Origin of the sequence: Mastigocladopsis repens PCC 10914 (assembly GCF_000315565.1) — a bacterium.
Classification (GTDB): domain Bacteria; phylum Cyanobacteriota; class Cyanobacteriia; order Cyanobacteriales; family Nostocaceae; genus Mastigocladopsis; species Mastigocladopsis repens.
Genome location: NZ_JH992901.1, coordinates 461,371 through 576,713, shown reverse-complemented (window position 1 = coordinate 576,713; position 115,343 = coordinate 461,371). Strand labels below are relative to the sequence as shown.

General features: G+C 42.9%; 97 protein-coding genes, 2 tRNA genes and 2 pseudogenes (2 of these 101 only partly in view). 33 read left to right on the top strand and 68 right to left on the bottom strand.

The features are described 5' to 3' along the window. Positions 1–1,862, bottom strand: the 5' portion of a protein-coding gene (locus tag MAS10914_RS0104665) for a BamA/TamA family outer membrane protein (protein ID WP_017314740.1). 775 nt of this gene lie to the left of the window's left edge; the window shows 1,862 of its 2,637 coding nt (coding positions 1–1,862); it begins with the start codon at positions 1,860–1,862; the stop codon falls past the left edge of the window. A gap of 239 nt (positions 1,863–2,101) precedes the next feature. Next, a complete protein-coding gene (gene purC, locus MAS10914_RS0104660) occupies positions 2,102–2,839 on the bottom strand; it encodes a phosphoribosylaminoimidazolesuccinocarboxamide synthase (RefSeq protein ID WP_017314739.1) in 738 nt (245 codons plus the stop codon). Between the two features lie 404 nt (positions 2,840–3,243). Here purC and MAS10914_RS0104650 point away from each other — a divergent pair, with 404 nt between their 5' ends. After that, entirely contained in the window at positions 3,244–3,504 is a 261-nt protein-coding gene (locus MAS10914_RS0104650) for a DUF7219 family protein (RefSeq protein ID WP_017314737.1), read from the top strand. Between the two features lie 70 nt (positions 3,505–3,574). Here the strand turns inward: MAS10914_RS0104650 and MAS10914_RS0104645 are convergent, their stop codons facing one another. From MAS10914_RS0104645 to MAS10914_RS0104635, 3 genes are all read right to left on the bottom strand, one after another. Further along, positions 3,575–6,190 (bottom strand): GAF domain-containing protein, encoded by a 2,616-nt coding sequence (locus tag MAS10914_RS0104645; RefSeq protein WP_017314736.1) that lies wholly within the window; start codon positions 6,188–6,190, stop codon positions 3,575–3,577. A gap of 108 nt (positions 6,191–6,298) precedes the next feature. After that, the gene (locus MAS10914_RS0104640; protein ID WP_017314735.1) at positions 6,299–7,432 is read right to left on the bottom strand and encodes a glycosyltransferase family 4 protein; all 1,134 of its coding nucleotides are present in this window, start codon (positions 7,430–7,432) and stop codon (positions 6,299–6,301) included. Between the two features lie 185 nt (positions 7,433–7,617). After that, a complete protein-coding gene (locus tag MAS10914_RS0104635) occupies positions 7,618–8,772 on the bottom strand; it encodes an NAD-dependent epimerase/dehydratase family protein (protein ID WP_017314734.1) in 1,155 nt (384 codons plus the stop codon). Between the two features lie 373 nt (positions 8,773–9,145). Here MAS10914_RS0104635 and MAS10914_RS0104630 point away from each other — a divergent pair, with 373 nt between their 5' ends. The 3 genes from MAS10914_RS0104630 (at position 9,146) to MAS10914_RS0104620 (ending at position 11,585) form a co-directional block, all read left to right on the top strand. Further along, on the top strand, positions 9,146–9,493 hold the full coding sequence (locus MAS10914_RS0104630) for a hypothetical protein (protein ID WP_017314733.1): 348 nt from the start codon (positions 9,146–9,148) through the stop codon (positions 9,491–9,493). Between the two features lie 90 nt (positions 9,494–9,583). Further along, entirely contained in the window at positions 9,584–11,095 is a 1,512-nt protein-coding gene (ycf46, locus tag MAS10914_RS0104625; RefSeq protein ID WP_017314732.1) for a stress-responsive protein Ycf46, read from the top strand. 139 nt (positions 11,096–11,234) lie between these two features. Further along, positions 11,235–11,585 (top strand): DUF1257 domain-containing protein, encoded by a 351-nt coding sequence (locus MAS10914_RS0104620; RefSeq protein WP_015113818.1) that lies wholly within the window; start codon positions 11,235–11,237, stop codon positions 11,583–11,585. A gap of 204 nt (positions 11,586–11,789) precedes the next feature. Here the strand turns inward: MAS10914_RS0104620 and MAS10914_RS35315 are convergent, their stop codons facing one another. Both MAS10914_RS35315 and MAS10914_RS0104615 read right to left on the bottom strand, forming a co-directional pair. Beyond that, entirely contained in the window at positions 11,790–11,978 is a 189-nt protein-coding gene (locus MAS10914_RS35315) for a hypothetical protein (protein WP_232224106.1), read from the bottom strand. A 15-nt stretch (positions 11,979–11,993) separates the two neighbouring features. Then, positions 11,994–12,281 carry a DUF6679 family protein gene (locus MAS10914_RS0104615; RefSeq protein WP_017314731.1) on the bottom strand — a complete coding sequence of 96 codons (288 nt, stop codon included), beginning with the start codon at positions 12,279–12,281 and terminating at the stop codon, positions 11,994–11,996. 279 nt (positions 12,282–12,560) lie between these two features. Between MAS10914_RS0104615 and glgA the strand changes: the two genes are divergently transcribed. Beyond that, a complete protein-coding gene (gene glgA / locus MAS10914_RS0104610) occupies positions 12,561–14,039 on the top strand; it encodes a glycogen synthase GlgA (protein WP_017314730.1) in 1,479 nt (492 codons plus the stop codon). Here glgA and MAS10914_RS36095 read toward each other — a convergent pair. Together MAS10914_RS36095 and MAS10914_RS29595 are read right to left on the bottom strand one after the other, a co-directional pair. Beyond that, positions 14,012–15,289 (bottom strand): annotated as a pseudogene (locus tag MAS10914_RS36095) (ISAs1 family transposase). The gene glgA and the pseudogene MAS10914_RS36095 sit on opposite strands and share 28 nt — an antisense overlap. A 96-nt stretch (positions 15,290–15,385) precedes the next feature. Then, the gene (locus tag MAS10914_RS29595; RefSeq protein ID WP_017314727.1) at positions 15,386–16,177 is read right to left on the bottom strand and encodes a uroporphyrinogen-III synthase; all 792 of its coding nucleotides are present in this window, start codon (positions 16,175–16,177) and stop codon (positions 15,386–15,388) included. 264 nt (positions 16,178–16,441) lie between these two features. Here MAS10914_RS29595 and MAS10914_RS0104590 point away from each other — a divergent pair, with 264 nt between their 5' ends. After that, entirely contained in the window at positions 16,442–17,887 is a 1,446-nt protein-coding gene (locus tag MAS10914_RS0104590) for a 1-acyl-sn-glycerol-3-phosphate acyltransferase (RefSeq protein ID WP_017314726.1), read from the top strand. Positions 17,888–17,897: 10 nt separating this feature from the next. Here the strand turns inward: MAS10914_RS0104590 and MAS10914_RS0104585 are convergent, their stop codons facing one another. From MAS10914_RS0104585 to mnmE, 4 genes are all read right to left on the bottom strand, one after another. After that, complete coding sequence (locus tag MAS10914_RS0104585) at positions 17,898–18,371, bottom strand: peptidoglycan-binding domain-containing protein (protein ID WP_017314725.1); 474 nt, start codon at positions 18,369–18,371, stop codon at positions 17,898–17,900. Between the two features lie 166 nt (positions 18,372–18,537). Continuing rightward, positions 18,538–20,130, bottom strand: coding sequence for an alkaline phosphatase D family protein (locus tag MAS10914_RS0104580; RefSeq protein ID WP_017314724.1), 1,593 nt, complete (start codon positions 20,128–20,130; stop codon positions 18,538–18,540). A gap of 486 nt (positions 20,131–20,616) precedes the next feature. Further along, positions 20,617–21,387 carry an SDR family NAD(P)-dependent oxidoreductase gene (locus MAS10914_RS0104575; protein WP_017314723.1) on the bottom strand — a complete coding sequence of 257 codons (771 nt, stop codon included), beginning with the start codon at positions 21,385–21,387 and terminating at the stop codon, positions 20,617–20,619. 136 nt (positions 21,388–21,523) lie between these two features. After that, the gene (mnmE, locus tag MAS10914_RS0104570; RefSeq protein ID WP_017314722.1) at positions 21,524–22,918 is read right to left on the bottom strand and encodes a tRNA uridine-5-carboxymethylaminomethyl(34) synthesis GTPase MnmE; all 1,395 of its coding nucleotides are present in this window, start codon (positions 22,916–22,918) and stop codon (positions 21,524–21,526) included. A gap of 200 nt (positions 22,919–23,118) precedes the next feature. Here mnmE and MAS10914_RS0104565 point away from each other — a divergent pair, with 200 nt between their 5' ends. Further along, the gene (locus tag MAS10914_RS0104565) at positions 23,119–23,349 is read left to right on the top strand and encodes a hypothetical protein (RefSeq protein ID WP_017314721.1); all 231 of its coding nucleotides are present in this window, start codon (positions 23,119–23,121) and stop codon (positions 23,347–23,349) included. Positions 23,350–23,637: 288 nt separating this feature from the next. On the opposite strand, the pseudogene MAS10914_RS35310 reads toward MAS10914_RS0104565, so the two are convergent. Beyond that, positions 23,638–23,838: pseudogene (locus MAS10914_RS35310) on the bottom strand (Uma2 family endonuclease); the annotation flags it as partial. 147 nt (positions 23,839–23,985) lie between these two features. After that, on the bottom strand, positions 23,986–24,921 hold the full coding sequence (locus tag MAS10914_RS0104550; RefSeq protein ID WP_026082332.1) for a CBS domain-containing protein: 936 nt from the start codon (positions 24,919–24,921) through the stop codon (positions 23,986–23,988). Between the two features lie 354 nt (positions 24,922–25,275). Here MAS10914_RS0104550 and MAS10914_RS0104545 point away from each other — a divergent pair, with 354 nt between their 5' ends. Further along, on the top strand, positions 25,276–26,265 hold the full coding sequence (locus MAS10914_RS0104545) for an aspartate carbamoyltransferase catalytic subunit (protein ID WP_017314717.1): 990 nt from the start codon (positions 25,276–25,278) through the stop codon (positions 26,263–26,265). A 136-nt stretch (positions 26,266–26,401) separates the two neighbouring features. On the opposite strand, the gene MAS10914_RS0104540 is transcribed toward MAS10914_RS0104545, so the two are convergent. Beyond that, the gene (locus tag MAS10914_RS0104540; RefSeq protein ID WP_017314716.1) at positions 26,402–27,742 is read right to left on the bottom strand and encodes a TldD/PmbA family protein; all 1,341 of its coding nucleotides are present in this window, start codon (positions 27,740–27,742) and stop codon (positions 26,402–26,404) included. Positions 27,743–27,916: 174 nt separating this feature from the next. Continuing rightward, entirely contained in the window at positions 27,917–29,389 is a 1,473-nt protein-coding gene (locus MAS10914_RS0104535; protein ID WP_017314715.1) for a TldD/PmbA family protein, read from the bottom strand. 344 nt (positions 29,390–29,733) lie between these two features. Between MAS10914_RS0104535 and MAS10914_RS0104530 the strand changes: the two genes are divergently transcribed. Together MAS10914_RS0104530 and MAS10914_RS0104525 are read left to right on the top strand one after the other, a co-directional pair. Next, positions 29,734–29,967, top strand: a complete 234-nt coding sequence (locus MAS10914_RS0104530; RefSeq protein ID WP_017314714.1) for a hypothetical protein — start codon at positions 29,734–29,736, stop codon at positions 29,965–29,967. Then, complete coding sequence (locus tag MAS10914_RS0104525) at positions 29,964–30,212, top strand: type II toxin-antitoxin system HicA family toxin (RefSeq protein ID WP_017314713.1); 249 nt, start codon at positions 29,964–29,966, stop codon at positions 30,210–30,212. The genes MAS10914_RS0104530 and MAS10914_RS0104525 overlap by 4 nt, the downstream gene beginning before the upstream one ends. 15 nt (positions 30,213–30,227) lie before the next feature. Here MAS10914_RS0104525 and MAS10914_RS0104520 read toward each other — a convergent pair whose 3' ends face one another. The 20 genes from MAS10914_RS0104520 to MAS10914_RS0104425 form a co-directional block, all read right to left on the bottom strand. Then, positions 30,228–30,785, bottom strand: a complete 558-nt coding sequence (locus MAS10914_RS0104520) for a WcaF family extracellular polysaccharide biosynthesis acetyltransferase (protein WP_017314712.1) — start codon at positions 30,783–30,785, stop codon at positions 30,228–30,230. After that, positions 30,772–31,395, bottom strand: a complete 624-nt coding sequence (locus MAS10914_RS0104515) for a YdcF family protein (RefSeq protein ID WP_017314711.1) — start codon at positions 31,393–31,395, stop codon at positions 30,772–30,774. Before MAS10914_RS0104515 ends, MAS10914_RS0104520 begins: the two co-directional genes overlap by 14 nt. Positions 31,396–31,403: 8 nt before the next feature. After that, the gene (locus MAS10914_RS0104510; RefSeq protein WP_017314710.1) at positions 31,404–32,183 is read right to left on the bottom strand and encodes a glycosyltransferase family 2 protein; all 780 of its coding nucleotides are present in this window, start codon (positions 32,181–32,183) and stop codon (positions 31,404–31,406) included. Positions 32,184–32,270: 87 nt separating this feature from the next. Continuing rightward, entirely contained in the window at positions 32,271–33,458 is a 1,188-nt protein-coding gene (locus tag MAS10914_RS0104505) for a glycosyltransferase (RefSeq protein ID WP_017314709.1), read from the bottom strand. After that, positions 33,455–35,269, bottom strand: a complete 1,815-nt coding sequence (asnB, locus tag MAS10914_RS0104500; RefSeq protein WP_017314708.1) for an asparagine synthase (glutamine-hydrolyzing) — start codon at positions 35,267–35,269, stop codon at positions 33,455–33,457. Before asnB ends, MAS10914_RS0104505 begins: the two co-directional genes overlap by 4 nt. Positions 35,270–35,277: 8 nt before the next feature. Continuing rightward, on the bottom strand, positions 35,278–36,444 hold the full coding sequence (locus MAS10914_RS0104495) for a glycosyltransferase (protein WP_017314707.1): 1,167 nt from the start codon (positions 36,442–36,444) through the stop codon (positions 35,278–35,280). A gap of 18 nt (positions 36,445–36,462) precedes the next feature. Beyond that, the gene (locus tag MAS10914_RS0104490; protein ID WP_017314706.1) at positions 36,463–37,626 is read right to left on the bottom strand and encodes a glycosyltransferase family 4 protein; all 1,164 of its coding nucleotides are present in this window, start codon (positions 37,624–37,626) and stop codon (positions 36,463–36,465) included. Positions 37,627–37,814: 188 nt separating this feature from the next. Continuing rightward, complete coding sequence (locus MAS10914_RS0104485; protein WP_017314705.1) at positions 37,815–39,308, bottom strand: hypothetical protein; 1,494 nt, start codon at positions 39,306–39,308, stop codon at positions 37,815–37,817. After that, positions 39,305–40,633 carry a glycosyltransferase family protein gene (locus MAS10914_RS0104480; RefSeq protein ID WP_017314704.1) on the bottom strand — a complete coding sequence of 443 codons (1,329 nt, stop codon included), beginning with the start codon at positions 40,631–40,633 and terminating at the stop codon, positions 39,305–39,307. The genes MAS10914_RS0104485 and MAS10914_RS0104480 overlap by 4 nt, the downstream gene beginning before the upstream one ends. Before the next feature lie 26 nt (positions 40,634–40,659). Further along, positions 40,660–41,760, bottom strand: a complete 1,101-nt coding sequence (locus tag MAS10914_RS0104475; protein ID WP_232224105.1) for a glycosyltransferase — start codon at positions 41,758–41,760, stop codon at positions 40,660–40,662. Beyond that, positions 41,708–41,968 carry a hypothetical protein gene (locus tag MAS10914_RS0104470; RefSeq protein ID WP_017314702.1) on the bottom strand — a complete coding sequence of 87 codons (261 nt, stop codon included), beginning with the start codon at positions 41,966–41,968 and terminating at the stop codon, positions 41,708–41,710. The genes MAS10914_RS0104475 and MAS10914_RS0104470 overlap by 53 nt, the downstream gene beginning before the upstream one ends. Positions 41,969–42,134: 166 nt before the next feature. After that, positions 42,135–43,364 carry a glycosyltransferase family protein gene (locus MAS10914_RS0104465; protein WP_017314701.1) on the bottom strand — a complete coding sequence of 410 codons (1,230 nt, stop codon included), beginning with the start codon at positions 43,362–43,364 and terminating at the stop codon, positions 42,135–42,137. Between the two features lie 14 nt (positions 43,365–43,378). Then, positions 43,379–44,329: a glycosyltransferase family 2 protein gene (locus MAS10914_RS0104460; RefSeq protein ID WP_017314700.1), complete on the bottom strand. Its 951-nt coding sequence runs from the start codon at positions 44,327–44,329 to the stop codon at positions 43,379–43,381. Between the two features lie 15 nt (positions 44,330–44,344). Beyond that, the gene (locus tag MAS10914_RS0104455; protein WP_017314699.1) at positions 44,345–45,682 is read right to left on the bottom strand and encodes a glycosyltransferase; all 1,338 of its coding nucleotides are present in this window, start codon (positions 45,680–45,682) and stop codon (positions 44,345–44,347) included. A 35-nt stretch (positions 45,683–45,717) separates the two neighbouring features. Beyond that, a complete protein-coding gene (locus MAS10914_RS0104450; RefSeq protein WP_017314698.1) occupies positions 45,718–46,704 on the bottom strand; it encodes a glycosyltransferase family 2 protein in 987 nt (328 codons plus the stop codon). 147 nt (positions 46,705–46,851) lie between these two features. Beyond that, the gene (locus MAS10914_RS0104445) at positions 46,852–48,132 is read right to left on the bottom strand and encodes a glycosyltransferase family 4 protein (protein ID WP_017314697.1); all 1,281 of its coding nucleotides are present in this window, start codon (positions 48,130–48,132) and stop codon (positions 46,852–46,854) included. A gap of 23 nt (positions 48,133–48,155) precedes the next feature. Then, the gene (locus MAS10914_RS0104440; RefSeq protein WP_017314696.1) at positions 48,156–49,043 is read right to left on the bottom strand and encodes a glycosyltransferase family 2 protein; all 888 of its coding nucleotides are present in this window, start codon (positions 49,041–49,043) and stop codon (positions 48,156–48,158) included. A gap of 78 nt (positions 49,044–49,121) precedes the next feature. Beyond that, positions 49,122–49,994, bottom strand: a complete 873-nt coding sequence (locus tag MAS10914_RS0104435) for a class I SAM-dependent methyltransferase (RefSeq protein WP_017314695.1) — start codon at positions 49,992–49,994, stop codon at positions 49,122–49,124. Positions 49,995–50,127: 133 nt separating this feature from the next. Further along, positions 50,128–51,405, bottom strand: coding sequence for an ABC transporter ATP-binding protein (locus MAS10914_RS0104430; protein ID WP_017314694.1), 1,278 nt, complete (start codon positions 51,403–51,405; stop codon positions 50,128–50,130). An 11-nt stretch (positions 51,406–51,416) separates the two neighbouring features. Beyond that, the gene (locus MAS10914_RS0104425; RefSeq protein ID WP_017314693.1) at positions 51,417–52,256 is read right to left on the bottom strand and encodes an ABC transporter permease; all 840 of its coding nucleotides are present in this window, start codon (positions 52,254–52,256) and stop codon (positions 51,417–51,419) included. 60 nt (positions 52,257–52,316) lie between these two features. On the opposite strand from MAS10914_RS0104425, the gene MAS10914_RS0104420 reads away from it, so the two are divergent. Beyond that, positions 52,317–52,553: a hypothetical protein gene (locus MAS10914_RS0104420; protein WP_017314692.1), complete on the top strand. Its 237-nt coding sequence runs from the start codon at positions 52,317–52,319 to the stop codon at positions 52,551–52,553. 15 nt (positions 52,554–52,568) lie between these two features. Here MAS10914_RS0104420 and MAS10914_RS0104415 read toward each other — a convergent pair whose 3' ends face one another. After that, positions 52,569–53,876: a glycosyltransferase family 4 protein gene (locus MAS10914_RS0104415; RefSeq protein ID WP_017314691.1), complete on the bottom strand. Its 1,308-nt coding sequence runs from the start codon at positions 53,874–53,876 to the stop codon at positions 52,569–52,571. Positions 53,877–54,471: 595 nt separating this feature from the next. Between MAS10914_RS0104415 and MAS10914_RS0104410 the strand changes: the two genes are divergently transcribed. Both MAS10914_RS0104410 and MAS10914_RS0104405 read left to right on the top strand, forming a co-directional pair. After that, on the top strand, positions 54,472–56,673 hold the full coding sequence (locus tag MAS10914_RS0104410; RefSeq protein ID WP_017314690.1) for a GumC family protein: 2,202 nt from the start codon (positions 54,472–54,474) through the stop codon (positions 56,671–56,673). Between the two features lie 425 nt (positions 56,674–57,098). Next, the gene (locus MAS10914_RS0104405) at positions 57,099–57,632 is read left to right on the top strand and encodes a vitamin K epoxide reductase family protein (RefSeq protein WP_017314689.1); all 534 of its coding nucleotides are present in this window, start codon (positions 57,099–57,101) and stop codon (positions 57,630–57,632) included. 90 nt (positions 57,633–57,722) lie between these two features. Here the strand turns inward: MAS10914_RS0104405 and MAS10914_RS0104400 are convergent, their stop codons facing one another. Together MAS10914_RS0104400 and petJ are read right to left on the bottom strand one after the other, a co-directional pair. Then, positions 57,723–58,742 (bottom strand): aldo/keto reductase, encoded by a 1,020-nt coding sequence (locus tag MAS10914_RS0104400; protein WP_017314688.1) that lies wholly within the window; start codon positions 58,740–58,742, stop codon positions 57,723–57,725. A gap of 134 nt (positions 58,743–58,876) precedes the next feature. Beyond that, entirely contained in the window at positions 58,877–59,224 is a 348-nt protein-coding gene (petJ, locus tag MAS10914_RS0104395; protein WP_017314687.1) for a cytochrome c6 PetJ, read from the bottom strand. Between the two features lie 175 nt (positions 59,225–59,399). Between petJ and MAS10914_RS0104390 the strand changes: the two genes are divergently transcribed. Together MAS10914_RS0104390 and MAS10914_RS0104385 are read left to right on the top strand one after the other, a co-directional pair. Beyond that, positions 59,400–60,851, top strand: coding sequence for an alpha/beta hydrolase (locus MAS10914_RS0104390; protein ID WP_017314686.1), 1,452 nt, complete (start codon positions 59,400–59,402; stop codon positions 60,849–60,851). 114 nt (positions 60,852–60,965) lie between these two features. Beyond that, complete coding sequence (locus MAS10914_RS0104385) at positions 60,966–61,745, top strand: hypothetical protein (RefSeq protein WP_017314685.1); 780 nt, start codon at positions 60,966–60,968, stop codon at positions 61,743–61,745. Positions 61,746–61,894: 149 nt separating this feature from the next. On the opposite strand, the gene MAS10914_RS0104380 is transcribed toward MAS10914_RS0104385, so the two are convergent. The 6 genes from MAS10914_RS0104380 to MAS10914_RS0104355 all read right to left on the bottom strand — a co-directional run bounded on the left by MAS10914_RS0104380 (position 61,895) and on the right by MAS10914_RS0104355 (position 66,652). Then, positions 61,895–62,086 carry a YqaE/Pmp3 family membrane protein gene (locus tag MAS10914_RS0104380; RefSeq protein ID WP_017314684.1) on the bottom strand — a complete coding sequence of 64 codons (192 nt, stop codon included), beginning with the start codon at positions 62,084–62,086 and terminating at the stop codon, positions 61,895–61,897. Positions 62,087–62,228: 142 nt separating this feature from the next. Beyond that, on the bottom strand, positions 62,229–62,630 hold the full coding sequence (locus MAS10914_RS0104375) for a phage holin family protein (RefSeq protein ID WP_017314683.1): 402 nt from the start codon (positions 62,628–62,630) through the stop codon (positions 62,229–62,231). Between the two features lie 170 nt (positions 62,631–62,800). Next, positions 62,801–63,337, bottom strand: a complete 537-nt coding sequence (locus tag MAS10914_RS0104370) for a transposase (protein WP_232224257.1) — start codon at positions 63,335–63,337, stop codon at positions 62,801–62,803. A gap of 5 nt (positions 63,338–63,342) precedes the next feature. After that, positions 63,343–63,639 carry a transposase gene (locus MAS10914_RS0104365; protein WP_017314682.1) on the bottom strand — a complete coding sequence of 99 codons (297 nt, stop codon included), beginning with the start codon at positions 63,637–63,639 and terminating at the stop codon, positions 63,343–63,345. A 205-nt stretch (positions 63,640–63,844) separates the two neighbouring features. Next, a complete protein-coding gene (locus MAS10914_RS0104360) occupies positions 63,845–64,186 on the bottom strand; it encodes a 2Fe-2S iron-sulfur cluster-binding protein (RefSeq protein ID WP_017314681.1) in 342 nt (113 codons plus the stop codon). 306 nt (positions 64,187–64,492) lie between these two features. After that, the gene (locus MAS10914_RS0104355) at positions 64,493–66,652 is read right to left on the bottom strand and encodes a Tex family protein (protein WP_017314680.1); all 2,160 of its coding nucleotides are present in this window, start codon (positions 66,650–66,652) and stop codon (positions 64,493–64,495) included. 242 nt (positions 66,653–66,894) lie between these two features. Here MAS10914_RS0104355 and MAS10914_RS29590 point away from each other — a divergent pair, with 242 nt between their 5' ends. Continuing rightward, positions 66,895–67,161 (top strand): hypothetical protein, encoded by a 267-nt coding sequence (locus MAS10914_RS29590; protein WP_017314679.1) that lies wholly within the window; start codon positions 66,895–66,897, stop codon positions 67,159–67,161. Between the two features lie 309 nt (positions 67,162–67,470). Here MAS10914_RS29590 and MAS10914_RS0104345 read toward each other — a convergent pair whose 3' ends face one another. The 4 genes from MAS10914_RS0104345 to MAS10914_RS31990 form a co-directional block, all read right to left on the bottom strand. Further along, positions 67,471–67,953, bottom strand: a complete 483-nt coding sequence (locus MAS10914_RS0104345; protein ID WP_017314678.1) for a DUF4385 domain-containing protein — start codon at positions 67,951–67,953, stop codon at positions 67,471–67,473. 4 nt (positions 67,954–67,957) lie between these two features. Next, entirely contained in the window at positions 67,958–69,574 is a 1,617-nt protein-coding gene (locus MAS10914_RS31995; RefSeq protein WP_017314677.1) for a YtxH domain-containing protein, read from the bottom strand. Between the two features lie 129 nt (positions 69,575–69,703). Next, positions 69,704–70,300, bottom strand: a complete 597-nt coding sequence (locus tag MAS10914_RS0104335) for a hypothetical protein (RefSeq protein WP_017314676.1) — start codon at positions 70,298–70,300, stop codon at positions 69,704–69,706. A 235-nt stretch (positions 70,301–70,535) separates the two neighbouring features. Further along, positions 70,536–71,858: a hypothetical protein gene (locus tag MAS10914_RS31990; protein ID WP_017314675.1), complete on the bottom strand. Its 1,323-nt coding sequence runs from the start codon at positions 71,856–71,858 to the stop codon at positions 70,536–70,538. A 564-nt stretch (positions 71,859–72,422) separates the two neighbouring features. Here MAS10914_RS31990 and MAS10914_RS0104325 point away from each other — a divergent pair. Then, the gene (locus MAS10914_RS0104325) at positions 72,423–72,887 is read left to right on the top strand and encodes a VOC family protein (RefSeq protein WP_017314674.1); all 465 of its coding nucleotides are present in this window, start codon (positions 72,423–72,425) and stop codon (positions 72,885–72,887) included. A gap of 88 nt (positions 72,888–72,975) precedes the next feature. Next, positions 72,976–73,263, top strand: a complete 288-nt coding sequence (locus tag MAS10914_RS0104320) for a hypothetical protein (protein ID WP_017314673.1) — start codon at positions 72,976–72,978, stop codon at positions 73,261–73,263. 39 nt (positions 73,264–73,302) lie between these two features. On the opposite strand, the gene MAS10914_RS0104315 is transcribed toward MAS10914_RS0104320, so the two are convergent. The 3 genes from MAS10914_RS0104315 to MAS10914_RS0104305 all read right to left on the bottom strand — a co-directional run bounded on the left by MAS10914_RS0104315 (position 73,303) and on the right by MAS10914_RS0104305 (position 77,589). Then, the gene (locus MAS10914_RS0104315; RefSeq protein WP_017314672.1) at positions 73,303–74,058 is read right to left on the bottom strand and encodes a class I SAM-dependent methyltransferase; all 756 of its coding nucleotides are present in this window, start codon (positions 74,056–74,058) and stop codon (positions 73,303–73,305) included. 29 nt (positions 74,059–74,087) lie between these two features. Continuing rightward, positions 74,088–75,659 carry a metallophosphoesterase family protein gene (locus tag MAS10914_RS0104310; protein ID WP_017314671.1) on the bottom strand — a complete coding sequence of 524 codons (1,572 nt, stop codon included), beginning with the start codon at positions 75,657–75,659 and terminating at the stop codon, positions 74,088–74,090. A 97-nt stretch (positions 75,660–75,756) separates the two neighbouring features. Beyond that, positions 75,757–77,589 (bottom strand): ABC transporter ATP-binding protein, encoded by a 1,833-nt coding sequence (locus MAS10914_RS0104305; protein WP_017314670.1) that lies wholly within the window; start codon positions 77,587–77,589, stop codon positions 75,757–75,759. 138 nt (positions 77,590–77,727) lie between these two features. Here MAS10914_RS0104305 and MAS10914_RS0104300 point away from each other — a divergent pair, with 138 nt between their 5' ends. After that, positions 77,728–78,579, top strand: a complete 852-nt coding sequence (locus MAS10914_RS0104300; RefSeq protein WP_017314669.1) for an alpha/beta fold hydrolase — start codon at positions 77,728–77,730, stop codon at positions 78,577–78,579. A gap of 69 nt (positions 78,580–78,648) precedes the next feature. On the opposite strand, the gene MAS10914_RS0104295 is transcribed toward MAS10914_RS0104300, so the two are convergent. Continuing rightward, positions 78,649–79,416: a hypothetical protein gene (locus MAS10914_RS0104295; RefSeq protein ID WP_017314668.1), complete on the bottom strand. Its 768-nt coding sequence runs from the start codon at positions 79,414–79,416 to the stop codon at positions 78,649–78,651. Between the two features lie 543 nt (positions 79,417–79,959). Next, entirely contained in the window at positions 79,960–81,144 is a 1,185-nt protein-coding gene (locus MAS10914_RS0104290; protein WP_017314667.1) for a PP2C family protein-serine/threonine phosphatase, read from the bottom strand. 66 nt (positions 81,145–81,210) lie between these two features. Between MAS10914_RS0104290 and MAS10914_RS0104285 the strand changes: the two genes are divergently transcribed. Next, the gene (locus tag MAS10914_RS0104285) at positions 81,211–81,627 is read left to right on the top strand and encodes an ATP-binding protein (RefSeq protein WP_026082329.1); all 417 of its coding nucleotides are present in this window, start codon (positions 81,211–81,213) and stop codon (positions 81,625–81,627) included. Positions 81,628–81,634: 7 nt separating this feature from the next. Here MAS10914_RS0104285 and MAS10914_RS33430 read toward each other — a convergent pair whose 3' ends face one another. Beyond that, positions 81,635–87,046 carry a PAS domain S-box protein gene (locus MAS10914_RS33430; RefSeq protein WP_017314665.1) on the bottom strand — a complete coding sequence of 1,804 codons (5,412 nt, stop codon included), beginning with the start codon at positions 87,044–87,046 and terminating at the stop codon, positions 81,635–81,637. A gap of 252 nt (positions 87,047–87,298) precedes the next feature. On the opposite strand from MAS10914_RS33430, the gene MAS10914_RS0104270 reads away from it, so the two are divergent. After that, positions 87,299–87,625, top strand: a complete 327-nt coding sequence (locus tag MAS10914_RS0104270; RefSeq protein ID WP_017314663.1) for an STAS domain-containing protein — start codon at positions 87,299–87,301, stop codon at positions 87,623–87,625. Positions 87,626–87,927: 302 nt separating this feature from the next. On the opposite strand, the gene MAS10914_RS0104265 is transcribed toward MAS10914_RS0104270, so the two are convergent. Beyond that, complete coding sequence (locus tag MAS10914_RS0104265) at positions 87,928–89,109, bottom strand: septal ring lytic transglycosylase RlpA family protein (protein WP_017314662.1); 1,182 nt, start codon at positions 89,107–89,109, stop codon at positions 87,928–87,930. Positions 89,110–90,581: 1,472 nt separating this feature from the next. Next, positions 90,582–90,728 (bottom strand): hypothetical protein, encoded by a 147-nt coding sequence (locus MAS10914_RS33890; RefSeq protein ID WP_017314660.1) that lies wholly within the window; start codon positions 90,726–90,728, stop codon positions 90,582–90,584. Between the two features lie 84 nt (positions 90,729–90,812). On the opposite strand from MAS10914_RS33890, the gene pds reads away from it, so the two are divergent. The 5 genes from pds (at position 90,813) to MAS10914_RS0104235 (ending at position 95,028) form a co-directional block, all read left to right on the top strand. Further along, positions 90,813–92,294 (top strand): 15-cis-phytoene desaturase, encoded by a 1,482-nt coding sequence (gene pds, locus MAS10914_RS0104255; protein WP_017314659.1) that lies wholly within the window; start codon positions 90,813–90,815, stop codon positions 92,292–92,294. Positions 92,295–92,308: 14 nt separating this feature from the next. After that, on the top strand, positions 92,309–92,449 hold the full coding sequence (locus tag MAS10914_RS34865; protein WP_017314658.1) for a hypothetical protein: 141 nt from the start codon (positions 92,309–92,311) through the stop codon (positions 92,447–92,449). Further along, positions 92,433–93,365 (top strand): 15-cis-phytoene synthase CrtB, encoded by a 933-nt coding sequence (crtB, locus tag MAS10914_RS0104245; protein WP_017314657.1) that lies wholly within the window; start codon positions 92,433–92,435, stop codon positions 93,363–93,365. Before MAS10914_RS34865 ends, crtB begins: the two co-directional genes overlap by 17 nt. Positions 93,366–93,470: 105 nt before the next feature. Then, positions 93,471–93,562 (top strand) — tRNA-Ser (locus MAS10914_RS0104240). Between the two features lie 176 nt (positions 93,563–93,738). After that, positions 93,739–95,028: an ABC transporter substrate-binding protein gene (locus MAS10914_RS0104235; RefSeq protein WP_017314656.1), complete on the top strand. Its 1,290-nt coding sequence runs from the start codon at positions 93,739–93,741 to the stop codon at positions 95,026–95,028. Positions 95,029–95,091: 63 nt separating this feature from the next. Here MAS10914_RS0104235 and MAS10914_RS0104230 read toward each other — a convergent pair whose 3' ends face one another. Continuing rightward, a complete protein-coding gene (locus MAS10914_RS0104230) occupies positions 95,092–95,970 on the bottom strand; it encodes a hypothetical protein (protein WP_017314655.1) in 879 nt (292 codons plus the stop codon). A gap of 1,153 nt (positions 95,971–97,123) precedes the next feature. Here MAS10914_RS0104230 and MAS10914_RS0104220 point away from each other — a divergent pair. Beyond that, positions 97,124–97,918, top strand: coding sequence for a WecB/TagA/CpsF family glycosyltransferase (locus tag MAS10914_RS0104220; RefSeq protein WP_017314654.1), 795 nt, complete (start codon positions 97,124–97,126; stop codon positions 97,916–97,918). A gap of 60 nt (positions 97,919–97,978) precedes the next feature. Here the strand turns inward: MAS10914_RS0104220 and MAS10914_RS0104215 are convergent, their stop codons facing one another. The 7 genes from MAS10914_RS0104215 to MAS10914_RS0104185 form a co-directional block, all read right to left on the bottom strand. Beyond that, complete coding sequence (locus MAS10914_RS0104215; RefSeq protein WP_017314653.1) at positions 97,979–99,148, bottom strand: glycosyltransferase family protein; 1,170 nt, start codon at positions 99,146–99,148, stop codon at positions 97,979–97,981. Positions 99,149–99,238: 90 nt separating this feature from the next. Beyond that, positions 99,239–100,486 carry a glycoside hydrolase family 5 protein gene (locus MAS10914_RS0104210; RefSeq protein ID WP_017314652.1) on the bottom strand — a complete coding sequence of 416 codons (1,248 nt, stop codon included), beginning with the start codon at positions 100,484–100,486 and terminating at the stop codon, positions 99,239–99,241. 12 nt (positions 100,487–100,498) lie between these two features. Further along, positions 100,499–101,581: a glycosyltransferase family 4 protein gene (locus MAS10914_RS0104205; protein WP_084786325.1), complete on the bottom strand. Its 1,083-nt coding sequence runs from the start codon at positions 101,579–101,581 to the stop codon at positions 100,499–100,501. 11 nt (positions 101,582–101,592) lie between these two features. Then, on the bottom strand, positions 101,593–102,765 hold the full coding sequence (locus MAS10914_RS0104200) for a glycosyltransferase (RefSeq protein ID WP_017314650.1): 1,173 nt from the start codon (positions 102,763–102,765) through the stop codon (positions 101,593–101,595). Between the two features lie 48 nt (positions 102,766–102,813). Next, a complete protein-coding gene (locus tag MAS10914_RS0104195) occupies positions 102,814–103,743 on the bottom strand; it encodes a glycosyltransferase family 2 protein (RefSeq protein ID WP_017314649.1) in 930 nt (309 codons plus the stop codon). Positions 103,744–103,789: 46 nt separating this feature from the next. After that, the gene (locus MAS10914_RS0104190) at positions 103,790–104,920 is read right to left on the bottom strand and encodes a glycosyltransferase (RefSeq protein WP_017314648.1); all 1,131 of its coding nucleotides are present in this window, start codon (positions 104,918–104,920) and stop codon (positions 103,790–103,792) included. 98 nt (positions 104,921–105,018) lie between these two features. Beyond that, a complete protein-coding gene (locus MAS10914_RS0104185; protein WP_017314647.1) occupies positions 105,019–106,344 on the bottom strand; it encodes an O-antigen ligase family protein in 1,326 nt (441 codons plus the stop codon). Positions 106,345–106,901: 557 nt separating this feature from the next. On the opposite strand from MAS10914_RS0104185, the gene MAS10914_RS0104175 reads away from it, so the two are divergent. Both MAS10914_RS0104175 and MAS10914_RS0104170 read left to right on the top strand, forming a co-directional pair. Next, positions 106,902–109,205, top strand: a complete 2,304-nt coding sequence (locus MAS10914_RS0104175; RefSeq protein WP_017314646.1) for a GumC family protein — start codon at positions 106,902–106,904, stop codon at positions 109,203–109,205. A gap of 53 nt (positions 109,206–109,258) precedes the next feature. Further along, positions 109,259–110,539, top strand: a complete 1,281-nt coding sequence (locus MAS10914_RS0104170; RefSeq protein WP_017314645.1) for a lipopolysaccharide biosynthesis protein — start codon at positions 109,259–109,261, stop codon at positions 110,537–110,539. A 204-nt stretch (positions 110,540–110,743) separates the two neighbouring features. Here MAS10914_RS0104170 and MAS10914_RS0104165 read toward each other — a convergent pair whose 3' ends face one another. Continuing rightward, a complete protein-coding gene (locus tag MAS10914_RS0104165) occupies positions 110,744–111,688 on the bottom strand; it encodes a serine hydrolase (protein ID WP_017314644.1) in 945 nt (314 codons plus the stop codon). A 12-nt stretch (positions 111,689–111,700) separates the two neighbouring features. On the opposite strand from MAS10914_RS0104165, the gene MAS10914_RS0104160 reads away from it, so the two are divergent. From MAS10914_RS0104160 to MAS10914_RS0104150, 3 genes are all read left to right on the top strand, one after another. Next, positions 111,701–112,423, top strand: a complete 723-nt coding sequence (locus MAS10914_RS0104160; RefSeq protein ID WP_017314643.1) for a C40 family peptidase — start codon at positions 111,701–111,703, stop codon at positions 112,421–112,423. A 15-nt stretch (positions 112,424–112,438) separates the two neighbouring features. Continuing rightward, positions 112,439–113,452, top strand: coding sequence for a glycosyltransferase family 2 protein (locus MAS10914_RS0104155; protein ID WP_017314642.1), 1,014 nt, complete (start codon positions 112,439–112,441; stop codon positions 113,450–113,452). 264 nt (positions 113,453–113,716) lie between these two features. Next, complete coding sequence (locus tag MAS10914_RS0104150) at positions 113,717–114,958, top strand: MFS transporter (protein WP_017314641.1); 1,242 nt, start codon at positions 113,717–113,719, stop codon at positions 114,956–114,958. A gap of 41 nt (positions 114,959–114,999) precedes the next feature. Here MAS10914_RS0104150 and MAS10914_RS0104145 read toward each other — a convergent pair. After that, a tRNA-Arg gene (locus MAS10914_RS0104145) sits at positions 115,000–115,073 on the bottom strand. A gap of 34 nt (positions 115,074–115,107) precedes the next feature. Between MAS10914_RS0104145 and moaC the strand changes: the two genes are divergently transcribed. Then, on the top strand, positions 115,108–115,343 hold the 5' end (the start) of the coding sequence (gene moaC / locus MAS10914_RS0104140; protein WP_026082326.1) for a cyclic pyranopterin monophosphate synthase MoaC. 268 nt of this gene lie beyond the right edge of the window; the window shows 236 of its 504 coding nt (coding positions 1–236); its start codon is at positions 115,108–115,110; the stop codon falls past the right edge of the window.

The window sequence follows — 115,343 nt, the reverse complement described above, 5'->3', positions numbered from 1 at the left end:
CGGGGGCGATCGTTGTCATTGTCAGGGTCGTTTGGGTCAAATGTCTCGATTTCTTCATCGTCGCCTTCAAAAATTAATGAAATCGAGCGACGACGGAAGATATTGGCTGTGTAGGAGGTTCGGTAGGGATCACCAGCTATCCAGGGGTCTGTAAAGCGGAGGTCAAACAAAAATTCCCTTGTTCCTAGCTGTAACTCTGCCCCTAATTTTTGATTTCTGCCATTGAGGTTTTGCTGCTGATAGCTGACGCTACCATACAATCCAGTGGCAGAACTAAGACCAGCACCCACCCCAATGGAACCGCTGTTGCGCTCAACCACGTTAACGACCACATTCACCCTACTGGGGTCTGTACCCGGGTCAAGCGAAACATTCACATCTTCAAACAGCCCCAGTCCGAAGACCCTTTGCAAGTCTTTTTGTATTGTGTTGCGGTTGAAGACTTGTCCGGGTTTCAACTCCAGCTCACGCGTAACGATATAAGGTTGCGTCCTTCCTCGGATCGGTTGTCCTTTGTCGTTTGTCACCTGACCTTCTTTATTGCGGAACTGAACTCGGATATTTTCTACGACCCCTTCTGCCACTTGCAAGGTGACAACTCCATTTTCAGAGACTTGCGGTGCTCCAATCACGTTTGCCAGGGCATAACCTTGGTCCTGATAGCGCTTAGTTAATTGCTTGATGCCTTCTTGTAAGTCACGTAAGTTGAGAATTTTGCCATACTGATCTTTAAATATCTCATCTGTAGTAGTAGCAGGTAGTACAGAGGGAACGTTAGTACCAGGATTTGCTTGTACTTGCACTTTAGTTAGAACCGGATTGGGTCGTACAACAAAGCTCACCCGCACTCCTAAGGGGGTATCTTCTGGCACTGCTTGAACGTTTGAGAAGAAACCAGTGGCAAAAATGGAGTTGATATCTTCTTGCAGTTGGGAACGGGTTGTTGTTCGTCCTGGCTGGGTGCGAATTGCTCGATATATTTGGTCTTCCAGTTCCGGCGCTAGTTGCCCGGTTTCGGCTCTAATCGAGACTTCAGAGACCAGCACGCGGGGTTCAGCGGCTTCTGGGGTTTGTTGGTCTGGTTGGGTATTTCCTGGAATTTGTGGGGATGTAGGTTCAGCCCCAGGCTGGCTGTTATTCTCTGGTGCGGGAGTGGTCCCGGGAGCTTGGGGAGGTGTTTGCTGCTGTTGAGTCTCAGGAGCTGGTGTTTGTTGTTGAATGCTTGGAGAAGGTGTTTGCTGCTGTTGAGTCTCAGGAGCTGGTGTTTGTTGTTGAATGCTTGGAGAAGGTGTTTGCTGCTGTTGAGTCTCAGGAGCTGGTGTTTGTTGTTGAATGCTTGGAAAAGGTGTTTGCGGAGGATTTTGTCCAGGTTCAGCCCCAGGCTGGTTGGTATTTTCTGGTGTGGTGGTACTATCGGGGGTTTGGGGAGATGTTTGCTGCTGTTGAGTCTCAGGAGTAGGCGTTTGCAGAAGATTTTGTGCAGTTGTTGACGATGTGGATCTTCTTGGCACTATGACCTGTTTTGTTGCTGTCGGTGCTGAAGCTGGGAATACCCCGACAACTTTATACTGCTGATTTGTGACAGGTTTTAAAGCTTCTGCTGTCTGTTTAGAACTGTTGAGGGGTTGCGTCGTCTTTGATTTTTCTATGGAACTTGGGACTACGACCTCTGGTTTCGCCCTTGGTTCTGACGAAGCTGGGAATACCCCGACAACTTCATGCCCCTGATTTGTGACAGGTGTTAAAACTTCTGCTGTCTGGTTTGAATTTGAACTGTTGGGGGTTTGTGCATTTGCACTCAGCGAACTGCCAAAAGGGGCTGCAATCGCCACAACTGTGGCTAAAACGGGAGATAAGCGCATTTTATTTGGATTCCTCTTCACGTCCACACACCATCACAAGGCAATCATGCTCTCCGGCAAGGGTTATGGAAAAATTACATTTTGACTTTTGCCTTTTTACCTTTATAAGGCACATTGCAAAAGGCAAAAGTGGATAAGAATCATTTGTTTTTCCTTTTTACCAAAAGCATTAAGGATTGGGGATCAAGGCTTGGAGAGTGGGAATGATCGAGTTCCCATTCTTCAATGCCCTATCTGCTTCAATTGCTTTGACAAGCTTTGAGTACTCTTTGTAAAACCTCCTGGTAGGCATTTTCTACGTTCCCTAAGTCCCGACGGAAGCGGTCTTTGTCCAGTACCCGGAGATTCGGGTCACTTCCAGCAGAATTGTCCCATAAACGACAGGTGTCAGGACTAATTTCATCTGCCAATAGCAATTGCTGTTGTGAGTCCAAGCCAAACTCTAGTTTGAAGTCTACTAAGGTAATGCCGCACCCCTGAAAAAAGTCGCTGAGAAACTTGTTGATTTGCAATGCTAGATGGGTAATTGTATTTACTTGTTCCAGAGTCGCTAGTTCCAACAGGAAAAGGCGATCGCGTGTTAACAATGGATCTCCCAGTTGGTCGTTTTTGTAATAAAACTCAACCAATGGCTGTCTTAACACAGTTCCGAGTGCTAATCCTGTTTGTTGGCAAAGACTTCCAGCAGCGATATTCCTCACGACGACTTCTAATGGCAAAATCTTCAACGCCTTTACCCGCATTTGATGAGGAGCCGGGCTATCAATATAGTGAGTCTTGATGCCATGGGCCTCTAGTTGTTGAAATAGTTTACTAGAAATGCTACAATTTATGTCTCCTTTATCCTGGATACTGCCACGCTTTTGGGCGTTAAAGGCAGTTGCATCGTCTTTAAAATCGGCTAATAAGATTTCAGGCTCGTCGGTTGTATAGAGAATTTTAGCTTTGCCTTCGTATATTTTTGTTTGAACAGACATGGTGAAAAGTAAAGTTTTAGGCAATGGGCAGCTTTTATGCTTTCAGGCTTAACCATTTTATCTTTAGTCATCAGTAATGGACAAAAGACTTATGCACCCAAAGCCGTCCTTGTTTTGCTGTAATATTGTATTCTTTGGCTGATAGGAAAACTTGTAGAGAAGAGTATAGTTGTTTACACGAACTAGTAATAGTAAAATTTTGGGCTGGATAAATACCTAAAATCAATTCAAAAAAAATTTGTATATAATACCAGCTCTTTATCTGGCGTTTTCCACTCAAGTTGAATAAAATCATTGTTTAAAGGCAGAAGAAGTCAGTGAGCAACCAAAGGAAACTCAACGATGGTTGCTAAATATTCACTTCAGCGCCGAAATCAGGGGGGATTGAGTAAACGGAGAGAACAATGGTAAATAAAGATGATTTTCTCTATCCTCGTGGTCGCTACTACGGTCAAGTGAAACCAGAAAACTTGGTTTTCAATGCTAATTTACAGGAATTTGCCCAAAAAATAAGTTACATTTGTAACCTAGAAACATCAGGAAAAATCCCACCAGAGCAAGCATACGAGCAAATCAAGGGTCTTTGGAAAAACTTAAAACGCTCAAAAAAAGAACTGAGAATAGGTGAAGACCCTTTCCATAGTGACGAGGGAAACAGTGAGTAAATTCTCAATGCTCAATGATGAATTAAGGGCAGTCTTTCGCTTTGATTATTCACAATTGATCATTTCTTGATTACTTCGTCAGCATACTGAAGACACCATCCCAAGAATGACTAGGAGGCTCCTTAAGGTAATTATGAGCACGTTCTAAGTGGATATCAACGGCTTGGTCTTTGGATCGGATTTTTTTGGCGGCTTCAAAACAGACAATAGCGTGTTGGAAATTGCGCGACAAGTAAGCACTACGTCCAGTTTGGTAATGAGACAAAAACTCTTGAGTGTTGGCATCTAAGGCAGTACCGCGATCGCTGATCAACTCGTAAATACTGACTGCTTGATGTTTTCCTTTCACCCTGATTCTGTCTAACTCGCGCACCCAAATCAGATCGCCACACAACTGGTAAGTAAATTCACTTAAAATGATATCGCAACCGTATTCCTTTGTGACTCTTTCCAAGCGCGAACTCAAATTCACGCCATCCCCGATGACGGTGTAGTCCATCCGTCTTCGGGAACCAATATTGCCGGAAACCACTTCTCCTGAACTGATGCCAATACCAATATGAATTTGTGGCTGTTCCTGGATAATTCGCCGCTGATTAAATTCTGCCAGTCGTTGCCGCATTTCTAATGCCGACTGCACTGCCCTCCAAGCATGATTTTCCAAAAGTGGTAGCGGCGCACCAAAGACTGCCATCAAGGCATCACCAATAAACTTATCTAAGGTGCCTTCGTGGTTAAAAACCGCTTCAACCATCGTTTCAAAATACTGATTCAGCAACGACACCACTTCAGCAGCACCAAGATTTTCTGTCAGTGTGGTGTAACCTCTGATATCAGAAAACAAGATGGTAACGTCTTTGCGTTCGCCCACCATCAAAGCATCTTCCCCTAGTATCATGACTTGTTCAGCGACACGGGGAGTCAGGTAGCGGTACATGGTCGTTTTCATGCGTTTTTCCTGACTGATGTCTTCCAAGACCACCAACCCGCCTCGTACGCCGCCTTCTGGGTTCGTCAAAGGATTAACAGTGAGATTGATACTGCGTTCGTTTTTCTTGATACTCGTTGCATCAAGCAACGCTACCCGGGGTAAGAGAGATTGATTCCAGGGAATGAAAACATCTGGGTTGGTGCGATCGCCTATTGCCAGAATGTATATATCTGGCTCTTGTAGAGACGTGCCGTGGCGAGCCAGCGCTGCAGGAGGGTCTCCCGACCTAGGCGACTGGCGTCGCGTTTCTACATACAGTCCTACCATCAAACTTTGCTCTGGGACATAATGTTTTGCCCCAGTTTTTAAACTATCTTGTAGCCTCAGTTGTAGATTATCAATAGGCACAACTTCCCAGACTAACCGACCAATCAAGTTTTGTTCCCAAAGATACTTATTGTTTTTAGCGTTTCCTTCCTCTAAGGGACAACCCAATAGCTGTAACGCTGCATCATTAATTGTAACGATTCTACCTTCCATGTCCGTAGAAATTACGGCGTCTGAAAGGCTTTGCAAAATATCTTTTTGATACTGTTTTTCTAGTAAGACATTTTCAAATAAGCGGGCATTTTCTAGAGCAATTCCAGCCTGGATATTAAAAGCCCGCATAAATTCCTCATCCGAGGCGGTAAAACTCCCTTGATGCTTATTAATTAACTGAGTCACGCCAATCAATTCATTTGCTGAATTAAACACTGGCAAACACAGGATATTGCGAGTGACATACCCTGTCTTTTGGTCTGTTGTGGGGTCAAAACGTGGGTCTTTATAAGCATCGGGGATATTTAGCGCTTCACCAGTGGATGCTACATAACCTGCAATGCCTTTGTTGTCAGGCATACGGATTTCCATCATGGTTTGATCATCCGCAGCTGCTACTTTAGTCCACAGTTCCCCCATTTCTTTACGATATAAAAATAGAGTGCTACGGTCTGCTTGCATTAAAATCCGGGCTTGCTCCATGACTATTTGCAAAGTTGCTTCGAGATCTAAACTTTGTCCTAAAGTCTGAGTCGCCCGTAATAGAGCTGTTACGCCCCGTTGATTGCGAGCTGCAACATAAAAAGATTGGCAACTTTCCAGGATAATGCCAATCGAAGAGGCAAAATCTCGAAAGTGTACTTCATCTTCATGATTAAACGGAATTCCCCCAGCTTTATTTGCTAGTTGCACGACCGCCACAATCTGGTTTTTGCTGCTCAAAACGGGCATACATAAAATATTACGAATCGTGTAGCCCATTTGTTTTTCCAGTTCAGGGCTAAAGAGGGGGTGAGTAGAAGTATCAAATATGTTCAAACATTGACCTGTACTGGCTACATGACCAGGGATACCAACGCTAATAGGAATGCGAATTTCTATAGCCTTTTGGGTGTTATCTTGAGGAAGTTTTGACCATAACTGACCTTTATCATAGTCAACCAAAAAAATAGTGGTATATTCTGCTTGGAGAATTTGACCAATTTTGAGTGTAATCGCCTCTAGAACCTTTTCCAGCATCGTTTCTAGAGCTTCATTGTTAATGAGTTCAATTGCCCTAAGAAACTGCTGAAATTCAGCAGTGATAAAGTCTAGCAAGCAAACAAATTCATTAACAGAAAAGTCTTTGACACGACGCAGTAGGGTGTGAGTGCGATTAACTTGAGTCAGTTCAGTTAATGTAGCCAAGACGCTACCAGCATTTAGGAGTGTCATGGAGATTTAAAATTTTCTTGTAGGTAGTAGGTAGTGGGTAGTGGGTAGTGGGTAATGGGTGGTGAATAGTAGAACAACTAACAACTCACAACTACCCACTAACAATCTCTATGCCACTTTCGGCAATTCAGAATAAATCACCTTTTGATAATAGGTTTGTAGCTGGCGGGTAGCAGCAGCCCATCCCCAACGTTCTGCTTCCCGACGCGCATTTTGACGGATAGTTTCTCGTTCTTGTTGCTGTTGTAGGAGACCCTGAGTTGCTGCAATGGCACTTTGAACATCTGCTTCTGGCTCAAAAAGATATCCATTCACCCCGTCTGTCACAATATCAGGAATCCCACCAGAACGGGCTGCAACAACCGGACACCCAGCAGCCATAGCTTCTAGTAGAACTAATCCTAGTGTCTCCGTCCGAGAAGGAAAAATAAACGCATCAGCACTAGCAAAGGCAGAGGCTAATTCTCTACCGACAAGATACCCAACAAAAAGAGTATTTGTCCCAGTAAAGTGTTTTTCCAGTGCTTGGCGGTGAGGACCATCTCCCACTAACGCTAACCGTGCCTCGGGAATGGCTTCTAAAATCGGTTTGATGCGCTCAATTTCTTTTTCGGCAGAAAGACGTCCGACGTAAAGTAATAATGGACTTTCAGGATGATTTTGCGACAGGCGCGATCGCATTTGCTGACAGGCATTGTCAGGATGAAATGATTCCGTATCCACCCCTCTTTGCCACAAATCTACCCTTTCAATACCGTGTTCTATCAATTCCTGCATCATTGCTGTGGAGGTACACAGATTTAAAGCTGCTTGATTGTGAGCTGTCTTCAGCAGTTCCCACAATAAACCTTCCAGCATTCCCAAACCGTAATGCTGAAGATACTGAGGTAGATGAGTATGGTAAGATGCAACCAAGGGAACATTTAGGTATTTGCTATAAATTATACCAGCTAATCCTAAGACTGCTGGGTTTACTACATGAATAATCTTTGGCTTGAACTCCTCTAGAGCTTGACCAATTGCTGGACGAGGTAGTGCCATTTTTAACTCTGGATACAGTGGCAGGGGAAAACCAGATATACCATATACTTTAGCTCCTTTGTATTCAGTAATGCCACCATCAGGGGCAATTACCAGCACTTGGTTGCCACTGCGCTGAAGATGGTCCACCGTATGACTCAAGCGTGTTACGATGCCATCAACTTTAGGCAAAAAGGTTTCGGTAAACAGGGCGATTCGCATAAAAACTATTCAGTACAGGCGAAGTATGAAGTCTGAAATGAAGGTAAAGGTTGGAAGTATAAAGTATGAAGTGAAGAAGGGGGTATTTCATCCTTCATCCTTCTAAAAAGACTGGTCGTCATACTGCACAACAATATGACGACCAGTTTTAGGCAGGTGGTAAACCAACCGCATTTAGGATGTACCTAATTTCTCCGCCAAGAGACTTTAGGCAAAATTTGATTTTTATCGACTTGATGCTGGTACTTAATAGCAAAGTTCAAGAGAGAATCGAGAAGAGAATCAGAAAGATAGTGGGGCTGCAAGCCAAGATCCAGCAATCTGGTATTTTTAGCATTGAAGTAATGTTCTTCTCTCTCGACCCTGGGATTATCTAAATGATTAATTTCCACATTCAGTCCCATTGCGTTACCAGCTTTTTTCACCATCATCGCCAAGTCGCCGACGCTAAATTGTTCGGTAAACTGGTTGAACACGCGGAATTCCCCAGCTTGGGCTGGGTTGGCTATAGCTAGTTCAACACATCGCACGGTATCCCGAATATCCAAAAATCCTCGAGTTTGTCCGCCTTTTCCATAGACAGTAAGGGGATGTCCAATAGCTGCTTGAATGCAGAAACGGTTTAGCGCCGTCCCAAATACGCCATCGTAATCAAGGCGGTTAATCAACAGTTCGTCCATCCCTGTCTCTTCGGTTAAAACGCCGTAGACGACACCTTGATTTAAGTCTGTTGCCCTTAATCCCCAAATCCGACAAGCAAAGTGGATATTGTGACTGTCATGAACTTTGCTTAAGTGATACATTGAACCGGGCTGCTTGGGATAGGGTAAGGTATCTTGGCGTCCGTTGTGTTCTATAGTGATGTATCCTTCTTCAATATCGATGTTGGGTGTGCCGTATTCACCCATTGTCCCCAGTTTTACCAAGTGACAGTTGGGGAAATCTTCCCGCATCGCATACAGCAAGTTCAACGTACCAACTACGTTGTTCACTTGAGTGAAAACTGCGTGTTCGCGGTCAATCATTGAAAAAGGTGCTGAACGTTGTTCGCCAAAATGCACAATGGCTTCTGGCTCAAATGTATGCAGCGCCTTATTAAGAGACTCGTAATTAGTAATGTCGCTAATGAAAAGATCGATAGATTTACCTGTCAAATCGTGCCAGCGCTGTATACGTTGCTGAATTGGCGTAATTGGGGTAAGAGTTTGCACTCCCAATTCGTTGTCCCAGTGCCGCCGCACTAAACTGTCTAGAATACCAACTTCATAACCGCGATTTGAAAGGTAAAGTGCGGTTGCCCAACCGCAATATCCATCGCCACCAATAACCAGGACTTTCATTTTGACCAGTTTTTACTCGCTGATAGCTAAATCTACCAGGTTTGTGTCCCCTCTCAACAGGTAAAGAAGATGGAAGAACGAACACAGAAGAGTTAATAATTATATTCTTTCTTCTTTCTTCACTCTTCATTACTTTGACGGATTTTGCCCCAAACGACACAGATGTTTATAGCAGCAGTAGACATGAAGCTAGCTTATTTCTCAAGAATGGATATTTTCTGTTTTGATGTAAAACCCTGAACTAATGACTAAGAGTTCCTGCTTTTTTAAGAAATGTAACAAAAATGCCGTCAAAACGTTTTGCCGTCTTGACAAGCAAAAGGGGAACCGATATCGTAAAATACATACCCGGGTAAGACCGTTAAAGAGTAATATGCAAGCTAAGCAAAAGGTTACATTGTATCTGACGCCGGAACTGCACAAGAAGTTGAAGATTCGTTCAGCTATTGACTCTGAACCAATGTCAGAACTTGCCGAACGCGCCCTAGACTTCTATCTGGCAAACTCAGAATTAGTAGAAGAAGTGGAAGCCTCTTATGGAAGGACGCATAGAGTTTATTCCTGTCCTGCTTGTGAAAGTTCAGTATTGGTGCGTGATGGGGAATTAGTCGCATTGGGTAAGCAAGCTGGAGTTATTGGGCAGGAAAAGCGTCTTCCCATGGATGAAATGGAACTTGATGAAAATAATCAAAAGGGTAAGGAAGAGTTAGTTCCTTGCTAGATAGAAATTAGGAATTTCATATTCATAATTTCCTCAAGAAAACAAAGCGATGTCTGTACTGTCTGTAAAGGTCTCAAGTAGGTCGATTGTATGAAAGAAGAGCTCAACATCCTTATTCAAGCTCAATACCCTCTAATCTACCTTGTGACCTCCGAGGAAGAGCGGGCTGAGCTGGCAATTTTTACAATCGCTCAATCATCAAAGCCACAGCGAAGAGTGTACGTGTGGACAGTCACTCACGGCATCGTGGAATATGGTCAACCCCGGAACGTTACCCAACACAATACGGTTTCTCCAGAGGCGGCGATTGAGTGGATAATCCGGCAGAGAGAACCAGGTATTTTTATTCTTAAAGATTTACATCCCTTTATTGATGCGCCTGCGACAACAAGGTCATTACGAGACGCGATCGGTGGCTTCAAGGGCACGCAGAAAAATATTATTTTGATGTCGCCAATGCAGCAAGTTCCCATTGAACTGGAGAAGGAAGTTGTCGTTCTCGATTTTCCCCTTCCAGACATGGCCGAGTTGAATAAAGTTTTAACTAGTCATCTAGAACAAAATCGTGGGCGAAGACTAGCAACAGAGGCGCGTGAAAAGCTTTTGAGGGCTGCTTTAGGATTAACTAAAGATGAATCAGAAAAAGTCTACCGTAAGGCACAGGTAACTAAGGGACGTCTGACGGAAGATGAAGTAGATATAGTTTTATCTGAGAAAAAGCAGCTTATTCGGCGAAATGGTATATTAGAATACATAGAAGAAGACGCAACTATCGATGCTGTTGGCGGCTTAGAAGAGTTGAAAAAGTGGCTGAAGCAACGCTCTAACGCATTTACAGAAAGAGCGCGAGAGTACGGTCTACCTCAACCCAAAGGTATGCTCATCTTAGGAGTTCCAGGTTGCGGTAAGTCTTTAATTGCCAAAACCACCTCTCGGTTGTGGAGTTTGCCACTGCTGCGGTTAGATATGGGGCGAGTCTATGATGGTTCTATGGTGGGGCGTTCGGAAGCAAACCTGCGTAATGCCCTCAAAACAGCAGAATCCATTTCCCCAGCAATTCTTTTTATTGATGAGTTAGATAAATCTTTTGCTGGTAGTACAGGTTCTTCTGACTCCGATGGTGGTACTTCCAGCCGGATATTTGGCTCTTTCCTCACCTGGATGCAAGAGAAGAAATCCCCGGTATTTGTTATGGCGACTGCGAACCGAGTTGAGCGCCTACCTGGTGAGTTTCTGAGGAAGGGTCGCTTTGATGAAATTTTCTTTGTGGATCTGCCCACACCTGAAGAGCGCCAGGATATTTTCACTATACACCTCTCAAGGCGCCGGGAGGACATCTCGCGATTTGACTTAGAACAGCTATCTAAGATGTCCGATGGATTTTCTGGGGCAGAAATTGAACAAGCGATTGTTGCAGCAATGTACGAAGCTTTTGCTCAAGATCGGGAGTTCACACAGTTAGATATTATTGCGGCGCTTAAAGCAACGCTTCCGCTGTCTCGTACGATGCAAGAACAGGTCACAGCTCTTCGAGACTGGGCTAGACAGCGCGCCAGACCAGCCGCATCCTCCGTCGCTGAATATCAGCGAATGGAGTTCTAAAAGCTTTCTCCTGCTACCACAGGGGGAAAGGCTAGCGTCAAAAGCTAGCAGTTATGAAAAAACCGCGTCTTGGTAAACGCGGCTTCGCTTAAAACAAACCGTTGTCTTTTTCTCTACTTTCTCATTGGAGGAAACCCAAATGTCTCACTTTAGCACTCTGCGTACCAAAATTACCGATGCTGAAATCCTCAAGGCTTCCCTGCGCGACTTGGGCATCACTGTAAAGACCGAAGCTGATGTTCGTGGCTACAACGGTCAGCGTGTTCGTTCCGACATCGTTGCAGTTTTGGAAGGCGAATATGACCTCGGTTGGTCTCGCAACAGCGATGGTTCCTTCGACTTGATTGCAGACCTGTGGGGCGTTGCTAAGAAGCACAATCAAACCGAGCTGATCAACTCCATCAACCAGAAGTATGCCGTTAACAAGACCCTGGCAGAAGTGAAGCAGCGCGGTTTGCAAAATGCCAACGTTAAGTTGGTATTGCAATAGTCATTTCTCTGCGCGTTCCCAAAGCTGCACGGGTTAACCTGTTCTACAGCGGTTAACCCGCTTTTTTTAACGGACTGAGTTTACGCTCAGTCCGTTAGTCTTTTTTTCCCTTTATGAATTTACCATAACAGAAACTCGTTTTTTTCAACAAACTCGAGAATCTAGAAATCCAGTTGCTCGAATAAACCGAGTGTCTCACTAATTTTAAGCCTTAGCAATAGCGATAGGAAGCAGTTCAGGTTTCGGTAACACCACACGATAGTCACAGGGAATCTTTTGCACCTCCCTCAGATACAGAAGCGATTGATAGATAAAAACCTCTAGGTCGGTACGAGTCGGTGCTATACGGGGGTATCGCCAGCGAGTTTGGTGAGCGCTGACTTCAGCAAGCAATGCAACTTATGATTCTTATCTTTCCTCCTGCTCTAGGAGCTTGGAAAGTCTATTTTTGATATCTTGTACCTGCTGATCGTTCTTAGGTAGTGTTAACAGACGCACTTCAATCTCTGCAATATTGTCAATCCGAGTGGTCTTCTCCCAAAGCCTCTTTTCTGCCTCGGATTCGTGTTCATAACGAAATGTTACAATATCAGATTTGACATCTAAAATTTCTACGTTCTTTAACCAGCCGTTACTGCTTTTGACAAAAAGCCAAACATTAGGCTGACCAATGAGTTCTTTGAGTTTACTCTCCATACAAATTATATTTAGAGGTAAGCACCTATACTTGGTTTAACAAAATTTGCGTATCTAGCTTAAGATACATTTTTGGGTCTATCTTAAGACATATTTTGACATAATTTTCGAATTTTGAAAAGCTTCTCGTCTAAATATTTTTGGCGATATATGATACAAATTACGTTATGAAGTAAGATTTGTACCTAATGGCTGGGTAAGTGACTTGCCAATAGATACATCTTTTCTGTAATGATGGAAAAGATAATAAAAGTGAATTTTTATTAAGCGAGGAGAGAGATGTACATCGTACAAATTGCCTCGGAATGCGCTCCTGTTATCAAAGCTGGAGGCTTAGGCGATGTCGTTTACGGACTCAGCAGGGAATTAGAAATCCGGGGGCATTGCGTTGAAATCATTCTGCCGAAGTACGATTGTATGCGCTACGACCATATCTGGGGACTCCATGACGCCTTCCTTGACTTGTGGGTACCTTGGTACGGCGGTGCAATTCACTGTTCAGTCTCTTGTGGTTGGGTACACGGGCGGCTGTGTTTCTTTATTGAACCCCACTCTGGGGACAATTTCTTTAATCGGGGCTGCTATTACGGTTGTCACGACGACAATATGCGATTTGCGTTCTTTAGCAAAGCCGCTTTGGAATTTCTGCTCCAAAGCAACAAGCGACCTGATATTATCCATTGCCATGACTGGCAGACTGGCTTAGTTCCAGTCATGCTCTGTGAAATGTATAAATATCATGGGATGGAGTCCCAACGAGTTTGCTATACTATCCACAACTTTAAGCATCAGGGATTTGGCGGTGTTGATACTCTCTGGGCAACGAGTTTAAACCGAGAGTCGTATTACTTTCAGTATGATAAGCTACAGGACAACTTCAACCCCTTTGCCCTGAACTTTATGAAAGGAGGGATTGTTTACTCCAACGCTGTAACCACAGTTTCTCCACACCACGCTTGGGAAGCTCGGTACACTGATATTGGTTACGGATTAGGTCATACCTTGCACCTACACCAGGATAAATTTACTGGGGTACTCAATGGCATCGATTATGATTTTTGGAATCCTGAAATAGACCGCTACATTCCTTATCACTACTCTAAGGATAATTTTCAAGAAAAAGCTAAGAACAAAAAAGCTTTACGAGAACGGCTGCTATTGCAGGATGTTGATAAGCCAATTATTGCTTATATTGGTCGTTTAGATGAGCAAAAAGGCGTTCATCTAGTCCATCATGCAATTTATCATGCCCTGCACAATGGATCTCAATTTGTACTATTAGGTTCAGCAACAGAGTCAGGAATTAATGCCCATTTCCGCCATGAGAAAAACTTTTTGAACGATAATCCTGATGTTCATTTAGAACTTGGTTTTAATGAAGAATTATCTCACCTAATTTATGCCGGGGCAGATATGATTATTGTCCCAAGTAATTACGAACCCTGTGGACTAACCCAAATGATTGGACTGAAGTATGGCACTGTACCCATAGTTCGGGGAGTCGGTGGGCTAGTCAATACCGTATTTGACAGAGACTACGACGAGGATACGCCTGTGGAAGAACGCAACGGCTACGTGTTCTACCAGTCAGATTATCCTGCCCTTGAATCCGCGTTGGAACGTGCTTTGAAGTTGTGGTACAACAATCCTGAAGAGTTTCGTAAACTTGCTCTTGCGGGTATGGAGTATGACTACTCTTGGAACCATCCTGGAACAGAATATTTGGAGATTTACGACTTTATCCGGCACAAATGGTAGTCGCATAGTCTGGTACTGCAACAACTGATAGCGCCCAACCTTCTACACAAAGGCAGGGCTGTTTCATTCCACAAGGGCAAGAAGTTTGTCAATATCATTAGAGAGAAATCTATGAGCAATTGTGATGGAAGTATGACCATTACGACGGAGTATATTGAGAGCGATTGCGCTCTGCGCAGTGCCCCTTGGGCAATCGCTCTAATAACTGAAAGATTAGCAGGAGCGTTACCCAGACGTATGGTGGAATCGTCTTCATCAAGAACTACATCTTTCACCCAATGCAGGCAATTTTCGATACTCCAATGACCGCGAATACCACAAGCAAATTCTTGTGCGGTACGAATCAGGCTACTAATGTAACAAACAACCTCATGGTATTGTTTTCTACCCCGTGTCCCAACTCGTTCAACCCGAATTAAAGACTTAATCCCAGTCCATCCTAGGTCTATTCCATTCAAATCATGAAAAACTTCTACTGTACGTGTTGTTAATCTATCTCTGGTTTTTTCGGTGGCTATGTAACGACTGGCTGGTGATCTGAGTGCAGCAACGCGTTTAATGTGACGATGTAGTTTTGGCTGATTGTCTTTAACAGCAATTACATAATCGTTGCCACTATCGATGATTAATTGACAAGTTTTTTTTGGCAATGTAAAGAATCAAGGCTGAATACAGCATCTTTGATCTCCAAAACGGCAATTAAATTTTGCACAGTTACGATTTCGCTCTCCGACTTGTTCTCAAGCTTTGAGATGCCCAAAACCAGTCCTTTTTTGCTCGCAAATACTGATACGATGCTGACAAAATTCTGACAAGCTTTTTTGTAGTTAGTGACTGTTCCTTTAATGCTTTTGCCATCGATGCTACACCACTCTGACTCCTGTAGTTCAACGTAGTTTTCAGCCCACTGATTAAATATTTCCACTAGCTTATCAAAGTCTACTCCCATCACTACACGTCGTATCGTTGAATACGAAGGAACGCCATGTTTTTGTATTTCAAACGTCTGGATCAATACTCGACGATGCCGTTTCACGAAATCTCCCCATGCACGATACCCAATATATCCACTCATGGTGCCCATTATGACAAACAGCAACACCAACCACAGAGGATGCCTTCGACCATCTAAAGTTCTGAAATCTTCAACAAGCTGCAGTTGTGAAATCAGATTTGCACCCATGATTTTTTCTCCCCTCAACAGTTGCAATTTTACCTGTTTTAGGGAATGAAACAGCCCTGCTACACAAAGGGGGGTTGGGCAAATCGTAGATTAGGATAGCACTGATAGTCAGAAGGTGAAAAATCCGCCCATCTTCCTAAGGATCTGCCCAAAGGGCGATGGGCTACGCCCCGCCGTTGGCGATGCTCCCAAAGGGAGCGGCCCAAAGGGCGATCGCATCCGCAAACCCCGCAAAGGAACTATAATCTTGGGCAACGATAGAAACCTTTAAACCTAACTTCTGGGCATTTGCTGCTGTATAAGGTCCAAAGCAGCCAATAACACAATGTTCGTAATCTCTTTTTGAGTTGACCATTTGTAAAAAACCTGCTATTTCCGCAGTGCTGCTAAAAGCAATGACATCAATGTTGCCTTGGCGAATCAGGTTTAACTCAACCTCATAAATATTTTTGTCCAAACACCGCGTCCTATAGGTCGGTACGCGAGTCACCTTCATACCCAATTTTTCTAAACCTGCAATAAAGCTTGGAATCACATCGGGTTCTGGTAAATCCACAAATTCTGGAACTGGAACGAGAACACTTTTCTTGGCAATATCTGGAATTTTAGCCAGTTCAGCAATGATTCCTGCTGGGCTAGGTTCTTTTGGTAATAAATCGACCTTGATTCCCAAAGCTGCTAATCTTTCCGCATCCAATCCGATTGCACAAAAACGACAAATTGTCAATAATAAGAGGTTTAACCCCAAATCTTCTATGCGTTGGAAAAATGCATCAATACCATTTCTACTAGTAAAAGCAATCCAATCAAACGTGTTGATATGTTGCAGTGCAGCATCTAACTCAGTAAAGTTTTCCAGTAAACAGGTTTCGATTGTTGGCATCAAAAACGGCAGACCACCTTGGTTGATCAGTTGCTGAGATAACCTGGCGGCATAGTTGCGAGGTGCGGTCACAATAATTCGTTTACCGTGTAAGGGCAGTTGAACAGATGGAGTAAGCAGTTTGGTTGACCTCCTTGCTCAAGGTTTTTCACGAGAATTGTAGACCCTTTGTTTGGAAGTTGGTTTGCTCCTTGGCGGTATGCTTTGAAATTTCATCTAGAGATGAAAGGTGATATCGAGTGGGCTAGGTTCAAAAAGCTAAAAAAATTGAGTAAATAATTAAAAACTATACTTTATGGGCTACTCGCTAGTTTTTTGGTGAGTTAGAGTTTCTTTATGCTTAGGAACACACCTTGGAGAGCCGCCTTGCCTCATTCGATTCAACTAGCTCAACCGCCCTTAGAGTTTATTCCCCAGCGCTTTAACCCAGTTGTACTATTCATTACCCAGAGGTTACTACCTGTGTTACTGCGGTTTCGGACTCGACCGTGGTTACCAACTGGTATCACGCAGATTGAAACTGTGAATGTCGAGGCGCTCGTCAAACTCTACCAACAATTCCAAGCTGGCAAAATTCGTTTTTTAATGGCATTTCGCCACTCAGAGGTTGATGACCCCTTTAGCATGATGTATTTGTTATCCCATGCTGTACCAAAAGTTGCCCGTCACATGGGAATTTTACTGCAATACCCAATTCATTCTCACTTTCTTTATGACCGGGGAATGACTTTGTGGGCTGGGGATTGGTTGGGTTGGTTTTTTTCTCGGTTAGGAGGCTTACCAATACATCGAGGTAAGCGCTTAGACAGGGTAGGTATGAAGACAGCACGGGATTTGTTTGCCAATGGCAAACTCCCAATGAGTGTAGCTCCTGAAGGAGCCACCAATGGACATAGCGAAATTGTCAGCCCCTTGGAACCTGGTGTTGCTCATTTGGGCTTCTGGTGTGTGGAAGATTTGGTCAAAGCTAACCGAACTGAGGAAGTTTTGATTGCGCCAATTGGCATTCAGTATAGCTACATCAATCCATCTTGGGCAAAACTAGATTGGCTTTTGGGCAAATTGGAAGCTGATTGCGGCTTGTCAGTGCAACATATTGGTCAATCAACCCTGATTGACCGAGAAAAAGTTTTCTATGAGCGACTCTTTTGCCTCGGGGAATATATTCTTTCCCAGATGGAACAATTTTACGCTCGCTTTTACCACAAAAGTACACCAACTGCAACACAAACGGATTCATCTGCTAACCGTAACCAGGTACTTGAAACTCGGCTTCAGGCGGTATTAGATAGGTCACTACAAGCTGCAGAGCAATATTTCGGTTTGGAATCGCAAGGAACTGTGATTGAACGCTGTCGCCGAATAGAGTCAGCAGGCTGGGATGACATCTACCGCAAGGATTTGCCAAACTTACATGCATTATCACCCCTTGAGCGAGGCTTGGCAGACTGGATTGCGGAAGAAGCTTCTCTGCGAACTCTACATATGCGTCTAGCGGAAAGTTTTGTGGCGGTGACAGGAACTTATGTTCACGAGAAGCCAACCTTTGAGAGATTTGCAGAAACGTCCTTAATCTTATTTGACCTCATCGCCCGGATAAAAGGGGAGAAAAACCCTGCACGACCCCGGTTAGGATGGAGAAAAGCACGAGTCACAGTAGGTGAGCCAATTTCAGTCACACAACGTTGGTCAACTTATCAGACAAGTCGTCAAGCAGCAAGAAAAGCAGTTGACGACCTGACGCAAGACTTACAATTGGCGTTGGAGAAGATGATTTCGTGAAGTTTTAAATTTAATCAACCGTCATAAAACTAGCTAGTAGGCTCAAAGCTTCCCAGGTCTTGTCACCAATAATGCCATCAACAAGCAGTTTTTTGTCTTTCTGAAAAGCTTTTACTGCTGTTTCTGTTTTCTCTCCAAAGTTACTATCAATTGCACCGTTATAATATCCGCCGTCTTTCAAGACTTTTTGTACAATTGCAACTTGTTCGCCAGTGCTACCACGACGCAAAGTGGGTTTATCGACTGGGGAGTTAGCACGCAGAGATTTCCAGGTCAGAGGTCCAGCAATGCCGTCTTGTTTGAGGAGGAATTGATATTGGATAATTTTGACAGCATCCTCTGTTTTGCTTCCAAAAACGCCATCAACCTTAATTTGCTCACGACTACTAAGCCTTTTGTTTAAAAGTGCTTGTAATTCTTTAACTTTGTCACCTTGAGAACCAAGTTTTAATGTGGGGTCATAGTTGGTATTAGCTGCTACCATGATTAACTCAACTCGAATAAAGTACTAATAACTTGATCACGCCCAATTATAAAGATTTCGGATTAGGTTTGGTACACACAAGAGTAATATTTGGGACTAGCGCAGCAGGATAAAATAAACTACGAAGGCACGTAGACGCCCTCGGGCGTCTACAAGTCTATGGGGTTTATTTTTCCGGCGACAAGTCTACACTGTAGAGGGTTTTGCCTTCCAAATTAAGCAATGCTACTGTCATCACCTCTGTAGAACTATCAATTTTGACTGTGCCAAAGAATTGCAAACCCTCACTTGGAGGTCGATTTGGTTTCAAATCTGTCGGTATACCCAAAAATTTCACCTCTGGACCAAAGGTATTGTCGAGTTGGTTTGGTCCAAATGTGCCAGAGTTGAGAGGACCTGCTACGAACTCCCAGAAGGGTTTGAAGTCTTGAAACTGTGCTTTGTTGGGGTCGTAATAGTGCGCTGCTGTGTAGTGTACGTCTGCGGTTAACCAGACAACATTGCTGATATTGTTTTGTTTAATAAACCGTAGTAAATCGGCAAGTTCTAGTTCCCGTCCTAAGGCTGGACCGTCTCCGTTAGCGGCGTTTTCAAACTTGGTGCTACCATCCCGAACTACTAGTCCAATAGGCATATCACTTGCGATGACTTTCCATGTCGCTGTTGATTTCCGCAATCGGTTTTTCAACCAACGCACCTGTGCATTGCCTAAAAATGCCGTTTCTTCACTTTGTTCTGTCTGGCGATTTTCTGTATTTGGTCCCCGGTAGCTGCGCTCATCCAGCATGAAAATGTCTAGTAATGGACCATACTTGAAGGAGCGGTAAATTCTGGTTGGATCATCACCATCAATCCGAATGGGGAAGTATTCCAAAAATGCTTGATTTCCCCGCTGTGCTAATAAGGAAACGTCCTTGACTGTGTAGCGGTCATCGTCCAGTATCTCGCCAGGATACCAATTGTTTGTTACCTCGTGGTCATCCCATTGCGCTAGTATGGGAACCTGAGCATTGAAGCGACGAACGTTTTCATCTAATAGATTGTATATATAATTACCACGGAATTCTGCCAAAGTTTCGGCAACTTTTGATTTTTCAGCTGTGGTAATGTTTTTCCAGATACTGCCGTCATCTAAGTTGACTTCCGATTGGATAACGCCATCGGCATAGATAGTGTCGCCAGAGTGGATGAAAAAGTCTGGGTTGAGTTGCCGGATGGTTTCGTAAATCTTCATACCACCGAAGTCCGGATTAATACCCCATCCTTGACCTGCAGTGTCACCAGACCAAGCAAAGAATATATTTTGCCGATATGCAGGGGCAGTTCGGAAAGTCCCCTCGGCGGGGGCGCTGTAGATTTTTGTATCACCTGAGTCTTGGAAAGTCACTCGGTAGAATATCTGCTGAGATGATGGCAGGTTTTTGAGATAAACTCTTGCTGTATAGTCGCTGGCTTCTGAAGCAGTTGGTCCGACAACTTGTTGTGCATCACGGAAAGATTCATCAGTAGCATATTCTACAATCATCCGGGCAGGGCGATCGCTACGACTCCAAATAATAGCTCTATTGCCATTGATGTCACCACTGGCGACTCCATAAGGTATGGTGGGACGTTCTTTGTCAGAAGTGATTATGGCAGGTGCTTGAGCAAAAACTTGCGATTTTGATAAAACGTTTGTGGCAATGATTCCACCACTAGTGATGGCTGAACGCAGCAAAAACTGGCGACGGTTTAGCTTTTGTGGAGGGTTGGATTTCATAAGATTAAGAAAAAGTTTATTTGCGCGGATTTTACTCCAATCTTTAACCAAAATTTAACCGAATCAAAACGAAAACATTAGAGTAGGAAACCACGAATTACAAGAAATTTATCATATACGATAATACTTTAAACAAGACTAATAGTGCTAAAAGTTGTTAATATTGCACCCCACACATGATTTCTATGAATGAGAACGCCCCATAGTCCTAATGAATCGTTTCTCGCGTTTTCTCGAGGCAAGTATTCTTGAATTTTTCTTATTTTTTTGGCTTTTTGAATTCATGGAAATTCGCAAGAACACAGTCAAAAAGCCTTGAAAAAGCTTTTGCCTATTTCAAGCGATTAGGTGAATAGTTTTAGACTTGTTGCTGAATAATCTTTTCTTAACCTTATTACTTTATAAATTTAATCTTAGACATTCATAAATGAGGGTTTTGTCAAGACTCATTCTTATTAGGCAACAACTCTTTTCTTTTGCCTATTTCTACCAAGGCAAGCGGCTACCATCCCAAGAAAAAAACTGTCCACTATCGCCATCCTGAAGCTGTTCGATGACGGCTAGCAATTGGTTAACTGTGCGTTCCACTGAAAATAATTTTTCCTCTGGTACATTTACTTGAAATGGACGAGAAAGCCGTGTATCAGTTGTACCAGGGTGTAACATGACTACCAAAGTCTTGGGGCTAGTTCTTCTATACTCAATAGCTGCTGTTCGCATTAACATATTGAGTGCAGCTTTCGAGGCTCGATACCCATACCAGCCTCCTAGCTGGTTATCACCAATACTGCCTACTTTAGCAGAAATACTGAGAAAAACGCTGCGCTCATGATGACGGAATAGAGGTAACAGGTGTTTAGTAAGTAGAATAGCCCCAATACTGTTGACTTGAAAGTACCGCATCAAATACTCTGGATTGATACGTCTTAAACTTTTTTCTGGTTGCAAAGCACCATCATGTAGCAATCCTACACAGTTGACAACTAAGTGAAGCTTGTTAACAGCTACACTGATCTGTTGAACAACTTCAACAATCTGTGGCTCCTCAGTAATATCCATCGACAGACAAGTTAATCTGTCAGAATGTTGGCTTTCAAGAGTTAATAACTCGGACGCAGACTCTGGCAGACGATAGGTTGCATACACTTTGGTAAACCTGTCATCTTGCAGTAATTTTTGCACAAAACCTAAACCAATGCCTTGGCTTGCTCCGACAATCAATGCATTGGCGTTGTTAATTCCTTCGAGAAAAGACATTCGTTTCTATTCACAAACTTTGTAAATAAATTTAAACCATCCAATGGCAGATGAGAAGCCTGTGCTAAGTTTCAATGCTAAAATTGTCACAACGAAGCGCGAAGACGTGTAGACGCCCTTTGGGCGTCTGTGTGGTTTACTTCCCAATACAAAACTTACTAAAAATCCGCTCAAGAACTGATTCTGTCACTTCTTCCCCTGTAATTTCCCCTAAAGCATAAATTGCACCTCGCAGGTCAATTGTCCAGAAATCAAGAGGTAACTGCTGGGCAATTGTCGCTTGCACCTGTTCCAGGGATGTTTTCGCTTTTACCAATGCTGCTGCTTGTCGTTGGTTAATGGCTAAATCCAAGTCTGCGGCTTGCACTTTGCCTGAACTGACTGCTTCCAAAATCGCTGCTTCTAACGCTGCAATACCTTGGTTTTGAGCAGCTGCTGTTTTGACAACCTGTTTAATGGTGTTGGGTATCCCAACATCAAACCTATCATGGCACGTCTGGACAAGGTCAATTTTATTAATCACTAAAATTAACGGACGGTGTTGCACCTGTTCGTAAATTTCTAGGTCTGCTGCTGTCCAACCTGCTTGGGCATCAATGGTCAACAGCACTAAGTCGGCTGCACTCGCTGCACGGCGGGAACGCTCAACCCCTATCTTTTCTACTTGGTCTTGTGTTTGGCGAATTCCTGCTGTATCGAGTACCTGTACGGGAATTCCGCCGACAACCAATTGTGATTCCACCACATCACGGGTTGTACCGGGTAAGTCGGTGACGATCGCTCTGTCAGTTCTGCTCCAAGCGTTCAATAAGCTCGATTTTCCTACATTCGGACGCCCGACGATCGCCACTTTCAAACCCGTACGCAACAGTTCCCCTTTGTCAGCAGTTGCCAAAATGCGGGAAATTTCCACAGAAATTTTCTCGATTTCTGATATGATGGCTTTATCATCCAAAGGTGGCAAATCTTCCTCAAAATCTATCCGTGCTTCAATTTCTGCTAAAACATCTAAGCAGTTAGCGCGTAACTGACGGATAGGATAAGCTAATTTCCCTTGTAAACCTACGAGTGCTGCTTGTGCTGCTTGGGGCGATCGCGCTCCCACTAAATCGGCAATACTTTCTGCCTGAGTTAAATCTAGTCGCCCATTCAAAAACGCCCGTAGGGTAAATTCTCCTGGTTGTGCTAGTCTTGCGCCATTTTCGAGACATAATTGCAAGACCTGCTGCACCACCATAATTCCCCCGTGACAGTGGAATTCCACCACATCTTCACGGGTGTAAGAACGAGGTGCTTTCATGAGGAGCAAAAGTGCTTCATCCACCAGTTGCTGCGTTTGGGGATGGCGGATGTAACCATAGAGGATGTGGTGGCTTTCCCAAACTTGACGCCCTGGTGCATAAAAAAGAGTTTGAGCAATTTGCATTGCTTCCAAACCGGACACGCGCACAATGCCGACGCTACCCTGTTGAGGAACAACAGCAGTGGCGATCGCGGCGATGGTTCCAGTGGTAGCAAAAATTTCCGACATCTGCGCCCTTTTAACCAAGATATTGAATCTATATTCGATTGTAGAGACATTACAATGCAACTGTAGAGGCGTGGCGTGCCACGTCTCTACAGTTTTTTAGATTTTAGAAATGTTGCATGGAAGATCCACACGGCAATCACAAGGTTAAGATTTACTAGAGCAACACAAGTCTTTGTGCTCCACAGTAGGAATTGCTGTAGATGACTGCCGTTCTGAAAATGACTACTCAGGAGGTTTGCGTGGAAGAGGATAAGGGAAATAATCCTGAAACCAAAACCAACGACAGCGCTTTAGATGAAAAATCCCATGTAGAGGAGGCGTCAAAGTTCATCCAAGAGACTTCTTTAGAAAAAATGCATGAAATAGCTGAAGCAGCACGACTCAAAAAACTTATGGAACCTCCAAAATGGGTTTTTCCAGAAGATACTTAAGATTGAGTAGAACGCAGAACGCAGAATGACCCCACGGATAAACCCGGGGGATTCAGCCACCGAAAGAATGTTTCTTTTCTCCATAATTAAAAACAGGCGGCTCTTGACCTCTACTCTTCACCCAGTTGTATAGAACTTGGCTGACCACAGCCTACGTATTCGTAGTTAATTCTGAGTTCTGACAACTGAGTTCTGAGTTCTTTTTCGGTAAATAAAGAAGAGTGAAGAATGAAGAATGAAAAAACTTCTTCTATCTTTATCTCTTCTTTTTTTTTTAGAGCATAAACTCTACAAAACATCTGGCTCAATATTCAATTCTCGTAGTTTTGCGACTAAACGCTCAACTCGTTGCGTTTGTTGAAAAGCAACGTCTTCCAGTGTTGAAATGAGTTGCCCATTTAGAGTAAAAAAGCGCAACTTGAGCTGATGAATACCTAAGTATAAACATAGCTATTGACTCCATAACCAGCCTTGGGGATTGGGTTCCAAAAGATAACATCTTTTGGTTTTGGAATCTCTAAATCTTTGGCGACAGAAATGGCGGGAAGTCTCTGGGTGCTACAAGTTTAGTCTAGCAGTGACAGACTCGTAGTTGCGATAGATGTGCAACGACAAAGACAATGACCAATCTTGTAGCTATCTAACTGTCTTCTGCAAAGTTTCGATGACTCCATACATTTGTACAGGATCGAGGACTCGCAGTAAGCTGCTTTGAGTCACAATACCGAGTCCCGTCCCTCCATGCCAAGACACCACCAATCTTCTCGTATGTCGCCGTTGCATCTGGTGAAGAGCAGTCCATAAAGAATCCTCAGGATTGAGCAGAAATAGGGGTGTACTCATCACAGTTTGGGCCAGAACTTCAGATAGATTCACTTGCATTGCCTGAAATTGTACAATGTCTTGCTCAGTGACGATTCCGATCGGAAGGTGAACGAATTGTCCCAAATCTGACTGTAGTTGTTCCTCGGTAATTACGACACAGCTAATCCGAAACTCTGCCATGACCTGAGCTAAAGTCAATACCGAAACAGTCCTTGGGGCACGAATGACATGGGTTGTCATCACATCTGCCACACGCATGAACTTCAGGAGATGAACAGGGCGTAAAATGTTACGAATACTCTCGTGAGAAACAACACCAATAACTTCGCCCTTTTGTCCTACTATCGGCAGGTGGCGAATGCGATATCGCCGAAATAGAAATAAAGCAGCAAAAACATCTTTAAAAGCAGCTTGCTCTAGGGTAATCACTGGCTGCGTCATGACTTCAGCTATTGTCACCGTTCCAAAATCGATGCCATCTGCCGTTAGCCGTACAATATCCCGTTCTGTAAAAATTCCCAGTAACTCTGTTAAGTGCATCACTAAGACACAGCTAGAGCCTGTCTCATATATGGTAAATGCATTTGCTGGTGAATGAACACCAGATAAGGAGCAACTGTGAATTTGCTTTTGGTTCATTAAAGCAATGACATCTACCAGCAATGTTGTCGGTGCAACAGTGAGTGGTTGATAGTCTATTGCCGCCTCTATTGCTGGTTCACTCAGCAGCAGGTCATCAAGTTGCATGGCTGATTTGTCTAAGGAACACTGTTTCATAATGTAGCAAGACTTGACGAATTCCTTACCTGTTTCAATCCGTGGTAAATTTTGTTACTTTTCGTTACATTTGCTTGGGACTTAAAATCTAAGAGCAATTGAGACAACCTGGTATCTATTTTGATAGATGCCAGGTGGTATGATTTGGTCTGCATATGTAAATGAAAAAACTGTAGAGATGCGTTAAAATGAGCGCCACTGAAACAACAATAGGAGTGAGAAAAACTCAACTCGCAAGCAGGCTCCAATCGGCTTTACAAGTGTGCATCAATGCTCCTATGACAGTGTGCTGCGTGTCTCTTAGACGAAAATCGTTATTCTTTTATGTCTAATACCACCTGGACTCGTCACCACATTCTTTCCCTAGCTGATTTCACCACAGTTGAGTACGATACTGTTTTGCAAACTGCTGCCAGTTTTCAAGAAGTCCTATCAAGGCGCACGAAAAAAGTACCAACCTTGCAGGGACAGGTGGTGGCGAATTTATTTTTTGAGTCATCAACCCGCACTCGCAGCAGTTTTGAACTCGCTGCTAAACGGCTCTCGGCAGATACGCTAAACTTTGCCTCAGCAACGTCTTCCATGACAAAAGGAGAGACGATTCTCGACACGGCAAAGACTTACTTGGCAATGGGAACTGATATTATGGTGATTCGCCATCGGGAGGCGGGAGTCCCCAATGCGATCGCCCAAGAAATGGATCGTCTAGGAGTCCGAGTCAGTGTCCTCAATGCTGGTGATGGTCAACATGAGCATCCTTCTCAAGCCCTGCTAGACTTATTTACTATCTGTACTCTCCTTGACCCTGATCTTCCCCGCATCGAACTTTTAAAAGATAAAAAGATTGCCATTGTTGGGGATATTCTACATTCGCGGGTAGCACGCTCGAATATCTGGAGTTTTACAGCAAGTGGCGCTCATGTGCATCTAGCAGCACCACCCACACTCTTACCTAAATTATTCTTAGATTACGGTGAAAGCAGACCAGGCAAACTGTTTCTCCATTGGGAGTTAGAACCCGCTTTGCAAGATGCTGATTTTGTCATGACTTTGCGCTTGCAAAAGGAACGGATGACTGCTCATTTATTGCCTTCTTTACGAGAATATCACCAAATGTTTGGTATTACACACTCAAGGCTGCAACTGTGTAAGCCAAATGTCAAAGTTTTGCACCCTGGTCCAGTTAACCGTGGTGTCGAAATTAGCTCAGAATTGATGGATGACCCGGAATTTAGCTTAATTCAAGCTCAAGTGAGCAGTGGTGTTGCCGTTCGCATGGCGCTGCTCTACTTAATTGGTAGCGGTAAGAGTTAGTGGTTAGTAGTTAGTGGTTAGTAGAGAGTAGAAACAACTCACAACTCACCACTAACAACCAAAATATTAGTGTTGTTCGGGAAATTACCCATAATCAAACTTCTTTGTAGTGAGGACTTTAGTCCTCACTACCAATTTATTCTCCCGTAATCGACAATTCATCAACCCAGATTTTGGGACACACACCTCCGGGAGTCAACTCTGGTTCTTTTTCCACAAAAATAATCGACTTGAGGAGTTCTAGAAAATCTCCTGCAACAGTTGCTGATTCAATGCTTGTCTTCACACCATTATTGACAAGCCAACCATCAAATGGTAAAGAAAAAGAACCTTGTAAGGCTTTCACCCCTGCATGAAGAGCTTGCAAATCATCAATAAAAATCACATTTTCAGCGGTTTCCAGGCTCAATTCCTGTTCACCAGGTGCGGCTGCAAAGACGTGATAAAAGTTGGGGCTGACAGAGACTTTTGCACCAATATTGGCGTTACCTGTCGGCTTGGCATTCATTCTTTTAGCAGTCCCTGCACTGTGGAGAAAGCCTGTTAAAATACCATTTTCAATTAATGAAACTTTACGGGTAGGAGTTCCTTCGCCATCAAAAGTTTCTGCACCAATGTTTGCCGGATGCAGTGCATCATCGCACACCGAAAGCAGAGGAGAAGCAATTTGCTTGCCTAAATCATCAGGGCTAGATAAACTTTGCTTGTCCAGAATACTTTGAGCATTAAACAAGTTGGAAAAAGCACCCAATAGACTCAAGAAAGCATCTGGTGAGAAAACAACTCGATATTTACCAGACTTGATTTTTTCGTAGTTCAAGTGGCTGATAGTTTTCTCTGCCGTTTCTTTGATACAACCATTGATGTCTAGAGTATCTAAACTTTGGCTGATTCTAAAAGCGCCACCACTGCGGGGTTTTCTCCCGTCTTCGTCAGTTTTGCTGTAAAGATAAATCGATGCTATTGAGCCAGATTCTGTTCTCATTGCACCATCGCTGTTGAGATAGAATTTGTCAATATCTCTTTGCGCCAAACTATTGTATGGTACTCCTTGAATAGCCGGATGAGCTGCTAGAACTTCTTTTTCAGCCGCTAACAGGCTTTCTATCAGTTGAGAAACAGGTGCTTGGGGTGCTTTCTCGTGTGATGAATTAGGAATAGGAACAGTAGACTCTGGGCTAAAATCAGGGACATTTTCTTTCACACCAAAGAAACTCGCTTCGTAAGCTGTTTTTAAAGCTAATTCAAGTCCTTGGGGGTCTACATCTGTCGTGCTGGTGACACCCATTGTATTGTCTTCATTCCAGACACGCACGGTGACACCAGAAAGATTAGAGGCTTTCACTTGCTTAGGCTCACCTTGATCCACTTGTACACCAGTTTGGTCTACAGTTGAACCATAGATGTCGAATTTTTTAATGCCAATCTTCTCAGCAGTTTCCTTGGCGTAAGTTGCAATTTCGTTGATATTCGGCATAGTTCATCAATTTTGAATTTTGAATTTCAAACCACAGATGGACACAGATGGACACAGATAAATTACATCGGTGTAGCCTACGGCACGGCTTACGCCTACATCTGTGTTCATCTGTGGTTCTAAAAATAAATAGGCATCTTCTGTTGGGTGAGCGATCGCCCACCCGAAGATAATTTAGCGTCCGCCTACGGTAATCGAATCAACCTTGATGTGAGGCTGTCCTACGGTTGTGTAGATACTGCCACTGACAGAACCACAGAAGCCGGGTGCAAGAGACAAATCTTGGGAACACATGGAAATTTTGTTCATAATTTCCTTCGCTTCACCAATGAGGATAGCTCCCTTGAGTGGCTTGGTAATTTTGCCATTTTCAATCAAATAAGCTTCGTCTACACCAAAGTTAAATTGACCTGTAGCACCAACGCTACCGCCACCCATCTTTTTGCAGTAAATACCTTTATCTATAGAGGCAAATAAATCTTCACTGCTATATTCGCCAGTAGCAATGTAGGTGTTACGCATCCGGCTTGCAGCAGCAAAGGTAAAATTCTGGCGGCGTCCACTACCGGTTCTGGGATGTCCGGTACGCACTGAACCTGCTCTATCTGCCAAAAAGTTCTTCAAAACGCCTTTCTCAATTAATAGGGTTCTTTGGGCTGGCATACCTTCGTCGTCCATGTCAATTGTGCCGAAGGCATTTTCGGTTCGCCCTTCATCCCAAGCAGTTAGAGCTTCGTGGGCAATTTTTTCACCTTTTTTGTCAGCAAAGGGAGTGGTGTTGCGTTCGATTTGAGTGGTTTCCAGCAGGTGTCCGCACGCCTCGTGGAAGATAACCCCGCCAAAGTGATTCGCCATGATGATGGGGTAAGTGCCTGATTCTACATAATCAGCATAAAGCATTTTCCCTGCTGATTCTGCAATGTGCTCTGCTGCTTCTGTGTAATCCCAAGCCGTGAGGAAATTGGGGTCGCTGGTATTGCCTGCACGTTCAGCCATAGAAGCGCGATGAGCACCGTCAGCGCACAGGAGGATCAGTGCTACCGACTGGGTGAGGCGAATGTCACGAGCAAAAGTGCCATCACTCGCAGCGACTAAGACTTCTTGCCAATCACGGAAGTAGGTGGCGCGGCGTGATTGTACGTGGCTTGCTTTTTGCTGAAGTTGAGCAGTCCCATCAAGGAGAACTTCTCCCATTTCCCGCATGGAGGTACATAGTGGTAGCCAGCCATCTTTACCTCTTTTGGTACCATAGTCTCGTAGCAGTTCCAGGTTGATTTCTGGGATGAAAGCGTTGGGAGCGGGAAGTTGCAATCCCAAGATAGAAAGACCTTTTTCCAAAGCTGCTTTTAAACCAGAAAAAGAAAGGTCATTGGTGCTAACATAGCAATCAGCTTTGCCACGAAATACTCTTACTCCTGCACCTGTAGAAAGACGCGGTGTAATGCTGGTAATAGAGTCTTCCTCTGCCAAGCAGCTAATATAGTTGACACGCTCCAAGAAAAATTCAATAAAATCAGCACCAGCGGCGCGTCCCAGTCCCAAGAGGGTAGACAGGGGAGCTTCCCAGGATTCATCGAATCGCTCTGGTGTAGAGGAGTATTCTAAAGTAGGGAGTTGTTTAGAGAGAAGTAGAGTACTTGTAAGCATCAGTAGCCTCAAAAAACTGGCGTTATCAGAGTGTTATGTATAATTGGTTAACACCCATCAAGGTCATAATATTAGGGAAGCGAGTGGTTCTGTATTAAACCTTATTAGGCATCGAGACTAGTCTAACAAATCCGTGTAAGCCGCAGTCGCTGTTCCAGCTTTTCATCGAGGTGTGGATACCCGCCTTGAGCCAAAGCAAAGAAGAATTCAAAAAAGATTGGAGGACGCCGTGAGCATTATACAAACCATTATTGTTATAAGGTGAACTCGAGCAAGTTTTAATCTTCATCTCTAACAATTTTGATTTGACTCACATTAAAATGAGACTATATCTGGCTACTCCGATGAAAAAATCAGTGAAAAATACAACGACTGAAATTATATTTTTAATTGAAGAAGACCCTGAGGGTGGTTATGTAGCTAGAGCTTTGGGTGAATCAATTTTTACCCAGGCTAATGACCTGGCAACTTTGAAGGAAATGGTACGCGATGCAGTTCACTGCCATTTCCCTGAGGAGGCAAGTTGTCCTAAAGTGATTCGGTTGCATATCGTCCGTGATGAGGTCATTGCTTCGTGAAGCTGCCACGAGACTTGTCGAGTGAAGATTTGGTCAAGGCATTAGCTCGTTTTGAGTATTTAGTTGATCGGCAAACAGGAAGCCATATTCGTCTAACGACACAGAAAAACGGCGAACACCACGTTACAATTCCTGCTCATGACCCGCTTAAAATTGGTACGCTTAACGCCATCCTGAGAGATATTGCTGAACATTTTGGCTTGAGTCGCGACGAGTTAATTGCAGAACTTTTTCATAATCACTGAGAATTAAAATTCTAGTCAGGCGATCGCCATTCCCCCACCACCCCTTTTCTTAACAGCTTGAGCGGGATTGCCAGCAAATATTGTCATCGGTTCTAAAGAACGCCCAGTCACTCCACCTAATGTCAGCACTGCTCCCCGTCCTACAGTCACTCCAGGACCAATAACCGATTTGGCTGCAATCCAACTGCTTTCTTGAATATGAATTGGCGCAGGAATCAGTTTAAAATCGGGATGGCTCCAGTCATGATTTCCTGTGCAGAGGTAGACACCTTGAGACAAGCAGACATGACTTTCGATGATGATTGGAGCGATGTTATCTAGCCATGCATCTTCACCAATCCAAACATAGTCCCCTACTGTCAGTCGCCAAGGAAACTTCACCCGGACTCCAGGCTTAATACGCACACCTTGCCCGATTTTTGCCCCAAACAAGCGGAGCATCCAAACTTTTAAAGCTGACATGGGAAGCAAATAAGTCTGTATCAAGGGTGCTCCGAGAAAGTACCACAAAAGTTGTTTCCACAAGGGAGCGCCAGGAGTGTAAGTTCCAAGGGTATAGTTATCTAAACGCATAGGATAAGTGAGCAACACGAGGGCTTAGGCTGGCTCCGGTTCGACCTGTAAAAATCCAGAGGATAGAGCGACAGCTATCACGTAAGATTCGGAGGAAGGACTCTTCCGGTTCGTTTGAGGGAATAGAGATGGGGGTAAAGGTGATACCCTGACTACCAAGGACGATGGTTCCTATTGCCTTAGCTCTAAGCATATGAAAGTCGGAGGTGATGAGGTAGAGATGCTGAATATTTCGGCTTTTGAAGTCTTTGACGAGGGAGGTGAAGTTGGTGACGGTATCAATGGCGCGATAGTCGAGATGAACTCGCTGATCTAAGATACCAACAGCACGGAAAATCTCACGGGCTTTGTTAGGAAGAATACCAGAGGAAACCCAGATTTCTAGAGATGGGTCAGCCTGGGCAAATTCAGCAGTGAACTCTTCCCGGTCTTGACCACCGCCCAGAGTTAGAATTGCTTGGGGATGAGGCGCTTGGTAGTGGGCGATTGCGCCGAGCGCAGTGCCGAAGGCAATCGCCAGTCGAACTGGAATAATGCTAATCAGGATGACAATAAAACCTGTTAGACCAAAAATCCAATATGTTTTGAGTTGCTGATGTAACTGTTTCACCTTAAATTTTAAATATCTTGTTTTTGTATTTTTTCATATTCAATTAAGCGAATAGACAAAAGAATTTCTGCCAAGACACGCTGAAAAGTGTAGTACCAACCATGCCAACCGTCGAGGATACCACCTTTGAGGATAAGGCAGTAGAACAGGATGACGAAAGGAGCTAGAATTTTTTGCTTGCGAATGCGATCGCCTAAACTTAATTCATAAGTAGGAGTTTCTAGCAACTTCTTAGCTTCTATTACCATGTAGCGGTCTTGTGCCCATAGCCAGCGAGTTAGAGATTTGCGATCATCATGATGGATATAAGAAGAAAGCAGCTTAGAAGCTCCTTCTACAACAACTTTATGGGCGTGACCATCGTCTATATAAACTGCTTTTTCTCGTTTATAAAGAACTTTACGTGGTGGGAGTAAAGTACCGTGTAGAGGTTTACCAAAGACGCAGTATTTGAATCTGACGCTGTAGCTATTTACGTCCGACTCTGCTGGCAGTGACATAGTTTCATTAACTAGCTCATCAGTCAAGACGTAATCAGCATCTAGTGATAGTACCCACTGAGATGCAATTTTTTCTAACCCATAATTACATTGAGCAGCAAAGGAGTCAAACGCTCTTTGAAAGATTTGTATTTGAGGATGAGCGGACAAAATCTCTAATGTTTCATCTGTACTATAACTATCAATCACAACGATAGTCTTTGCCCATATAAGGTGTTTGAGCATACGAGCTATATTATGGGCTTCATTGTATGTCAGAATTAGTGGAGTTACTTCTTGAAGGAACATAAGGCATTTATCAAAATTTATGTTTTTTTATTTAATTCAAATTTTTGTAATGAGGAATAAACATTTTCGTTATTTATGAAAGTTGGGTTAATCTTTTAAATAATCGTTTGAAATTATATTTTGATAAAGCTGAAGCATTTTGACTACTGTTTTTTCCCAAGTATAATGTTCAAGAATAAATTGTCGGGCACTCGTGCCTATATCCTTAGCCTCTTGAGGATGACTCAGGCAGTGTTCTAAAGTATCTGCAATTGCAGATACATCTAGTTTTGAAACATAACCCAGTTGATATTGTTGAACAACAGAAGCTAAAGCAACACCAGGGGTAACGAGAACAGGAATACCGGCGGCTAAAGCTTCAAGAACTGCCACTCCAAAATTTTCAGAATGAGAAGTCAGGACAAATAGATCCGACCCTTGGAGGAATAAATTTTTTGTCTGTCCTGCAACAAATCCAGTAAGATGAGTGCGGCTGCGAATACCATGCTCAACAAGAAGGCATTCAATTTCAGTTTCATAATCTGGAGAGCCACTACCAGCTAAGACAAAAGTGAAGCGATAATGAGATAATTTTCCAAGAGATGGGATCAAATATTCCAAACCTTTTTTAGGGTGGAGACGAGACAAGAATAGAATAATTGGTTCATCTGCTGGAAGGTTGAGGTGTTGCCGCAAACGCTGACAAGCATCATCCATGACAGGAGGGATGGAAAGACCATGGGGCAGAACGAAGCTTGGGCAATTTAGGTGTAACTGAGTTGCCTCCAGTTGTTCCTGCTCTGAAGTTAAGTGAAGGGATTTACTGTGATTAAGATTAGCTTGTTCTATAAGTCTGAGATAAATTTGCTTTTTGCGAGCGCTTTGTTGGAGAGACCATTGGCACAACTGTCCCAAAGGACGAACAATGTAAGGAACTTGCTTTAGGCGAGCGATCGCCATTGCTACTGTGGAAGGATAGGAAAAGATGGCATGAACATGTAACAGGTCATACTGATGAATGACTTGCCACAACCAAGTGCTTAACTGCCAAGAATAGGCAAACTCACGTAGGGCGTGAAGGTTAGGGGAGAAACGGGGGAAAAACCAAACTGGAACCTGTTGATGCTCAATTCGTTCCCCAAGAGGGACATCCAGCAGATTGGCTCCGTTATCGTTAGTAGTGGCAATTTCAGCCTCAACGCCACTGTCTCGCAGTGCCTTGACCATTTCTATCACGGCTTGGCTTGGACCACCCCGGACTGGAGCAATAGAGGGAATTACATGAAGAACTTTCATTTTGACACCCGCTCCCACCAGTATTTGAGAATTGCCAGACTCCAGCGACGATACCAAGGTTTGAGGGATATATTATTTGGGACATTCACATGATTGAAGTAGTCACGCCATTCACCTGACATCCATTGCTCAAAGGGAAAGGAAAAGCCTCGTTTAGGACGGTTAACAACCCAGTCAGGTAACTCAGGAACGGCTGCAATTAACAATTGTTTTCCAGAAGCTAAACGAATATGACTAGGAATTGATGCAACCGCTTCGAGTAAAGCGCGATCAACTAGAGGGACACGTAGTTCCAGTCCCCAACTCATGCTCATGACATCGCTATCTCGCAATAACTGATTACGCATATAACAACTCAATTCTAAAAAGCTCACTTCATCTTCTAAAGTCAGAGTTTGCCCAAGGCAACTTGATAGATGATCCTCCCTAGCCCCTCGAGGAGTGGGGAGTTGGGGGGATCTAATATATTGACGGGCGATTGCACAAGCTTCTGTGTGAGAAAAAATTCCCCGGAAGCTGCGATAGGCAGCTGCTGAACTGGGGGTTTGTTGTAGGAAATCACCAAGGCGCTTCATTTTTGGTGATGTTGCCCAATGCGATAATCCCACACCTACACCCGTCGCCAACAGAGGAATTGCATGCATCTGCTTCCCCCATGCCACCATCTGCGGAATTTTCTCAAAGGAGTGGTATCCAGCAAACAGCTCGTCTCCACCAAGTCCAGATAGTACGACTTTAGTGCCGCTTTGATGAGCAAGCTGGGAGACACAAAAGGTATTAAAGCCATCGACACTGGGTTGGTCAATTGCTTGTAGGAATTTAGGTAATAACTCTTTAGCCAATGATGCTGTTACTTTATATTCTGTATGTTCTGCGCCAAACTGCTTTGCAATTTGCTTGGCAATTTCCCCTTCATTCCACTCTTGTTCTTCAAACGCTACAGAATAGGTACGTAACTGTTCATTCTGAGTCTGACTTGCTAAGGCGAGAACAGTTGTTGAGTCGATGCCTCCACTGAGAAAAATTCCTACAGGTACATCACTAACGAAGTGATGTTGAATTGAATCAACTAAGGCAGCACGAACTTTTTCTTTTGCTTCTTGTGGTGAAATTGTTGTTGCAGGAGGAAAGTTGATTTGCCAGTACTGCTGTTTTGTCATACCAACAGGTTGCCAATGTAACCAATGACCAGCAGCTAGACAATGAACACCTTCAATTAAAGTGTATGGTTCTGGTACTGAGCCACCAATTAAATAACCGTATAACCCTTTCATGCTCATTTTTATAGTAGGTAAACCTGAGGCAAGAATGGCTCTGAGTTCTGAGGCAAAGACTAAGCTTGAACCTGATTGCCAATAGTATAACGGCTTAATTCCTAAAGGGTCACGAGCTAAGAAACAAGTTTTCTCAAAGTCATCCCAAATAGCCAAGGCAAACATTCCGCGTAAATGCTCGACACAGTGAGAACCCATTTTTTGGTAAAGCTTGAGGATAACTTCTGTGTCGGTTTGCGAATGAAACTGTTCTCCTTGAGAAATTAGATTGCTTCGTAGTTGTTGAAAGTTATAAATTTCACCGTTGAAGGTAATCCAGTAGCGCCCGTCAGCAGTAGACATAGGCTGATGTCCGGCTTGGCTTAAGTCGAGAATTGCCAAACGAGTATGGGTGAGGGCTGCTTGTTTTTCAGATGAAATATAAATACCCGAATCATCAGGATCACGGTGTCGGAGAGCGGTCTGCATCCGCCGAATTATTGTTTCTAATCCATCCTGATACTGATTAACTGTGAGAATTCCCGCTATGCCACACATATTAAAAATTAGTTCCTTTTCATCAGTTGGAAATGCTTGTCTAAATAGCTAGCAAGAGTTTGTTTGAAATGCTCAAAACCAAATTTATGAATTACCATGAGGCGTAAAGCTTCAGGTTGATACATTAAAGGATTAGGATAAGTACCTTGTAAAATTTTAATCAGTGTTTTGGCAATTTCTTCGACATTATCAGGATTAACAAGTGCGCCGAGTTCGCCATGACAAAGAGCATCAATTGCCCCATCTTTGTTGCCTGCTAACACAGGTTTGCCACATGCCAATGCTTCTAAATAGACGATGCCAAACCCTTCCTTTTTACTAGGCATGGCAAAAACATCGCAAAGATTGTAGTAGTCACAAAGTTGCTCATCAGGCACAAATCCAGCCAAGGTCACACAGTTTTGGAGCCGCAGTTGTGCAATCATCTGCTTAATTCTGGATTTATCATTTCCTGTGCCGACTAGGATATAGTGAACATTTGGAATAATCTCGCGAATTTGAGGAAGAGCCTGGAGAATTTTGTCATATCCCTTGTACTGTTCACCTTTTGCCAACCGTGCCACAGTTAATATCACTGGTTGTTCCGATTTGAGTCCATATCGCTCCAACAAATAAAAAGGTTTTGGTGCCCCTTTAAAGCGACTTGCATCAAATGTGTTGGGTAAGAGAGCGACTTTGTTGGGGTTGAGGTTTTGTTCTTTAAGAAGGCGATCGCGCGTGTAGCTACTAACAGCCAGAATCAGGTCTGCATGATGTAGAGCAGTTTTTATAGTAGGATTTTTCATATTCCAAGCTTCTATACCGTGGGCGACTGTCCAGTAAGGAATACCAACGAGACGTTTAAGCCAGTAAGCAGCAACGGTAAAATTTAAGTGAGTAGCAATTATCAAATTTGGGCGTTGTTGAAGACCATTGCTGATAATTTGGGCAGCAAAGATAAGCGTACGGATTTTGAGATGCCATGCTCCAGCAAAGTGGAACTGAGTTTCGGGTAAACAGGGAATATCTGAGGTAGGCTGGACATCATGTTTAAGGAAAACATTGTATTGACTTTGAGGGTAGAGGCTTTGCAGAGCCTGCAAGAAAAAGGCTGAATAAACTTGGATACCACCCTTAAACCCAAACAAGTTGGGAAACCAAAGATGAAACTTTAATGAATTAGGATGGGTTAGCATTTTTGTCGGTCAATGTTTTTAAATAATCTGGTTCAAGGCTTGGCTGAGTCCTTGAGTTGCTTGTGTATAACTGTACTGAGATATAATGTTGCGGCTGTTTTCTCCCCATTGCTGCAAGCGTTGTCGGTCTCTTAATGCCTCCTGTAGGCTATGGGCTAGGGCAGGCACATCACCGGCACCGAAAATGAGACCATTTTGATGGGGATGAATAAGGTCTTGAGTACATCCCACATGGGTACTAGCAATGACTGGGCGAGCAAGGCACATCGCTTCGTTCATAACCAACCCCCAAGTTTCTGAATGGCTAGGTAGTACCACCAGATCTGCAACCGCGTAAGTACGTGGCATCAAAGTTTGATTTTGGAAGGGTGCAACGTAAATATTTTTATGTTCTGCGACTTGCGATTTCAGGTCTTTTTCTAGAGATCCAGACCCCACAAATAACAGCGACACCTGAGAAAGTTTTGCTTGTACAAAGGCTCGAAGTAAATCTAGCGGTCGTTTTTTCTCTTCAAACTTACCGGCAAATAGAATGACTGCATGGTCGATAGGAATACCCAATTCCTGTTTCCATGCAACTGCTTGCTCTTTTGCAGTTTGTGCATGGGCAAAGAAGCGATCATTATCTATGGCATGGGGAGAGAAATAGAGACAGTTAGCAGGAACGCCATGATATAGGAAGTAATTATAATTTGCTTTACCAACATAGAGACACGCAGCAAAACGCCGATAAATGAGAGAAATAAATTGCTGACGTGCCCATGCTTTAAGTCCCGTAGGTGCTAACAACCGATGGGAATCTCCGCGAAATAAAAGAGGGGCTTGGCGAGTATTCCAACTCGAAAGAAAGCGATAAAGACTAGCATAGTTATAATTCATCAACAGCACCGCATCAGGGCTATATGCTTTAACTTGCGATACTAAAGAAGGATTTTGTAAACCCCAAAAGTGATGAGTGCCCGGGTTTGAGCTAACGTTGGGCACAAATTCGTAGTCGTAACCTATAAGTAATGGAACATCCCACTGAAGAGATTGTTGGAACCCCTTATCAACCTGGTGCGTAATGCCAAAATCCCAAAGATAAAACACCTTGACAGCAAAATCTGCATAACTAGCCAGGTGTCGAAACCAAGGCGCATAGTACTGGACGGGATGGGAGGTAATAATAGCCAGTTTTTTCATAATTGATGGTTACAGCAATTTAGGCAAGATTGCTGATGTAGAGACGTTGCACTGCGACGTCTCTACACACATGGAATTGTCACAAATAACCTTTAGCTCAAATGTATTGACAGTAGTTTTCGTTAGGAGAAAATACAAGCAAAGCATATGCTATTTTAAGTTTTATTTAATACTTATCAAGAGATGACCTATGGAGGTGAAGGTAGTTCTGTATTCATCCTGACTAGGGATTGAAACTTCATGAGAAACACGACTATGCCACCAAGCACCACACTCGATTGAAATAGAGCCGCAACATACACTCCAGCCGTCCATTCTGTTTGAAAAGCGAAGGTCATCATCAAAACAGCAAACAAGGAACGAGCAGAAAGAATTGGCATATTGAGGCTCCAACGAGTGGACTGTCCATAGGTTACCCCCAGAACAATGGCAAGTCCAGCACAGCCAAGCAAACCAAAATTAGCATAGGACTCAGCCAATAAGCCCCAACCAATGGTCGTCGTGAAAGTTGCCTCACGAGTTTGTAGCCCGTAGTGAATATTTAACAAATACGTTCCTTCATGGCTCCTAATTTTATTAGGATTCAAGATCCGAGGAACTAAGATCTGCGGTAGGATAGCGTAAGTTTCTCCATGTAGGAAAGATGTAGTGTCAGGGCTTTTATCCTGGGCTAAAAGCAGCAAGTGAATAACGCTAGAACGCTCTAAAAAAGATTGTTTTCGTTGTGAGTCTGGTAAACTTTCTGGGTCTTGATTTAAGTAATTCAACGAGTAGCCTGCCCATTCAGCATACCAGGTGGGATATTCCCAAGGTTGAACAAAGGTATATTGCCCACTAAACCAATATTTAGCTCGCATTTCTGCTTTACCGGCGTGCAACAGTGACAGGCAAACCAAGACAATCAGAATAGGCAAAACAGGAATTTTTCTCCGTCCGATAATAAAGGCGACTGTAGCCACCAAAAACGTAGAAGCTGTCCCTACAAGCAGGAGTCCAACCGCATTCGTGATCATGTTGGCAACCAGCAAAAATAAAAACAATCGAGCTTGCCCTTGGGATAGCTCTTGAGTTCCTAACAGGTAAGCAAGCACAAAAGCTGCCAGAGCATTCAATCCAAGAATTGCGCCACGAACAATCGCAAATACACCCCCATCAAGAAAAAACCAGCCTCCAACAAAATACATATTGAATAGAACGCCAGCTGCTAGAACCCACAAGAAAAATACTTTACCCTTGTGACTACTTAAGGCACGATAAGACTTGGGCAGCAAAGGAGCAGATTTGACAAATTGGAACCAGATAAACGTTCCGAGTCCCAAAAAACCTGCTGTTGTACAACTGGCAAATAGGTGAGAGGCGCTCGAATAAGTCACTACCTGAGGATGGTTACTCACCAGAGGTAATGCATAAGTCCAAATAAATGTCAAGGAAAAAAACGGGAAAATGGGCATTCCCTGCGCTCGACCTAAGCACCACAGGTAGCTGGGTAGGAGAGACGCCGCTGTTATCAAGATAGCCCCAAAATTAGTCACTAAGGAACTGGTCTCAGTCCAAAACAGTTCAAACACAAACAGCCCCAGAGCAACCAGCCAAAAAGCCCTAAGCAGTTGTCGCCGATTTTGTTGTGGACGCGTAGATAGTAAGACTAACTGTTGGGAAGTAGTTTCTAAAAACTCAGTCATAATAATTTTCTTTGACTCCCACTGGTGAGACTCCGATCAAATATGGCACATTGTTGACGGGTCATTTCCCGGGCTGTATAAGGTTGAAAGGCTCCCCAGTTAGTTTCCGGTTGATATCCTTTGGGCAAAGATAACAGTTCACGCAGTTGAATTGCCACTTCAGCGAGTAACTCCCCAGGTTGGTTTTCTGACGCAAAGGTTACAGCCCGACCTGCTTGACAACGGTGCAAAATATCCACTACTGAACTCTGTTGATGGAAAATTGCCAAAATAGGTTTGCGGGCTAGAATGCAGGGGTAGAGCTTAGAAGCCGTATACCCAGCATCATTAGAGCCAATCAGCAAGATGGCATCACTATCGACAAGCACCTGTAGCGCTTCAAAGTAAGGAATGCGATGGGGATGCTCTGTCACTAAATCGGCAACTCCTAGCTCTTGGGCGATCGGTTCTACCGTTTTCACAGCTTGGTCTTTTGGAGCATAACTAGTGCCAACAAAGTGTAACCTCACTGATTGCCATTGCTCAGGGTGTCGGTGACGCTCCGACTGGATGCCTAGAAATAAAGTTCGTAGTGCCAATGCCATATCATTGCCACCTCTGCCCACGTAAACCCAGTGACGCTTGCCATCGTTAGGGTCAAATATTTTTTGCTGAATATTGAGGGAGGGGAGTTGCTCGAAGTCAGTTTCAGGCGCACCAAAAGGCAGAACTGTAAATTGCTCTGGGCGTAAGTGGGGATATCGGTGTTGTAGGGTTTGCGGATACGCGGGTGAAACACTAATCACATGACCTACCTCACTCAACGCCATAGGTTCCAGTAGTTGTGCCTGGAATTGGGAAAACCCATACTTCAAGCGTCCGCCTGGTGGAGGGGCTGCTCCTAGCTGCTTGTAGTAATCACTTAACCAAGGGTCTTGGAAGTCTAGGACGTAAGGAACGCCAAAACGTCTGCGCCATCTGAAACCCAACGCCATCACAATAAAGACGGTGGTTGATAAGTAAACTAAATCAAACTTTGTTTGACGGAGTAGGGAATCACCTGCTTTTAGCAAATAGGGAAAACATCGCAGTCCTAAGCTGCTCACGCCAAGACGCCGAGTTTGTTGAACGGATAATGCCCCTGTACAAGTCACTGGAATATGAGAGGGAACTGTTTTGGTCAGCAGAGGGTCTTGGACTCCTTCAACGCAATCTGAGCGAACTGCAAGCACATGAGGTTCCCAGCCAAACTCCTCAAAGTAGGGCAAAGACATTCGCACCCGCTGATGGTCAGCAGCGTTAATGGGTGGAAAGTGAGGACTGACAATTAAAACTTTATGACTCAAGGCTGAATACCTTTAATAGTGGGAAGTTAGGCAGAAATGACTTCTCCACAGACAAGGCTATGGTAAAGTGACTCGTATTTGTCGACAATAACCTTAGCAGAGAAAAACTGTTCAGCACGTTGGCGACAATGACGACGATCAATATTGGGTAAATCCTTAATGGCAATATAGGCTTCCTCAACACTGTTGACTAAGTAACCGTCTATACCCTGACGTACAATTTCAGGTAGTGCCCCTCGAGGACAAGAGATGACGGGAGTCCCACAGGCTAAGGCTTCAGCAAAAACAATACCAAAAGGTTCATCCCATTCTATGGGGACGAGCATAGCCGCAGCTTGACCTAGCAATTGGTTCTTTTGGGCATCGTTGACTGCACCAACGTACTCAATACCATCCTTACCAAGATAGGGTGCAATTTCCTCTTGCCAATAACGCTTTCCCTCATCTGTATTTACTTGGTTCCCGGCGATCAACAAACGCCTTTTGGCTTTGCGAGCTATTGCGATCGCCATATGCGCCCCTTTAATCCGTTCTATGCGGCTCAAAAATACCAAGGGTGCATCAGCAGCAACCATGGGCTTGAAGGTATACTTCTCGATTTCCACACAGTTATGAATGGTATACCAAACTCCCCCAGCAGCTCGCCCAATCCTACAAATGTAATCACTGCAACCTGTGAAGGTGAGAGAACCTTTTGCTAGTTTTGCACCCCAGCTCGTGGTGCGGCGGCTGGGATAACGTTGGTATGACATTACCTTGGGAAGTCGAGAAGGCAACAAGGGTAATAGATAAGCAATGCGAGAAAAACTGTGTATTATGTCAGGCTGGAATTTCTGAACCGCTGACCATAGGGTAAGAGTATTTTGGAGTGCATCAAATTTGTCTTGCGATCGCCTTCCTGTCCAAGGAAAAAACTCAGTTGTTGATGAGGTCGAGTCAGGATGAGCAACAAGTCCAACAGTATGTCCGAGAGGTTGCAGTTGCGTGACCAATAGGTCGATAATCCGCTCAATACCGCCGTAGAGTTGTGGCGGTACTGGTAATTCAGGATCGGCAGTGATTAAGATACGCATTTTAGGTTGATTTGGCAAGGAAAGTTTCCCATGCACATAAATTGATGTCGGCATAACCTCTTTGCTCTATTGGTACTTGAGCTTGCAAGATAGCTTGATGAATCTCTGGTAAAAGCTCCAGGTAACGAGAAGGCTTAATTGCTGGATGCAAAAGCCATGCTTTCTCAGACTTAAGATTAAGTCGCCAACCTCCAGCGCTACCTACTCGCTTGAAAAGCATAATCTCAGGCGATCTAGGATAACCGCGATTTAAATATTTCACGACCAAGGTTTCTAGTAGTAGACGCCCTTGAATCAGTGGTAAATAACTAGATAATTTATCTTTCTCACTATAGCTGGGGTAACATTATTAACATCAACATTCATAATATTGCTAGAGTGTCGATTAAAAATCATGGTTAACTCCTGGGAGTTAGTGAAGCATTCAATTACACACTGAGAGTCAGATGAGCAGCTTGTAACACAGCGTCAGCTTGCTGCTCCCAACAAAACTGCTCTTTAGCTGCTTGGAGGGCAGCTGCTTTTGCACAGGCCAATTTGTCAGGCGTGTGAAGTAAGTCTTCTAATGCCTGAGCTAGGGCTGAAGGATTATTACTGGGAATTAATCGACCAATTGCAGGCTGCTGGGAAAAGATTTCTCGTTGTCCAGCAGTGTCAGTCGCAATCACTGCTAAACCTGCTTGTAAGTACTGGAAGAGTTTATTGGTCACGCTCAGATTTCGACTAACAATATCTTTACATTCCAAAGCAAGACCGATGTCATGTTCAGCAATACGGGAAACCAATTCGGCATTAGGGACAGTGGGATGAATAAATAGGCGATCGCGCCACTGAGATGGCACTAGTGGCTCTAACCACTGACGAGCGCTTTCAGGATAGTTGCCCCGCAGATGAATTTCTACTGGCGTTTTCAGGTAAGGTAAAGCTTGAAATAGAGTTTCTAGTCCTCTTCCAGATCCAATGGTTTGGGAAAACCAATGAATAGATGGTAAGTTGTGATTCTGGCGATCGCCCTTATCGTAATTAATTTGTGATCGTTCAGCCCAAGGAAAGGTATTGTAAATTACTCTCGGTTTAGGTGCTTGATAAGCTTCAGCTAAAGCGTCAGCCAAAGCATGGGAAGTTGTTAGGCAATAGGTGCAATTACGAGCAAGACGACTCTCGAGTACTTTCAAATGTTTTATGGGTCGGCTAACACGGTCTTTTGGCAAAAGATCTTCAGAAAACCAATCTTCAAAGTCTACTCCCACACATAAACCTTCATCTAATAACTGACTACCAACCCACAGACCTGGTTCTGAATGAACAATGGTCAAATCCGCACAGGCTCGTCGAGCTGCTCTCAGCATTGCCTGTGTACCATACCCTAGAAGTTCAGGTGAGAAAATGCCGAGGTGTAGAAACCCTTCCTTGGATAGGCGCGATCGCAATCGGATACCCAAGTTCCTAAAGCGGTGAATGGGTTGAAAGTCAACAATAGGTTCAAATTGCCACTTTTTGTTAGCCATGAGCAGGCGATCGCGCTTAACCAGTTCTGGGTCAAACCAAAAACCACAGACTGTGACATCGTGTCCAGCATCGGTTAATGTTTCCGCCTCCTTTTGGGGACGAGGAGCAGTACAGAGATGTCCACCGATTAGGATAAGGATCTGTGCCATCTAAAACTTACCATTTATAGATAAACTGGTGGTCTGCCAAGTAACTTCAGCAGTATTGCAGCCCCTTGATTCCCCAATAGAGTTGATGCAACCCCTGCTATTTTTGACCAACTGGGGCGAAATCCAGGCTCTACCTGATAAAGGCGATGTAGATTCTCTGTGAACAAATCCTGCTCACCCATAAATAGGGAACGAGCTGTATAGCTGTAAACTTTTGCCAATGCATGGCAACGATTTTTTGTCAATCCACCATTCGCTTTCCAGAATGCTTCTACCTGACAAGCATTGCGATACACATCTTCGACAAATCTCCGAGGATTGCGTTTAGACAAACTATTAGATTTGTGAACTCGATAATCAGCTCCTACTTCCGGCACATAAACAAAATTAGCACCCATTAAGGCTGCATCTAAGAAAAAACGAGCGTCTTGAATAATAGACAATGATTCATTCCAACTCCCAATAGCGTTTACAATCTGGCGACGGTAGAGAAGAGCTGCTGGTGGTGACCAAAAGTCAGTAAACAGAGCAATTTGGGGGTCAGGATGCACGTCTTCAATTTTCCTGGCGATAACAGCACCTGGTAGAAATTCGCCCTTTTCATTTTCCTCCAGCCGTTGCCAATCTGAGTAAGCCACATCAGCATTGTTGGTTTCCAAAGCATGCACTCTGCGTTCTAAGGCATCCGAACGTAACAAATCATCGGCATCAAGATACTGAATAAACTTACCCTGAGCTAATTCTGTTCCCCGGTTACGAGCAACGCTGGCTCCTCGATTTGGACCGAACTCAACTGTGATCCTTGCTCCAAACGACTTGATTACCTCTGCTGTGCCATCCGTTGAACCATCATCAACCAAAATAATTTCGTAGTTTGCTAGAGTCTGTCGTAGGACACTCTCAACAGTTTCACCAAGAAACCGCTCGGCATTATAGCAAGGAATGACAACAGAAATAAGAACCATAGAACGTATCTAAATCTACCGTGATTTCAAGATTTCTTGGTACAGATTTGCCATTTCTGACGCCACTGAACTCATCGTGCGAACTGGCTTAATCCCTTTGCGTAATTTTGCTAACAAGTCGCGTCTGGTAGCAAAAAGAGCAATTGTTTGGCTCCAGGCTGATACATCCCCAGCAGGCACTAAAGCCCCATTTACCCCGTGGTGGACTAATTCCGCAATTCCCCCTAAGTTAGAACCCAAAACAGGGGTTCCTACAGCCTGCGCTTCTAGCACAACCAAGGGACCTGTTTCTAACCACAGAGAAGGCACAGCCAGCATATCTACATCTGCAAGTGCAGAGAAAACGGCATCTCGTCCTACGGGTGGCTTAAAGTGAATGCGGGGGTCATGAGCAGCGATCGCCAGCACCTCTTGTTGATAGGCTTGTCCATCTTCTCCCTGTGCTAAGGCATAAATGATGAGTTCCACCGACACATCTTGTGGTAAATTACGGACTGCTTCTACCAATATATGCAGCCCTTTGACTCTATCCCATCGTCCTAAGAATCCAAGTCGGAGGGTAGCACAATCTTCAGCTTTTTCCTGAGCCTTAAGAGGCAATCTTGAGCCTGTCGAGGTGACACCTTGACGACACAAAACTAGCTTGCTCTCCGGTACTCCGTTAATGACTAGAGCATCGTACAGCCACTGACAGACAGCAATGACCCGATCAGCTACAGCAGCCATCTCCAGCAAACTATTCTGATGTAGGGTCACTAAAGCTGGTGTGGCTACTGCCGTAGCCAGACGTACACCGGAAAAAGATGACTCAGCAATGGTGCTTAAAGGCAGCGGAGTTCTAGACAATATAGCAGCGGTGCTTGCTGGTATACCTCGTGCAATACCCCAGCAAGTACCGCAGCGTACCCGTTCAACACGTCCATCACAGACGCTTTGCCCATTCAGTAGCATTGTGCCACGCAAACAGACACTTCCGGGAACGTGAATAGTTACCACTGTTGCCAGACCCAATTTCCTCGCCTGTCGCAGGTGATGTATGCTGCAACCAGTTACAAAGGAGTGTTGATGGTAGATGTCAGCATTTTGGTTTGCTAACCACTGGGTAAAATAGTCGAAACCACCATGAGGTAAGTGACCACGAATCTGATCTTTGGTTGGGTGAGGAAAGTTAGGATAACGATAGACTTGGACACCATCGTGGCTGTAGAAGCTTTCACGGTGTCCACTGGAAGGTGCAGCTACTATACTTTGAATTTTGTAAGTGTTGAGTTCTTGAACTAACCCGTTAACATAAACCTCTGTTCCGCCAGAAGCTTCGGGAAAATACCAACCTAGGGTATGAATTACTTTCATAGAAAACTATGTCATGTTCTCCCCAATAATGGTTTCTATAACATCACTAACCGTGCCGGCGCTTGTTCTAAAGTACAATTATGACGGTTGAAAACTACTGCTTTCCATTCAGATGAAGCTGGCGTTAACCCATAAGAAACCATCGAAGATAGCAAGATTTTAACTAGAGAATGGAGCCTGGTTCTAAGTAATCGAGCTACAATACGATTTGTCAGTGGCAGCTTATTGACAAGTGGTAAAACTCCTTTTACATATTCTTTTGAAAGGTTCGTCTGATTAAGAGTCTTTTGACCATCATGCCAACGCATTGCTGAGAAAACCGCAGAGGTTAAAATAGGTTTGCATAACTGAATTAATTGCCAATGCAAAACTGTATCAAAAACATTATTAAACTCTTCTGATAGTTTAATTTTGTTTTGTTTTAAAAAAGAGATTTTAACAAATGTGGCATCCTGAGGAAAGTCAATCATATCTAATCCAATAACCGTTGGGTCAGTCCTCCAAGGAACACATATATCCACCATTTTTCCACTTTTATCAATATCAATTCTTGCGCCAGTTATCCATTGTGCTTCCTTGACAATTTGGCTAATTTCTACAAGAGTTTTTAGACAAGTTGGCAGCAATATGTCATCACTGTTTAGCCAATTAAACCAAGTACCTGTAGCTAAATCTATACCTTTATTAATTGCATTTGCTTGACCACTATCCTTTTCACTGACCCAAAATGAAAGCCATTTTTCGTACTTTTTGATAATTTCGACAGAATTATCAGTTGAGCCGCCATCAATAATGATATATTCCAAATTTGGATAGCCTTGAAGCAGTACTGAGCGAATGGTTTCCTCAAGGAAGTGACCGTAGTTGTAGTTCGGTGTCACAATACTAATGCGAGGATACTCAAAACCATCAGGTATCTGCTCCGAAAATTGCGAACTTTGCACTGTCCAAGGCCAACCAATTTTGTCAGGTGGCGGTGAGGGTAAATCATCTAAGGTGAGTGTTCTAGTGATAAGTGGCATAGGTAAAATACTTTGTCAGGATATTTAATATTTGTTGAAAAAGATAGAAACTTGGAAAGTTTTGATAAAGATAGTTTAAGTAACAGACGATTTAGAAAAATACAAATTACCATACCTCTGAGTAGCAGGAATTAGGAAGTAATTTACCTAGGTAAACGCTTTGCACTCGTCGCTTACTTGTCTGTTCAACACCTGATGATACAATTCGATGTATCGCTGTGCTTGGAGTTCTAAGGGATATTCAGTCAGGGCGATCGCCCGACAATTTTGACTCATGCGATCGCGCAAATTCTCATCTTCCAACAACTCTACAATTCCGTTACAAAAATCATCAGCATCCTCTGGAGTAGCCAAGTAGCCAGTGATACCTGGGCGCACTAAATCGGGGACACCACCAACTTTGAATGAAACCATAGGAGTCCCACAAGCCATACTCTCCTGTAGCACCAAAGGGAGGTTGTCAGCACGAGTAGGAAAAATAAACAAGTCAGCAGCAGAATAGGCGATAGATTTCAGGCGATCGTTGCTGACGTAACCAAGATTTACGGTAGCCATTCCCACTGTCTGAGAAATTGCCTCACCACCATCACCTAGAGTTAAAAGAACAGTTTCATTTGTGAGCGATGGAGGGAAAGTTTGCAACGCCTTCAGCAGTAAATCGCCTCCCTTGCGGGAATCTGTCAGACTTTGCGCTCCAAACATCAAAACTTTTTTCCCTGTCGGAATACCGAGCAAGGAACGGCACTCTTCAGGGTCAAGGGGTTGATATGCTTCCGTGTCAATGCCATAAGGAATATGATGAATGGGAAAGCGATTGAGCATACTTTGTTTTGCTTGCTCAGCAAGCCAACTGCTGGGAGTTACAATGGTAAGATTCGAGCGATTGTAAACCCAGTTTTTGAGCTTCCACTCTAGGTGAGTGTTATCTATACAAATACTTGGTTGGCTATCTGGATAAGGACATTTACCACAGCCAGTTTTCCATCGCTCGCAATCATAACTGTAAGCACAATGCCCAGTGAAACTCCACATATCATGAAGAGTAAAAACAGCAGGTTTATTTGCAGTCAATATCGACAGGGCAAGATATGAAAAGTAGTCACTATGAATATTATGGAAATTCAGCGCAGTTGCCCGCTTAAAATACTCATGGTTTATTAACTCAAATGAAGAAATATAACCAATATCATTTAATCCTACTTTTTTTAAAAGCTTTGTTAAGATACCTTCGATTTTATTATCTTTCTTAATTGCGATATAGTGATTTAACTCCTTAATCTCAGAGTCACTATTTTTGAAAACTTTACCATAAGCTAAAGTGGAGTCAATACCAGAGTTTAACAAAGCCGTGTGAAGGCGATCTGAAGCAATAAATGCTCCACCAATTCCACCCCATGTATTAATATGGAGGACACTAACTGATTCCATCAACTACCTTACCTCGTCTACGCTCAGAGTCCATACATACATAAAACTGTATAAAAATCTTGCTGAGATTTAACTGAAGACATAATTCTTGGTAACAAAAATGATAAAATAAAACTTTTTTTAGGAATTTTTAATGTATTCAAAAAATCATATTTTTTCTTGATTATGTTGTAAGAAATATGAATTTCTTGATATAATCTTTCCCAGTATTTTGAGGAATATCTACTTACTACATCTAGAATCTCTTCTCGTCTTTTTAGACCACCATTACTTGTTTTATGAAGAGGATGATATCTATATATAGAGTAAAATTTGTGAATGTATTCAAACTCTGCAATTTTTGATGCTCTAATAAACCACTCCCAATCAAGAACATAGTTATACTTAATATCTAGCTCTCCAGTATACTGCCATAGCTTTCGAGTCCAAAATGCACTTGGCTGAACAATAAAATCAGCATATGTCAATTTAAATTCTTCAAAAGGAGCAGCAGTCTGAGCGTCACTAAACAATTTTTCCTTACTTTGGTTAATAGTAACCGCAGATCCATAAATGAGATGACTTTTATCAGTACGTCCAAGAAACCTTTTGCCAATATCTAATAATGTTCCAGGCAAATACATATCATCAGAATTTAACCAACATACTATATCACCAGAACTTAAATTTATTCCCTGATTGATAGCATCAGCTTGTCCCTTATCTTTCTTAGAGTGCCAGTATGAAATTTGACTTGAATACTTCTCTAAAATTTCAACGGTATTATCTGTGCTGCCACCGTCAATTACCAATATCTCTAAGTTAGGATATTGCTGTCCAATGACAGAAAGGAGCGTTTCTTCTATATACTGACCTTGATTAAATGAAGGAATTACTACTGATATTAAGGGATAATTAACAGAGCCTGTCATTTGTACATACCTCAATTATAAGTAAAGATAGATAGTTGTTTACTGCTATTTTTTACTGTGCTAACTAACAAACTTAGGTTAATTTTTTATGCTAATAAGGCTTGATTGTACTGGCTTAATAGCTTCTATATAAATGGAGTCAGGTTTGTAGGCTGTGCCATCCAGTTCCGTGTCCAAATTAAACTTGACCCAATGTTGTATATAACTTTCAGTTGCAGTTCGTTGAATGATGTCTTGAAAGCTGCATTTCTCTAAAAGAACAGAAAGAGAATAGCAGTCATACATCCATTGATGAACTTCGCCATTTTTACGAAAGCGTCCAATCTGTAAGGCACTATATTCTTGACTTAGTAAAATCTTAAGCAGTAACTCTCGGCGATAAACTGGATAGCGGCAAAAGCGATAAATTTGCTTTAACAGGCGCTTGGGTTGAGCTTCTGGTACAGGTTGAGGATTTTGTCGCTGTAGATGTCCTGCCTCTATCAAATTTTTAGCCTCAGTACCACAACGTTTAAGAACAAATTCCTTATTAGGGATATGTTCTTTGGAGAGATATGCTGCCATATCTCCTCCAGAGTAGTTTCTCACCGTTTGGTCGTACATTTCCAACACAATCCATTCGTAGTTTGCAGCCCATTCTTGAGAACCCAAACGAGCTTGCTCAAGTGCTAGTAAATAAGTGCGAGCAATTTGCTCTAAATCTGGTACTGCTACCCGCAAAACACCTTCCGGACGTAAGACACGCCAGCATTCTTTTAGAAACGATTCTGCGGCCGTTTTAGGAAAATGTTCCAGCAAGTGGGAAAGGTAAACAACATCAAAGGAAACATCGGGAAAGGGAATACCTTGAGTGAGGTTGTGAGTAATCACATCCTTACCTGTTGAGGTGAAATCAACGTTTGTCCATGCGGCATGAAAACGGCGACCGCAGCCAAGGTTAAGATAGTTCATCTGACTTTATGAAATTGTACATATAAGCTTTGACCAGTCAATAACTTTCTCAAGCCAGCATTGAGACAATTCTTATAAAAAGTAGAGTGTGACGATAAAAACTCATAACAATTACGAAGGAAATAAAAAACAGCTATTTTTCTAACCAAGGTAATTCAACTATCACCAATCCAATATTATGATAAGTTTGATATTTTGCTAACTTAGTTCCAGTTTCATTTATATTAAATACAAGTATATGTTCATGAAAATCATAAAATTGTATCATTGGCTCATGTGCTCCAATTGTGACCAAGTAAGAGCCTGGCATCAAAAACATAGCCGGAAATTTGACAGAAACGTTGTATATTCCAACATGACGACTAAGGCTCTCTGGATTATAATCAGATTGGTGTGTAGTAAATACGGCTCTACCATCATCAGTTTCAATACGGACTGACAATTCTACATTCTTTAAAGCTTTTGTAACTTCGTAGCTAAAGTTTAGAAAGAATGGATAACGAATATCTATTTCTGACGAAATTTCATTTTCATGATTAACAAGAGCGATGTCTCTAAAGAAAATAGGCTTGCATACCTTTTGTTCATATTGAATAAGCTGAACAATAGAATTTTGATGAATATCTGATATTAAATATTTTGATACGATAGAATTAACACTGCCAATATCAAAAACTTGACCGCGTCTTAGATAAATTGCTTTAGTACATAGTTGCGTTATCGTCCCCATATTATGACTAACAAACAAAACTGTTCGCCCCTCTTTTCCTACCTCCTCCATCTTCCCCAAACACTTCTTCTGAAACTGAGCATCCCCCACAGCCAACACTTCATCTACAATCAAAATCTCCGGCTCCAAATGCGCCGCCACCGCAAACGCCAGCCGCACATACATCCCCGATGAATATCGCTTCACTGGCGTATCTAAAAATTTCTCAACTTCAGCAAAGGCGACAATTTCATCAAACTTCCTTTTAATCTCCGCCTTGCTCATTCCCAGAATGGCACCGTTGAGATAGATATTCTCTCTACCTGTTAACTCTGGATGAAACCCTGTTCCAACTTCCAACAAACTAGCAACTCTTCCTTTAATCCGAATTGAGCCTGTGGTGGGTTCTGTAATCCGACTGAGAATCTTCAGGAGTGTAGATTTACCTGCACCGTTACGACCAATAATGCCTACTCTGTCACCCTGCTTAATCTCAAACGATACATCCTTCAGTGCCCAAAACTCTTCACGAGAGTTACTAGATTCTTTTTTTAAGTTCTGAGTCAGAGGATTGAGTGATGTCAGTAGAGATTTTGCACGATTAGCAATTACATCCCGCAGTGCGGTGTAACTCTCTTGCTGCTGATGACCAATAATGTATTTTTTGCCTAAATTTTCAACTCGGATGACAGTATCAGACATTTGCTATTCACTTAAATCACATCTGCAAAGGTACGCTCCATTTTACGGAAGTACCAGATTCCACTGGCAAACAGCACCCCAACCAAAGCTAGGGAAAGCGCGAAGCCTGGAATATACAGCCTCGATTCACCTCCTAAGATTGCCCAGCGAAACCCATCAATCACTCCCACTATTGGATTCAACGAATAAACCAATCGCCATTGCTCTGGCACAATACTGCTACTAAACCCAACTGGGGAGATATACAAACCAAACTGCACTATAAACGGCACGATGTAACGGAAATCTCGGTATTGCACATTCAGGGCTGCCAGCCACAACCCCGCTCCCATTGATGCTGCAAACGCAATCAAAATGAACAGAGGCAGCGCTAAAATTCGCCAACTGGGTACAAAGTTATACCACGCCATTAAGCCCAGCAAAATCATTCCTGAAACCATAAAATCCACGAAGCTGACAATGACAGCACTGGCAGGTACAATCAGGCGGGGAAAATATACCTTAGAGACAAGATTTGCATTAGTAATTAAGCTATTACTACATTCTGATAAGGCATTGGCAAAGAACTGCCAAGGTAGCATTGCTGCAAACACCATAATTGGATAAGGTCCTTCTGAAGGCAATTTAGCAAAGTTGCCGAAGACTACAGTGAACACCACCATCGTCAGAAAAGGACGAATCAAAGCCCAGGCAAGACCGATGACTGTTTGTTTGTAGCGTACTAAAATGTCACGCCACGCAAGGAAATAGAATAGCTCGCGGTAGCGCCATAAGTCTGACCAATACTGTCTCTCTGTTCGTCCAGCTTCAAGCACTAATTCTGTCTGTGGTGCATTTGTGTAGTTAGGCATCAGTTCCAGTCTCAATATTTGCGCTTTGATGCAGTTAACTTTCGGCAACAATTCAAGTGAGTGGTCACAAAATCTTGGTTTCAAGAATGGCTCAATGGACAGAAAACTCTCTGCTTGTGGCAATCCAGCTTGTCTTTACCCAATACAATAGCCTTTTACAATATCTCTCTTATTGCCCCAGATCACCTTAGTCATCAGATGCGAATTGCCATAAGGGCAGTGCGCTCCCTTGCAATTGCAAGCCATGAAAATGATAGATTCTTGGAAGTCTTTGCGCCTGTTGTCAAAGTCTTCTAACCAGCAGCGTGGAGCCTACATGATAGCCCGCAGCAATACATCAAAGTATTGCCTAGATATAACCTCAGGTGTGAAATAAGACTGCAAATATTGACGAGCAGATTGACCCATATGCTCTGCTAACTTGCGATCGCGACTCAACCTACGAATGAACTCCGCTAGCTCGTAACTGTCTGCATTCTCAAATGTGTCACCACACTTTGCATGTGCAATCAGTTGTCTCAGGTATGAATGCTTTGGACAAATGACTGCTACTGGTCGTCCAGTTGCTAAAGCCGGGTAAAGTTTGCTAGGAGCAACTAGACTTTCCATACCTGCATCCACACTCACTAGCGATAAATCACAGGCTGTCAAGGAATAAGGTAGCACATGTTTTTCTTGATATGGAAGAAACTGAAAGTTTTGAAGCCCTAATCGATTGACCTCCCCAATAAGCTCTTCACGCTTAGCTCCGCCGCCTATACAGACAAACTGAATAGGCTCGTCTTGTAAGTACTTAGCAGCATTCAATATTGTGTGTATATCATGACAACGACCCATGTTGCCTGAGTACATAACTGTAAATTTATTTACGAGATTATACTGATGGGCAAACCAGTTATCTTCCTTGGCAATTGGCACAATCGATTCAGGATCTGCCCAACTGTGAATCACGGAAATCTTATCAGCTATCTCTGGACAATTCGCCACTACCTGTCGCTTCATGGCAGGACTGAGAACCACAATACCCTTGGCTTTTCGCAAAATCTGTCTATTAAGAGCCTTCCAAAATCGAGCTAGCCAGTGGTGTTTTGGGAGCACGCCTAGAGCGATCGCAATATCTGGATAAAGGTCATAGAGGATGCAAACATAACTGAGTCCGAATAAGACATGAGCCAGATATCCCAAAATTGGCAGAAATGGGGGAGCCGTGGTCAGTAAAACTACATTGCGACGACGTGTGGCGTTTAACAGATAGAGTGCAGCACGCAACGTGAACAGAACACCATTGATAGCTTTACCACGAATCCGCCCCTGGCAAAGTTGAGCAGCGCGCGAGCGCTTAATTCGCATCCCACTTGACTGTTCAACGGCTGGAGCACAAGAATTATGAAAAGCGTAGCTTGGTTGACCTGTAAATACCTCAATGTCTACGCCTTGTTGCTCTAAATGTCTGACTAGTTCATCAATTAACTGTCCAGTAGCAGCGTAATCAGGGGGAAAAAATTGGGTAATGACCGACAACTTAATTAACGGTTCAATTCTAAAAAATTTGTAATTTCCAAGTTGTAAGTCTTCATAATGGCTTTGAACTAATTGCTTAACCGGTTCGCTATATTGCACGAGTTGAATGCTCCTAGGGAAGTCCCTAATCCGATTGCTAGTATTAGACTTCCCAAAAAATTTGAAGGATTAACATCGTAGACCAAAATTTTTGGACTTTTTTAGAGATATAATTATTTTTATGCAGAAAAATGTCTTTTTTAAAGACAGAAATGCTTTAGTAAATGCTGTGGAAGAGGTATTTTCATCAATATTCGGCAAGTAATTTAGTTAGTTTCACTGATAGCAATTTGTTTTTCCTTGCTATAGATAAGTGGATTTACTGAAGCTTAGAGACAACTGGCAGGGTTAATATTGTCCAAAAAAATACGGCTTTAGTCTTCTAGGTAAGGAGCAAAATATTAAGTCAATGTGTGACAGCTAAAAACCCCTATTTCATACTAATTTCAACAATAAATGTCACAGATACCTGGGAAGGGGTGCAAGGCATTGCGCCTCTACATACAGCCTCTACATACAACAGATTTATGTGTTACAAAGATATTTGAAATTGGTATCAGGTGCTTACCTCTACGATTCCTGTTTTAGTAAAAATCTGTTGATTTCAAGCTGTTACACAAATCCAGCCTAAAGGATTACCAAGTAAGAATACATAATGGAGATTTCTTTCTTGAAAACCTCATCTCTCAACGGGAATAACGGGAATAGGAGCTACGTACCTCAATTGCTTCCAACTCAACCTTTGCCTTTGTTAGAAGGACAAGAGGATGATTGGGATTTGTTCCAAATCCTAGGTATTATCAAACGGCGAGCGCTAGTAATTGCAGTGGTCATAACTGCTGTAATGGCTTGTGTTGTGGGTGTAACGCTAAAACAAAAACCAGAATATCAAGCCAAATTCCGGATTTTAGCGGAACCTGTCAATAGTGATGACAACACGTTACCAAAAATAGCCTCTGATTTTGAGCGCAAATTAGATAAGTCCAGTCTAGATTACGAAACTCAGATTCAGGTTCTCAAGAGTCCTGAACTCATGACAAGTATTGTTAAGCAGTTGCAAGTTTCTTATCCAGATATTAACTATGATTCTCTTGTAAACTCTTTGATTATTGCCCGTTTAGGCGAAACGAAGATTATAGAAGTTCGCTACCAAAGTCATGATCCTGCAAAGATTAAAGTTGTACTAGATACACTGGCTCAGGCTTACTTAAAGTACAGTTTGGAAAATCGGCAAACCAATTTGCGTCAAGGGATTCAATTTGTTGACAAACAACTGCCATCCATACAGAGTCGGGTTGATCAGTTCCAGCAACAACTGCAAAAGTTCCGACAAGACTACGACTTTATCGACCCAGAAACCCAATCACAGCAAATTGCCCAGCTAGCTCAACTTTTATCTGAGCAACGGCTAGCGATTAATCAACAGTTGACGAAAGCTCGTGCTTATTTCACTAGCCTGCAGGGACCAGAAGGAGCAAAAGCAGCACTGAGTGATGCTCCTGTGTATCAGCAGTTAGTTATTCAGATTCGCCAATTAGAAGCTCAGACGGCTTCTGATTTAACTCGTTTCCAAAAAGATAGCCTACCCATCGAAATATTGCGAGAAAAGCGGCAAAGGCTGTTACCCTTGCTACGTCAAGAGGCTCAGCGGGTTTGGTCTATAAAAGTTGCTGAAGTGGCGAATGAAATTCAGAATTTAGAATCGCAGAGTCAAACACTTGTCCTAGCCGAAAAGAAACTTCACCAAAAAGCTGAGCAATTACCAGTTTTGGCACGGCAATACACAGAATTACAGCGGAACTTACAAGTAGCCACTGAGAGCCTAAATCGTTTTCTCACGACCCGCGAAAATCTACAAATTGAGGCAGCCCAGACACAAATTCCCTGGCAGTTAGTTCAAGCGCCAGTTCAGCCACAAGTGCCTGTGTCTCCTAACACTCAACGTAATTTGATTTTGGGATTCGTCGCTAGTACACTCTTTGGAATCGGTGGCGCGTTACTCACCGAAAAGCTTGACAATACTTACCATACGGTTGATGCCCTCAAGGACAAGCTCAAACTACCCCTGCTAGCAACTATTCCATTTGAAAAGCAACTTTCAAGAACTCAAGACCGCACTGTTGCAGATAAAACTCACACACAATTGACAAATTTGCCTTCTCAGGACAGTTCTAAGTCAGATGAAATTGTCAAGCATTTGGATGCATTTGTTGAAGACTACAACCAGTATGAATCCTTAAAATTTTTGGAAGCTTTACGGGTACTTCATACGAATATTCAACTGCTTAGTTCTGATCAGAGAATTCGCTCAATAGTCATTAGTTCTGCTATGGCTGGAGATGGTAAGTCAACGGTTGCATTCCACTTAGCACAGATAGCTTCTGCTATGGGACAACGAGTACTACTGGTAGATGCGGATCTGCGCCGACCTCGGATTCATGCTTTATCAAATATAAATAACTTGTGGGGATTAAGTAGTGTCATTTCTGGAAGTATGCCAGTAGAGACGGTGATCCGCCAAGCGCCTTCTATGCGCGAACTTTCTATAATCACTGCTGGACCCATTCCACCTGACCCCACAAAGTTGCTCTCGTCCCAAAAAATGAAGCAACTGATGGCAGATTTCCATCAAGCCTTCGACTTAGTAATTTATGATGCCCCTCCCTTGCTTGGGCTAGCTGATGCTAGCTTGCTAGCACCCTGCTCAGACGGGATTATGCTTGTGGCTAGGATGCACAAAACAGACCGTTCAGCACTGAAAGAAGCTATAGATAGCCTAAAAATAGGGCGAAGCAATATCTTAGGTCTAGTTGTTAACGGGTACAAAAATGTTAGTCATTACAACTATTACAAATAATTTATAGGTCTCACTAACCTAAAAGGCTATTAGACCTGCCTCTATAATCCCTCTAAGGAGTGTTTTTAAATATTCGCTCTGTGATAACCACTACTTAGCAAAGTACCTCCAGCGTAAGTGGTACGCATCAATCCTATTCACGAAAATGGTAAGGAATCTATCGGCTGCAAGTGCAGGGCGTCGTCATCGCTGAACTGGATACATAGTGCGTATTCTATCCGTTGTCGGTGGAACGTCCCGTACATGGCTGATGTGCCACGGTCACTTCGCTCAACGGGGGAACCCCCGTTTGCGTAGCCTGCCCTCCGGGCGAACTATCCCCGGAGGGAAACCCTCCTCTCTAGGGCACAGACGCTATGCTAACGCGACTTCTCTCCGCACGCGAGTGGCCTCGTCAACGCATACGTTATGGAGGATTACGCTTTATGGAGCCAACACAACTGAGTCAAGAACTGCGTCAAGGAAAAAGTCCCGATATGACTCGTCGGCGATGGATTATTGGCTTGTCTATGCTTGGGGGTTCGATGGGGCAACTCGTCTCACTCTACCAAACCGGGATCGTTGATCACTTACCCGATCCGCCAGGACCTTTCGACGCAGACCGCGTTGACGCGTCTAACTACGCTTACAGCCGATTCAACTCACCCGATGGACCGCTAATGGTTGCTAATTACGCTATCACTGCCTGGCTGGCTTCCGCTGGTGGTATCGACCGCGCACGGCGTAACCCGCTCCTACCAATTGCAATGGGCGTCAAGCTCCTGTTCGACGGGGTTCTCTCGGCCGAGCTAGCTCGTGAGGAATGGAGCGAGAACAAAGCGTTTTGTGAGTACTGCCAGGTTGCGACGCTTTGCTCGTTCGCGTCCATAGTGCTCGCAGTCCCTGAGGTTATGACTGCTGTTCGCACCTTGCTTGGACGCCGGGACAAAAACAGCACTGCACGCAGCAGCACACGTTGAGAAAGCAGAAGATAGAAGGCAGAGGGCAGTGGCTCCTCTGCCTTTTTTTGAATTTAGAATTTAGCACTTTTAATGTTTGAGGAGCGAGGTTCATCGCCGATATTCGTCGCCACAGTCACCAATCAACTGATACAAATCCCGTGACTTACTAGATACGGCATTTATTTGATTTAAATCCTCAGCATCCAGTGTGAAGTTAAACACTCTGGCAGTGTCTTCTATGTGTTCGGAGACACCAAGCCTCGCGCCAACAATGACACCTGCAACAGTTGGTTTATCCAAAATATAACGCACTGCCACATTGGAGATACTGACGCTGTGTTTGTCCGCTATTTGTTTAAGGGTAGAAAGTAATTGTTGAAAAGTTTTCCAACCACCCCAAGAATCTATCATATTTTTATATTTTCTCAAGCTAGCAGTAGTCAGATCAAAACCTCGCGGTTCCGGTTTACCTAAGTACTTTTCTGATAACAAACCACCGCAAACTGTACCATATGTGAAAAGTTTTACATCGTGTTCTTGACACAACTGAATCATATTAACTTCAGGACGGCGGTCAACAAGAGAAAATTGCACTTGGTTGGAAACTATTTTGATGCCTGCATCGATGATAATTTGTAAATGTTCTGTATCAAAGTTAGTCAAAGCTAAATGCTTTATTTTTCCCTCAGCTTGGAGTTCCGCCATATACTTGAGGGCATCAAGGTAATTTTTATCCCGGTATTCCCACCAGTGAAATTGCATTAAATCTAAAGAGTTTACACCCATCCTTCTCAAGGAAATATTAATGTTTTCCTCAACTAACTCTCTTGTCATCCTGGTGGGACGAGGTACCCATTTCGTAAAGGCTTGAATGTTCAATAAAGCCTCTTCGCCATGAGTAGCAACTAGCTGACGGCGGAACTCACCAATAAAATCTTCTGCTGGTCCATAGTGGTCTGCTAAGTCCCAAGTAGTAAAGCCTGCATCCACATATTTGATCATACTTTGGATGGCAGCTTTTGGGTTAATGCGTCCGTGTGCGCCGGAGACTTGCCACATTCCGTTGAGGACGCGACAAATGTTTAAATCAGGTGTAAATTGTAAGCGACTTGATGTAGGTAGATTCATTTTGAGTTTTGGATTTCGGATTGGTCATTTAGTTGTAGAGATGCGCTCTCATGAAAGCATCTCTACATTAGTCAAGAGTCAAAAGTCAAAAGTTATTAGTTCCCTTATCCCCCTTCTTCTCATCTCCATATCCTTCATCGCCAGCCTTTTTGGGCTTGCTCTAAAACATAAGCAGCGACATCTTGTATTTCTTGTTCGCTAAGGCGGTCTTTGTAAGCTGACATATTGTTTTTACCATTAGCAACAATGGAGGAAATTGCCTCAATGGAATCCATGCTATATTTTTTGAGAGCTTTGAGTTTCAAGTTCTTGCCTCTCCTGACAATGTTGCTACCGTTAATATGACAACCAGCACATTGAACGCTAAAGATTTTTTCTCCGTTAGCTGTAGAGCCAGCTATTGCTGTAGGAATGAAGTTTACATTTAAGACAATGAATGTCAGTAAGATAATTGTCAGTAGCTTCTTTAATTTAATACTCATTTCAACGACACAGAGGATTATATTTTGGGGTTGACAAATCCTATTTTCAAAGCAACTTTAGGCATCACCTAACAAGTGATTTCTACAAGCTACATAGCTAAATCTCCTTTGCAGGATAGAATTTTGATGCTCTATCTGTTGATTATCATCCTAAAAGTGTCTGTAAAATCACGAGATGAATCGCAATCGTTTATTGTTGATGGTCGCCGCACTGTTGCTGATTGCCTTTTCTTGGTGGGGTGTCATTACGGCGCGGACTGGCTTAGTGGTGCGTAGCCTTAAGCCTGAAGGCGTGCCCATGCTGTACCTTGCGCCACGCAACGCCGAGAAGATACCGGGTGTCCTCATAGCTCATGGTTATGCAGGTTCCAAGCAATTGATGTTGGGTTACGCCCACGTTTTGGCACACGCAGGTTATGCTGTGATGCTGTGGGATTTTGACAGTCATGGGGCTAACGCCAAACCACTGGAACGTGGTTCACTCCAGCAAAACTTAGATGTTGCTTATGCAGCAATTTTGGAACAACCAGAAGTAGATTCGTCGCGCTTAGCGTTGCTAGGGCATTCTATGGGGAGTGGTGCGGTAATGTCGGCGGGTATCCGCGATGTCAACCGTTTTGCTGCAACTGTTGCGGTTTCGCCCACGGGTGCAAATGTAACGCCATTAGCGCCGCGTAACATGCAACTACAAGCTGGTAGTTGGGAAGGTCGCTTTGTTGCCAATGCACAGCGGTTGCTGGTGGCGGCGGGAGGAGAAAATAACAACTTTGGTCAGGGAAGGGGACGCGAACTTGTCATCATTCCCAATGCCGAACACATCACAATTCTGTTTCGCGATGCTAGCCATCAAGCCGCGAAAAATTGGCTTAATGCCACTTTTGGAGTGCAACGCAGCAGTAACTATGTTGACTATCGGATGGTTTGGTATTTCCTGCACTTGCTAGCATGGCTGGCTTTACTTGGTGCAGTTGCTCCCGTAATAACTTCGCCTTCCACCCCAGATAAGCTGAAGGTGCACCAGGTGAGAAGCTGGGGAGGTTTACTGGCTGCACCGTTTGTGGCAAGTGGTGTACTCGCATTTTTGAGTCGTGGTGGCAATATTGGCAGTTTGGGTGGCTTGCTGGTAGGCGGTGCAGTCAGCATCTGGTTCGGCGCTGCGGGTTTGGTTTGGCTAGCTGTCATGTTTCGCTTACCGCGTCCTACAGTACGAACTGTCGGGTTAGGTGTAGCTCTATTTATAGTATTGTGGGTTGCCTTTGGCGCAATGGCGCAGGTGGTGTGGCTACAGTGGTGGCTTATTCCAGCGCGGTTGAAGTTGTTTCCCCTTATGTCACTCGCTTGTTTCCCTTGGTTTTTGGCATCAGGAGTCGCACAACAAGGCGTTGGAGTTGGACGACGAATTTTGTGGTGGCTAGGACAAAGTGTGATTTTGGTAGGGGGTTTTATTTTCGTGCTTTACTTGTTGCCAGAACTCGGCTTCATTTATCTTTTGCTACCATTGTTTCCCTTGGTTATGGGGATTTTTTCTTATGCTGCCAGCTTATTTGAAGAACCTTGGAGTTATGCCATTGGTAGCGCCTTATTGTTTGGTTGGATACTAGCAGCTGCCTTTCCTTTAGCTAGCTAGTTGTTTTCTACCTATTCTACCTAAAGGATGTACCGCCTTAGAAAATATTACGTCACGATAAAGGAGAGACATACTCTCGATAAATTTCTATAAGTTAAATCTCAAAGAGCAAAGATGACTAATAATATCAAAGAGCAAATTAAAAACGACCTGCAAGAAGCAAAACAAACCGGACAACTCAGAGCCGAACGTGTTCGAGAAATTGTAAAATCTGCACTTTCTCAGGTAGTATCTGAGTTTAAAGAAGGTTCTACTGAACTTCGCATCCTTGTTAAAGATGCTGTCTCTACTGTCATTGAAAACTTACAAGAAAAAGGTAGTGACGTGAAAGAAGAAGTGACGGCGTCCATTGAGGGAGCGTTGGAAGCAGTTAATAGTAAAAGACACGAATCTATTGCTAAAACTCAAGCTGAAGTTAAGCAGCTACAAGCAAAATTAGATGAACAAGAAGAAAAAATTCAGCAAGAAGTTGAAGGAATTTTAACAGAAATTCAAGACACAACTCAAGAAAAATCTGCTAGTGCAAAAACCGCTATTGATTCGGCTATAAATGGGATCAAAAATAGTGAGGAAGCAGAATTATTAAAGAAACGCTATGCTCAACTGCGAGCACAGCTAGCCATCGTACAAGCTAATTTGGCTGCACGTTATGGCGGACGTTCTGAGGAAGTTCAAGGATATTTAGACGAAGCTAAAAACTGGTTTAACCAAGCTCGTCCGCAAGCAGAAGTGGTAGTTGCACAGGTACAAGAAAAAAGTACGCAGATAGACCAAAAACTTGGTGAAGCAGGTACGGCGATCGCTAAAAAAGAGCGCCAGATCAGACAAATATTAAGGGAGTTACTCCATGCAGCGGCTGACAGGTTTAAAGAAAAAGAACCTGTTAAGAAATAGAGTAGATTATCAGCGGCAGGGTAGGCAAATGCCTACCCTAATTTTTACATATTCTAAAGTAGAGACGCGACATGAATGCCGCGTCTCTAAAGTTTTTTAGCGTCTTTTGTTGCAATTTCAAGAAAGATGACTACCAATAGTGCAAAAGGTTAGTATATTTCTCCCCCTCTGTCCAGTTTCTCTTCGTGCTTGGCAATGACCCAAATTGCATGAATACTACCGGGAAGCCAACCAAGAAGCGTAAGTAAAACGTTAATCAACAGAGTAGAACCAACTCCAACTGTTAGGAAAACGCCTAAAGGAGGCACGACTAAACCAAGAAGAAAACGAACTAGTTTCATGGGATTGCTGCTACTTTCTTAAACTGTTTTCACTTTCATTTTCTTTAATTAACCGAATGAAAAACTCCTCCACAGGAGTTATCTTGTTTCGGCGTAGAGTAGAGACAAGAATACTTTAGTCTCTACTGATAAATGCTGATATTTAGCTTGATGGCAGTTCTGCTTTGTTCTTTGCATCTTGGCTGCTAGGTAAAGCCAAATTTCTTTCAGCAAAGTATTTGTTAATGAAAGTGCTAGCAAAAGAAAGAACAACAGGACCGAGAAGAAAACCAATTAATCCGTGAACTTGGAACCCAGGAACAAAAAATGCTGCTAAAGAGAAACAGATGCCGTTGACAATGAGTGAAAATGCTCCTAAGCTCAGGAAATTAAGTGGCAAAGAAAGAACCGATAGAACTGGCTTGACTGAACCATTGATAAAACCAATAGCCAAAGCAGCGATCATTGCTGCTGGGAAATTATCAATGTTAACACCAGGAACAACTAAATCCACAATTAGCAAGCTTAAAGCTGTTGCTATAGCGGTGACAAATGCTCCAATCATTGTTTTTTCCTAAAACCCAGAGAATGTGTTTTTAAACTCCTTCCCCTATCTTCAAATGATGTACTGTATCTTAACCTCTCTAACAAGGCATATTTCTTGTTATGCCATTTGGCTAGTATCTTAAAATAGTTAACAGTATGGTGTTATAGAACCCATTTGAGATCTTTTTGCTAGCTAGCAGCTAATCGTTTGAGCATCAATCGGATAAAACAAAGTTTGAGCTTGGCATTGGCACGAGCGAGTGTGCGGTCAAAGTTTTTGACTAAACTTTTACATCGCTCTACCCAAGCATTGGATCTCTCTATCACCCATCTAGCAGCCACCGGAACAAATCCGGATTGTCCTTTGGCTTGCTTTTCAGCTTTTGATGGCTTGGCAGAGAGTTCAAATTGGATTTTGGTCATGATCTGGGGATAAATTTGCTCTAAGGCCGGGATAATTTTTTCAGGATGATAGCCATGATCTACCAAGATAGTTGTTTTGGGCAATTCCAGTGGTTTAGATTGGAAATAATCGATATTTTGTGAGAGCATTTCAATCAACCCCTGGTCATCAGATACGTTGGCGGTGGTGCAGTGAGTGAAGAAAGGGAAACCCAATATATCCACTGCTAGATGTCTTTTAATCCCGTTGGTTGCTTTGTAAAAACAAAACCCTTTCGACTCAACACTGGCATTACAAGTATTTTTGACCGCTTGTGAATCAATCAGGATCAGGGTTGTCCAGTGTGGTTTTTTTTTACTTGTTCACGCACTCCCTGATGTAAATTAGCCATAATTGAGTCCAGGATGCCATCTTCACACCACTGCTTGTAATGCCAGAACACAGTAGAATAGGGCGGCAAATCTCTGGGTAAGTCTGCCCAGTTGCAACCATTCTTAAGTTGATAAAATATCCCGTTCAATATTTGCCTCTTTGTCCACACAGGAGGTCTTGTTTTCTTCTTGGTCGGCAATAACGGCTCGATAATTTCCCATTCCAAGTCTGTCACGTCGCTTGAATATCCCATTTTTCGCCCTGACCTGATTCTATTCCACTGTTTGTGCCGATTTTACTTCTTCACCTCAAAGATCTCAAATGGGTTCTATAAATTAAAGTTAAAAGCTTAGAACTAGCTAATTTATAAAGAAAATATTAAATTTTTAGGGTGCGTTAACCAAAACTCCGGCATCCTATAGTCATTTTATACTTAGCTCTATAAATGTCCACTATAACTATTCTAATGGTGCAGTATTTCCTTGAAAGTAAAGCGATGATTTATACAAGACTTGTTCTTGATGAGTTTCTAAAGTGCAATCCGACAAAGGATAAGCAACACAGGTAATAGTGTAGCCAGCCTCTACTTCATTTGGACGCAGAAACTTTTGCTCACTTTGGTCAATTTCTCCACTGGTTATCTTGGCAACACAGGCAGAACATTCCCCTTGTTTGCATCCTGATGGTAAACGGATACCAGCTTCTTGGGCGATATCAAGAATATACTGGTCATCTGGGACTTCTATGGTGCGATCTAATCCAATTTCGGAATTGATGAGTCGAACTTGATAAATTGCCATTTGCTATTTTTGAGAAGAGATTTAGATGAATAGACTTCTTGCAAAAGCCTATATTTAGTATTTAGAACCACAGATGGACACAGATGGACACAGATGAATTATCTGTGTGTATCTGTGTCCATCTGTGGTTTCATTTTTACAAAAATTGACTTTTGTACGAGAGTCCATGAGCTACGCTTACAACAGCTTATAACAAAGCATAAAAATAGACTTTCAAGGCAATTTTAATACTATTTTCCACTGCTAAAGTGGTTTCGCACCTAGAGACGCGCCATGGCGCGTCTCTACATTTTCGCACCAAAGAATCTACTGCTTAACTGATTTCATCGACAAACTAATCCGCTTCAATTTCTCGTTGACTTCCAGCACTTGCACTTTCACAACTTGTCCCACCTTCACGATTTTCTTTGGATCGTCAACAAATCTATCAGCAAGTTGGGAGATATGCACTAAACCGTCCTGATGCACACCAATATCAACGAAAGCGCCAAAGTTGGCAACATTCGTGACGATACCTTCTAATTCCATCCCTTCTTTAAGGTGAGAGATTTCCTTGATTCCCTCTTTGAAGGTGGCATACTTAAACTCAGCGCGTGGATCTCTTCCTGGCTTTTCTAATTCGTTGAGGATATCGCGCAGGGTAGGTTCGCCAACCGTATCGGTGACGTATTTCTGGAGATTCGTTTTTTTCAGCTTTTCGCCAATTTGAGTGATTTGAGTTAATGGTACGCCCAGATCAGATGCGATCGCCTGCACCACTGGATAACTCTCTGGGTGTACAGCAGTATTATCCAAGGGGTTGTCACTACCGCGAATACGTAAGAAACCCGCCGCCTGTTCAAATGCTTTTGGTCCCAATTTCGCGACTTTCTTGAGTTCCCGGCGATTTTTAAACGCGCCGTGCTGGTTACGATAAGCGACAATGTTATTGGCAACGCTTGACGTAATGCCAGAGACAAAGGTGAGAAGTTCCTTAGAAGCAGTATTCAAGTCTACGCCGACGTAGTTGACGCAGCTTTCAACCGTGTCATCCAACTTCTTTTTCAACAACTTCTGATCCACGTCATGCTGGTATTGTCCCACACCGATGGACTTGGGATCGATTTTCACGAGTTCCGCAAGTGGATCTTGCAAACGGCGACCAATACTAATGGCACCGCGCACGGTAATATCTAAATCGGGAAATTCTTCTAAAGCAACTTTGCTTGCAGAATATATCGAAGCACCCGACTCATTCACCATGACTTTAGTTGGTTTGCGTTCCATTGTTTGCAGCACTTGCAAGACAAACTCATCTGTCTCCCGGGAAGCTGTACCGTTACCAATGGCGATTAACTCTATTTTGTACTTCTCAATTAAATTTCTCAGAGTTTGTGCAGCTTTTTGGCGTTGTTCGGCTGCTTGATGGGGAAATACCGCTTGGTATTCCAAAAATTTCCCGGTTTGATCGAGTACAGCAACTTTGCACCCAGTTCTAAACCCTGGATCTATAGCTAGCGTCGGTTTCATCCCCGCTGGTGCTGACAGCAGCAACTCGCGCAAATTCGCTTCAAACGTCTTGATAGACTCAATATCTGCTTGCGTTTTCTTCTCCGAAATCACTTCACTCATTATGGAAGCTTTCATCAAGCGGTTAAATGCATCCTTCAGCATCGCCTGATAAAAATCACGAATGGCGCGGACTTTTGTCTTAATTTCCTTTGACTCCAAATAGGAAAGCACCAGATCCTCATCAAAGGAAATTTCAAAACTCAACACTTCCTCTGCTTCACCGCGACACAACGCCAGCAGATTGTGGGGTGCAATGTTTTTCACCTTCATCTGATAATTGCGGTACATCTCAAACTTGGTTGTCCCTTCTGGACGATCATCTTTGATGCGGGAGACAAACACCCCTTCCTCCAGCAAGTACTCCCGCAGATATGCACGCAGTTCTGCTTTTTCCGCAACTTCTTCCGCTAGGATATCAGAAGCACCTTTGAGCGCTTCTTCTGCTGTTTTGACTCCCTTTTCCTGGGAGATATACTTCGCCGCTTCCGCTTCCAGCGACGCCGCTGCACCATTTTTGACGTTCAGCGACTTGATGAACTCCGCAAGCGGTTCGAGTCCTTTTTCTCTAGCAGCAGTGGCGCGAGTGCGGCGTTTCGGACGGTAGGGGAGATATAAATCCTCTAGTTCGGTTTTTTGTAAACAGGATTCAATTTTTTGTTTGAGTTCATCGGTGAGTTTATCTTGTTCGGCGATCGCCTTCAAAATCACCGATTTCCTTTCTTCCAATTCTCTTAAGTAATTATACTTATCTTCAATTTCGCGTAACTGGACTTCATTCATTTCGCCTGTACGCTCTTTGCGATACCGTGCAATAAAGGGAATTGTCGCACCCTCGGTCAAAAGTTCTAGCGCGTTTTGCACCTGAAAGGGTTTAAGGTTGAGTTCAGTAGCCAGTAATTGAGGAATGTTCAGCATCGGGTGTCTCAGTTGAAAACGCTACTTTTTAAGGTAATACGTTAGATAGATTCGATAGTGCAACTCTAAAGTGTTAAGCTAGATTAACATAGGATTTCGGAATCTTGTCTCTATACGCTGTTGTTATAGGTAGCGTGTTATGGCTAAAACGACTTAGAATGTCAAATTAAATACATTTGTTACCAACAGCAGCTTTAATACGCATATATAAACGCTTCTGCTTTTCTCAGAGGTGAGGAACAATGGCTTTATTTTTCCTGATTCCACTTTTCACTGGTTTAATTGGCGGCTATATCTTCAAAAAGTGTACCGATGAAATCGGGTACTTTGCAGGGATATTTGCAGTTGTCTGTATAGTTCTCAGCTTGGTCTTAGCACCTTGGCAGATACTATTTTTAGTGCTCATTTTTACCCTCATTACCACTAAAAAACTTTTGGAGCAAAACGAGTATAAAATGACTCACTCTAATGAAGAAAAGGGAAAACTTAATTCCGGCAATAATCACTAACAAGTTCTTTCTAAAGCTAAGGATTTTGATAGTGAGATGATACTTAAGTCTCGGGACACCATCTAATCAGCTTTAGATGAAACTGATAAAACTTCGTAGGTGATTTGGTAAACAAAGTATCATCGTATCCCTGTGATAATTCACAGATGGAGAAGTACCTAATTTTCTACTTTGAATTATAATAATTTCTTATACTAAAAATAAAATTATTTAATATAAATCTTGACTTTGTCTAGAAACCAACTTTTTGAACTGCCTTAGGCTTTAAGATAAAAAACCAGTTACTCCCTTACTATTTTGTCAACGCTCCTACATTTGTTGATGCTTTGCTAAAAGCTGAAGATATTTTTCATTCGTCTTGGCTTGTATCCACTTTTCTTTAAAAATTGCTGCTGATTCAGCTTTAACTGGGTCTACTTCATTAGGTAAAATATCTTTTCTAGCTTTAATCTGGTCTTCTTTAGAGGCTTCTTTTTGAGGATTAGTTTTGTACTTTCTACCACTTTTGTGATTTGCATAACGGCGCGAGCGCGTGTATCCCATCTGTAAAAACTTCCGCGCCATATCCGCACCAACAAAATCGTCTTGCTCCAAATACGTCAAAAACATCTGATAAATTTTTACACTAGATTCTCTCGCAATATCCGGAGTTTTAAACCGCCAGTAGGGAAGAATTTCTGATTTGTATGGTTCTACCAAAAGCACTCCCTGTTCACCCTTACCCACGCGATAGAGTTCAGGATGTTGGCGAAAATCAATATTGTGAAAATCTAGAGAATAATTAAATGACATTATCTTACAAGCAAGCACTACCACATTTATGGACTTTTGCCCAAACTCTTGTTGGTGGCTGAGTGGTACTGGGATCTGTTACAAATTCTACTTTAAGAATTTTTAGCTTCTCTTGCGGCTTAAGAATAGCTAAAGCTTTTTGTTTTTGATGACTAAAGCGAGGTGCTTGTGGTTTATTATCCCTTAACGTCACGCCTGGTTTGACAGTGACAGTTACTATCGACCCCACAGATGGAACAATAGATGAATCAGTAGACTGTGAACTTTTGATGAGAGGCTTTCCAAGCAATAGTGAATTGGAGGCTTGATTGACATTACCTATAAAAATCCAACCATCAGTCATTGTTTTTAGACTTCTTTCCGGTGTTGTTTCCGGTGTTGTTTCCGGTATTGCAGATAGACTCTGAGAAGATGCTGATGATTTTATGACTAACGGATTTTGTTTTGGATTAAATCCCAAGGCTACACCCATCAAAGTTATGATAGATACTCCTAGAATAATTCCGGTAACTTTTGGGATTTTGTCGGTCTTTAATTTAATATTTTGTTTTCTAAGCTGTTGACTTTTTTCTGATTGACTCTGCTCAAATTCTTTTTCTTTGTGTTGAATATTGTCTTCCTCAATGTCTTTTATATCTATGTCTTGAAAACTCTTAAGCTCTTTTATATCTATTTCTTGAAAAGTCTTAGACTGTTGTAAATCATTAAACCCTTGAGCTACCTGTTCACTACTATCAGGTTCATTTGGTGAGTTACTATTCTGAGGAAACTCCACCCCCAACTCCTGGATAAAAAAATCTCCTCCTGTGTGTGTCGCTAGCGGGGGAGTGGGAGGTGGTGGTGCAGGAAGGGATACCGTAAGCGGGGTGGAGTCTTCGTATTGTGGAGAATTAGACAGACTTGATATAACATCATTACTTAGAGGATGCTCCGTCACCAGCTGCTCTTGGTGTATGTTGTGGTTGTGATTACCAAATGGCTTGACTGGCTCATCTGTATCTTTGAGGGTTTCTTCTACACCTATGACAGATTGCTTAACCTCGTCAATTGTATCTTTTAATGCATTTCCTACACTGATTACATTGTAGTTAACAGCCTCAGCTACGTTCTTGGCTGCACCTACTACAGATGGATTAACCTCGTCAACTGTATCTTTGACTGCCTTTACTACACCTACTACAGATGGCTTGGCTTCCTCAACTGTATCTTGGACTGCCTTTACTACACCTACTACGGATGGCTTGGCTTCCTCAACTGTATCTTGGACTGCCTTTACTAAGCCTACTACGGATGGCTTAACTTCCTCAACTGTATCTTTGAGTGCATTTCCTACACCGTTTACATTGTGGTTAACAGTCTCAGCTACACTTTTAGCTGCGTCTACTAAACTATCTACCGTACGGTTAACACGCTCAGCTGTACCCTTTCCAACCAAAGCGCCAGCTACTGCGCCCATCACAGCACCAGAGACTCCTCCAACTCGGCGACCGAGTAAACCACCAATAGCTGCTCCAACTAACCCACCGCCTATACCCATGCCTCCTCGAGGAGCCTTACGTTGCTCTATAATGCGGTCAGCATATTTGTGATGCTGATCAATAGGCTGCTTGTTATAACTCATACTAACTGTCTCCTTAAATTATACTAAAGAGGCATAACCGCTAGTTAAAGCAGCTCGTGATCTATGACCAACCAAACAATCTTAGGTAAAATTTCAAATTAGTAGGGTGGGGATTGCCCACCCTACACTTCATTTCTGGTTTTCTACTGGGACTAACATGTAAGACGTCTGGTCATTAGGTATGTTAGCGCTCTGACCACCAGAGGGCTTGGGATCTTCAACGGCACTCTTGGCTACATTCATTGTGTTTGTGACAGAGTGGCTAACACCTTCAGCTGCACCCTTAACAATGTCCATTGTATTATTTACGGTGTCACTAACACCCACCGCTGTAGTCTTAACAGCAGTCACCGTATTGTTTACAGTCTCGTTAACGCCCACCGCTGTACCCCTGACGCTTTGCCCTACATCTTTTGCGGTGTCGTTAACACCCACAGCTATTGTATTTATTGCCTCCCCTACACCTTGTACACTGTGGTTAAAATTTTGGGCTGCATCCTTTACCTTATCCCCTACATTTTTTACAGTTTGGTTAACCTTTTCGGCTGTACCCTTAATAGCTAAAGCTCCAGCTATTGCACCTAAGGTAGCCCCAATGAGTGTTCCAATCGCTATTTTAGAGAACCCATTATTCGTGTCTTTACCTACTTGATAAGTGTCAGTTTGATCTGGAGCTAGATCAATATTTCCTTGAGGTTGATCCAAAAGCTGCTGGTTCGCATCCATAATAATCGTTTCCTTTGTGCCAAAACTGGTTAATTCCTATCTCGTTACACGACACTCAAAGCAACGCTTAGACCTTTTTCCTTGATTTGATAGGGTCTAAGCCGGAAAACCATATCGTATAACTTGCGAACTTCTTATGTTTGCAGGTAGTCCAATTAGGACTACCTTTATTTAAAAGGGGGCACCGTTGTTACAGTGTCTCAATTTTATTGATGACCCTCGGAATGTTAAATCCCTATTTGTAATCGGTAAACCGAGAAATTTCTTCCTCTAGCGGGTCTATTTCACCAGCGTCTACTGACATAGGATCAACTACAGGCGTAATTGGCTCAACTACAAGCCGCTCTGTTTCATCTGGGGTTGAAATGTAGACCATCGGCGTACGATCCATGTCTACTGCATCATTGTTGATCCCCTGGTTGCCTGTAGCCATCCAGCCTTGATATTGATTGCCCTGATTTTCAGATGACTGGGCATTCTGTGCTGCACTTTGTACAGATTGGTTAAAATCCTGGGCTGTATTCTGTACTGCGTCCGCTGCACCTTGTGCGGCTTGCTTAGTTCCCTCAGCGGCTTTGTTTGCTGTGTCCTTTGCTGTGTCTGCAGCACCTTGTACAGCTTGGCTAACACCTTGCGCTGTACTTTGTACTGCGTCCGCTGTACCTTGTGCGGCACCTTGTACAGCCTGGCTAACACCTTGCGCTGTACTCTGTGCTGCGTCCGCTGCAACTTGTGCGGCACCTTGTACAGCTTGGCTAACACCCTGCGCTGTACTCTGTACTACGTCTGCTGCAACTTGCGCGGTTTGCTTAGCTACATCAGTGACGCCCTGCGCTGTATGCTGTACTGCATCCACTGTACCTGCTACGGTTTGCTTGGTTACCTCAGCAACACCCTGCGCTGTCTCCACTGCGCCACCTACAACAGCTTGGGTAGCACCCTCAGCAATACTCTTTGCCGCTTCCCCTAAACCTTTTCCTGTTTGGCTAAGACCGCCGCCTATAGTCTTTGCAGCTTCTCCTATACCTTTTGCCGCAACGTTAAAGCCCTTAGCTATTCTTTGACCAGCAAAAGCCGCAGCTAATGACCCCAACGTACCACCAATGAGTCCGCCTATCAGTGCTCTACTGACTAGAGGATTGATGCCTCCTTTTGCTGCTTGAGCACCTGCTTGACCGCCAGAAGAAGCATTTGCGTCTACAGATGCCCCAGCACCCATGTTTGTGCCTGCTGAACCAGTATAAGGTTGACCTGTGGTCATGCGATTAGCATCAACGCTTCCATATGCCCCAGCACCCATGTTTGTGCCTGCTGAACCAGTATAAGGTTGACCGGTGGTCATGCGATTAGCATCAACACTTCCAGACGTCCCAGTACCCCTGTTTGCGCCTACTGAACCAGCATAAGCTTGATCGGTAGTCATGCGATTAGCATCATCGGTTCTAGATACTCCTGCATCTATGTTTTTTGTGCCTGCTGAACCAGCATAAGGTTGCTCTGTAGTTATGCTGTTAGCGTTTATACCCTGCCTATCCAAAGCCTGCCTGCTCTCAACCATGTCAATCGTCTCCTTAAATCAAAAAGGTTTGACGCTTATTTGATGTAGATTGTTTTCATTCGCAAATTTAACGATTACAAACCATAACTTAAACGATCTAAGGATATACATACGAAATAACACAGTCTGTCTGAAGTTAGAATTTAGAGACGTAGATAAATATGCGTATTAACCCTGTCTAGATTTATTTGGTAATATACATTTTGTGACAGGAATATATGCTTTTTTTATCATTCCTTTATTCAGTGAATAAAAACAGTAAAAATTTTAGAGAAATCGAGTGATAAATCAGTAAAAAAGGCAAAGAAACTATTTTATTAGCCAAGATAATACGCTTTACTCTATAACTGAATTTGCCGTAGCATTCTTGATCAACCTCGTTTAGCACAGGGAAGAATCATCAGCCATTCAAAAATAAAAAATCAAAAAAGCAGCATTGGTAAGCATTCTACTTATTGACTATATGCAAGTTAAATACGGAACATTTCAGTAACTGGTTAATAGAGTCAGCTTTTTATATCATTAAGTGTAGCTTCTACCTCAGTCAGTCAATTGAGTTCCGCCATGCTAACAAGTCCCCAATCCCTGAAAACTGTCCTTGCTGTGGGCGACCTCCGAAGAGTGCATCACATAGCCCTCAACGTCCATGATATGCAAGCCTCTCGTCACTTCTACGGTACTATTTTGGGTTTGCATGAACTGACTGGTGATGAAGTTCCCGCAACCCTTGTAGACTTAGTAGCACAGGGTAAAGTCGCTAACTTCGTCACCCCTGATGGCACAATCCTCGATTTATTTTGGGAACCAGACTTATCACCGCCAGACCCAAACCCGGAACGCACCTTTACCAGAGCATATCACTTGGCTTTTGACATTGCTCCTGAGTTGTTTGAGCAAGCCGTTGAAGTCCTAAGACAAAATCACTTTGCGATCGCCCACGGACCCGTTACCCGTCCCACTGGTAGAGGCGTGTACTTCTACGACCCCGATGGCTTTATGATTGAGATTCGTTGCGACCCCAAAGGGTAATATGAATATGAGTTTAGAAGTCAGACTTAGTTGTTAGTAATATTCTTTGACAACTAACAACTAACAACTATCAACTATCAACTATCAAATGACAAATCCAAAAACATATCAAGTTCTTGAAGAGGCGATAAAAAAACCTCCTATTCCACACGAACCACACAAGCAGCCATTAAAAGGTTGGGCGATGTATTGTTTGCGAGATAGAGGTTTTAAAGTAGTCTATGCCCAAAATGCCGACTTTGCTGTTGAAACTAGAAACGGTGAAAAGATTTATTTTAAAGTCACAAATAATGCAACTGATTTAGATAAGCAATTTTGCTGGATAGTTTGGGATAGTGTAGCCAAAAGCGCTAGCCTCATTGCACCAGAATCTTAACTCTATCTCCTCTGTGCCTCTGTGGTTCATCAAATGCGATTAAGCTTGAGGTTTTTCAAACACCATCAAATGCTGCTGTGGTAAAAAGTTTTTGGTTTCACGCCAAACCAAACCAACAGCTTGCATTTCTTTTCGTACTTGCCTCTGAGTCATCTTGTGTAGAGCTTTAATCATAATAAAGGGATTTTCACCCCGGTATTCAACCAGCACTACCCTAGCACCTGGTTTAAGCGCCCGAAAAATCCCTTTCATCACCTCTCGTGGATACTCAAATTCGTGATACGCATCCACCATCAAAGCCAAGTCAACACTTTCTGGTGGTAAATTGGGATTAGTCAAAGTTGCCAAAATAGGCTCAACATTGGTGATATTGTTCTCTTTGTTCAAAAACTCAATAATATCTAACATTTCTGGCTGAATATCCACAGCCAATACTTTTCCTGCTGGTAGTAGGGGAGCAATGCGAAAGCTCATGTATCCCGTACCAGCGCCGATATCCGCAACAACATCGTTAGGATTGAAATTAAGGGCGTTCATCACCTTGCTTGGTTGTTCTTCAGCCTCTCGACTTGGTCGTTCTAGCCACAATGCTCCTGTGTGACCCATGACTTTGGCTATTTCTCGACCCATGTAAAATTTACCAATACCATCTGGATTATGAATCAGTCGTTGTTCGTAAACAGTGGAAGATGGAGAAGCTGCGCTTGCTGTACCAGGGTTAAGTAGCAAGTAGTACAGCATCACTAGGACAATTGCGGCGAGATGTAAAAAGTTATATTTTTGTTTACGGTTCATCAACTTTATATCACTCAGCACTCTGCACGTTAAATCACAAATGGTTCTAGCTGGAGATCGCACCACTGTCCCTGAAAGCGTTCGGTGACAAACGGTCTCACAATAAACTTAGGTGGGAGACCGTCTTGAACATCAATTCGCACAAATGAGTAGGGAAGACGCTTTTGCTCATCGTATCCATTGCGACCAAAAAAAAGTAATGAATCAGCAACTTTACGGCTAGGACTACGTGGAATATCCTCAAAAGTCTCCATCAATTCTGATCCCTCCTTTCGCTGACGACGGGGGTAATGACCGCTACCACCAGAGATAATGCAGTTGATAAACGAGTCAGCGTGTCCAGTGTCTACAGTACGGAGATGTTCTAGACAGTGCGCGTGACCATTCAAAATCAAATCGACCATTGGACGCCCCTGAGTGAGGGAACCAAGGGTGTCTGCGACTTCATCCAAGACCCAACGCAGACGGCGGCGAACTGCCAATGTTTGCGCTTGATACCACTTGGTCGCCTCGGTAACGTAAGGAGGATGATGGAAATAAATAATACGTCCGCGTACTTGCTCGGTATTCCAAGATTCGATGAGTCTTTGCTTGAGCCAATTAAGTTGTTCAAAGTCTACAGCTGGCGCTTCATGGGATTCAAGCTGTTTTTCAATATCGATTTTTACCTCGTCAATTTGGTATAACTTAGCTTTGAGGGCGTCGAGTTGTTCAGCTTCTTCGGCAATATCAGGGTTGAGGCGATCGCATACTTCCAGAATTTGCATCTCCTCTTGTTCTATTTCATGCCGACGATGAACCAATTCGCGACGTTCGTCTTCTCCTTCTTTCGTCGCAGGAAGCGGTAATGGTGCATTAAAGGTATTGGAGTCGAGGGCGAAAAAGTCAATCCCACCGTAACGGAAAGTGTAATAGCGGTTGGGTAAGCGGGTGAAACGTCCGGGTTCATAACGCAAACAGCGTCCTCTATCTGTCTTAGCAGTATAATGGTTGTCTAGGTGATGTTCTAACTGTTTACTAGGAGCGATGACAGCCATGTAGTCAAGAAACGCTCGTGCATAGGCGTCACCCTGGTAAGATCCATGCCAGCCAATCTCGATATCTTTGTAGCGGAAGAAACGGCGCAGTGGCAGCGTGGTTCCCGCGAGCAAACGGTACATCAACGGTACATCATAGTAATCATGATTACCAGGCACTGGCAGAATTGGCAAGTTAAACACCATGCGCTCGTAGGAAATGCGTTTGGGGTTTTCGCCACCCACAAGAAACTCACGGTAAGGTTCAATAAAGTTGGTCGGATAATACTCATGAGAACCCACCACATAAATCACATCGCCGGTGTGGACGACAAAACGGCACTCCTCGTGGTGAGCAAGCATCAATTCAGCAATTTGCCGTTGGGGGTGGTGTCCGTGATGTTCCGTAGTGCCACTATCACCTATAACCATGAAGGAGAATTCTGGATTATCCGAGTTGCCATCATCTATAACCATGCTGGTTTGGTCAATCCTCCGTTGGACAATACTCGGATGTCGCCACCGTACCCGTTCCTTCATTTTTTGGATTTTCACAGAAATCGGTGGGTCAAATATGAATTTCATAAGTTAGTTGATAGTTGATAGTTGATAGTTGGTAGTTGGTAGTTGGTAATTGTTAAAAATTACCACTAACTACTAACTACTAACCACTCCCTCATCTCTACTGATACCCTGCTGCTTGTAATGAAAACAGCGTCGCATAACGCCCTCCTGCTTGCAATAACTCCTCATGAGTTCCCTGTTCCACAACTTCCCCAGCTTCAATGACCACAATTTTGTTAGCCATCCGTACTGTAGAGAAACGATGGGAAATGAGAAATACCATCTGATTTTGTGTCAGGGCGCGAAAGTGATTGAAAATGTCAAATTCCGCTTGGGGGTCCATTGCTGATGTAGGTTCATCCAAAACCAGAATATCTGCATTAGTTCTCATGAAAGCACGGGCAAGAGCGATTTTCTGCCACTGACCCCCAGAAAGTTCCTGTCCACCCTTGAACCATTTACCAAGCTGAGTCTGAAAGTTTTCGGGCAAATGTTCAATAAAAGGAAGCGCCATGCCTTTTTCAGCCGCAGTTTTCCATTGGGCTTTGTCTTCAACGTGGTTCACATCCCCCACACCGATATTCTCACCAACGGTGAACTGGTAGCGGACAAAGTTCTGAAAAATCACCCCAATGCGCCGCCGCAGCACATCAATATCCCATTCTTGCAAATCCAAGCCATCTAGTAAGATGCGTCCGGAGTCTGGGGTATAAAGTCGAGTCAGCAGCTTGATGAGCGTAGTCTTACCGGAACCATTTTCGCCCACAATGGCTAGTTTCTCTCCAGGTTTCAAATGCAGGGAAATGTTGTTTAATGCAGGTTGCAAACTTCCCGGATAAGTGAATGATACGTTCTCAAAACGAATTCCGTCTTTAGGTTTTAAACCTTTGGTAGCTTTACCCCTTGGCTTTGGCACTTCTTCTTCTAGGAACTCATAAAGATTAGAAAGATACAAGTTATCCTCATACATTCCCCCGATGGAAGTCAGGACACCGGAAAATGTAGATTGTCCTTGGCGGAACACGGTAAGATACATCGTCATGTCACCCAAGGAAATTCTACCAGCAACCGTCTCTACCACAATCCAGGCATAAGCCACGTAAAAGGCTGAGGTACTCAGCAAACTCAGCAAATAACCCGACAGTCCGCGCCGCAGCGTTAACTCGCGGTCTTCGCCGTAAAGTCTATTGAACAGGTTGTGGTAACGTCCCAGTAGCATATCCCCTAGCTGGTAGAGTTTCACTTCCTTGGCAAAGTCTTCTCTAGCAAGCAAAGTTTCCAGGTAATGCTGCTGGCGGCTTTCCGGCGCACGCCAGCTAAACAGGCGAAACGCTTCCCCCGCAAACTTCGTTTCGGCAAAGAATGCAGGCATAGCTGCTAGGACGAGCATTACCACTGCCCAAATTGAAAATTTCACCAGCAAAAAGCCGTAAGTCACCAGTGACAAGGCGCTTTGCACTAAGCCAAAGGTGCGGGTTACTAGAGACAAAGGACGAATTGATGCTTCTCGCCGTGCATTGGTCAATTTGTCGTAGAATTCAGAGTCCTCAAATTGAGTGAGATCCAGTGTCAGCGCCTTTTCTAGGATGAGAACATTTACCCGCTGACCAAGTAGCATTCGCAATAAGGACTGACAAACAGTGAGTCCCCGCTGACTACCTGCTAGCAAAGCTACGGCAACTGCCTCTAATCCGACATATATTAAAGCACGATGGCTATTGACAAAATCGCTATTATATGGGTTACTTTGAGAAGCCAGAACTACCGCATCAACGATTAATTTAGCGATATAGGCGAGCGCAGCCGGTAAAAGACCAGCCACTAAAGTTAAAGTGGCAAGAATAATAGTAAGAGTGTGGCTAGTAGTCCACACCAAGTTTACAGCCCGTCCACTGTAGCGGAATACTGCCAGTGATTGGCGCAGGGCGTTGCGTTTTTTACGTATCCTCATTATTTTTTTATAGCGTGAAATTGCCCTTCATTGCAGCGATTGGGCGTATCCAAAACGCCGACACCCTTCCAGGGTGCGGGCGTTTTTTCGCAGTATCATCTCTATGGAAGCTATCTCTCCACGGGTGAATCTGTAATAATGCCTGTACGTCAAACTTTATCGAAGCCTGACATCAAACTGTCTTATTTAGAGTGGAACCAAGGTCAAGAACCGTTGCTGCTGTTACACGGTTTAGCTGACCATGCCCTAGTTTGGTCTAGCTTAGGAGATAACTTAGCGCCAGACTATCATATAATTGCGCCAGATATGCGCGGTCATGGTGAGAGTGCGAAGCCTGAAAAGGACTATAGTTTTGAGAGTGCGATCGCGGATTTAGAAGCACTGATGGATAGCCTAGGATGGTCGGCGGCTCATGTTGTAGCTCACTCTTGGACAGGTAAATTAGCTGTCATCTGGGCAAGGGTGAATCCACAACGTTTGCGGAGTATGGTTTTGGTCGATCCAATTTTTATTTGGAAAATCCCCAGCTTTTTCAAGGTCACTTTTCCCTTCTTGTACCGCGTCTTGCCTTTTCTTAAAAGCATGGGTCCATTTGCCAGTTACGAGGAAGCCGAACAGCAAGCACGTCAGTTAAACCAATATCAAGGATGGAGCCCCTTACAGCAGCATGTCTTTCACGCAGGTCTTGAACAAAAACCTGATGGGAGTTGGGGTAGTAAATTTACCATCCCAGCCCGCGATGGGATTTTTGAGGAAGTGATGCAGGTTCCTGGTTTTACAGCCCCAATTCATATCCCTTCCTTGTTTGTACAGCCAGAAAAAGGCGTAAACCTCAAAGATTGGCAACTCCAACCTTACAAAACCTATCTAAAAAATTTACGCATTTGCCAAGTTCCCGGCAATCATTGGCCCTTTTTGACGCAGCCTGAGGCTTTTAACCAAACTGTGAAAGCTTTTTTGCAAGAACACAGAATTTCGCGCTCAGACTAGCAACAGATTTTATGGCGGATGTAGGGGATGAGTTATTTAATTATCCCACAAATAACTCATCCGTTGCCACTATCCCTGACTTTGTAAACTTCTCATTTCCTGTTGCACATCTAATGCAATCTCCAATGCTTCATTGAGCAATCGTCCATGTTCACTAGCCTGTTCGCTAACTTGCATTGCTGTTAGTGTTGCTAAATTATGAGCAAATAATTCAGATTTACTAATAATAAAATTTTTATTTTCTCTCAAAATTTTTTCTGTTTTCAATGCCCGAACTAAATCATTTTTTGTCAGTTTTAGTGCTTCTAGAACTTTCTTTCTTTCCTTTAAACTCACTTCTGGATTGCCAGCTGCTTCTATTTGGTCATTGATATCTATTGCTTTGATAACGGCATTATATCTATCAACATCATTTAAGAGGATTTTCAGCGAATGTGTCATATTTTTTTGGACAGTCCTATTTCTTTGCTTCCAAAAAAAATATAATAGGATTTGTGTAACAGTTCCAACAGAAAGACTAAATATTATTAATAGTATCCAGGATGGTATAGTTACCCAGTCGGCAAATAGTCTAATCATGACATCAAATATAACATGAGTAAAAACTAGTATAGTAACTCCAATGAAAACCACGGTAGCGCCCTCTGAACCTTTGGCTTGTTCTATAAATTGACTAAAGCCTCTTTTAATAGGAGCAAGAAGAATTATAAGTTCATCATTAACAGGTAAATTAGTCAATTTTTGCAGTTCTTTTTGACTAATCTCCAATCCTTGTAAATCATCACGCACAGCTTTAATATCCTTTTTAATATAGTTTTTTTCAGTATTATATAACAAGAGAATTTATGGCAGACAAATAACGTTGCCATTTTTGTTAATTTTTTTTACATTATTTTTAGAATTGATATATTACAGCAATTTTCGGGTAAATAGACCACATTGTAGAGACGCGCCATGGCGCGTCTCTACAGGGATTGAAATGAGTGCAGATGTGGTTCATTGATTTGAAAACCGCTGTAAGATTATGTAATATGTATGAATATAAGTAATATAATCTCCAGAAATCGATTCGCGCCTCCTTAACTTCTTTTACATATTTTCCCTGAAGATTTCAGGAAAACTTTTCTAAAAATTAAGGAAATACAGACAGCGAGACTCAAAGAGATGATTGTGTCAGTAAAACAAACGGCACAATTAATGTATCTACTAATACCTAATCAAGAAAGATATTCATAAACGATAACTTTCTCGGGTAACGTACAAATCAAATGTCCATCACATAGCTTGAATGTTAACTCTCAAACCCAATCAGGCAAAGATCCTATGTGTATATTCTTAAGAGTATAGAGGTGTCAATGGTTCGTGCTTTGTCGTTACAGTTCAAAAATTAACTTTTAGCAATGACAAATCATCATCCAAAGATGCTTTGGCATTTATGGACATAATCTCTGTTAAGACTTGCTTGAGTTGATAGGTATTTGTCTTGGTGGATAGCAACACATCAATAAAAGCATTCAAACCCCAAATATTGTCATCTGACTGAGAAATTTCGTAAGCACCATCACTAAAGATGTATAAAGTGCTGTTTCCTTCAATTTCAATGGCACTTTGGTCAAAATCAACATCGGGCAAAAAGCCAATAGGCAAATCTAGAGAATCAAGCTGTATAACCTGGATGTTTGTGGCAGATGTACTAGAGAGCAGGACAGCAGGTGGATGTCCGGCATTGGCGTAAACGAGTTGACGTTTAGAATGGTTATACACCCCGTACCAGATGGTAAAGTATTTATCACTGTGGTTACTCATCTGGAAAGCTTGATTGAGTGCCCTCAAGACTTCACTGGGTTGACAAAAGTCAGTCTTGGGCAGGGATTGCGATCGCAGTACATTCAAGATCGACACAGAAAGTAGCGCTGAACCAACTCCATGCCCTGAGACATCCAACAAATATATTGCTAAGTTCTCATCATCTATCCAGTAATAGTCGAAGCAATCACCGCCAAGCTGGACAGAGGGAAGAAACAGTGCTTCTGTGCTGACTGCTCCCACAAGAGGAGAAGGGAGAAGCGATCGCACATAATCAGCAGCCTCAACCAATTCAGCTTCCAAAATTTGTTTTTGGGTTTGCAAATCTTGGTTGAGAACCTCCAAAGCTTGCTTTTGGTTTTGTAAATCCTGATTAAGGCGATATATCCTTAGCCCTGCTCGTACCCGTGCCTTTAATTCATTCATCTCAATGGGCTTGGAGATAAACTCATCTGCTCCAGCGTCAAGTCCTCTGACTCTATCTTCTTCTTCTCCTGGAGCAGCTCCCTTAGCAGTCAGTAAAATAAAAAAAGTCGTTGCTAACTCTGGCTCTGCCTTAATGCGACGACAGACTTCCAATCCATCTAACTGCGACATCATCCAGTCACAGATAATCAAAGCCGGACGCTCCTGTTGTGCTATAGCAATTCCTTCCTCACCATTGCTTGTTACAGTCACATCATAACCCTGGTTTTGGAGGGTTCTTTTCAAGACTGTCCGTAAAATAGGATCATCATCAATAATTAGCACCTTAAACATAAAAATAAATTCCTACAGTATAACTAATAAGTATTACTCTAATGAGAATTTCTCGTAGTTTAAGAAGTGAATATTAAAATCTTTCTCAAGGTAAATACAGACCTTACTATGTTATCTCAAGTTTTGTCATGGTTCGACCAATTGAATCAACCACCTCTACCTGACAAAAAGATTTTGTGGCTATGTCAAACACTCCTTATAGAAGGATTTACAAATATTGTTGAACATGCTCACAAAAATTTACCACTTGATACTCCTATTGAAATAGAAGCTGTGCGGTCAAATGAAAAAATAGAAATTCGTATTTTGTCTTATGGTGAACCCTTCGACTTGGAGCAGAAATTGCAACAGACAGTTGAATTCGCAGACAATGAAGAAGATCGGGGGAGAGGTTTGAAAATTATGTCAGCAATTGCAGACGAGTTAAGATATGAGCGCATAGCAGATAATCGTTATTGTTTATTTATGAGTAAATTTTATTAAGCATGATTTATTTTTGACTTCTTAAAAAGGCTTGGATGCGGTTAATAGACTCTTCTAACTCCCAGATTAAGTGAGTAGTCCCTCTACGCTCTTGATTACGAGCCAGTTGTTCTAGTTCTTCCGCAGCTAAGTACATGGTTGTAGCTCCTAAATTGCCACTCATCCCTTTAAAGTGATGTGCCTCTTTGGCAAATTGTTGAAAGTCATTAGAAGCGATCGCCTCTTTTGTTGCCTCTAAATGCAACTTGCTATCCTCAACAAACATTTGCAAGAGTTCCAATTCAAATTCCAGATTGTTTTCTGATATTTGGTGTAACTGTTCCCAATCAATGGGGATGTCTGATAAATCGACCTTTGTAGAAGAAACTGTCTGTTCAGACACAATTGCCTCCTGTTTTATTTGTATGATTTGGCTCCAATGCTCTAACACCGCTGCCAATTTCTCTTTGTTTATTGGCTTGCTCTGATAATCATCCATGCCCGCATCCAAACACATTTGTTCGTCTTGTTTCATAGCATTTGCTGTCATAGCAATGACCACAGGGCGACGACCACTAGCAAAAAAGCTTTCTTGCCGACGATGAATTTCTCTTGTTGTTTCCAAACCATCAAGAATCGGCATTTGGCAATCCATAAAAATCAAGTCGTAAGGAATTTTCTCCAAGAGTTCTAAAACTTCTTTACCATTGCCAGCGACATCAGCAGTGTAACCCAGGCTCTTGAGCTGCTTAAGAGCTACTTTCTGATTCACCAAATTATCCTCAGCTAGTAGAATTCTTAATTTGGATTTAGGAGACTCAGCACTATGTTGAAGAGGTTGGGAATGTGACAGCTTTTTGATACCTGAAGTGTTGGAATTATCTAGTTCAGATTTGTTTCCTAAGATATTCATGATGATATCGAGTAGCCGGGATGCCTTAACAGGTTTGACCAGATAAGCAGCAAATCCTATTTCTAATGCCCGTTGCACTTCATCCCGTCGATTAGTAGAGGTCAGCATAATCAACGGGATATTAGAAATAGCAGAATTTCCCTTAATTTGTTCTCCCAAAGTTATGCCATCTATTTGCGGCATTTGCATATCAATTAAGGCGATATCATAGGGCATTTTCTGCTCGACAGCCTGCTGAATAGCGACGAGGGCATCAGCAGCACAAGAAGCCTCATCTACCTGCATTCCCCAGCGTGTAGCTTGATGGTAAACAATTTTGCGATTGGTAGCGTTGTCATCCACCACTAAAACGCGTCGATGGGTCAAAATGCTGCAATCGTGTGCTGAAGAAACAGGCTGGAGTGCAAGAGCGAAAGGAATTTCAAACCAAAACTTAGACCCTTGCCCTATTTGACTTTCGACCCCAATTTCTCCTCCCATCAAAGCGACAAGTTGCTTGCAAATGGCTAATCCTAAGCCTGTACCGCCATACTTGCGGGTGGTGGAAGCGTCCACTTGGGTAAAAGGCGTAAAAAGATTGCGTTGGTCAACAGGAGCAATGCCAATACCCGTATCGATTATGCTTAAGAGAATGGTAGCTTCCTTAGCAGTTTGTGTTCGCAATTCTGCCCGCACCACGACTTCCCCAGCGCTAGTAAATTTGATAGCGTTGCCTAGCAGGTTCATGAGAATTTGTCGTAATCGGCTGACATCTCCTTGAAGGTGAGTGGGGACGTTGGGATAGATTAAAGCTGCAATTTCCAAACCTTTGTTATGTGCAACAGGAGCAAGTAATTCCAACACCTCTTCTATACAGGTGGACAGGTCAAAATCTAGAGTTTCTAGAGCCATCTCCCCTGCCTCTAGTTTTGATAAATCCAAAATCTCGTTAATCAAACTTAACAGAGCATCTCCACTAATGCGAATTGTCTCCACAAAATCTTTCTGCTCTGGGTTGAGGGGAGTTTCTAACATCAATCCGGTCATCCCCAACACGGCATTCATGGGGGTGCGGATTTCATGACTCATGTTAGCCAAGAAGGCACTTTTGGCAAGAGATGCTAACTCAGCTTGACGGCGGGCAACTTCAAGTTCTTGTCGCTGACGAGTTTCCGCTTCTAGTAGTTGAGCATGAGCTAAGGCAATGCCTACTTGGTCGGCAATTTGCCGCAAAAGATAAATTTCAAAGCTAGACCATGGGCGTGAACAACTGCAACATTTATGGACAATCAGCAAACCACATAGTTCTTCTTTGACAACAATAGGCACGACGAAATTTTGCTTGACCTCCAACTGTTGCAATAATTCCACATAGTTTTGTTGCAATTCCATCATATCCAGGTCAGCCAGTGCTGACATTCGTCCCTGACGGTACTGCTGCAAACAGTACTGTTGCAAATATTCCGCTTGAAAGTAAGAGTCGGTGATGCTTTGCTCTTTGATGCTGACACAGTCAGAATTCACAGCTTCGGTGAAGCTTCCCGACCCATCAGGTAAAGGCTGATAGATAAGGACGCGATCGCTGTTGAGAATTTTTTGGACTTCACAAACCGTGGTTTGGAGAATTTCTTCGATTTGTAAGGATTGGCGTATCTTGAGGGTGATTTCAGTAAACAGTTGCGATCGCAAGTTTTGGCGATTGAGTTCTTCCTCTGCCTGCTTGCGCTGGATAAACTGACCCACCTGGTCTCCAAGAGAAGTCATAATCATCAGCAAATCTCTATCAACTTGCTGGATTTCCTGTTTAAAGAAAGTCATGACGCCAAGGATTGTGTTACCACTACGAACAGGAAAACCAAATGCTGTGTGCAATCCTGCTTGAGCGGCGATTTTAGTTCGCAAGAAGATTCCATCCTCAACAACATCATTAATCCAAACAGGTTGATTATCACTCCATACACGACCTGGCAGTCCAACTCCACGTTCAAACGTGGTTTGCCTAGTGAGTGCTTCAAACTCTTGTAGCTCAAGAGATGCTCTTTGCCAAATGTCGAGACAGCGTAGAACATTTGCTGGCTGCTCCACTATCCAAATTTCACCCAAATCCCATGTCAAATGCTCACAAATAGCTTGCAAGATTTGGGGCGTGGCTTCGCTAATTGTCGCAGACTCTGCTAACACGCTGGTTACAGCATATTGTGCAGTCAGATGCCATTCGGCTCGTTTACGATCAGTAATATCCACACAGGAGCCAATGTAACCGGCAAACTTATTCCCTGTGTAGCGTGGCGTTCCTGACACCAAAATCCACCGATACTCGCCAGTGTGATGCCGCAGGCGGTGCTCCATCCACACAGACTCACGCGCTGCAAAAGCCTGCCGGAAGATGAACCTCCAGCGCTCCCAATCATCAGCAGGCACACCCTCCGCCCAACCAAAGCCTAACTCCTGCTCCAGCGTCCGACCTGTGAAGCGCAGCCACGGCTGGTTCACATAGGAACATAAGCCGTCAGCGTCGGTCATCCACAGAAGCACAGGTGCGCTGTCTGCCATTGAGCGAAACCGCTCCTCACTCTCTTTGAGCGCCTTCTCAGAGTGCTTTCGTTCGGTGATATCCTGTGCGGTTCCCATGATTTGATACGGCGAACCATCAGATTTGCACTTGAAAACAGTTTCGCGATGCCAAAGCCACCGCCACTCACCTGACACATGCTTTACCCGTTGCTCGAACTCGACAACCTCACCGTCCTTGACGTTCTTGAACTGTTCAAGATGCACCATCATGTATGGCAAATCGTCAGGATGAACAATAGAAGGCAGAAAGTTTGCGCCTATTTGTTGGATTTGCGCTAACCCATAGCCAAGAAATTCTGCAAACTCTTTGTTGCAATAGGCATTGGTCATCGTTTCCAAGTCGAACACATAGATAATGCTGGTCGAGTTTTCCGTAACACTCTCGGCAAACTGCTTGCTTTCTTGCAATGCGTCTTCTGCCTGCTTGCGTTCTGTGATGTCAATGCCAGTGCCGATAATGTATTCAACCGTGCCCTTATGGTCTTGCATGACAGTGTTTGACCATGCAATCAGCCGTCTATTGCCATCCTTAGTGACCCAGTAGTTTTCGTACTCCTTCAACAATTGACTATCTCGTAGCTGCTCGAAAATTGCTTTAACCGGCTCCACCTCTTCAGGAATCAGAAACAAATCCCAAAAATACCTACCCCTCACCTCATCGAATGAGTAAGCCGTTGTTTCTTCGCAGGCTTGATTGAAGCGAATAATTTGCCCTTGCGGATTTAAAACAACGACCAAAGCGCCGGCTGTATTTAGAACTGCTGAGATAAAATTGCGTTCTGTATGCAGTGATTCCTCTGTCCTCTTGCGCTCAGTTATCTCACGGTAGATGAAGTAGTAGACTACAGCAAGAATGGCAAAACTCAGTCTGATGCCAATAAGCACAGTTTCAATCGTTTTGCGCCCACTAGCTTCTACTGCTTGAGACTGCTCTTGAAGCAGCTTCCTCTCTTCGCTTTCCATCTCATGGTTGACCTTGCGAAGCTCATCCATGAGGTTCTTTCCCATATTTGTTCGGTTCAGCGATAGTGCTGCCTCATATCCCTGAACTTGGCGCGTGTCGATAAGTTGCTTCACTATAGCTAGTTTTGCCGTTACCAAATATTCAATGGTTTTGAGTCGCTTTTGTTGCTTGGGATTATCGGTTGTTAAACTCCTCAATGCTTCAATTTTTTTATCTAGGTTTGCTAGTGCTACTTTATACGGGTCTAGATAACCTTCGTCTCCTGTCAGCAAGTAACCGCGTTGCCCAGTTTCAGCATCCTTCATGAGAGACAGCAGTTCTCCCAGGTGGTTTATTTTCTCTTCAGTTTTTATCAGTTGATAGCTAGTATCAATAAACTTTTGTGTCTGTTGATACGAAAACACGCCAATCAAAACTAAAATTGCTGACGCTAACCCAAACCCTCCTGCAACCCTTTTGAAGAAGTGGCTACTTCTGTTGTGTGTCTGTCTGCGTTGACTAGATCCAAGTTCTAAACTTGCTAAATTGCGCCGCAGTTCCAGTTGCTTGATGACTTGGCGACCTAAGATTCGTAATGCTTCCACCTGTTCTGGAGTAAGTTCTCGTGGTACATGGTCAATCACGCAAAGCGTTCCCAATGCGTGTCCCTCAGGATTAGTTAGGGGGACACCAGCATAAAACCGGGCATTGGGGTCAGAGGTGACGAGTGGGTTTGTGGCGAACCGTTCGTCAGTGGTTGCATCAGGAACAATAAAAACTTCTTTTTGTAGGATGGTATGGGCGCAGAATGCAGCATCGCGGGGTGTTTGTAGCGCATCTAAACCAACTTTTGATTTAAACCACTGGCGCTTGTCATCAACTAAGCTAATTAACGCAATGGGAGTCCCACAAATATACGCAGCTAACCGGGTAAGGTCGTCAAAGGCGGCTTCAGCTGGAGTATCGAGGATTTTATACTGTAAAAGCGCCGCAATTCTTTGTGCTTCGTTATCAGGTAATGGTGCTTTCATCCTTGATTTTTATCCTCAGCTGAAGTCTCTATCAAAAGGCAAATAAACTTATTACAATTAATGGCAATAGTTTGCTTAAAACAATAGCGTAATTTCACTGATAAGTTTTGCAAAGCCAAGAAGAGTTCTGCTGATTCAACAGTGAATTTACGGTAGTTAACTAAAATTTTTTATGACTATAATGAACTTTTTAGAACGGCAAAAATTTCAAGTTAAATTATTATCTAAAAGTAAGTGCGGGATACTAAACCTATGAGTCCTGTTGTCAAAATACTAAAACCCTTTGGTATTTTAGATGGTATTAGAGGTCATGAACTCCGTCGCGAAGTTAACGATCTTGTAACTACCGGAACCGATATTGTGTTGATTGACCTTCAAGATGTAAAGTTTATTGATAGTTCCGGTTTAGGTGCTTTAGTATCAGCAGTGAAAATCGTTCGCAATGCCGGATGTAAGCTTTATGTATGCTCAGTAAACGACCAAGTTAGAATGTTGTTTGAGCTAACTAAGGTGGATAGAATTTTTAAAAAATTTACTGATCAAGAAGAATTCAAGCGCCAGATACTGACAAGTCTATAAAGCAATACGGTTCAGATAAGCCCGCAGGCTAAAGCCTCGACGGCAGTTTGCACACTCGAGGGAACCTCCCTATGGCTGACGCCACGCCTGACGGCGTAAGTCCTGCGGAGAGGCTGCGCCAACACGTAGTGTGCGCTCTGCGCTTACGGGTATCTCCTCCGGTGAGGCTGCGCCTATGCGTGTAGAAACACTAAAATCTTCTTGTGCAAATTAAGTGAATGTGGGGTTTCCTTCAACCCCACACCCAAATGGGCGTCACGGTTGCCGTGCCCCTGTACCCCCATACTGACTGATAATTAACATCAAAACTCTGAGATAACTGCGAGTTTCCTGGGAGGTTTCTGATTTTTGATGGTACTTGAGCTTTTCAAGGTCATTTTAGGTTCGCTAGTCTGCAAAATGACCGCTTTATATGGCACGACACCAGCTATTTCACTATTGATACAACGAGCTGCTACCCTTGATAAATCTAGACTTCTAGGTGGGATATATGGACCCCGGTCGTTGACTCGCACAATGACTGCTTTGCCAGTTTTTAAATTAGTGACCTGCAAGTATGTATTAAACGGCAGGGTTTTATGGGCAACTGTCAGTTCATTTTGGTTGAATATTTCACCGTTTGCGGTTAAACGACCATGAAAATAGGGACCATACCAAGAAGCTAAACCAGTCATTTTCTTTTTGGAAGGTGTCAAGCCATACATCTGTTGTTGACCTTCCACGAGTGATAACGTGGGTACTTGTAAAGCTTGGCGCAAGTTATTGATCCATTCAATTGCTAACAAGTCGCCACTACGATGGAATCTTTGAGACACTCCTTTTTGAATCCCAAATAAGAAGCGATTACCTGCCATCAACGCTGGTATTCCGTCAACTAAGGCGGGTCTTAATCGAGAAGCATCAAAGTTGGATGACTTTATGAGCCGTGTCAAGCCTTGCTGCATCAAACGGGCTTGCTCTTTATTAGGTAAATTGGCAATGACACGGTTATTGACCCATACTTCATAGTTATTTTCAGCCCTGTGAACAACTACCACTGGCAAGGAAGCAGAACCAAAACTTTGTCCGACAGGATTGGAGAAGCGGAAGAAATTTTGCAGCGATCGCAGAGCATGCCCTATACCCCAACCAAGCTCTGGCTGCTTGTCCCGAAGCTCCGCTTCAGGGAGAAGCTTTCTGGAAGAAAGCTTCTGGGCATATACGGGCGAAAGTAATATTTGGTTTGGGAGAAAGTCTCGGTTCGTAAAACTCGTTTCTACGAAGCTGGGAGGTGATAATATGCTTGCGGTTTTGATGGTAGGCTGGTAAGCTCGAGTGTCTCGCAGAAGACCGCAAAATTGATTTTTGCTACTCTTAACTCTCTTCACCGCTGGATTAGATGGTTTAACTAGGGTTGGTTTTGATTTTTTATCTCTCCAATCTGGTCGGAAAAACCTTGTAGGCAGCGTCACACTCCAAACATTTACCTGCTGCTTGTTATACACAACAAATGAACGAGGTTTACTTGCCAGTTTGCCTAAATTGGATGACACTTTTGTTGGAGCAATCTTTGAAGTAAAACTTGGTGGCAAGTTTTGGTTCAACGACAAAAATGAACCAACCCAGGATGTAACCCAAAGTATTCCAAATAATATCATGATTCAGTTAGTTTCAGGTAACCAACACCTTTTATAAGGTGCAAACCTTTCCTTGATAATTAAAATTTCTCAACAACTAAATCGCACCATATAATCTTCCATAAGGAAGATTATATGCATAGTTAGGAGTAAATTTCTGAGTGATCCCCAGCAGGTTACATATTATCCTGTTGCTGCTAAACAAGCAAATAAAAGTTTTAGATGTTATTTTCAATTTTTACTCACTTTTTAATTTATTTTTTTTATAAATCGGCTGAAATTAGGCAGAATAAGTATTCAAATTTTGCCTAATCAACAACAGTAAAATATGCAGTATTTAAGTATAAATTTATACATATATTTTATTTAGATGGAGTAAAATATACTGATAATTAAATAGCAGTCTTTACCAAGGCTATAAAATTATTTTCAAAGGAAAATCACTATAATCTTTGAGAAATCGACTATTTAGGTATTTAATTACCTTACTTTATGTAAAAAAAAGCATTTTGTAGTAAAAAAATATACAATAAATTAAAATATCTCTCAAGAGGGAGAGCTACTTTAGACACAGCCAAGGCACTCTTACAGGAAACCGTCCATAAACAAATCAACACATTTTATGGAATTTACAAGGATGATAAATCTTTGAAACCTTGATTTTAGTAACAGAACCCTTCTATAGATTCTAAATATCATCACAAACACTGACTTTTTCGGAGAGATTTTGAGTAGGAATAATTGCCAAATCTCTGTATTGGCAGGCGGATAAGATAAATTATCACTGTCTTGAAAACTTCAAAAAGTGTCTTTTGGAGTACTAAAGACTACTATTCATTCTTCTGAAAACTTTGCGTTCATAAAAGCTCGACTCAGCCTTGTAAAAGCAGATATTTTCAACCGACTGATAACAGTACTCAAGGCAAATGTGTCCTCACTTTTGCCCGTAAACCTGCTAGTCTGCCAATCATAAAATTGAACGTTTCAAGAAACCAGAATTTCTTTAACCTGGTTTCTTGAGTGATGATTTGACTGAACCCTGAGACTGATGCAAAGCTTATACACGCAGGAGGACGCAGTCGCGCCCGATAGCGGGCTAACCCCTATGGCTGACGCCACGCCTGACGGCGTAAGTCCGGAGGACAGGCTGCGCCAACACGTAGTGTGCGCTCTGCGCTTACGGGTATCTCCTCCCCAGAGGCTGCGCCAACGCCAGTTGCCTGGGTCAGGAAACCCTTCCGTTCGCGCAGCGTGCCCTTCGGGCTTAGTTTGCAAAGGAGGAAACCCTCCTTGCAACTTCTCTCCTGCAGCGAGTAGTTCTCTTGGAGGGTTAGCCCGACCTAAGAAACTGCGGTACTGGTCTCACCTCCTGCATAGCGCTGTCTCACCGCCCTCCGGGCGTCTACAAGTTGGGAAACCCGCGATAGCGCGCTGGCTTCCCAACTCCAGAAAAAACCTGTAGCCACCACTTCAGAAAAACCGATCACCCTGAGACTGCTAAATGTAACGGATTGCAAAGTATAATGAAAACGATAAAACGATTAAGAAATATTGAAGAGCAGTAAGGTTAAATGCGTGTAGCGATCGCGGGAGCAGGTTTAGCCGGTCTTTCTTGCGCCAAATATCTCACCGATGCAGGTCACACTCCGATTGTCTTGGAAAGCCGAGACGTACTGGGGGGTTTGGTAGCAGCTTGGAAAGACAAAGACGGCGACTGGTATGAAACTGGGTTGCACATCTTCTTTGGGGCATATCCCAATATGTTGCAGCTCGTTAAGGAACTGGGCATTGAAGACAGATTGCAGTGGAAAGAACACTCCATGATCTTCAACCAGCCCAATAATCCAGGGACTTATAGTCGCTTTGATTTTCCAAATTTGCCAGCGCCTTGGAATGGCATAACAGCTATTCTGCGGAATAATGATATGCTCACATGGGCGGAAAAAATTCGCTTTGGGATCGGTTTGGTACCAGCGATGATTCTGGGGCAAAGATACGTAGAGGAGATGGACCAATACTCCTGGTCGGAGTGGATGAAAAAGCAAAACATTCCTCCACGAGTAGAAAAGGAAGTTTTTATCGCCATGTCCAAGGCGCTGAACTTCATAGACCCCAATGAAATTTCGGCAACAATTCTTCTGACAGCTCTCAATCGCTTTCTTCAAGAAAAGAACGGCTCAAAAATGGCTTTTCTGGATGGTTCCCCCACAGAACGCCTGTGCCAGCCAATAGTGGATTACATTACCGCACGCGGCTCAGAAGTGCGGTTGAATGCGCCCCTCAAAGAAATCGTACTGAATGACGATGGCACGGTAAAGCATTTCGTGATTCGGGGGTTGAATGGAGCAGAAGATGAAGTATTAACGGCTGATGGCTACGTCTCGGCAATGTCGGTTGACGCAATGAAGGTTTTGCTACCTGCACCCTGGAAGCAAATTGAATTTTTCCAAAAGTTGGAAGGTTTGGAGGGGGTGCCAGTGATAAACTTGCAACTGTGGTTTGACCGTAAACTCACTAAGATTGACCACCTGCTATTTTCGCGCTCGCCCCTGCTCAGTGTTTATGCCGATATGAGCAACACCTGCCGTGGATACGCCAACCCTGACTGCTCAATGCTGGAACTAGTCCTAGCTCCGGCTGCATATTGGATTGCAAAAAGTAATGAAGAAATTTTGCAGGCAACTCTTGCCGAATTAGAAAAGCTGTTTCCCGACCACTTTGGTGGAGACGATGCAGCAAAGTTGCTAAAATATCATGTCGTCAAGACGCCGCGCTCGGTTTACAAAGCAACGCCTGGTCGTCAACAGTACCGTCCCTCGCAACAGACCCCAATTGCTAACTTCTATCTGGCAGGGAGTTACACCATGCAACGCTACTTAGGAAGTATGGAAGGTGCCGTACTTTCTGGTAAGCTGACAGCGCAGGCGATTGCGCGGAGCGCAGCGCCCCAAGGGGCGAACGACCGTAATACCGCTGAGGGTCTTTCTGAAAGAAAACCTCTCCCTCGTTCCGAAGGAACAAGGCAAACGCCTGAAGAGGCGTTTGGACGGTAGGACGCGCTACGCGATTGCGCGAAGCGCAGCGCCAAGGGCGATTGGGCAAAGCAAGCGCGCCGTTTGCGGCGATTGCTGAAGCTCATCCGGTGGCAAATACAAAAAGCCTGCAAACGCAAACCCTTCAGCCTGCAACGAATGCTGCAACTGCCTGATTCTCCCCCACGCATGAAAACACCGGTCTCTGTAGACGAGTCCTATAAACTTTGTCGCCAACTTATAGTCAAGTATTCCACGACTTTTTACATTGGCACTTTGTTGGTTAACAAGCCAAAGCGCAAACATATTTGGGCAATTTATGCTTGGTGTCGCCGTACAGATGAACTAGTGGATGGTCCCGCATCTGCTATCACCACGCCAGAAACTTTGGCTCTGTGGGAACAGCAGCTAGAATCGATTTTTGCAGGACATCCATTGGATAATTTTGATGTAGCTTTGGTGGATACCATCCAACGTTTCCCGATAGACATTCAACCCTTTCGGGATATGATTGCAGGTCAGCGTATGGACTTATACCGCAGTCGCTACCAAACCTTTGAGGAATTATACCTCTACTGTTACCGCGTCGCTGGCACAGTAGGTTTGATGTCAACAGCGGTGATGGGTCTTGACACCTCCACAAACACAGCTCCGTGGAACCGTCATCAACAGCCGTATATCCCCACTGAAGAAGCAATTACCTTGGGAATTGCCCATCAACTTACTAATATCCTGCGGGACGTGGGGGAGGATGCAAGGCGGGGGCGAATATACATTCCCCAAGAAGAATTAGCACGGTTTAACTACACAGAGCAAGACCTGTTTAAAGGAGTCGTAGATGAGCGCTGGCAGGCACTAATGCGCTTTCAAATTGCACGGGCACGCCAATTTTACGCCAAGGCTGAAAAGGGAATCTCCCACCTATCTGCCGATGCCCGGTTGCCTGTGTGGGCATCTCTGATGCATTACAGTCGAATTTTGAACGTCATTGAACGCAACGATTACAATGTGTTCACTCGACGTGCCTACGTTCCTCAGTGGCAAAAGTTACGTGCTTTGCCTGTAGCATGGTTGCGCTCGCAAGTGTTATGAAGAAGCCGTCATTTGTCATTTGTCCTGAGGAATGACGAATGGCAAATGACAGATGACTATTGACATTGAACTTTAGAGTCTGTTATCATTAATCTTCGTGACCGTGGAGAGGTGGCTGAGTGGTCGAAAGCGGCGGATTGCTAATCCGTTGTACAGTACGTAAGGCTGTACCGAGGGTTCGAATCCCTCCTTCTCCGTTAATTAAGAAAATAGAAAGGCAACATAGGCTCTTAAGAGCAGGTAGCAAAGGTAGCTTTCCTCCTGTGGGAGGATGTTATTATTTATCTTCTGGAGCCATTAAAGAAGTTAATTCGTCGTCAAATTTGAATCTTACTTTTAGGCTCCTGAATAGAAGAGGAGTGAAACTGAATATATGCAAAAGATGAATGCTGCCTTTGCTCTGGCTTTGGCTACCCTGGCAGTTGGTTTTCTGGCAGCAGCTTGTGACAATACAGCCCCAAGTAACACCCCTGGTAATGGAGGAAGTGCCACCACCAAAGGGCTAAAAATTGGTTCCCTACTACCAGCAACAGGTGACTTGGCTTCCATTGGACAGCAGATGATACCTGCCGTTCCCTTCCTTGTGGAAACTGTCAACGCTTGCGGTGGCGTGAATGGCGAACCTGTGACCCTTGTGCCTGTGGACGACCAAACCGACCCCAAAGGTGGTGCTGCCGGTATGACCAAACTGGCAACTGTCGATAGGGTTGCAGGTGTCGTTGGCTCTTTTGCCAGCAGCGTTTCCACTGCGGCTGTCTCAATTGCCGCTCAAAATAAAGTCATGCTCATTTCTCCAGGTAGCACCAGCCCCGTATTTACAGAACAGGCGAAACAAGGTAAATTTAAAGGCTTTTGGGCGCGTACTGTTCCACCTGATAGCTACCAAGGACCAGCATTAGCCACACTTGCTAATAAAAGAGGTTATAAAAGAGTTTCCACCGTCGTCATAAACAATGACTATGGTGTGGGTTTTGAAAAAGCATTTGTGCAAGCTTTTAAAAAATTGGGGGGAACTGTTGCTAACGAAAACAATCCTGTTCGCTACGACCCGAAAGCTACCACATTTGAAAGTGAAGCATCTGCTGCTTTCGCTGGTAAGCCGGATGCAGTCCTAGGCGTTTTTTACGTAGAAACTGGTAGTCTGCTGCTAAAAGCAGCGTACCAGCAAGGTTTGCTTCAGGGTGTGCAGGTCATGCTAACAGATGGAATGAAGTCAGATGAGTTTCCTGGACAAGTCGGCAAAACCAATGACGGTAAATATATCGGCTCTGGAATTATCGGTACAGTACCAGGTTCCAACGGCAAAGCGTTAGCGGCTCTCACCAAACTCTGGCAATCCAAAAAAGGAGGCTCACCAGGAGAATTCGCTCCTCAAGCTTGGGACGCCACCGCCTTGCTAGTTTTGGCAGCACAAGCTGCTAAAGAAAATACAGGTGTTGGCATAGCCAACAAAATCCGTGAAGTTTCCAATGCCCCAGGCACAGAAGTGACTGATGTTTGCGAAGGACTAAAGTTACTGCAACAAGGTAAAGATATTAACTACCAGGGAGCCAGTGGCAACGTAGATGTTGACGAAAACGGCGATGTAGTCGGTATCTACGATGTTTGGACAGTTGGGGACGACGGCAAAATCAAGACGATTGATAAAGTTAGCCCGAAATAAAACTTAGGAGTAGAGACGTGCTATGGCGCGTCTCTACTTAATAAACACCCTTTGAATGTTCTTTTACAAGCCAAAAAGCCCACTAAAGTTGTAACCGACTCCTACCGACAAACCGATATCAGTTTCATCGAGAAATGCCGCATTCACAGCAGCTGTTGCTGTAAATTGAGGAGTTATAGGCACATCGATTCCACCAGTCAGAAGAAAGCCAACCTCAGTATCGTCGCCTGTTTCAATAGCTGCACCTGCTCCAATATAAGGAGCAATAGGCAACGGTTCAGCAAACGGATCTGATAACTGCCTGAATGAAAAGTCGTAACTGACGGGAACTAGAATGACAGTATTGTCTCCTATCACTGCCGATGGACGCACCGATATGGCATTTGTCAAGCCTATTTTACTGATAACCATAAAATTGGTGTCGCCTAAAGCAGAGTCCCCACCCAGACCAATATTTGCTGCTATTCCGATATAACTTGAGCCACCACGGGTTGTTGTGCCTGGGTCAATATCTGCTTGTGACACCTTAGAAGTAGATGGTTGAGCCTGGACATCTGCATTCTGGGTCTTTTGAGGATCTATAACAAGTGCCGCAGATGAAGTTGCTGTTGTTCCTGGAACAGGAGTTACCACGCTCTTCGCAGTTTCCTGTTGTATGTTAGTTGGCTGCTGCTGAGACTGGTTTATATCTGATACTGGCGCTGAATGATTTTCTACGCCGATGAATTCTACCGGAGTAGGAGTAAAAGCTTGTGGGTAGAAACTTTCTACTTCAGGACTTACCTGATTAGGAAACGCTTCAGTTCCGGAAGACTCGCTTAACTGCTTAGTGCTTGTATTATCTGCTGTTTGGGCATCAGCAGATAAGCCGCTACCCAGAACCGCTATAGCTGATAAACTCAGCAACAAAAATAAATTCTTACGAAAAGATATAGTATTCACATTCACTCCTCAAAGAATATTGCCTCCATAGATGACGGGTTCTGTGGTTATTAGCCCACTTTTGGCAATATTCAACAATTTAACACCAAAAAATTAATTCCTACATCCTCAATTGGACTATAGTCACTAAAATTTCAAATAAGAAATTTAAGATAAATATCATTAACTTGACAGATGACACAAAATATTTTTATCCTAAGAAATAGAGCCATTAATATACAGATCTCAGTATTTGTATAAAATAGAGTCACAGTCTCTAAGAGTAAAGCCATTTAAGAATTTAAAGCAACAAAGAGAAACTTTACGCTTCAACTTTAGTTTGCGTCTAAAAGGTTCTAGTTAATTAGATGTTGCATAGATGTTGCAAAAATATTGACAGTACTGAGTTTTAGCTCTTTATCCGGCTTGCTCCAACTACTGACTTTGATGAAAGTTCTATATACAAAAGTCTCTAAGCTTACAGCATAGCTAATCGAGCCGATAATTGTTTTTAAAAAATTTATTTCACTCCTAATGTGCTTAAAAGCACATAATTCCTGTGGTGATGGCTTTACATAATTTTCACATATCCCTAGATATTACTTAATAAGCGAGCAAATTTGGGTTTTTATCTGTATAAAAGCTAAATTTTAGACTGATATTAACTGTATATGTACTGAAGAACCTTCGGTTTTTCATGAAAAATATGTAAAGCTAGTATATCCTTGATATTTTCATGATAAGTTATCACTTGATAATTCAAAATCTATAACCGTTACAGTGAAGAAATGCACTTAAAGAAACAGTAAAAATACACCTATAAAATCGAGAGCAAAAAGAAAATTGCTCCCAAGGTAGTTTGTTTCTCAAACATTGCATCGGTTATAGAAAAGTTCATTTCTGTTAATTTTTCTAATGTTGGTGGTCAAAAGTGAGCGCGATTACAAGGAAGCGCAGCGCCCCAAAGGGGTGAGCACCAAATCTTTTAAAAGTTCCAAATCCTCATCTGAGCCTCTTTCAAAGCTGTTCCTTTGCTGTAAGTTAGTTGCTGTAACTGAGTAGGATGAGGATGGTGAAATCAGGGCGTTACGGAACTCTCAACATATTCTTCACACTCTAACCGTGTGCTTTGTAAATCAACCGAAAGTTAGATATAAGCTAAATTGTGCAAGCTATGAACAAAGTTAAAATTCTGAACCTAGAGATTGACAATTTGTCGAAGGCAGAATTTTTAGAGAAATTGCAATCCGGGGTAGTATTTACGCCGAATGTTGACCATCTGATTAAACTGCAAAAAGACCCTGAGTTCTTGCAGGCGTATAGTATTAGTGACTATAAGGTTTGTGATAGCCAAATACTAGTTCATGCGTCTAAATTTTTAGGAACCCCAATCAAAGAAAAAATTTCAGGTTCCGACTTGTTTCCTGCTTTCTATAATTATCATAGGCATAATGAAGACATCAAAATCTTTCTTTTAGGAGCAGGTCAAGGAGTAGCTAGTAAAGCTCAAAATGAAATAAATAGGAAAACAGGTAGGAGCATTGTTATTGCTTCATATTCTCCGCCTTTTGGATTTGATAAAGATGAACAAGAGTGTCAAAACATAGTTCGCATGATCAATAATTCTGGTGCTACTGTCTTGGTTATAGGAGTTGGTGCCCCAAAGCAAGAAAAATGGATATACAAGTACAAGGCTATGCTACCGCAAATAAGGATATTTATGGCATTGGGTGCGACTATTGATTTTGAAGCAGGAAACGTGAAAAGATCTCCAAAATGGATGAGCGAAGTTGGCTTAGAATGGTTGTTTAGAATGTTGTGTGAACCAAAAAGATTATGGAAAAGATATTTGGTAGATGATATTCCTTTTTTTATATTAATTTTGAAACAAAAACTAAATTTGTACATGACCAAGGATCATAAAAATAAAAATAAAAAACCCATGTGGCAAATTGCTGACAGATTATAGTACAGACTTGAAAAGCAGCTTATAGCAGTGCGTTACACTCGGTGAACGCACGCCACAGTTTCAATGTCCACTTTGTACTGTGTCAGCTAAGTTTCTTAAATGAGCCTTTCGAGATAACATTTCTGGTGTGCTTTCAAGCCCTAATTTCTCTAAAATTTGTTCCCAACGGTATACCCAGTCATGACGTAGTAGAGAGTTAATCACATTGTCTTTACGAATTCTATTTAAGCGCTCTGGTTGTGCATCAAGAGCAGTGATAATATCAGCTAAATTAGTAGCATCATAGGGAATTTCAATCACTGCATCAGACCAGTTAAAGTAAGTTGTATAAGCTTCACAAACTGGAGGAGTCCCAATCATAACCGCTCCCCCTGCTGCTCCCTCAAAAAAGCGAGAACCTAGCTCCTCTTGACCACCTGTTTGATGTATAGCGTCAAATTTTGCTTTATTAGCAATATAGTAACGACTTCTCTTAATCAAATTGCTATATAAAGTTCGGTGCTCTTTATAGTCGGTCATTTGTAAACCTTTAAGAGAGTCAAATAAATATAAAAAATTTTTCCGTTCCGCCATTTCCAGTAAAGCTTTGTGTACTATTGGTGAACGGCGACCAATGCTATAAATATCTATACTCCGTTGCGGTGCTTGTGGATAGGGGCAAAATTTTATAGTATCGACCCCATAGGGTAAAGAATAACAAGGACGCTGAACCAAATTGGTAATAGCATTAATGCTAGAACTTTGTGTCGTAAAAATATAATCAAAATCTTTCACAAGTTCAAAGCAAAGTCTAGTTTTATGGTCTCCAATCTCTTTTGCCCAGATTTCATCTATCCATAAAACAGCTTTACGGCATTTTTCTCGCCATGCTTTAATAGAATTAATACACGCGATATCCCAAAAGTGTTGGCAAATAAAAAATAATAAATCGTATTCTCTATCTACAATGGTAGGAATGCAACCCGAACTGAGAAGTTGACCTTTACCAGTAGCTCTTGCTGCATAGTTTGCCAGCTTTTTATTAAGTGTACTGACGGCACCAGAAGCTAGCACAGGAGCAAGTATATCAGCATAGTCAAAAGTAAAAACAGCATCTTCAAATTCATACTCAGCAGAGCGAAAGGCTTGGGAATGGAAACCGCGCATTGATACTACTAAAATACGTGGTTTTTGATTTAAACGAAGATATATATTTTTGGATGATGAATTTTCCTGAGTCATTTGTGACATACTGAAACTCCGGCATTCTGTTAAAAGAACATTGTGGTATCACACCCTGTAAAAAAATATTGTTCATTATTGTTAGTGCCGCTACCCCATTCAACGCAGCAGCTTACTCAAAAGTTTCTGCTTGTCAGTATTAATACTTTCCCAGTCGTCTTGTAGAATGCCTCCGGTACCTTGACTGTTGGGATTCCAACACCAGTAGGTAAAGCTAAGTTGTTTCTTATTGATGTAATTGACAAATTCCTGTTGCCAAATACCCTCCTTAGAAGTGCTATCTACGTCATATCCACCAAATTCACCAATCCAAATTGGGGCAATCCCTTGCGAAGCAATATAGTTAAATGCTGTTTCCCAACGTTGAGATAAGTTTTTAGGAAATGTAGAGTCTAAAAACCACGACAAATCAGAACCACCGTACTCATGAGGAGAATATACTAGCTTTCCGGATACCTTCAGGCGTACTGGATATTTGCGGACGCCCTCAAGATTTGAACCCCACAAGTAGCCTGATAATTTTTGACCAGGCACATTTTTCTCTACTCCCTCTACCAAAATCAGCCAATTTGGGTTTACATTGAGAATTCTGTTTCCAGCCCGTTCTGCAGCTAGCCGCCAGTCAGTTGCTGAGTTACCTGTTCCCCAACTAGCACGACCATGAGGTTCGTTTTTCAGATCCGCCCCGATCACGTTGGCTTGGTTTTTGTAGCGTTTGGCTAGCATTGTCCAAGTGTTAATCCAGTCGCTCTCGGTAAATTGGTCATCGTACCACAATTCCGAGATCTCCTGATCGTTGAGTCGGTGATTGTCGAGCAAAATTAGCAGTCCCTGACGCTGCGCCTCCTTAATCACCAAGTCCATTATCTCCAGCGGAGTCTTGTCTTGGAAATCTTTATTTGCACCAATAGAAAAATCGACACTACTGATGTCACTAGAACGCAGTGCTTGTATGGAATAGGGGAAGCGGATGACGTTATAGCCCAAACTTTTAATCTGAGCGAGCATATCTTTGTAATCTCTAACCCAAAGGCCATTTGGGGCATGGGTGTTTAGTTCCATGCCAAACCAGTTGACACCGCGCAGCAGAACCACGCTACCATTGGCATCAACAATCTGAGAACCTTGAGTAGACAAAGGAGGGACAATAGTAGTAGCAGCCTCACTGATAGAGATGTCATTCTGTTTGAACGGCATTGAACAGCTACTAAAACCTGTGTAAAGCAACACCAATGCCAAGCCAATCGCAAGGTGTTTTGTGAACTGTCTCCACAGCCTTGTACCCTTGTAGGCTCTAAAAAAACTTATTTTTTGTAATACTTGCACTATAAACCGAGTATGACTCATATACAAAGCTTGCTACTTCAAAACTACATTTTGTAAGAGCTTAGATAATTTTGATGAAAAAACTTCTAAGTTATATTTTTCTTCACACAAACGCCGAGATCTGTTTCCCATCTCCCGAGTTTCATCTGGATGTTGCAGTAAATAGGAGATTGCCTGTTGCCATCCCTTAACATCTTGCTGGTCAACAACAATTCCGATACCCTGTTTTTCTACATCAATACCAACGTACTTGTTTCTTGTCATTACAACTGCTTTACCCATTGACATTGCCTCTAATAAACTTGTCAAGCCAATCGCATTATATGGTTTATTGGGTCTCATATTTAAAGGAATAGCAACTGCATATGCTTGTTCATATTCTGCTAAAAGTTCTTGCCATGAAAGCATCTTTTTAACAAGATGAATGTTTGAGGTTAGTTCGCAAGTGTTAGAAATGAGAGAGTTCCCATGGCTGCAAATTTTTAAAGGGTGGTTGATTTGGCTAAAGGCTTTTATCAGTGTGTCGTAGTCTCGATAAGTTTTACCTGCACTTAAAATAAACCTAGTGCCAGATTTTTTGTTTTCATCAGTACTTACATTCTTTATTTGATAACAGGGTAAATCGTTCCCCCACTCTAATATTTCCAACTTGTTCTCAGGTATATGAAACTCATATTTTAAATGGTCTTTAATTTCATTGTTCAAGCAAAAAAGTTTATCGTGTCCCCTAAGAAGTAAGCTAGTTAATAAATGGCTCCCTAAATTTTTCCGAAATGATTGATATGTTATGGCAACGATTGGTTTTTTGAATATACCAAGAGAACGGAGAAATGCGAGGAATGCTGTAGTCAGGTGGTGTCCTGAATAAACAACATCATACTCCTGTTTAAAAAACAGTATCCTTAATTGCTGATCTAAATCTCCAAAAATTTTTAATCTTTGGCTGATTTTTTTAAGAAAAGAACATTTTTCAAAAGGCAAAATATGAACATCGATACCATATTTAGGTAGTAATGTAGCTCCCCAAAGATGATGACTTGGATATTGGTAATTCTCTCTGTGCCACTGTTCCCATTGGCCAGTCATGCTGTAGTTGTTAAGTAAAATTACTTTCATTGTTCATTTATTTAAGTAGGAAATATGCCTTGAAAAACTCTGATTGAATTCATTGCATCAGCAACATCAGCAAAGAATTTTTTCTGCCGAATTCTTGACCATATAAGCGCATCCTCACAAGAATCTGGGGCTGTATTTGCTACTAATTCAACTAAATGATCAGCAAAATCCTTTGGTTTTTCGACAACCTTAACGCAAGACGGGTAGTCGCAAATTCCACGCATTGCCACAGGAGTTGCCACAATGGGAGTTCCTGAAGCAATAGCATCCAAAGTTTTAATTTGGACACCACCCCCACTAATAGAGGGAACAGCAATCACTTTTGCCTGTGCCATAAATGCTTGTACATCTGGCACAAAACCACAATATTTTACATTAGGATACTGTCCCTGCAACCATTCAGCACCCCTACCTGCAACCTGAATGGAGAAATCTAAGGGTAAGAGAGGATAAACTTCTTGGAAGAACCACTTCAAACCCAACATATTAGCTTTCCATGTCCAACTGCCGAGAATTCCCACATCAAAGGTTTTCATTGCAGTTGTACTTGATAATCTTTCTAAGCTAGAAGGTATATTGAACACTCTAGTCGCCTTGTTAATGTTGCTAAAGTAGCTCGCATCATATGATGTGAATGTCCAAACTTCTTTAGCTTTCCTTGCCACACTATCTTCCAACTCTTGAATGAGGTGAGCTTCTCGCTTGTATATCTGTTTTGATATATTATTATGTGTATTTTGAAATTGCTCTAAATAGACTTCGTGTTCTACGTTATGAGCAATGAATATCAACTTAATTTTGTTGCTTAAGAAAGGCAATAACCAACCTACTTGTGCATGATCTATGATGGCAACATCATAGTCTTGGTTATTTAATAGTGTTATTACATTTTTGATATACCTTTCAGAATAATATTTTGCACAGGAGTAGGGAAGCTTTTTTATCAGGCTCAAACCCATCCAAAAAAGAGGATAAAATTTAGATTTATCTGTTTCTATATATCGTTGACCGACTGAGATTTCATTTACGAGTTTGTTGAGAGAAACATCGCCTTGTCGCTGGTAGCCAACAACCAAAACCTTGTGTCCGCTTTGCTCAAGAGCATCAATAAAGCTTTGGGATGCAATTTCCCCACCAGTTTTCCTTTGACTAGGAAGAACCGTTGTCAAGTATAAAATATTCATGTTGTTTGCTTAAGGAAGGTAACAAAACTTTTGCCAAGTTTCGATATTCTATATCCCTTGAGTTATCCTGTATACCTCGTGGCGCATTCCAAGAATACCTGCAAGCGTTCCAGCACCCCTATAAATATGTAGCAAAGCTTTAATAAATACGTGTTGTCCCAAAAACAGAGATGGGAAAATGAGGCATACCCCTTGAATCATCAGTGCGATTCCTTTGGCGATACGTATGGCAAGTACCATAATTGAAGGATAGAGTTCCCGCTCGCAAAAGCTATGTCTGCTCCAACCTAGATAACCTCTTTGAAGAATCCATCTCATGTTGATACGGCTTTCAGGTATCCATTCATAGACTAAAGCTTCATCCGCCCAAACTAGTTTATATCCCGCACGATAAACACGCATGAAAAAATGCGAATCTTCTCCACCAGTCAGAGCAAAACGCTCATCGAAAATTTTATCTAGTTTCTGCAAAACGAGTAAGCGAATCAGCACATTGTTAGTAAACGCTACTCTTAGCAAATGACCTGTGGAATAACGCTTAGGCTCAAAAAAACCTCCTTTGACAACCCAATTAGGGATATTTGACTTCATAAAATGCGGTAAAACAGGTCCAGTGACTACGTCCGCATCATATGTTTGCTGAACCGATAAAAGCTCATCCAGCCAAGATGCTTTGGGGGCTTCATCGTCATCTATGAAAGCCACAAAATCTGAATCTTTGCTGACACAAGCGATCGCTTTATTGCGAACATAGGAAATACCACGAGTAGGTTCAATGTGGTACTTTAGTAACCATTTGAAATCACTCACTTTACTAGAGTAAACTGCATGAGCAGAACCAGTTGAATCATTATCAACAACAATTACCTCTATATCTGGAGTTTCACACTTACTAAAAGTGAGCTGATTGAGTCCATCAAGTAAGCGTTTTAATCCTTCAGGACGTTGATAGGTTGCTACGCACACAGAAATTAACATCCTCTCACCTCAAATAGAAATTCTGCTCAGACTATTTGTTGTGTCTTTATAGCAAAGATTTGATATCGGATATAACGCCTTCAATGACCTGAGAACCGAATAGACGCTCTAGCACTTCTCGGTCAACATTATTCTTCTGAGGGTTGAACAAGAACTTAGTAATTTCTTCCCCAAAAGATTGAGCATTAGCGGCTATTTTGAAATATTTTTTGACTGCTTCCGGCAAACCAGCTATTCCTTGAGGAGTTGAAACAATAGGTCTTCCATAAGTGAGCATTTCCAAGGACTTTATACTAACACCACTCCCTGTTAAAACTGGATTAATGAGAACACGCCCTGAATTGTAGACTGCTACAGAAGAAGCTGGATTAATACTCAGATGCACCCCTTCATTCTCTTCACATAGCTGCTTTATTTTCTGCACAGGGTTTGCTCCAGCTATCAGCACCTTAACATTTGGTAATACAGAGCGAATCACAGGAAGAACCTCTGTTAGGAACCAAACTATACCTGCTACGTTGTTGTTTGAGTAAAGGTTGCCTAAGAACACAATATCATAATAATTTACCCCCTGTTCATTATCAGAAGTCTCTAAATCTCTATCTTTGTTGAACTCGACAATAGGAGGTAGATAACGCCCATTAGTAAAGCCTTGGCTTTGCCAAAACTTTAAATCATCTACTGATATATCATAAAATAAAGAGCTATAACTTAGTAAATTTTTTTCATAACTTTCCAAGTGAGAAAGCGATAAATATCTTTTAAGTTTGTTTAAACCTGTTGCAAATGTAAATAATCGTCTATAGTATAAATGTTCTACATTGTGGCAGCGAGTCACTAAAGGGATATTTAAGTGCTTCCTGAGCTCAGTTGCGACTTCTCCACCGTGAATACCATCCAACCAAATAACCTGAGGAGCAAAGACTGGAACCTCTTCAAGCAGTCTGCTCAGTTCTTGTCCTCTGACAATTCTAGAAGTCACTTCCAAAGGATAACGAAATAAATCAAGAGTTCTACGTACAGTAGAACTTAGTGTGTATCTAAAAGGTATAAGATAAATTTCTCTAACGTATTTTTTTATCTCTGCAATTTCTTCATTTTTTGGATAAGATCTGAACCAGGATATGAGTTGTAACTCAACACCTACTTGAGAAAAGGCTTTTATCCTTCGCCACATATCTACCCGCCCTCCATGCATCGGCGGGTAGGGAAGATCATGACATATCAGAGTAATTTTCATTAAATTAAATAACTTTCACCTGAACTACACTTGAACTATAAATTTTGCTTTGACGATGCTTCTGATTCAAGGTACTCTTTTTCGTTGATCAAAGGACTGACATAGTTATAAAGTTTTGCTTGTTCGTACTCAAACGCCATTGAAAAAATTGTAGACACGTATAATATCCAAAAGATACTGTTAGTTGCTAAAAGAGTACTTTCAGTTACGTTGTATATAAATAAAAACGTCAGATACATTAAAGGCAATAAACCCTCTACCGTTCTGGTCATTCTTAACCACATGACTCCTCTTATACAAGCAGTCACATAACTTATGAAAAATACTGCTAATCCTGATATCCCTAATTCCGCCAATAAGTCCATAAAGCCATTGTGACCATAAGGACATTCCCAATCCAAAACGCGCCAAAGGTAGGCTGTCACCTCATTATCCCAGTTCTGCCAAAAGGCATTAAATCCGTAGCCAAACAAGGGGCGTTCCCAGATGAGTTCGAGCATAACTGCCCATATATCTGTGCGTCCTGTAAGAGTCAAATCCTTACCCAATGAACTTGCTATAAATGGCAAATTATCTAACAGCAACGTAGCCGTACTTCCTATCACAAGTACCACAGCAATCATCAAAGGCACTATTTGGGCGTAATTGCTCCGCAAAGCCCTGTACAGTGGCTGAATAATAATCAGGGTAAGAGAAACAACAAGGGCTGTTTTGGAAGTCGAAAGTATGATTAAAGCTACTGAGAGAATCAAACCAGCCCACGCAACCCAATGGTATTTACGGTGCATAATGGAGTTGCTGGTAGCTAGTAAAAGAAAGACTATAGTACTTACATTCATGATGCGACCCAAGATGTTTTTGTGCATCATCACGCCTCGCCAAGCTCCCGTGTGAATACCTCCTTCCTGAAAGGTCATCAAACCATAAGATGGCAGTGCTATGGCAAATGCAACGCTAAGTACAATGATTATGCCAAACGTCCAACCTAATAACTGTAGTTGCTCCCTCAAGCTGTAGCGCGTAGCTATGTATACTCCAAATGCTGTTGTTCCCAAAAGAAGGATGCTACGCCTTGGTGTGATGTCGGGTGCGACTGTCCAGAGTACTGATGCCATGGCAATTCCTACCAGTAGCCAGATCCAAATGTGCTTCTGTGAAACGCGCACAAAACTCTTCCACCTTTGAATAATCAGGAAGAAAGTCACCATGTAAATTCCCATGAATAAGATGGGACTATATGGATCTTCTGCGATGCTAGAAGCATCTTCCTTTTCCAACAAAACAGGTATCAAGGCAGTTGTAGAAAGAAAAAGAGTAAATACAACAAATACCTTTTCAGCTAGCCTTGATAGTCTATGCATGGCAACTCTATTTCCAATGGTCTTTTTGTTGTCCAAAGAAAATCCTTTAGACAGAAAAACTGCTTCTTTAGTTGAATGAGTCTCCTAAAGAAACTTACCGTAGAAAGATTATCCCATCTAATATCTCACACGGATATGTCCAAAGAAATAATTTTGTCTTCGCTCTGAAACCGAGACTTTACTCTACCTTCATTATTAAAATCGTTTTCATAAATTTTCTGTAAAGAACAGCGCATTATAGTGCGTGCAAGATATGTTGGGGGTATCGAAACTTAGCAAAAATCTGGTATGATTTGTCCCTAAGACAGGAAGTCTTCTGCGGACGGAGAACTAACATATCTATAGAAATTTCGGGTGCAGAGTTTAGAAAAGCATCATCTTGCTGTATTTTAGCTGTATTGTCCTCACGCCGCCGTACATCATAGCAAACGCAACATCATTACACAGAGTTATCCCGTTTATTTTTATGGCAAGTTGGCGAAAATTCAGCATCTAGGAAATAGATTGATAGAAGCATGTATTCAACATACTTAAATGGGATTTAAATGGGAAAACAGATGCCAACTAAGGAACAAAGCTTGCAGCACCTGAGAAATCCCAATGCTCTCGTGAAAGAACCGTATTTGTTCTGGAAAAGACCAGAAAGCGAAGAAGACAGTGCGGGTTTAAATCAGGTTTTTTCTGTTTTGCGTCGTCGCTTAGGCATAATTGCTAGTACGACAGTCATTCTTACTACAGTGGCTGTGGCGTGGACAGCTACTCGAACTCCAAAGTATGAAGGCAGGTTTCAGATATTAGTTGAACCTTTAACAACTGCAGATAGTGAGTTACTGGTTTTACTATCCGAAACCCTGAAGCAAAACGTCAACGAAATCACTAAACAGAATAAAACAGAATTGGATTACCAGGCTTTGATGGAGGTTTTGAGAAGTCCAAAGCTCATAAATCCAGTCGTTAAAGACCTGAAAAGCCAATATCCAGAAATTAACTATGACCAACTTGTTGGCGGGGATGGATCTAGCAAAGTGTCTCCTGAGCAAGTAGGCACCCTACACATTAGCCGTGTTGGCAAAGGCAAAGACCTATCCAGAGTTATAGAGGTTCGCTATCGAGAATCCAACCCACAAAAAGTTCAGTCTGTCTTGGATCAGGTATCAAAAGCATATCAAAACTACAGTAAAGAACAGCAGCAGACGAACTTACGCCAGGGAATAAAATTTGTTGAGCAGCAGATTCCCAAAATGCAGCTTCGGGTGAACACACTTCAAGGACAAATGCAAGTGTTTCAACAGAAGTACAGTATGTTTAACCCTCAACTTCAAGGAGAACAACTGCTCAACAGAGTTGATGAACTCAAAGCACAGCGCATAGAAACTGAAAGAAGCCTGGCTGAGGCTAAGTCACTTTCCCTCTCATTGCAAAAGCAGGTGGGAATGTCAGACAAGACAGCGATCGCCGCATCCGCCTTGAGTGAATCACCTCAGTATCAGCAGACACTCACTCGTCTGCGAGAGGTGGAAACAAAAATTGCCACAGAGTCAGCCCGTCTGACTGAGGATAACCCAGCAATGCAGAATTTGCGCGAACAGCGACGCAGACTCCTACCTTTATTGCGACAAGAAGCAAAACTGGCAATAGGAAGCAACGCTTCCTCTAACGCGCTTAATTCTCCAATAGCAATTTATCAAAACTCCATTCGGCGTGATCTTATCAAACAACTGGCTGATACCGCTAACCAAATTCAGTTGTTAGAAAGCAGCCTCCAAGCTAATAAGAAAGCAACATTTGAGCTTAACCAACAAATTCAGCAATATCCATCACTTTCACGTCAGTACTCAAACTTGCAAAGGGAGTTGCAAGTTTCTAGCGATACCCTCAACCAGCTTTTAGCCAAGCAAGAAGCACTGCGGGTAGATGCTGGTCAACAAGATCTTCCTTGGGACATGATTATGCCTCCCACAGTCCCGCGTGACAAAATGGGTCATCTCCTACCAGTAGCACCCAATAGTGGGCGTAACGTTGTATTGGGAGGAGTTGCAGGTTTACTCTTAGGAACTTTAGCTGCCTTCGCTCTTGAGAATTGGCAAAATGTCTTCCATGACCCAGAAGAAGTCAAACGTGCAACTAAGCTGCCAATTCTTGGGGTTATTCCTTTTCACAAACAATTAAGACACCCGATTTCTACAACCGACAAAGAACTAGCTTATGCATCCCAACATGAATTTGTGCCAACTGTAAAAGCCAAGTCTCAGGAGTATAAAACCACAGCTTTTACCGAAGCCTTTTGCTCTTTGTATAACAGAATTCAATCTTTGAAGTCTGAAACTTCTATCCGCTCAATCGTAATCACATCAGCGACTAGTGGCGATGGTAAATCTACAGTGGCAGCGAACCTAGCAAAGATAGCTGCTCAAGCAGGTCAGAGAGTGCTCCTAGTGGATGCAAATTTACGCCATCCCCAAGTGCATCATATATTAGGTTTAGTCAACGCTAAAGGACTCAGTGAAGTCCTTTGCGAGGGTCTAGATTTCAGTGCTGTTGTTGGGCAACTGTCCGCAGAAGAAAATCTTTTTGTCGTCACCGCTGGTGAGACGCCACAAAATCCCACAAAGCTGTTCTCGTCTCAAACAATGGAGGATTTTGTAGAGCGAACTCATACAAACTACGATTTAGTTGTGTATGACGCACCACATATCATGGGACTTTTAGACACAAACATCTTAGCAAGCCGTGTAGATGCAGTTTTGATGGTTGCAGGACTTGGTAAAACCATCCGTCCTTCTTTGCAACAAGCATTGGAAGAATTGAAAACTGCACGGGTTTCAATATTAGGTACAGTAGCTGATACCATTGAACGTTAGCTAGTAGCAGATAGTGACAAGAACGTAACTCTTTTGTTGTCTTAAGGATAGTAGTGAGTTTCATTAATTCAGTGATAACCATCATCAAGAAAAAACTCTCCAGCCAATTCATTCGCAATGTTGGCTGGCTAAGTATCTCAGAGATCATTTACAGAGTCTTACGTTTGGGATTAGTAGTCATCATTGCGCGGTTTTTATCTTCCTATGACTACGGTCTAGGAGCAATTGTGATGACAGTTCGGGAGTTTTCTCTCACATTCTCCAATGTAGGTATAGGTGCAAAGATTATTCAGGCTGAAGAGGAAGAATTAGAGGTTTTATGCAACTCGGCATATTGGTTAAACTGGGTGGTTTTTTTTAGTCTGTTTATACTTCAATCTATTGCAGCTTTTCCTATAGCTTGGTTTTATAAAAGTCCGGATATTATTTTGCCTATTATTATCTCAGGAGTTGCTTATTTAATTTGGCCCATATCTATTATCCGAAAAATTCTTCTTCAAAGAGAAAACCGTTTGAAAATAATTGCTATTAATGACAGTATTCAAAATATTATTGGTACCATATTAACCGCAGTATTTGCTGTTTCAGGTATGGGTGTATGGGCATTCGTCTTACCTGCCGTTGTGGCAGCACCCATAGAAACTTTAGTGTACTATAAGACTCATTCTTGGCGTCGAAATACAAAATTTGCTACAAAGGAAACTACAAAGGATTGGACAGACATTCTGAATTTTGGGAAAAATATTCTAGGTGTTTCCTTACTCAGAACTCTCAGAAACAATTTAGATTATTTATTGGTTGGTCGATTCATAGGTATTCAAGAGTTAGGAATATATTTCTTTGGTTTTAACGCCGGATTAGGAATTAGCTTAAGCTTTATCAATGCAATCAATTCAGCGATATTGCCTCATTTGTGTGCAGTGCGATCGCAATGGTCTGAATTCAAAAGATCTTACTTGAGCAGTCTAAAAACAATTACAATTACTATTGTTCCTTTTGTTATCCTTCAAGCTAGTTTGGCTCATTTTTACGTACCAATTGTTTTTGGACACAAGTGGATACCTGCCATCCCCATTGTGATACTCATTTGTTTATCGGCAATTCCACGACCTTTTGCAGATGCAGCATCACAGTTACTAGTAGCTGTTAATAAGCCTCACCTAGACTTGCGTTGGAATGTCATATTTACTGCGGTATTTACTATTGCAATCCTTATAGGAGTTCACTGGCAAGTCTATGGGGTGGCTGCATCTGTCATGATAGTTCATCTGGTTTTCCTACCTCTGTTTACATTGTGGGCAACACATCATGTTTTCGGGAAACACAAGGAATAGTTAACAGATGTAACGGATGAATTCATTGTGGAATTCACAAATAATTTATCCGCTACACCCGCTACAAAATCTGTTGCTACCTCAATACGGTTCAGTTAAGGTTGATGTGTAAAAAACCATGTGTGTAGAGACGCGCCATGGCGCGTCTCTACATTGTGTTCCTAATAAGGGTTATGGTCTTATGTGAACCGTATTGGTTGCTACCTATCCTAAACTACCCACTGCTTCAACAATCAGCTTTGACAACAACGGCAAAATGTCGCGCTTGTTGGCGTTCGCTTTGCCCTCAGTGAAGACAACCAGAAGATAGGGACGTTTATTTGGTAACTCTATGTATGCGGCGTCGTGGCGAACTTGACTTGTCCAACCAGCCTTTGACCAAATTTGTGCCTCTTGGGGAAGACCACCACCCAAAAAGCCTGTCACTTGGTCTTCTTCAACGTCTTTTGGCAAATCATTGAGGTTAAGACTGCGCTTCATCAAACCCATCATGGCTTGCGATCGCGCACTAGACACCGCCACACCACCAACAATACTATGTAGTAACCTAGCGGTGGCATTTGTCGTCAGCATATTACGGTTCTCTAATAACTCTCCTACAAATGCGCGTTCGCGTCCGTAGGGTTCATCACACCAGGTTTTTTGGCAGACGTTTATCGTTTCCATTTCCGACCACCCAAGGGACTGGTAATAGCGGTTAACGATATTGCGTTGCTGCTTCCACGTCTCAAATGGTCCTAGAGGTAATTCTGGTCCAGAAGTTGTTCCACTCAGGATGTCTACAACTAAACTGGTAGCATCACTGCTGGAATCAATAATCATATCACGCACGGCTCTTTCCAACTCTTTAGAAATGGAAATCATGCCTTTGTCCAGCCATTCGTTGACGGCTACTAAGTAAAACAGCTTCACCACACTTGCAGGGTAAATTCGTTCAACACCGCGATAAGTGAAACCACGAACTGGGTGACTCCAAAAAGCATCTGGAGTTAAAGCACCACCAGTGTTTACTAGTACAGGTGGATCGTAGACAATCCAAGTTAGAGCAATTTGGTTACGGGCTAAAGTTGGAAATGCTGCCCAAGTTGCTTCTAAAATTCCATTACCAAGATTCTCAAGTTGTTCGTCTTTGTTGAAGAAGAAATTCATTGTTGTTCCAGTATGTCCTCTAATCTAAAATCCAAAATCCAAAACCTCAAATCAGGTGAATACCAGTGCCTAGCTAACTTGAACATCTATGATTCTCCCAGTTGTGACCGATTGGCAACTCAAGCTGCAACTGGGCGACATTTGTGGGTAACATCGAACTATCAAGATGTAGAGACGTTGCATACAACGTCTCTACAAGTGTGTTTATGCGAGGATGACTATCCAGGGTGGCTGTCGCTTTCAGATTGCGTTTTGTTACAACCATGCACTGTACCCTATAAAGCGAAAAATTTTGTTGAATCTGAGATAAAAAAACGATTGCCAGAGGTGATTGCGTTTACCCAAAAAGCCATGCAACAACCCAATTATTACCTCTGGGGTGGTACAGTAGGACCAAATTACGACTGTTCGGGATTGATGCAAGCGGCATTCGCTTCGGTGGGGATTCGCATACCCAGAGATGCCGATCAGCAGGAAGCTTTCACTCAACCCGTTACTATGAAAGAATTACAACCAGGAGACCTCGTGTTCTTTGGATCTTCCCAAAAAGCAACTCATGTGGGACTCTATTTGGGAGATGGCTACTACATCCATAGTTCTGGGAAAGATAAAGGGCGTAATGGAATTGCCATTGACCCTCTTTCGGAACAAGGTGATGAGATTTGTCAGTCATACTACCAGCAACTGCGCGGTGCTGGAAGAGTGGTCAGGAGTTACGAACCACAAAGACGCTGAGGACAAAAGAGGAATATGAGGAGTGGACTGGTTTCTAATGAGCTGACTGGGCAAAATGATGCAATATCGTCAATTGTCCCAGATGTTTCGGTCGTGGTGCCTGTGCATAATGAAGTAGAAAGTTTGCCGCATTTGCTTGAGGCGATCGCTTTCACCTTATCTGCTACTGGGTTGAGTTATGAAATCATCTGTGTAGATGATGGTTCAACAGATGGTTCGGCACAGTTTCTCAAAGAACAGGCGCAAATCCGCAATGATTTAAAAGCGGTCATTTTGCGCCGCAACTACGGTCAAACTGGCGCGATGGCTGCTGGGTTTAACTATGCCATCGGTAAAGCAATTGTTACTTTGGATGCTGACCTCCAAAATGACCCAGCAGATATCCCGATGCTGTTGGCAAAGCTGGAGGAAGGCTACGATTTGGTCAGTGGGTGGCGCAAAAACCGACAAGATGGTGCTGTGAATCGGTTACTCCCTTCCAAAATTGCCAACTGGTTAATTAGGCGAACCACCAGCGTGAATATTCATGACTATGGTTGTTCCCTGAAAGCCTACCGCGCAGAACTGGTAGCAGATATGAACCTTTATGGGGAACTGCATCGATTTCTTCCGGCTCTGGCATATATTGAAGGGGCAAGAATTACAGAAATGCCAGTGCGTCACCACGCCCGTCGCTTTGGTCGCAGCAAGTACGGGATATGGCGGACTTTCCGAGTTTTGATGGATTTGTTAACGATTTTGTTTATGAAAAAGTTCCTCACACGCCCAATGCACGTTTTTGGGCTGTGGGGTTTGATTTCGATGGCTTCAGGTGTGGCGATTGGAATTTACTTGACTTTTGTCAAATTAGCTTTTCATCAAGATATTGGCGATCGCCCTTTGCTAATTTTGGCGGTTCTTTTGCTAGTGACTGGGGTACAGTTATTTTGCTTTGGTCTGTTGGCTGAGTTGCTAATGCGTACCTATCATGAATCTCAAGGACGCCCCATCTATCGTGTCCGTGAGGTGATAACAAAAAGTTCAAAGTAATCTGAATGACCTAGTTACACCCACTGAGTCAAAAAATTTTTCAGCTAGAACTGAAGCCAACTAAAACAGGCTGAAAACAAATCAGACCATGCTTTAGCTGGCTTTAGTTATTATCCAAGAAATTTATTTCTATTGCGGTTCGTTTTACCTCTTTATCCAGTGACTTCGATATAAATTTCAACAAGAATCATCCTTGTATTTATTTGTATTTACTGGTAAAAACTTAAACAAAGGCACAATTCACAAGCATCTGCTCTAGAAAATATGTCTCGCACCATCGATACCCAACTACGAAGCAACCTGCTGGTTTTATTTGCAGCAGGTTTATTATTCTGGTCTAGCCTGGCTTCGTTACTGCCAACGCTACCACTGTACATTGAGTCTGTGGGTGCAACAAAGCAGCAAATTGGGATTGTGATGGGCAGTTTTGCCATTGGACTGTTGTTATTTCGTCCTTGGTTAGGACGTTTGGCAGATTCGCGGGGTCGTAAAATTGTGTTGCTCATAGGTACCTTGGTGGCTGCGATCGCACCCCTTGGCTACTTGTCAGTTAAATCTATTCCCCTGCTGATAGGGCTGCGTGCCTTTCATGGCATCAGTATCGCTGCTTTCACGACTGGTTTCAATGCGTTGGTAGCGGACATAGCTCCCCTGGAAAAACGGGGTGAAATTATTGGCTACATGAGCTTGGTCAATCCCATTGGTGTAGCAGTAGGACCAGCTTTAGGCGGATATTTGCAAGCTGGAGTGGGTGACAAAATTTTATTTTTGATCACTGCTGAATTGGCTTTTGTTGCGTTTTTGGCAATCTTGCCCATCGTCAACCCACCAATAGCTGAACAACAGCAAAATGATTCCAAAAACAATCAATTTTGGCGAATTTTAGTCAGTCCCAGGGTGAGAACTCCAGCCATAATCATGTTCCTCGTTGGCTTGGCTTTTGGTGCTTTACACACCTTTATCCCATTGTTTATCAAATCAACTGGGGTAGAGTTGAATCCAGGGTTGTTTTATACAGCAGGAGCAGTTGCCAGTTTTGGTGTACGGCTATTTACTGGCAAGGCAAGCGATCGCCTCGGTCGTGGTTTGTTTATTACCCTCAGTCTCGTTTTTTACACACTCTCGCTGTCAGTTCTGTGGCTCGCTAACACTCCCACAGCTTTCTTATTGGCAGCAATGATTGAGGGGGCTGCTTCAGGTACTCTGATTCCCATGACTGCAGCTATCATGGTGGATCGAGCGCACCCTTATGAACGAGGTCGGATATTTGCTATATGTCTGACGGGCTTAGATGTTGGGATTGCGATCGCAGGTCCAGCGTTTGGTTGGGTTGCCGAACAGGTCGGCTATAGTAATATGTTTGGTCTATGCGGTCTTTTAACATTCTTAGGCATTTTCATCTTTGTGACCCTCTCCAGCAAAGACTTACCTAGTTCCATACGCTTTGCTCTCGGTCGGGGTCAAGATGCTTATGCCTTGAAAGATACCTATAGAACTAATCTTTAATGATATATGTAGAGACCCGAAACTCCGAGTCTCTACAATAACGGGCGAGGAGGGATTCGAACCCCCGACACCGTGGTCCGTAGCCACGTGCTCTAGTCCACTGAGCTACACGCCCTTAACAGAATCTAATGTTAGCACACCCTTTCCAAATGACGCAAGAAAATTCTGAAATATCTGCAAACTTAAGCCATCTCGACAATCAGGGGCAGGCTCAAATGGTAGATGTCTCTGGAAAAGCGTCTACTGTTCGCCAAGCAGTAGCCGCAGCCAGAGTCAGGATGCTACCTGAAACCTTCGCTGCCATTCAAGCAGGAAATTCTCCCAAAGGGGATGTATTGGGAACTGCAAGGGTAGCTGGTATTATGGCAGCCAAACAGACAGCTTC

Coding starts and splice junctions, on each gene's coding strand:
- purC (WP_017314739.1), bottom strand. CDS start 2,839: ATGTCTGTTCAAACAAAAATATACGAAGGCAAAGCTAAAATTCTCTAT.
- MAS10914_RS0104650 (WP_017314737.1), top strand. CDS start 3,244: ATGGTAAATAAAGATGATTTTCTCTATCCTCGTGGTCGCTACTACGGT.
- MAS10914_RS0104645 (WP_017314736.1), bottom strand. CDS start 6,190: ATGACACTCCTAAATGCTGGTAGCGTCTTGGCTACATTAACTGAACTG.
- MAS10914_RS0104640 (WP_017314735.1), bottom strand. CDS start 7,432: ATGCGAATCGCCCTGTTTACCGAAACCTTTTTGCCTAAAGTTGATGGC.
- MAS10914_RS0104635 (WP_017314734.1), bottom strand. CDS start 8,772: ATGAAAGTCCTGGTTATTGGTGGCGATGGATATTGCGGTTGGGCAACC.
- MAS10914_RS0104630 (WP_017314733.1), top strand. CDS start 9,146: ATGCAAGCTAAGCAAAAGGTTACATTGTATCTGACGCCGGAACTGCAC.
- ycf46 (WP_017314732.1), top strand. CDS start 9,584: ATGAAAGAAGAGCTCAACATCCTTATTCAAGCTCAATACCCTCTAATC.
- MAS10914_RS0104620 (WP_015113818.1), top strand. CDS start 11,235: ATGTCTCACTTTAGCACTCTGCGTACCAAAATTACCGATGCTGAAATC.
- MAS10914_RS0104615 (WP_017314731.1), bottom strand. CDS start 12,281: ATGGAGAGTAAACTCAAAGAACTCATTGGTCAGCCTAATGTTTGGCTT.
- glgA (WP_017314730.1), top strand. CDS start 12,561: ATGTACATCGTACAAATTGCCTCGGAATGCGCTCCTGTTATCAAAGCT.
- MAS10914_RS0104590 (WP_017314726.1), top strand. CDS start 16,442: ATGCTTAGGAACACACCTTGGAGAGCCGCCTTGCCTCATTCGATTCAA.
- MAS10914_RS0104585 (WP_017314725.1), bottom strand. CDS start 18,371: ATGGTAGCAGCTAATACCAACTATGACCCCACATTAAAACTTGGTTCT.
- MAS10914_RS0104580 (WP_017314724.1), bottom strand. CDS start 20,130: ATGAAATCCAACCCTCCACAAAAGCTAAACCGTCGCCAGTTTTTGCTG.
- MAS10914_RS0104575 (WP_017314723.1), bottom strand. CDS start 21,387: ATGTCTTTTCTCGAAGGAATTAACAACGCCAATGCATTGATTGTCGGA.
- mnmE (WP_017314722.1), bottom strand. CDS start 22,918: ATGTCGGAAATTTTTGCTACCACTGGAACCATCGCCGCGATCGCCACT.
- MAS10914_RS0104565 (WP_017314721.1), top strand. CDS start 23,119: ATGACTGCCGTTCTGAAAATGACTACTCAGGAGGTTTGCGTGGAAGAG.
- MAS10914_RS0104550 (WP_026082332.1), bottom strand. CDS start 24,921: ATGCAACTTGATGACCTGCTGCTGAGTGAACCAGCAATAGAGGCGGCA.
- MAS10914_RS0104545 (WP_017314717.1), top strand. CDS start 25,276: ATGTCTAATACCACCTGGACTCGTCACCACATTCTTTCCCTAGCTGAT.
- MAS10914_RS0104540 (WP_017314716.1), bottom strand. CDS start 27,742: ATGCCGAATATCAACGAAATTGCAACTTACGCCAAGGAAACTGCTGAG.
- MAS10914_RS0104535 (WP_017314715.1), bottom strand. CDS start 29,389: ATGCTTACAAGTACTCTACTTCTCTCTAAACAACTCCCTACTTTAGAA.
- MAS10914_RS0104530 (WP_017314714.1), top strand. CDS start 29,734: ATGAAAAAATCAGTGAAAAATACAACGACTGAAATTATATTTTTAATT.
- MAS10914_RS0104520 (WP_017314712.1), bottom strand. CDS start 30,785: ATGCGTTTAGATAACTATACCCTTGGAACTTACACTCCTGGCGCTCCC.
- MAS10914_RS0104510 (WP_017314710.1), bottom strand. CDS start 32,183: ATGTTCCTTCAAGAAGTAACTCCACTAATTCTGACATACAATGAAGCC.
- MAS10914_RS0104505 (WP_017314709.1), bottom strand. CDS start 33,458: ATGAAAGTTCTTCATGTAATTCCCTCTATTGCTCCAGTCCGGGGTGGT.
- asnB (WP_017314708.1), bottom strand. CDS start 35,269: ATGTGTGGCATAGCGGGAATTCTCACAGTTAATCAGTATCAGGATGGA.
- MAS10914_RS0104495 (WP_017314707.1), bottom strand. CDS start 36,444: ATGCTAACCCATCCTAATTCATTAAAGTTTCATCTTTGGTTTCCCAAC.
- MAS10914_RS0104490 (WP_017314706.1), bottom strand. CDS start 37,626: ATGAAAAAACTGGCTATTATTACCTCCCATCCCGTCCAGTACTATGCG.
- MAS10914_RS0104485 (WP_017314705.1), bottom strand. CDS start 39,308: ATGACTGAGTTTTTAGAAACTACTTCCCAACAGTTAGTCTTACTATCT.
- MAS10914_RS0104475 (WP_232224105.1), bottom strand. CDS start 41,760: ATGCCGACATCAATTTATGTGCATGGGAAACTTTCCTTGCCAAATCAA.
- MAS10914_RS0104465 (WP_017314701.1), bottom strand. CDS start 43,364: ATGGCACAGATCCTTATCCTAATCGGTGGACATCTCTGTACTGCTCCT.
- MAS10914_RS0104460 (WP_017314700.1), bottom strand. CDS start 44,329: ATGGTTCTTATTTCTGTTGTCATTCCTTGCTATAATGCCGAGCGGTTT.
- MAS10914_RS0104455 (WP_017314699.1), bottom strand. CDS start 45,682: ATGAAAGTAATTCATACCCTAGGTTGGTATTTTCCCGAAGCTTCTGGC.
- MAS10914_RS0104450 (WP_017314698.1), bottom strand. CDS start 46,704: ATGCCACTTATCACTAGAACACTCACCTTAGATGATTTACCCTCACCG.
- MAS10914_RS0104445 (WP_017314697.1), bottom strand. CDS start 48,132: ATGGAATCAGTTAGTGTCCTCCATATTAATACATGGGGTGGAATTGGT.
- MAS10914_RS0104440 (WP_017314696.1), bottom strand. CDS start 49,043: ATGACAGGCTCTGTTAATTATCCCTTAATATCAGTAGTAATTCCTTCA.
- MAS10914_RS0104435 (WP_017314695.1), bottom strand. CDS start 49,994: ATGAACTATCTTAACCTTGGCTGCGGTCGCCGTTTTCATGCCGCATGG.
- MAS10914_RS0104430 (WP_017314694.1), bottom strand. CDS start 51,405: ATGTCTGATACTGTCATCCGAGTTGAAAATTTAGGCAAAAAATACATT.
- MAS10914_RS0104425 (WP_017314693.1), bottom strand. CDS start 52,256: ATGCCTAACTACACAAATGCACCACAGACAGAATTAGTGCTTGAAGCT.
- MAS10914_RS0104410 (WP_017314690.1), top strand. CDS start 54,472: ATGGAGATTTCTTTCTTGAAAACCTCATCTCTCAACGGGAATAACGGG.
- MAS10914_RS0104405 (WP_017314689.1), top strand. CDS start 57,099: ATGGAGCCAACACAACTGAGTCAAGAACTGCGTCAAGGAAAAAGTCCC.
- MAS10914_RS0104400 (WP_017314688.1), bottom strand. CDS start 58,742: ATGAATCTACCTACATCAAGTCGCTTACAATTTACACCTGATTTAAAC.
- petJ (WP_017314687.1), bottom strand. CDS start 59,224: ATGAGTATTAAATTAAAGAAGCTACTGACAATTATCTTACTGACATTC.
- MAS10914_RS0104390 (WP_017314686.1), top strand. CDS start 59,400: ATGAATCGCAATCGTTTATTGTTGATGGTCGCCGCACTGTTGCTGATT.
- MAS10914_RS0104385 (WP_017314685.1), top strand. CDS start 60,966: ATGACTAATAATATCAAAGAGCAAATTAAAAACGACCTGCAAGAAGCA.
- MAS10914_RS0104380 (WP_017314684.1), bottom strand. CDS start 62,086: ATGAAACTAGTTCGTTTTCTTCTTGGTTTAGTCGTGCCTCCTTTAGGC.
- MAS10914_RS0104375 (WP_017314683.1), bottom strand. CDS start 62,630: ATGATTGGAGCATTTGTCACCGCTATAGCAACAGCTTTAAGCTTGCTA.
- MAS10914_RS0104365 (WP_017314682.1), bottom strand. CDS start 63,639: ATGGGATATTCAAGCGACGTGACAGACTTGGAATGGGAAATTATCGAG.
- MAS10914_RS0104360 (WP_017314681.1), bottom strand. CDS start 64,186: ATGGCAATTTATCAAGTTCGACTCATCAATTCCGAAATTGGATTAGAT.
- MAS10914_RS0104355 (WP_017314680.1), bottom strand. CDS start 66,652: ATGCTGAACATTCCTCAATTACTGGCTACTGAACTCAACCTTAAACCC.
- MAS10914_RS29590 (WP_017314679.1), top strand. CDS start 66,895: ATGGCTTTATTTTTCCTGATTCCACTTTTCACTGGTTTAATTGGCGGC.
- MAS10914_RS0104345 (WP_017314678.1), bottom strand. CDS start 67,953: ATGTCATTTAATTATTCTCTAGATTTTCACAATATTGATTTTCGCCAA.
- MAS10914_RS31995 (WP_017314677.1), bottom strand. CDS start 69,574: ATGAGTTATAACAAGCAGCCTATTGATCAGCATCACAAATATGCTGAC.
- MAS10914_RS0104335 (WP_017314676.1), bottom strand. CDS start 70,300: ATGGATGCGAACCAGCAGCTTTTGGATCAACCTCAAGGAAATATTGAT.
- MAS10914_RS31990 (WP_017314675.1), bottom strand. CDS start 71,858: ATGGTTGAGAGCAGGCAGGCTTTGGATAGGCAGGGTATAAACGCTAAC.
- MAS10914_RS0104325 (WP_017314674.1), top strand. CDS start 72,423: ATGCTAACAAGTCCCCAATCCCTGAAAACTGTCCTTGCTGTGGGCGAC.
- MAS10914_RS0104320 (WP_017314673.1), top strand. CDS start 72,976: ATGACAAATCCAAAAACATATCAAGTTCTTGAAGAGGCGATAAAAAAA.
- MAS10914_RS0104315 (WP_017314672.1), bottom strand. CDS start 74,058: ATGAACCGTAAACAAAAATATAACTTTTTACATCTCGCCGCAATTGTC.
- MAS10914_RS0104310 (WP_017314671.1), bottom strand. CDS start 75,659: ATGAAATTCATATTTGACCCACCGATTTCTGTGAAAATCCAAAAAATG.
- MAS10914_RS0104305 (WP_017314670.1), bottom strand. CDS start 77,589: ATGAGGATACGTAAAAAACGCAACGCCCTGCGCCAATCACTGGCAGTA.
- MAS10914_RS0104300 (WP_017314669.1), top strand. CDS start 77,728: ATGCCTGTACGTCAAACTTTATCGAAGCCTGACATCAAACTGTCTTAT.
- MAS10914_RS0104290 (WP_017314667.1), bottom strand. CDS start 81,144: ATGTTTAAGGTGCTAATTATTGATGATGATCCTATTTTACGGACAGTC.
- MAS10914_RS33430 (WP_017314665.1), bottom strand. CDS start 87,046: ATGAAAGCACCATTACCTGATAACGAAGCACAAAGAATTGCGGCGCTT.
- MAS10914_RS0104270 (WP_017314663.1), top strand. CDS start 87,299: ATGAGTCCTGTTGTCAAAATACTAAAACCCTTTGGTATTTTAGATGGT.
- pds (WP_017314659.1), top strand. CDS start 90,813: ATGCGTGTAGCGATCGCGGGAGCAGGTTTAGCCGGTCTTTCTTGCGCC.
- crtB (WP_017314657.1), top strand. CDS start 92,433: ATGCTGCAACTGCCTGATTCTCCCCCACGCATGAAAACACCGGTCTCT.
- MAS10914_RS0104235 (WP_017314656.1), top strand. CDS start 93,739: ATGCAAAAGATGAATGCTGCCTTTGCTCTGGCTTTGGCTACCCTGGCA.
- MAS10914_RS0104220 (WP_017314654.1), top strand. CDS start 97,124: ATGAACAAAGTTAAAATTCTGAACCTAGAGATTGACAATTTGTCGAAG.
- MAS10914_RS0104215 (WP_017314653.1), bottom strand. CDS start 99,148: ATGTCACAAATGACTCAGGAAAATTCATCATCCAAAAATATATATCTT.
- MAS10914_RS0104210 (WP_017314652.1), bottom strand. CDS start 100,486: ATGAGTCATACTCGGTTTATAGTGCAAGTATTACAAAAAATAAGTTTT.
- MAS10914_RS0104205 (WP_084786325.1), bottom strand. CDS start 101,581: ATGAAAGTAATTTTACTTAACAACTACAGCATGACTGGCCAATGGGAA.
- MAS10914_RS0104200 (WP_017314650.1), bottom strand. CDS start 102,765: ATGAATATTTTATACTTGACAACGGTTCTTCCTAGTCAAAGGAAAACT.
- MAS10914_RS0104195 (WP_017314649.1), bottom strand. CDS start 103,743: ATGTTAATTTCTGTGTGCGTAGCAACCTATCAACGTCCTGAAGGATTA.
- MAS10914_RS0104190 (WP_017314648.1), bottom strand. CDS start 104,920: ATGTGGCGAAGGATAAAAGCCTTTTCTCAAGTAGGTGTTGAGTTACAA.
- MAS10914_RS0104185 (WP_017314647.1), bottom strand. CDS start 106,344: ATGCATAGACTATCAAGGCTAGCTGAAAAGGTATTTGTTGTATTTACT.
- MAS10914_RS0104175 (WP_017314646.1), top strand. CDS start 106,902: ATGCCAACTAAGGAACAAAGCTTGCAGCACCTGAGAAATCCCAATGCT.
- MAS10914_RS0104165 (WP_017314644.1), bottom strand. CDS start 111,688: ATGAATTTCTTCTTCAACAAAGACGAACAACTTGAGAATCTTGGTAAT.
- MAS10914_RS0104160 (WP_017314643.1), top strand. CDS start 111,701: ATGTCCTCTAATCTAAAATCCAAAATCCAAAACCTCAAATCAGGTGAA.
- MAS10914_RS0104155 (WP_017314642.1), top strand. CDS start 112,439: ATGAGGAGTGGACTGGTTTCTAATGAGCTGACTGGGCAAAATGATGCA.
- MAS10914_RS0104150 (WP_017314641.1), top strand. CDS start 113,717: ATGTCTCGCACCATCGATACCCAACTACGAAGCAACCTGCTGGTTTTA.